97 protein-coding genes (2 of these 97 running past the window's edge) are annotated in these 113,436 nt (G+C 67.0%); 48 read left to right on the plus strand and 49 right to left on the minus strand.

Annotation, left to right across the window (positions count from 1 at the left end):
- Positions 1–858, minus strand: partial view of an efflux RND transporter periplasmic adaptor subunit gene (locus ACZK4H_RS17800; protein ID WP_099551983.1) — the 5' portion only. Its footprint begins 273 nt before the window's first position; only the first 858 of its 1,131 coding nucleotides appear in the window; its start codon is at positions 856–858; the stop codon falls past the left edge of the window.
- A gap of 119 nt (positions 859–977) precedes the next feature.
- Between ACZK4H_RS17800 and ACZK4H_RS17805 the strand changes: the two genes are divergently transcribed.
- The 3 genes from ACZK4H_RS17805 (at position 978) to ACZK4H_RS17815 (ending at position 3,817) form a co-directional block, all read left to right on the plus strand.
- Positions 978–1,658, plus strand: a complete 681-nt coding sequence (locus ACZK4H_RS17805) for a TetR/AcrR family transcriptional regulator (protein ID WP_099551984.1) — start codon at positions 978–980, stop codon at positions 1,656–1,658.
- Between the two features lie 136 nt (positions 1,659–1,794).
- The gene (locus ACZK4H_RS17810; protein WP_049398378.1) at positions 1,795–2,442 is read left to right on the plus strand and encodes a protein-L-isoaspartate O-methyltransferase family protein; all 648 of its coding nucleotides are present in this window, start codon (positions 1,795–1,797) and stop codon (positions 2,440–2,442) included.
- 16 nt (positions 2,443–2,458) lie between these two features.
- Positions 2,459–3,817: a TolC family outer membrane protein gene (locus tag ACZK4H_RS17815; RefSeq protein ID WP_099551985.1), complete on the plus strand. Its 1,359-nt coding sequence runs from the start codon at positions 2,459–2,461 to the stop codon at positions 3,815–3,817.
- An 87-nt stretch (positions 3,818–3,904) separates the two neighbouring features.
- Here the strand turns inward: ACZK4H_RS17815 and ACZK4H_RS17820 are convergent, their stop codons facing one another.
- Positions 3,905–5,125 carry an amino acid transporter gene (locus ACZK4H_RS17820; protein ID WP_099551986.1) on the minus strand — a complete coding sequence of 407 codons (1,221 nt, stop codon included), beginning with the start codon at positions 5,123–5,125 and terminating at the stop codon, positions 3,905–3,907.
- 215 nt (positions 5,126–5,340) lie between these two features.
- Positions 5,341–6,639, minus strand: coding sequence for a lipid IV(A) 3-deoxy-D-manno-octulosonic acid transferase (gene waaA / locus ACZK4H_RS17825; RefSeq protein ID WP_099551987.1), 1,299 nt, complete (start codon positions 6,637–6,639; stop codon positions 5,341–5,343).
- Between the two features lie 60 nt (positions 6,640–6,699).
- Between waaA and ACZK4H_RS17830 the strand changes: the two genes are divergently transcribed.
- Complete coding sequence (locus ACZK4H_RS17830; protein WP_099551988.1) at positions 6,700–7,617, plus strand: LpxL/LpxP family Kdo(2)-lipid IV(A) lauroyl/palmitoleoyl acyltransferase; 918 nt, start codon at positions 6,700–6,702, stop codon at positions 7,615–7,617.
- A gap of 146 nt (positions 7,618–7,763) precedes the next feature.
- Here the strand turns inward: ACZK4H_RS17830 and ACZK4H_RS17835 are convergent, their stop codons facing one another.
- From ACZK4H_RS17835 to ACZK4H_RS17850, 4 genes are all read right to left on the minus strand, one after another.
- Complete coding sequence (locus tag ACZK4H_RS17835) at positions 7,764–8,213, minus strand: REP-associated tyrosine transposase (RefSeq protein ID WP_099551989.1); 450 nt, start codon at positions 8,211–8,213, stop codon at positions 7,764–7,766.
- Positions 8,214–8,416: 203 nt separating this feature from the next.
- Positions 8,417–9,748 carry an O-antigen ligase family protein gene (locus ACZK4H_RS17840; protein ID WP_099551990.1) on the minus strand — a complete coding sequence of 444 codons (1,332 nt, stop codon included), beginning with the start codon at positions 9,746–9,748 and terminating at the stop codon, positions 8,417–8,419.
- Positions 9,729–10,844: a glycosyltransferase gene (locus ACZK4H_RS17845; RefSeq protein ID WP_099551991.1), complete on the minus strand. Its 1,116-nt coding sequence runs from the start codon at positions 10,842–10,844 to the stop codon at positions 9,729–9,731. Before ACZK4H_RS17845 ends, ACZK4H_RS17840 begins: the two co-directional genes overlap by 20 nt.
- Positions 10,845–10,859: 15 nt before the next feature.
- Positions 10,860–11,057 carry a zinc-finger domain-containing protein gene (locus tag ACZK4H_RS17850; RefSeq protein ID WP_099551992.1) on the minus strand — a complete coding sequence of 66 codons (198 nt, stop codon included), beginning with the start codon at positions 11,055–11,057 and terminating at the stop codon, positions 10,860–10,862.
- 421 nt (positions 11,058–11,478) lie between these two features.
- Between ACZK4H_RS17850 and ACZK4H_RS17855 the strand changes: the two genes are divergently transcribed.
- Positions 11,479–14,823, plus strand: a complete 3,345-nt coding sequence (locus ACZK4H_RS17855; RefSeq protein ID WP_099551993.1) for a GH92 family glycosyl hydrolase — start codon at positions 11,479–11,481, stop codon at positions 14,821–14,823.
- Entirely contained in the window at positions 14,820–15,560 is a 741-nt protein-coding gene (locus ACZK4H_RS17860; RefSeq protein WP_099551994.1) for a basic secretory protein-like protein, read from the plus strand. The genes ACZK4H_RS17855 and ACZK4H_RS17860 overlap by 4 nt, the downstream gene beginning before the upstream one ends.
- A 496-nt stretch (positions 15,561–16,056) precedes the next feature.
- Here the strand turns inward: ACZK4H_RS17860 and ACZK4H_RS17865 are convergent, their stop codons facing one another.
- Together ACZK4H_RS17865 and ACZK4H_RS17870 are read right to left on the minus strand one after the other, a co-directional pair.
- Entirely contained in the window at positions 16,057–18,348 is a 2,292-nt protein-coding gene (locus ACZK4H_RS17865; protein WP_005419150.1) for an NADP-dependent malic enzyme, read from the minus strand.
- Positions 18,349–18,578: 230 nt separating this feature from the next.
- Positions 18,579–19,922 carry a dicarboxylate/amino acid:cation symporter gene (locus ACZK4H_RS17870; protein ID WP_099551995.1) on the minus strand — a complete coding sequence of 448 codons (1,344 nt, stop codon included), beginning with the start codon at positions 19,920–19,922 and terminating at the stop codon, positions 18,579–18,581.
- A gap of 332 nt (positions 19,923–20,254) precedes the next feature.
- Here ACZK4H_RS17870 and ACZK4H_RS17875 point away from each other — a divergent pair, with 332 nt between their 5' ends.
- The 4 genes from ACZK4H_RS17875 to ACZK4H_RS17890 all read left to right on the plus strand — a co-directional run bounded on the left by ACZK4H_RS17875 (position 20,255) and on the right by ACZK4H_RS17890 (position 26,907).
- On the plus strand, positions 20,255–21,421 hold the full coding sequence (locus ACZK4H_RS17875) for an OprO/OprP family phosphate-selective porin (RefSeq protein WP_099551996.1): 1,167 nt from the start codon (positions 20,255–20,257) through the stop codon (positions 21,419–21,421).
- 68 nt (positions 21,422–21,489) lie between these two features.
- A complete protein-coding gene (locus ACZK4H_RS17880) occupies positions 21,490–24,132 on the plus strand; it encodes a hybrid sensor histidine kinase/response regulator (RefSeq protein WP_099551997.1) in 2,643 nt (880 codons plus the stop codon).
- 685 nt (positions 24,133–24,817) lie between these two features.
- Positions 24,818–25,483 (plus strand): hypothetical protein, encoded by a 666-nt coding sequence (locus ACZK4H_RS17885; protein WP_143567576.1) that lies wholly within the window; start codon positions 24,818–24,820, stop codon positions 25,481–25,483.
- A gap of 65 nt (positions 25,484–25,548) precedes the next feature.
- Positions 25,549–26,907: a GlcNAc-transferase family protein gene (locus tag ACZK4H_RS17890; RefSeq protein WP_099551998.1), complete on the plus strand. Its 1,359-nt coding sequence runs from the start codon at positions 25,549–25,551 to the stop codon at positions 26,905–26,907.
- Between the two features lie 50 nt (positions 26,908–26,957).
- On the opposite strand, the gene ACZK4H_RS17895 is transcribed toward ACZK4H_RS17890, so the two are convergent.
- From ACZK4H_RS17895 to ACZK4H_RS17910, 4 genes are read right to left on the minus strand one after another with little or no spacing between them, the layout of a single operon-like run.
- Entirely contained in the window at positions 26,958–27,614 is a 657-nt protein-coding gene (locus ACZK4H_RS17895; RefSeq protein WP_099551999.1) for a response regulator, read from the minus strand.
- Positions 27,615–27,642: 28 nt separating this feature from the next.
- The gene (locus tag ACZK4H_RS17900; protein ID WP_099552000.1) at positions 27,643–28,698 is read right to left on the minus strand and encodes an ABC transporter substrate-binding protein; all 1,056 of its coding nucleotides are present in this window, start codon (positions 28,696–28,698) and stop codon (positions 27,643–27,645) included.
- Complete coding sequence (locus ACZK4H_RS17905) at positions 28,695–30,086, minus strand: sensor histidine kinase (protein WP_099552034.1); 1,392 nt, start codon at positions 30,084–30,086, stop codon at positions 28,695–28,697. Before ACZK4H_RS17905 ends, ACZK4H_RS17900 begins: the two co-directional genes overlap by 4 nt.
- A complete protein-coding gene (locus tag ACZK4H_RS17910; protein ID WP_099552001.1) occupies positions 30,079–30,768 on the minus strand; it encodes a response regulator transcription factor in 690 nt (229 codons plus the stop codon). Before ACZK4H_RS17910 ends, ACZK4H_RS17905 begins: the two co-directional genes overlap by 8 nt.
- A 242-nt stretch (positions 30,769–31,010) precedes the next feature.
- On the opposite strand from ACZK4H_RS17910, the gene ACZK4H_RS17915 reads away from it, so the two are divergent.
- The 6 genes from ACZK4H_RS17915 to ACZK4H_RS17940 all read left to right on the plus strand — a co-directional run bounded on the left by ACZK4H_RS17915 (position 31,011) and on the right by ACZK4H_RS17940 (position 38,128).
- Positions 31,011–32,150 (plus strand): OprO/OprP family phosphate-selective porin, encoded by a 1,140-nt coding sequence (locus ACZK4H_RS17915; RefSeq protein ID WP_099552002.1) that lies wholly within the window; start codon positions 31,011–31,013, stop codon positions 32,148–32,150.
- 75 nt (positions 32,151–32,225) lie between these two features.
- Positions 32,226–33,554 (plus strand): CitMHS family transporter, encoded by a 1,329-nt coding sequence (locus tag ACZK4H_RS17920; protein WP_032130486.1) that lies wholly within the window; start codon positions 32,226–32,228, stop codon positions 33,552–33,554.
- A 24-nt stretch (positions 33,555–33,578) separates the two neighbouring features.
- Positions 33,579–34,319, plus strand: coding sequence for an acetoacetyl-CoA reductase (gene phbB / locus ACZK4H_RS17925; protein WP_005414435.1), 741 nt, complete (start codon positions 33,579–33,581; stop codon positions 34,317–34,319).
- A 207-nt stretch (positions 34,320–34,526) separates the two neighbouring features.
- On the plus strand, positions 34,527–35,147 hold the full coding sequence (locus tag ACZK4H_RS17930) for a hypothetical protein (protein ID WP_239503770.1): 621 nt from the start codon (positions 34,527–34,529) through the stop codon (positions 35,145–35,147).
- A complete protein-coding gene (locus tag ACZK4H_RS17935; RefSeq protein WP_099552003.1) occupies positions 35,122–35,664 on the plus strand; it encodes a hypothetical protein in 543 nt (180 codons plus the stop codon). Before ACZK4H_RS17930 ends, ACZK4H_RS17935 begins: the two co-directional genes overlap by 26 nt.
- A gap of 160 nt (positions 35,665–35,824) precedes the next feature.
- The gene (locus ACZK4H_RS17940) at positions 35,825–38,128 is read left to right on the plus strand and encodes a TonB-dependent receptor (protein WP_099552004.1); all 2,304 of its coding nucleotides are present in this window, start codon (positions 35,825–35,827) and stop codon (positions 38,126–38,128) included.
- A gap of 436 nt (positions 38,129–38,564) precedes the next feature.
- Here the strand turns inward: ACZK4H_RS17940 and ACZK4H_RS17945 are convergent, their stop codons facing one another.
- Together ACZK4H_RS17945 and rsgA are read right to left on the minus strand one after the other, a co-directional pair.
- On the minus strand, positions 38,565–39,818 hold the full coding sequence (locus ACZK4H_RS17945; protein ID WP_099552005.1) for a flavohemoglobin expression-modulating QEGLA motif protein: 1,254 nt from the start codon (positions 39,816–39,818) through the stop codon (positions 38,565–38,567).
- Between the two features lie 208 nt (positions 39,819–40,026).
- Positions 40,027–41,136 (minus strand): ribosome small subunit-dependent GTPase A, encoded by a 1,110-nt coding sequence (gene rsgA, locus ACZK4H_RS17950; protein WP_032965961.1) that lies wholly within the window; start codon positions 41,134–41,136, stop codon positions 40,027–40,029.
- Between the two features lie 114 nt (positions 41,137–41,250).
- On the opposite strand from rsgA, the gene ACZK4H_RS17955 reads away from it, so the two are divergent.
- Genes ACZK4H_RS17955 through ACZK4H_RS17965 form a run of 3 tightly spaced genes read left to right on the plus strand, consistent with a single transcriptional unit; the run spans position 41,251 to position 43,867 of the window.
- A complete protein-coding gene (locus ACZK4H_RS17955) occupies positions 41,251–42,525 on the plus strand; it encodes a pyridoxal phosphate-dependent aminotransferase (RefSeq protein WP_099552006.1) in 1,275 nt (424 codons plus the stop codon).
- Positions 42,526–42,528: 3 nt separating this feature from the next.
- Complete coding sequence (locus ACZK4H_RS17960; protein WP_099552007.1) at positions 42,529–43,146, plus strand: SGNH/GDSL hydrolase family protein; 618 nt, start codon at positions 42,529–42,531, stop codon at positions 43,144–43,146.
- A gap of 4 nt (positions 43,147–43,150) precedes the next feature.
- The gene (locus ACZK4H_RS17965) at positions 43,151–43,867 is read left to right on the plus strand and encodes a class I SAM-dependent methyltransferase (RefSeq protein WP_099552008.1); all 717 of its coding nucleotides are present in this window, start codon (positions 43,151–43,153) and stop codon (positions 43,865–43,867) included.
- A gap of 75 nt (positions 43,868–43,942) precedes the next feature.
- Here the strand turns inward: ACZK4H_RS17965 and ACZK4H_RS17970 are convergent, their stop codons facing one another.
- Complete coding sequence (locus ACZK4H_RS17970) at positions 43,943–44,722, minus strand: polysaccharide deacetylase family protein (protein WP_099552009.1); 780 nt, start codon at positions 44,720–44,722, stop codon at positions 43,943–43,945.
- Positions 44,723–44,781: 59 nt separating this feature from the next.
- Between ACZK4H_RS17970 and grxD the strand changes: the two genes are divergently transcribed.
- Positions 44,782–45,708: a Grx4 family monothiol glutaredoxin gene (gene grxD, locus ACZK4H_RS17975; RefSeq protein WP_099552010.1), complete on the plus strand. Its 927-nt coding sequence runs from the start codon at positions 44,782–44,784 to the stop codon at positions 45,706–45,708.
- Positions 45,709–45,784: 76 nt separating this feature from the next.
- On the opposite strand, the gene ACZK4H_RS17980 is transcribed toward grxD, so the two are convergent.
- Both ACZK4H_RS17980 and ACZK4H_RS17985 read right to left on the minus strand, forming a co-directional pair.
- Entirely contained in the window at positions 45,785–46,324 is a 540-nt protein-coding gene (locus ACZK4H_RS17980; RefSeq protein WP_099552011.1) for a DUF924 family protein, read from the minus strand.
- Between the two features lie 43 nt (positions 46,325–46,367).
- Positions 46,368–47,144, minus strand: a complete 777-nt coding sequence (locus ACZK4H_RS17985; RefSeq protein WP_005414446.1) for an AMP nucleosidase — start codon at positions 47,142–47,144, stop codon at positions 46,368–46,370.
- Positions 47,145–47,297: 153 nt separating this feature from the next.
- Here ACZK4H_RS17985 and ACZK4H_RS17990 point away from each other — a divergent pair, with 153 nt between their 5' ends.
- From ACZK4H_RS17990 to ACZK4H_RS18010, 5 genes are all read left to right on the plus strand, one after another.
- Complete coding sequence (locus ACZK4H_RS17990; RefSeq protein ID WP_099552012.1) at positions 47,298–48,707, plus strand: amidohydrolase; 1,410 nt, start codon at positions 47,298–47,300, stop codon at positions 48,705–48,707.
- Positions 48,707–49,969 (plus strand): amidohydrolase family protein, encoded by a 1,263-nt coding sequence (locus tag ACZK4H_RS17995; protein ID WP_099552013.1) that lies wholly within the window; start codon positions 48,707–48,709, stop codon positions 49,967–49,969. The genes ACZK4H_RS17990 and ACZK4H_RS17995 overlap by 1 nt, the downstream gene beginning before the upstream one ends.
- A 20-nt stretch (positions 49,970–49,989) precedes the next feature.
- Complete coding sequence (locus tag ACZK4H_RS18000) at positions 49,990–50,622, plus strand: 2-hydroxychromene-2-carboxylate isomerase (RefSeq protein ID WP_099552014.1); 633 nt, start codon at positions 49,990–49,992, stop codon at positions 50,620–50,622.
- Positions 50,623–50,717: 95 nt separating this feature from the next.
- On the plus strand, positions 50,718–51,659 hold the full coding sequence (locus ACZK4H_RS18005) for a DegV family protein (protein WP_099552015.1): 942 nt from the start codon (positions 50,718–50,720) through the stop codon (positions 51,657–51,659).
- A gap of 77 nt (positions 51,660–51,736) precedes the next feature.
- Entirely contained in the window at positions 51,737–52,075 is a 339-nt protein-coding gene (locus ACZK4H_RS18010) for a hypothetical protein (RefSeq protein ID WP_006469105.1), read from the plus strand.
- 143 nt (positions 52,076–52,218) lie between these two features.
- Here the strand turns inward: ACZK4H_RS18010 and ACZK4H_RS18015 are convergent, their stop codons facing one another.
- From ACZK4H_RS18015 to ACZK4H_RS18030, 4 genes are all read right to left on the minus strand, one after another.
- Complete coding sequence (locus ACZK4H_RS18015) at positions 52,219–53,631, minus strand: efflux transporter outer membrane subunit (protein ID WP_099552016.1); 1,413 nt, start codon at positions 53,629–53,631, stop codon at positions 52,219–52,221.
- The gene (locus ACZK4H_RS18020; protein ID WP_099552017.1) at positions 53,628–54,710 is read right to left on the minus strand and encodes an HlyD family secretion protein; all 1,083 of its coding nucleotides are present in this window, start codon (positions 54,708–54,710) and stop codon (positions 53,628–53,630) included. The genes ACZK4H_RS18015 and ACZK4H_RS18020 overlap by 4 nt, the downstream gene beginning before the upstream one ends.
- Positions 54,711–54,731: 21 nt before the next feature.
- Positions 54,732–56,261, minus strand: a complete 1,530-nt coding sequence (locus tag ACZK4H_RS18025; RefSeq protein ID WP_099552018.1) for an MFS transporter — start codon at positions 56,259–56,261, stop codon at positions 54,732–54,734.
- A 153-nt stretch (positions 56,262–56,414) separates the two neighbouring features.
- Positions 56,415–57,332 carry a LysR family transcriptional regulator gene (locus tag ACZK4H_RS18030; RefSeq protein WP_099552019.1) on the minus strand — a complete coding sequence of 306 codons (918 nt, stop codon included), beginning with the start codon at positions 57,330–57,332 and terminating at the stop codon, positions 56,415–56,417.
- Between the two features lie 156 nt (positions 57,333–57,488).
- On the opposite strand from ACZK4H_RS18030, the gene ACZK4H_RS18035 reads away from it, so the two are divergent.
- Both ACZK4H_RS18035 and ACZK4H_RS18040 read left to right on the plus strand, forming a co-directional pair.
- Positions 57,489–57,935 carry a universal stress protein gene (locus ACZK4H_RS18035; protein WP_043400104.1) on the plus strand — a complete coding sequence of 149 codons (447 nt, stop codon included), beginning with the start codon at positions 57,489–57,491 and terminating at the stop codon, positions 57,933–57,935.
- A 5-nt stretch (positions 57,936–57,940) separates the two neighbouring features.
- Entirely contained in the window at positions 57,941–58,411 is a 471-nt protein-coding gene (locus tag ACZK4H_RS18040) for a hypothetical protein (RefSeq protein WP_099552020.1), read from the plus strand.
- A gap of 54 nt (positions 58,412–58,465) precedes the next feature.
- Here ACZK4H_RS18040 and ACZK4H_RS18045 read toward each other — a convergent pair whose 3' ends face one another.
- The 6 genes from ACZK4H_RS18045 to ACZK4H_RS18070 form a co-directional block, all read right to left on the minus strand.
- Entirely contained in the window at positions 58,466–59,911 is a 1,446-nt protein-coding gene (locus ACZK4H_RS18045; protein WP_099552021.1) for a GGDEF domain-containing protein, read from the minus strand.
- Positions 59,912–60,097: 186 nt separating this feature from the next.
- On the minus strand, positions 60,098–60,928 hold the full coding sequence (fghA, locus tag ACZK4H_RS18050; RefSeq protein ID WP_099552022.1) for an S-formylglutathione hydrolase: 831 nt from the start codon (positions 60,926–60,928) through the stop codon (positions 60,098–60,100).
- A 63-nt stretch (positions 60,929–60,991) separates the two neighbouring features.
- A complete protein-coding gene (locus tag ACZK4H_RS18055; RefSeq protein ID WP_099552023.1) occupies positions 60,992–61,351 on the minus strand; it encodes a YqcC family protein in 360 nt (119 codons plus the stop codon).
- A gap of 8 nt (positions 61,352–61,359) precedes the next feature.
- Positions 61,360–62,469, minus strand: coding sequence for an S-(hydroxymethyl)glutathione dehydrogenase/class III alcohol dehydrogenase (locus ACZK4H_RS18060; RefSeq protein ID WP_005414457.1), 1,110 nt, complete (start codon positions 62,467–62,469; stop codon positions 61,360–61,362).
- A 59-nt stretch (positions 62,470–62,528) separates the two neighbouring features.
- Positions 62,529–62,804 carry a formaldehyde-responsive transcriptional repressor FrmR gene (frmR, locus tag ACZK4H_RS18065; RefSeq protein ID WP_005411009.1) on the minus strand — a complete coding sequence of 92 codons (276 nt, stop codon included), beginning with the start codon at positions 62,802–62,804 and terminating at the stop codon, positions 62,529–62,531.
- 70 nt (positions 62,805–62,874) lie between these two features.
- Positions 62,875–63,780, minus strand: a complete 906-nt coding sequence (locus ACZK4H_RS18070) for a LysR family transcriptional regulator (RefSeq protein WP_099552024.1) — start codon at positions 63,778–63,780, stop codon at positions 62,875–62,877.
- A 128-nt stretch (positions 63,781–63,908) separates the two neighbouring features.
- Between ACZK4H_RS18070 and ACZK4H_RS18075 the strand changes: the two genes are divergently transcribed.
- A complete protein-coding gene (locus ACZK4H_RS18075) occupies positions 63,909–65,012 on the plus strand; it encodes an alkene reductase (protein WP_099552036.1) in 1,104 nt (367 codons plus the stop codon).
- Positions 65,013–65,071: 59 nt separating this feature from the next.
- Positions 65,072–65,488, plus strand: a complete 417-nt coding sequence (locus tag ACZK4H_RS18080) for a VOC family protein (RefSeq protein WP_099552025.1) — start codon at positions 65,072–65,074, stop codon at positions 65,486–65,488.
- A 12-nt stretch (positions 65,489–65,500) separates the two neighbouring features.
- Here the strand turns inward: ACZK4H_RS18080 and ACZK4H_RS18085 are convergent, their stop codons facing one another.
- The gene (locus ACZK4H_RS18085) at positions 65,501–66,196 is read right to left on the minus strand and encodes a DAPG hydrolase family protein (protein ID WP_099552026.1); all 696 of its coding nucleotides are present in this window, start codon (positions 66,194–66,196) and stop codon (positions 65,501–65,503) included.
- Positions 66,197–66,272: 76 nt separating this feature from the next.
- Between ACZK4H_RS18085 and ACZK4H_RS18090 the strand changes: the two genes are divergently transcribed.
- Positions 66,273–66,935, plus strand: a complete 663-nt coding sequence (locus tag ACZK4H_RS18090; RefSeq protein ID WP_099552027.1) for a TetR/AcrR family transcriptional regulator — start codon at positions 66,273–66,275, stop codon at positions 66,933–66,935.
- A 110-nt stretch (positions 66,936–67,045) separates the two neighbouring features.
- Here the strand turns inward: ACZK4H_RS18090 and ACZK4H_RS18095 are convergent, their stop codons facing one another.
- Positions 67,046–67,930: a LysR family transcriptional regulator gene (locus tag ACZK4H_RS18095; RefSeq protein ID WP_099552028.1), complete on the minus strand. Its 885-nt coding sequence runs from the start codon at positions 67,928–67,930 to the stop codon at positions 67,046–67,048.
- Positions 67,931–68,037: 107 nt separating this feature from the next.
- Here ACZK4H_RS18095 and ACZK4H_RS18100 point away from each other — a divergent pair, with 107 nt between their 5' ends.
- Complete coding sequence (locus ACZK4H_RS18100; protein WP_099552029.1) at positions 68,038–69,096, plus strand: NAD(P)-dependent alcohol dehydrogenase; 1,059 nt, start codon at positions 68,038–68,040, stop codon at positions 69,094–69,096.
- Between the two features lie 65 nt (positions 69,097–69,161).
- Positions 69,162–70,421 (plus strand): NnrS family protein, encoded by a 1,260-nt coding sequence (locus ACZK4H_RS18105; RefSeq protein WP_099552030.1) that lies wholly within the window; start codon positions 69,162–69,164, stop codon positions 70,419–70,421.
- A gap of 77 nt (positions 70,422–70,498) precedes the next feature.
- On the opposite strand, the gene ACZK4H_RS18110 is transcribed toward ACZK4H_RS18105, so the two are convergent.
- A complete protein-coding gene (locus ACZK4H_RS18110; RefSeq protein WP_099552031.1) occupies positions 70,499–71,863 on the minus strand; it encodes a glutamate--cysteine ligase in 1,365 nt (454 codons plus the stop codon).
- Between the two features lie 152 nt (positions 71,864–72,015).
- On the opposite strand from ACZK4H_RS18110, the gene ACZK4H_RS18115 reads away from it, so the two are divergent.
- The 3 genes from ACZK4H_RS18115 (at position 72,016) to ACZK4H_RS18125 (ending at position 75,316) form a co-directional block, all read left to right on the plus strand.
- On the plus strand, positions 72,016–72,720 hold the full coding sequence (locus ACZK4H_RS18115) for a VIT1/CCC1 transporter family protein (RefSeq protein WP_032129894.1): 705 nt from the start codon (positions 72,016–72,018) through the stop codon (positions 72,718–72,720).
- Entirely contained in the window at positions 72,717–73,541 is an 825-nt protein-coding gene (locus tag ACZK4H_RS18120) for a helix-turn-helix transcriptional regulator (RefSeq protein ID WP_099552032.1), read from the plus strand. Before ACZK4H_RS18115 ends, ACZK4H_RS18120 begins: the two co-directional genes overlap by 4 nt.
- Positions 73,542–74,344: 803 nt before the next feature.
- A complete protein-coding gene (locus ACZK4H_RS18125; protein ID WP_099551131.1) occupies positions 74,345–75,316 on the plus strand; it encodes an MBL fold metallo-hydrolase in 972 nt (323 codons plus the stop codon).
- 77 nt (positions 75,317–75,393) lie between these two features.
- On the opposite strand, the gene yihA is transcribed toward ACZK4H_RS18125, so the two are convergent.
- The gene (gene yihA, locus ACZK4H_RS18130) at positions 75,394–75,996 is read right to left on the minus strand and encodes a ribosome biogenesis GTP-binding protein YihA/YsxC (RefSeq protein WP_099551130.1); all 603 of its coding nucleotides are present in this window, start codon (positions 75,994–75,996) and stop codon (positions 75,394–75,396) included.
- 156 nt (positions 75,997–76,152) lie between these two features.
- On the opposite strand from yihA, the gene ACZK4H_RS18135 reads away from it, so the two are divergent.
- The 4 genes from ACZK4H_RS18135 to ACZK4H_RS18150 all read left to right on the plus strand — a co-directional run bounded on the left by ACZK4H_RS18135 (position 76,153) and on the right by ACZK4H_RS18150 (position 79,441).
- Positions 76,153–76,953, plus strand: coding sequence for a c-type cytochrome (locus tag ACZK4H_RS18135; protein WP_099551129.1), 801 nt, complete (start codon positions 76,153–76,155; stop codon positions 76,951–76,953).
- A gap of 106 nt (positions 76,954–77,059) precedes the next feature.
- Positions 77,060–77,710 (plus strand): thiol:disulfide interchange protein DsbA/DsbL, encoded by a 651-nt coding sequence (locus ACZK4H_RS18140; protein ID WP_099551128.1) that lies wholly within the window; start codon positions 77,060–77,062, stop codon positions 77,708–77,710.
- A gap of 106 nt (positions 77,711–77,816) precedes the next feature.
- Positions 77,817–78,650, plus strand: coding sequence for a thiol:disulfide interchange protein DsbA/DsbL (locus tag ACZK4H_RS18145; protein ID WP_099551127.1), 834 nt, complete (start codon positions 77,817–77,819; stop codon positions 78,648–78,650).
- Between the two features lie 53 nt (positions 78,651–78,703).
- Positions 78,704–79,441 carry an endonuclease/exonuclease/phosphatase family protein gene (locus tag ACZK4H_RS18150; RefSeq protein ID WP_005419292.1) on the plus strand — a complete coding sequence of 246 codons (738 nt, stop codon included), beginning with the start codon at positions 78,704–78,706 and terminating at the stop codon, positions 79,439–79,441.
- Positions 79,442–79,509: 68 nt separating this feature from the next.
- Here ACZK4H_RS18150 and ACZK4H_RS18155 read toward each other — a convergent pair whose 3' ends face one another.
- Complete coding sequence (locus ACZK4H_RS18155) at positions 79,510–80,379, minus strand: EamA family transporter (RefSeq protein WP_099551126.1); 870 nt, start codon at positions 80,377–80,379, stop codon at positions 79,510–79,512.
- A gap of 72 nt (positions 80,380–80,451) precedes the next feature.
- Here ACZK4H_RS18155 and ACZK4H_RS18160 point away from each other — a divergent pair, with 72 nt between their 5' ends.
- The 3 genes from ACZK4H_RS18160 (at position 80,452) to fhuE (ending at position 83,878) form a co-directional block, all read left to right on the plus strand.
- Positions 80,452–80,934 (plus strand): Lrp/AsnC family transcriptional regulator, encoded by a 483-nt coding sequence (locus tag ACZK4H_RS18160; RefSeq protein ID WP_099551125.1) that lies wholly within the window; start codon positions 80,452–80,454, stop codon positions 80,932–80,934.
- Between the two features lie 77 nt (positions 80,935–81,011).
- A complete protein-coding gene (locus ACZK4H_RS18165) occupies positions 81,012–81,563 on the plus strand; it encodes a M23 family metallopeptidase (protein WP_099551124.1) in 552 nt (183 codons plus the stop codon).
- Between the two features lie 176 nt (positions 81,564–81,739).
- On the plus strand, positions 81,740–83,878 hold the full coding sequence (gene fhuE / locus ACZK4H_RS18170) for a ferric-rhodotorulic acid/ferric-coprogen receptor FhuE (protein WP_099551123.1): 2,139 nt from the start codon (positions 81,740–81,742) through the stop codon (positions 83,876–83,878).
- Positions 83,879–83,931: 53 nt separating this feature from the next.
- Here the strand turns inward: fhuE and ACZK4H_RS18175 are convergent, their stop codons facing one another.
- From ACZK4H_RS18175 to ACZK4H_RS18185, 3 genes are all read right to left on the minus strand, one after another.
- Positions 83,932–84,555 carry a LysE family translocator gene (locus ACZK4H_RS18175; protein WP_099551122.1) on the minus strand — a complete coding sequence of 208 codons (624 nt, stop codon included), beginning with the start codon at positions 84,553–84,555 and terminating at the stop codon, positions 83,932–83,934.
- A gap of 107 nt (positions 84,556–84,662) precedes the next feature.
- Positions 84,663–87,524, minus strand: a complete 2,862-nt coding sequence (locus ACZK4H_RS18180) for a TonB-dependent receptor plug domain-containing protein (RefSeq protein ID WP_099551121.1) — start codon at positions 87,522–87,524, stop codon at positions 84,663–84,665.
- A gap of 247 nt (positions 87,525–87,771) precedes the next feature.
- A complete protein-coding gene (locus ACZK4H_RS18185; RefSeq protein WP_099551120.1) occupies positions 87,772–88,191 on the minus strand; it encodes an ExbD/TolR family protein in 420 nt (139 codons plus the stop codon).
- A 180-nt stretch (positions 88,192–88,371) separates the two neighbouring features.
- Here ACZK4H_RS18185 and ACZK4H_RS18190 point away from each other — a divergent pair, with 180 nt between their 5' ends.
- Both ACZK4H_RS18190 and ACZK4H_RS18195 read left to right on the plus strand, forming a co-directional pair.
- The gene (locus ACZK4H_RS18190) at positions 88,372–90,357 is read left to right on the plus strand and encodes a transglycosylase SLT domain-containing protein (protein ID WP_099551119.1); all 1,986 of its coding nucleotides are present in this window, start codon (positions 88,372–88,374) and stop codon (positions 90,355–90,357) included.
- Between the two features lie 94 nt (positions 90,358–90,451).
- Positions 90,452–91,672, plus strand: coding sequence for a multifunctional CCA addition/repair protein (locus tag ACZK4H_RS18195; protein ID WP_099551118.1), 1,221 nt, complete (start codon positions 90,452–90,454; stop codon positions 91,670–91,672).
- Between the two features lie 85 nt (positions 91,673–91,757).
- Here the strand turns inward: ACZK4H_RS18195 and ACZK4H_RS18200 are convergent, their stop codons facing one another.
- The 11 genes from ACZK4H_RS18200 to ACZK4H_RS18250 form a co-directional block, all read right to left on the minus strand.
- A complete protein-coding gene (locus ACZK4H_RS18200) occupies positions 91,758–92,165 on the minus strand; it encodes a hypothetical protein (RefSeq protein ID WP_024957023.1) in 408 nt (135 codons plus the stop codon).
- A complete protein-coding gene (locus ACZK4H_RS18205; RefSeq protein ID WP_024957024.1) occupies positions 92,162–93,115 on the minus strand; it encodes an RHS repeat-associated core domain-containing protein in 954 nt (317 codons plus the stop codon). Before ACZK4H_RS18205 ends, ACZK4H_RS18200 begins: the two co-directional genes overlap by 4 nt.
- Before the next feature lie 137 nt (positions 93,116–93,252).
- Entirely contained in the window at positions 93,253–93,687 is a 435-nt protein-coding gene (locus ACZK4H_RS18210) for an SseB family protein (RefSeq protein ID WP_049429399.1), read from the minus strand.
- 49 nt (positions 93,688–93,736) lie between these two features.
- Positions 93,737–94,072 carry a hypothetical protein gene (locus tag ACZK4H_RS18215; protein WP_099551117.1) on the minus strand — a complete coding sequence of 112 codons (336 nt, stop codon included), beginning with the start codon at positions 94,070–94,072 and terminating at the stop codon, positions 93,737–93,739.
- A 3-nt stretch (positions 94,073–94,075) separates the two neighbouring features.
- Positions 94,076–95,113: a S41 family peptidase gene (locus ACZK4H_RS18220; protein WP_099551116.1), complete on the minus strand. Its 1,038-nt coding sequence runs from the start codon at positions 95,111–95,113 to the stop codon at positions 94,076–94,078.
- Between the two features lie 223 nt (positions 95,114–95,336).
- Complete coding sequence (locus ACZK4H_RS18225; protein ID WP_099551115.1) at positions 95,337–98,375, minus strand: autotransporter family protein; 3,039 nt, start codon at positions 98,373–98,375, stop codon at positions 95,337–95,339.
- A gap of 312 nt (positions 98,376–98,687) precedes the next feature.
- A complete protein-coding gene (locus ACZK4H_RS18230) occupies positions 98,688–99,755 on the minus strand; it encodes an acyltransferase family protein (protein ID WP_099551114.1) in 1,068 nt (355 codons plus the stop codon).
- Positions 99,755–100,903 carry an N-acetylglucosamine-6-phosphate deacetylase gene (gene nagA, locus ACZK4H_RS18235; protein WP_099551113.1) on the minus strand — a complete coding sequence of 383 codons (1,149 nt, stop codon included), beginning with the start codon at positions 100,901–100,903 and terminating at the stop codon, positions 99,755–99,757. The genes ACZK4H_RS18230 and nagA overlap by 1 nt, the downstream gene beginning before the upstream one ends.
- Positions 100,903–101,931 (minus strand): SIS domain-containing protein, encoded by a 1,029-nt coding sequence (locus ACZK4H_RS18240; protein WP_099551112.1) that lies wholly within the window; start codon positions 101,929–101,931, stop codon positions 100,903–100,905. The genes nagA and ACZK4H_RS18240 overlap by 1 nt, the downstream gene beginning before the upstream one ends.
- A gap of 7 nt (positions 101,932–101,938) precedes the next feature.
- On the minus strand, positions 101,939–103,006 hold the full coding sequence (locus tag ACZK4H_RS18245; protein ID WP_005411045.1) for a LacI family DNA-binding transcriptional regulator: 1,068 nt from the start codon (positions 103,004–103,006) through the stop codon (positions 101,939–101,941).
- Between the two features lie 39 nt (positions 103,007–103,045).
- Entirely contained in the window at positions 103,046–104,335 is a 1,290-nt protein-coding gene (locus ACZK4H_RS18250; RefSeq protein ID WP_099551111.1) for a sugar MFS transporter, read from the minus strand.
- 377 nt (positions 104,336–104,712) lie between these two features.
- Between ACZK4H_RS18250 and ACZK4H_RS18255 the strand changes: the two genes are divergently transcribed.
- The 3 genes from ACZK4H_RS18255 to ACZK4H_RS18265 all read left to right on the plus strand — a co-directional run bounded on the left by ACZK4H_RS18255 (position 104,713) and on the right by ACZK4H_RS18265 (position 111,053).
- A complete protein-coding gene (locus ACZK4H_RS18255) occupies positions 104,713–105,732 on the plus strand; it encodes a glucokinase family protein (protein WP_099551110.1) in 1,020 nt (339 codons plus the stop codon).
- Between the two features lie 143 nt (positions 105,733–105,875).
- A complete protein-coding gene (locus ACZK4H_RS18260) occupies positions 105,876–108,584 on the plus strand; it encodes a TonB-dependent receptor (protein ID WP_099551109.1) in 2,709 nt (902 codons plus the stop codon).
- Positions 108,585–108,695: 111 nt separating this feature from the next.
- The gene (locus ACZK4H_RS18265) at positions 108,696–111,053 is read left to right on the plus strand and encodes a beta-N-acetylhexosaminidase (protein ID WP_099551108.1); all 2,358 of its coding nucleotides are present in this window, start codon (positions 108,696–108,698) and stop codon (positions 111,051–111,053) included.
- A gap of 105 nt (positions 111,054–111,158) precedes the next feature.
- Here ACZK4H_RS18265 and ACZK4H_RS18270 read toward each other — a convergent pair whose 3' ends face one another.
- Positions 111,159–111,551 (minus strand): VanZ family protein, encoded by a 393-nt coding sequence (locus ACZK4H_RS18270; protein ID WP_099551107.1) that lies wholly within the window; start codon positions 111,549–111,551, stop codon positions 111,159–111,161.
- The gene (locus tag ACZK4H_RS18275; RefSeq protein ID WP_099551106.1) at positions 111,548–112,732 is read right to left on the minus strand and encodes a class I SAM-dependent methyltransferase; all 1,185 of its coding nucleotides are present in this window, start codon (positions 112,730–112,732) and stop codon (positions 111,548–111,550) included. The genes ACZK4H_RS18270 and ACZK4H_RS18275 overlap by 4 nt, the downstream gene beginning before the upstream one ends.
- 59 nt (positions 112,733–112,791) lie before the next feature.
- On the opposite strand from ACZK4H_RS18275, the gene ACZK4H_RS18280 reads away from it, so the two are divergent.
- Positions 112,792–113,436 carry the 5' portion of a pteridine reductase gene (locus ACZK4H_RS18280; RefSeq protein WP_088479658.1) on the plus strand. 93 nt of this gene lie beyond the right edge of the window, so the window shows 645 of its 738 coding nt (coding positions 1–645); its start codon is at positions 112,792–112,794; its stop codon lies beyond the right edge, outside the window.

The raw sequence follows: 113,436 nt of genomic DNA on the forward strand, positions 1-113,436 counted from the left end.
CAGCTGCAGGGTGCCGTGGCGGCCGGCACTGCTGTAGACGCGTGCGCTCTGGCCCAGTTCGACATCGGCCAGCGCATCGGCGGCCAGGCTGACGCGGGTGGCATAGGTGCGTGCCTGCGGATCGGCGGCGGCAGCGATCTCGCGGATCGTGCCCGGCAGGCGCTGGCCAGGGCGGTTCCACAGTTCCACCTCCACCGGCTGGCCGACCGCGTAGTCGCGGATGGTGGCTTCAGGCAGGTCGATCAGCACTTCGCGGCCACCGTCGGCGGCCAGGTTGAAAATGGTCTGTCCGGCGGACACCACCTGCCCGGCCTCGGCCTCGCGGCTGGCGATCACGCCGTCAGCCGGTGCGCGCAGCTGCGCGTAGTCGGCCTGGTTGCGCAGCACATCGAGGTTGGCGCGGGCGGCGTTGGCCTGGCCCTGCGCCGCCTTGAAGGCGGCGGACTGCTGGTCCAGCTGCGAACGGCTGACCAGTTGCTGGTCGGCCAGCACCTGGTAGCGCTTGAGGTCGTCGCGGGCACGCACCAGGTCGGCTTCCGCCGCGGCCAGCTGCGCCTGCGAAGCGCGGGCCTGCAGTGCGAAGTCGGCTGCATCCAGTTCGGCCAGCACGTCGCCCTTCTTCACCCGCTGACCGGCATCGACATGGCGCTTGACCAGGTTGCCACCGACGCGGAACGACAGCGGGCTTTCCTGGCGGGCACGCACCGTGCCCGGGAACGCCGCCGGGGCCTGCCCGGCCTGTTCGCCAGGGTGAACCACCAGTACCGGTACGGCCGCCTGTGGCGCCTGTTCCTGTCCCGAACAGGCTGCCAGCGCAGCCACCCACACCATACCGCCCATCCAGCGCACGATCTTCATCGGTCAACGTCCTGAAAACGCAGGGTTGCAACTAAGGGGGGAGCCGCGACTGCCGGCCCAATTTAATAAACCGGCCGGTATAGTATAAATATCGAACCGCTTGGTCTAGTATTGTCGCGATGAGTTCTCCCACTTCCCGCAAGCCGTCGGCCAAGCCCGCTGCCAAGGCCGCCGGACCCGGGCGTCCCAAGGACCTCGGCAAGCGCGCGGCGATCCTTGAAGCAGCCAAGGTACTGTTCATCGAACAGGGCTATACCGGCGTGAGCATGGACGCCATTGCCGCCCAGGCCGGCGTCTCGAAACTGACCGTGTACAGCCACTTCGGCGACAAGGAAACCCTGTTCTCCGAGGCCGTGCAGTCAAAATGCATTGAAATGCTGCCCGATGCCCTGTTCGTGGCCGACGCGGACGGCCCGCTGCGCGACCAGCTGATCGGCATCGGCCTGGCCTTCTTCGAGCTGATCACCTCCGATGCGGCGATCTCGATCCAGCGCATGATGATGGCGCCGGAGACCGACGAACGCCTGCGCGAGCTGTTCTGGCAGGCCGGTCCGGAACGCACCTGCGAGGCCCTGGCCGATTTCCTGCGCGCGCGCGGCGAACGCGGCGAGCTGCACATCCCCGACTATTACCTGGCCGGCCAGCAGTTCCTGACCCTGGTGAAGGGCGAGGTGCACATGCATATGATGTGCGGCATGCCACTGTCACCGGTGGAGTGCGACCCTCTTGCCCATGTGACCGCCAGCATCGACTTCTTCCTGCGCGCCTATGCGCCGCGAGGGGCCGAAACGGCTGAATAACCAAAACTGAACGAACCGGAGGTCGCGATGACTTCCGGCACTGCGACCCCGGCCACCCGGCAGCTGATGCTCTGGGCGCGCCGCCGGCCTCCGGCACCGGTAAAATGGCCGGCCCACTGCGCTGGATTTGAACCTCATGACGATTGATTACGCCCACGCCCGCGAACTGATGGTGGAACAGCAGATCCGTCCCTGGGACGTGCTGGACATCAAGGTGCTCGACGTCCTGGCCCGCCTGCCGCGCGAGGCCTTTGTCGCCGATGCACACCGGGCGCTGGCCTATGCCGATGTCGAACTGCCGATCGGCCATGGCCAGAAGATGATGAAGCCGGTCATCGAGGGCCGTACCCTGCAGGCACTGGATCTGCAGCCGGGTGACGAAGTGCTGGAAATCGGCACCGGCAGCGGCTTCCTGGCCGCCTGCATCGGCGCGCTGGCGCGCGACGTGCTGAGCCTGGAGATCGATCCGGAACTGGCCGCCGCCGCGCGTGCCCGCCTGGACGCTTCCGGCCTGGGCACCAACGTCCGCGTGGAAGTGGCTGACGCCCTGTCCTGGCAGACCGAACGCCGCTTTGACGTGATCTGTGTCACTGGTGCGGTCGACGTGGTGCCGTCACAGTTCGCCTCGTGGCTGCGTCCGGGCGGTCGCCTGTTCGTGATCCACGGCCGCTCGCCGGCGATGGAGGCCCTGCTGGTCAAGGCCGACGGCAGCACCGAGTCCCTGTTCGAGACTGATATCGATTACCTGCGCGGTGCCGCCCCGGCACCCCAGTTCCACCTCTGAGTCCAAGGAAGCCGCAATGATCCGCCGATCCCTCGCTGTTGCGCTGGCCACTGCCCTGCTGCCGTTGTCCGCCCATGCCGCCGACCTGCTGCAGGTCTACGAGATGGCGCGCAACGGCGACCCGCAGCTGTCCGCCGCCGAATCGACCCGGCTGGTCGACAAGGAAGGCGCCGTGCAGGCGCGCGCCGCCCTGCTGCCGCAGATCAACGGCCAGGCCACGCTCAACCGCACCCGCGCCGAGGCGGACCATGATGCCAATTCCGGCACGGTCACCAGCAAGCGCCGCAACTACACGATCGAGGGCAGCCAGACGCTGTTCAACTGGACCCAGATCAACAACCTGCGCTCGCAGCGCGAGCTGAGCAAGGCAGCGGACTTCACCCTCGATTCGGCCAACGACAGCCTGATCGTGCGCACCTCGGCGGCCTACTTCAACGTGTTGGTGGCGATCGAATCGCTGAACGCCGCACAGACCAATGAAGCGGCCGCGAAGAAGCAGTTCGACTTCGCCGACAAGCGCCTGGAAGTGGGCCTGGCGCCGATCACCGACGTGCACGAAGCCCGCGCCCAGTACGACCAGGCGCGCGCCAACACCATCGTTGCGCAGAACACCCTGGCCGATAACTACCAGGCCCTGACCGAACTGACCGGCCAGCCGGTGGTGAACCTGCGCGGCCTGCCGGCGGACTTCCGCCCGGAAGTGCCCGCCAACCGCGGCAACATCGATGAGCTGGTACACCAGGCCACGACCGGCAACCCCGCGCTGAAGGCCCAGGAACTGAAGGTCAGTGCCGCCGAAGCCGGTGTGCAGGCCGCCCGTGGCGGCCACTACCCCACCCTGTCGCTGGGCGGCAGCTGGGGCAAGAGCGCCACCTGGGGTGACAGCACCGGTGCCGGCTCGCTGTCGCCGGACGCGCGCACCAACAGCATCGGCCTGACCCTGAGCGTGCCGATCTTCGCTGGCGGTGCCACCCAGTCCAACGTGCGCCAGGCGCTGGCCCAGCGTGACATCGCCCAGGACGGCTACGAGCAGCAGAAGCGTGCCCTGGACCGGAACACCCGCAATGCCTACCAGACCCTGGTGCAGGGCATCAGCGAAGTGGAAGCCCGCCGCCTGGCGGTGGTCTCGGCGCAGAGTGCGTACGACGCGTCACAGGTTGGCCTGGAAGTCGGTACCCGTACCGTGCTGGATGTGATCCAGAACCAGCGCATCCTGTTCTCGGCGCAGCTGGACTACGCCCAGGCCCGCTACACCTTCCTGCAGAACCGCCTGCTGCTGAGCCAGTCGCTGGGTGCGCTGGACGTGGCCGAACTGCAGGACGTGAACCGCCTGCTGACCCAGGACGCGGGCAACCCGGCAACGACCACGCACTGAGTCGTCAGCCTGCCGGTCACGAAGAAGCCACCCGCGAGGGTGGCTTTTTTTGTTGGTCGCGCTACGGAAGCATGCATCCACCGACCGTCAGCCGGGCCAGACCCGCATCCGTTCGACGGCGGCCAGCAGACACAGGGCGATGGCGACGGGCGCCAGCACCGGCAGGGCGCGTGATCGTGGCGCCCCTCCGCGCAGCACGGCCAGGCACACGGCCCCCATCATCAACAGGCTTGCCGGGCCAGGCAATACCGGCAGGCTGCCCATTGGCGCCCACAGCGCCAGCAGTGCCGCCGACAGGACGACGACGACCGGCACCAGCCTCTCCCGGAAGCCCTGGGATTCGTCACCTGCCGTCGGCCACAGCTGTATCGCCAGCCGCGCAGCCAACATCAGCAACACCAGAACGAGCGCCGCCAACCCGGCCACTCCCGCAAGCGGCAGCAAGGGCATCATCCAGTCCAGCTGAGGGTGATGCTGCAGCGCCACCGACAGAGGGCGCGTGCTGGCCAAGGCCGGAAATTCAACCAGGCCAGCCTGCAACGCGGCCAGTACGATCAGCAGCACCATGGCCAGCAGCACGCACGCCAGCAGCAGCGGCGGCCATGCCCTGGCCTGCCTGCCGATGCCAGGAAATCCCAGCGCCAGGCCAACGGTGGCGAACACACCGAACAGCGGCACGCTCGCCGCCAGTACACCGCCGATCCCGAAGCGATAGGGTGCCGTTGCCGGCGGCAGCCATGGAATCCAGTACGCGTAGTGCACATGGCGGGCTGCAAGCACCAGCAACAGCAGGCCGATGCCGATCTTCACCGTCAGCAGCACGCAGGCAACCAGCACCACACGGTGTGGCCGCAGCAATCCGACCACGGCAAGCAGCAGCAGGCTGGCAGCAGCCATCAGTTGATCCGGCATCCCGTTGCCGGTCTCGATTCCACAACCGGCCAGCAGCGCATGCAGATGGCTGGCGATGGACTGCGCCACGCCAGCGGCAGTCACCGCCAGTTCCAGCAGCAGCGCGCTACCGAGCAGAACGGCCGGCACGCCTCCCCAACGGTCCCGCAACACGCCATGCAGGCCATCGGCGGTGGGCCATTGCTGGTTCAGGGCGTGCAGGCAGTACAGCAGCGGCCCCGTGCCCAGCGCGGCCAGCAGCAGGCTCAGGACGATGGCCGGGCCTGCCTGGGCTGCAGTGTGCTGGCCAACCAGCGCGACCACGCTGCCTCCCAGCAGCAGGGTCAGTGCCACCACCACAAGGCGATCGCCGTACCCGGGCTCATCGATGTCGTCGGGGCTGCTGTCGCTGTCCATCGCAAGTTCCCTTGATATCCGCCCAAGCGCGGTCGACAGCAGACTGACACCCTGTTCCGGGAGGCGGTATCGGAATACGCGCCCTGCGCACCACGATGTGACGGCAGGCACGTTGGCAAGGAAGCTCCGGTCCCGCTACGACAGGATCCTGGTCGCTAAGCAGAATTGACGCGGTCTTTCACGACAGTCGCGTCGCGCGCGCCGGCCCCTCGAACTCAGCGGCAGGGTGGCGGCAGGTGCGGTCCGACCAGCGCCAGCGTACGCTGCAGGGCACCGCGTCCATTGCTGATCAGCGTGCAGCCTGCCCGCGCCATGTCCTCGCGTGCCTGCGGGTCTTCGAGCAGGTGCTGCAGCAGTTCGCCGACCGCCTGCACGTCTTCGCCGATCAACAGCGCGCCTGCCTCGCGCATGCGCCGGGAAATTTCCGAGAAGTTGTGCAGGTGCGGGCCTGTCACCGCAGCGGTGCCCATCGCCGCCGGCTCCAGCAGGTTGTGGCCACCGATCGGCTGCAGGCTGCCACCGACAAACGCCACCTGCGCGCAGGCATAGAACGGCATCAGCTCGCCCAGGGTATCGATGACGAACACATCGGTTTCAACCTCCGGCCACTGCTTCGCGCGCCGGGTTGCCACGTTCCAGCCCTGCTCCCGCGCCAGTGCCTCCACCTTCGGGAAGCGCTCGGGATGCCGCGGCGCCCACAGCAACAACAGGTCGGGGTGCTGCTGGCGCAGGCGCCGGTGCAGATCGATCACCGCCTGTTCTTCACCATCATGGGTACTGGCGGCGATCCACACCGGCCGCCGGGCCGGCACGCGTGCATGGAACTGCTCGACGAAGCCCTGCACGTCCGGCGTAGTGATGTCGAACTTCAGGTTGCCCAGCGCCTGCACCTGCTCCGGCGCGGCGCCCAGCTGCACGAAACGCTCGGCATCGTCCTGCGACTGCGCGGCCACGCAGGTGACCGTGCGCAGCGCGCGGCGGATCAACGCCGCCAGCAGCCGGTAGCCCCGCAGCGAACGTGCCGAAAGGCGCGCGTTGAGGATGTAGACCGGAATGCCACGGTCACGGCAGCCGAACAGCATGTTCGGCCACAGTTCGGTTTCCAGGATCAGCGCCAGGCTGGGCTGGAAGTGGCCGAGGAAGCGGTTGACGCTGCCGGGCACGTCATACGGCAGGTAGACGTGGTCCAGTGCATCGCCCCACAGCGCACGCACGCGTTCGGAGCCGGTCGGGGTGATGGTGGTGATGACCCAGCGGATGTCCGGGCGCTCCTTGCGCAGCGCGTTCACCAGCGGCGCAGCGGCATTGACTTCGCCCACCGAGACCGCGTGCAGCCAGACCCGCGGTTGGCCGGTGGGCTGCGGATAGGAGGCATAGCGCTCGTCCCAGCGCCGGAAGTATTCACGTACCCGGAAGCCGCGCCAGACCAGGTGGTACACGGTGATCGGCAGCAGGATGTAGAGCACGACCGAGTACAGGCCGCGCAGGATCCATTCGACAGGGTCTTTACGCATTCGGCAAGGATACGGGAGCCCCCCGGGAAAGACACGCGGCTGCCTTGGTAGAATGGCCCAATGTCCGATGCCACCACCGCCGTCCGCCCGTCGCTGCGCGATCCCCGCAACTGGCCGATGTTCGCCGCCATGCTGGGCGCCTTCGCCATCGCCCGCCTGCCGTGGATGCTGCAGCGTGCGCTGGGCCGGGGCGTCGGCTGGATCACCTGGCGCCTGCTGGGCAGCCGTCGCCGCGCCGCCGAGGTCAACCTGCAGCTGTGCTTCCCCGAGAAGGACGAGGCCTGGCGCCAGCGCCTGGTGCGCGACAGTTTCGATGCCCTGGGCGTGGGTGTGTTCGAGTGCATCCGCGCCTGGTGGGGAAGCATCGACAGCATCCGCCCGCAGGTGCAGATCGAAGGACTGGAACATCTGCGGCAGATGCAGGCGGAAGGTCGTGGCGTGCTGCTGGTGTCCGGCCACTTCATGACCCTGGAAATGTGTGGGCGCCTGCTGTGCGACTACGTTGATCTCTCAGGCATGTACCGCAAGCACAAGAACCCGGTGTACGAGTGGGCGGTGAAGTTCGGCCGCCTGCGCTATGCCAAGGCCATGTTCGCCAATGAGGACATCCGCGCTACCGTGCGCCACCTGAAAAAGGGGGGCTTCCTCTGGTATGCACCCGACCAGGACATGCGCGGCAAGGACACCGTGTTCGTACCGTTCTTCGGCCATACCGCCTCGACCATCACCGCTACCCACCAGCTGGCGCGGATGACCGGCTGCGCAGTGATCCCGTATTTCCATCGCCGCGAAGGCGGGACGTACTTCCTGAAGATCGGCGCGCCGCTGGAGAATTTCCCCAGCGAGGACGTGGAAGCCGATACCACGCGGGTCAACCAGGCCATCGAAGAGATGGTGCGCGAAGCGCCCGACCAGTACCTGTGGATCCATCGCCGATTCAAGCGCCAACCGGGCGGGCGGAGCGATTTTTACAAGTAACGGTGGGCGGGATGGCTTCATCCACGCTTGGCGTGGATTTACTGCCCTGTGCGGCTTCATCCGCGTATGACGTGGATTTAATGGCGCGGGACATTCTGAAGTAGATCCACGCCATGCGTGGATGCTCTTCGATCCCGTGCCGGGATTCACAACGGCCAGCGGCACCAGGCGTACGGGTACTCCCCCACCACGCACGCCAAGCCCGCACGGACCGGATTGGCCAGGATGTACATCGCCTTCTCGTGAAGTGATTCGTCGGTCCGCACTGCATGGTCGTGATAGCCGTGCTGCCACAGCGCGCCCTGCCGCTCCTGCCGCCGGTTCAGCAGCCTGCTGCTGCGTGACTTCAGAAGGGACATGCACTCGGCCAAGGTTCCACTGCGCAGTTCCATCAGCCAGTGTAGATGGTCGGGCATCACCACCCAGGCGAGACTGTGGCTGAAGCCCCTGCGCTCTACGAAGCGCAGCGCATCAACCAGACTCGCTACGTTGGAAGCATCGGCAAAGAAGGGTTCACGATCGAGGGTTACCGTAGTCAATGAATAGACGTTACCGGTGCAGGAGTAACGACCGTAGCGGAGTCTTGGGCTGGCCATGGCCTCAGCCTGCGATACACACGGAGGCACGACTAGTGGAGGTTGGCGCGTGTTTGCGTCGGTAAAGCCCCATCCACGCATGGCGTGGATCTACTACGGCGACGTTCGTTCGGTGACCGCCCCATGCACGCCATGGCGTGGATCCACCATGGGGACGCTTGTTCGGTACGTGCAGTAGAGCCACGCCATGCGTGGATGGACGATCACGCCACGGAAGGCGTGTCGTCCGCATCGCGGGCCAACAGGCTGCCGGCGAACAGCGCGGCCAGCAATACGGTCAGGCCACCCCAGAAGGCCGAATAGAACGCCAGATGGGTGTTCAGCGGGAACACGGTCACCGCCAGCGCCAGCATCGCCGGACGCGCGCGTTCGCGGGCAATCGCCGGCGCGTAGCGCCATGCACGCCAGGCCTGGGCCACGGCCGCCAGCCACAGCAACAGGCCAATCACTCCGGTCTCTGCGAGGATTTCCAGCACGATCTGGTGCGCATGCAACGCCGGGGCATTGCCCCACACCGCCGGCCCATCCTCCGCCACGCAAGCGGGATAAGCGTCGCGGAAACCACGCGCACCCACGCCATTGATCGGGTGCTCTTCAATCATGCAGGCGGCAGCTTCCCAGATCCGCGCGCGCCCCGACAGGGCCTCGTCGACACCACGCTCGCCCCCATCCAGGGCCATGGCCGTACGCGCGAAGCGCTCGCGCAGCTGCGGCACGCTGGCGGTCAGCGCGCCGGCGCCGAGCACCGCCACCAGCGCCAGCGCGGCCAGCCGTTTCCAGCCGAACTGGCGCACACCGCTGTAGGCCAGCACCAGCGCGAAGGTGATCCACGAGGCGCGCGAACCGGCCAGCAGCAACACGCTGCCCAGCGCTGCGGCAGCCAGCAGCCAGCCCACATTGCCAAAGCGCCGCGCGACAGGCAGCAGCAGGAACGGCGACAGGCTGGCCAGCACCTGGCCGAACTTCAGGTTGCACGGTCCCAGTGCGCCGCTGAGGCGGTCGGCCAGTGCGGCCTCATCGGCCGGGCACAGCGCGTGGCCACTGACCGCCAGCTTCAGGTGTTCCAGTGACCAGAACCATGGGCTGGTGCCGGCCACGGCCTGCACCAGCGCATCCAGGGTCCATGCGCCGGTGATCAGCGCCAGCCCTGCGAAGGTCAGCCGCCGCCGCTCCGGCGTGGCCACCGCGATCGCCACCAGCCACATGAAGGGCAGATAGCGCAGGCCCGCAGCAGCTTTGGTCCACGAGGACGCCGGATCGATCGCATCGAATGCGGAAAATGCCTGCGGCAGCCAGTACCCGAGGAACAGGATCGACGTCAGTGCCCAGGCCGCCGTGCTCAACAGATGCGGGCGGCGTTGCAGGCGGCGCATCACCATGCGCGCCGCGGCGTACAGCGCGCCCAGGCCCAACACGGTTTCGGCGATGCCCGGCAACGGCCACATCGCCACGTACGCCAGCACCCACCAGGGCGCCCAGCGTCCGGCGCGGTCGTCACGCGCGATGACGGCAGGGTCAGCCGGCGAGGTCGGCATAGAGGCGGAGGGTATCGCGCTGCATGGCCTGCAGGGTAAACGGGATGCGGGTCGGCAAGGACGGGGGCTGGGCCAGCAGGGCCAGCGCACGTTCACCCAATGCGCGCGCGTCGCCGAGCGGCACGGCACCTGCGGGTTGCAGCTGCCGAAGCAGCTCACCGACGCCACCATGGTCCCAGCCCAGCACCGGGCGGCCCACCGACAGCGCCTCGACCACGGTGCGGCCGAACGCTTCGGGCTTGTCCGACAGCTGCAGCACCAGGTCGCTGGCCGCGTAGGCCTGGGCGATGCGCGCGGTCGGTGTGCTGATGTGCACGACCCCGGCCACGCCGAGCGCGGCCGCCTGCCGGCGCAGGTCGGCCACGTAGGCTTCACGGCCGGGTTCATCGGTACCCAGCATCCACAACTGTGCCGGCACGCCAGCGGCGCGCACATCCGCCAGCAGCTGCAATGCGTGGGCATGGCCCTTCAGGCGGGTGCCCCGCCCCGGCAACAGCAGCAATGGGCCTTCAACCTGCGCCAGCCACGGGTAATCTGCCGCAAGCGCCAACCGCGGACGGCGATCGGCACGCGCCACGCGCGGGAACTGGGCCACATCGACGCCTCGCGGAATCACCTGCAGCGCCTGTTCGGGCACGGTCGGGTAGTGCCGCTGCACGTAATCGCGCACGGTGTTGGACACGCAGATCACGCGTTCGCCGCTGGTCATCACTGCGCTGTAGCGGCTGGGCGAATTCAGCCCGTGCACGGTGGTCACCCAGTGCGGGCGCTGCGTGGCAGGCAGGGCGCGGATCGCGTACAGGCCCAGCCATGCCGGCAGGCGCGAGCGGGCATGCACGATGTCCGCGCCAACCTCGGCGAACAAGCGGCGCAGGGTCGGCAGATGGCGCAGGGTCAGCAGCGACTTGCGGCCGATGTCCAGGGTGAGGTGCTCGGCACCGCTATCGAGCAGCGGCTGCACCAGGCGGCCACCGGCGGAAACCACCAGCGCGCGATGGCCGGCGGCCACCAGGGCCGCAGCGATTTCCAGGGTCGAGCGCTCGACACCACCGGAGTGCAGCGCCGGCAGCAACTGCACCACGGTCAATCGGCGCATCGAGGGGGCGACCGCTTAGTCGGCCAGCACGAACACGGAACCGCAGTACGGGCACTGCGCTTCGCCGTTGGGCTCGTCTTCGATCGGCAAGTACACGCGCGGATGCGAGTTCCACAGCGCCATTTCCGGGGTCGGGCAGCTCAGCGGAAGATCGCCGCGGTGCACGGTGTAGCGCTTCTCGGCGTTGGCGGGCGCGGTGGCGGTATGGCTCATGGCGGATGTCGATGAACGGGTTGCGAGGCCTGTGATTCTAGCATCCGGGCTGCCCTGACATGGCGCCGCAACAGGTCTTTGGGCGCCGCGGGCCGATTCCGCGTGGTGTTGCACGGCACCCGGGGCGGTCTGCCTGCGTGGAAGCCCCGGTCGCCCGTGCGGGTTTGTACCGGAATCCTGCCGACCGCGATATTTGCCGCATTTGGATCGAACTAAATGGCACTTGTCAGGTTGCCACGGCTGTTGCAGGATCGGGCCAGGTCGTGAACCGGCCTGCCCCAATCCGACCCGATCGCATGGCCCGCCCCCACCGGACCAGCATCGCCTCTTCCACTGCCATCGCGGCGGGCGGAGCGATGCTGCCCGTGGTGTCCGCCGATGCGGGTTCTGCCCGCCGCCTGCCCTTCCGGGAGACTCCTGCATGACCCTGTCCGATCCACGCCGCGCCCTGCTTCCACTCGCCCTGGCCCTGGCCTGTGCGACTACTGCGATGCCGGTGCTGGCACAGGGACTGCAGACCTCGTTCGAGCCCGGCGAACCCGCCCCTTCGCAGGCCGCAGGTGCACTGCAGGTCACGATCGGCAACGGCCCCGCGGCGCCTTACGCCGCCAAGCGCAATGCGGGCTACAGCGGCCTGCATGCACTGCGCTACAGCAGCGAAGGCGGCAGCGCGCGGCGCGAACTGTTCAAGACCGACCTGCCGATCGAGGCCGACACCACGCTGTCGTGGCTGGTGCTGCCGGAAATCGTCGGCAAGGACAGCGTGGCCTCGACCTATGTCTCACTGGATCTGCGGCTGGACGATGGCAGCCGCGTTTCGGCCGGTGCGGCACGTGACCAGCACGGCGTGGCCCTTGGCGCACACGCACAGGGCGAGTCGAAGACGCTGTATCCGCAGCAGTGGGCACGCAAGGCGGTGCGACTGGGCGACGTGCCCGCGCTGAAGGGCCGCCGCGTGGTGGCGATCGAACTGGACGTGGCCAGTGCCGACGGTGCGCCGGTCTCCGGCTGGATCGATGATGTGCATCTGGGCACAGAACCGAGGCAGCAGCCGCAGCGCGTCTCCGACTGGGTGCTGACCACCCGTGGCACCCAGGCCAACGGCACCTTCTCGCGCGGCAACAATTTCCCGGCCACGGCGGTGCCGCACGGCTTCAATTTCTGGACCCCGGTGACCGATGCCGGCGCACTGAACTGGCTTTACCGCTGGAACGAACAGAACGACGCACAGAACCGCCCGCAGCTGCAGGCGCTTGCGTTGAGCCACCAGCCCAGCCCGTGGATGGGCGACCGCCAGACCTTCCAGGTGATGCCCTCGGCCAGCCGTGGTGTGCCGGAGGCCGACCGCCGCAAGCGCGCGCTGTCGTTCGACCGCAGCTACGAGAGCGCCCGCCCGTATCGCTACGATGTGCGCTTCGACAACGGCGTCGCGGCATCGATCGCGCCGACCGACCATGCCGCGCTGTTCCGCTTCGATTTCCCCGAGGGCGGCGACGCCAACCTGCTGTTCGACAATGTCGATGCACGCGGTGGCCTGACTCTGGACGCCGCCACGCAGACGCTGTCCGGCTACACCGACACGCGCAGCGGCCTGTCCAACGGCGCCAGCCGCATGTACGTGGTGGCCAGCTTCGACAAGCCGTGGCGCGGCAGTGGGCGCCTCAACACCGGCCGCCCGACCGGTTACATCAAGTTCGATGCAGGCAGCGACCGGCGGGTGACCATGCGCATCGCGACCTCGCTGATCTCGGTGGAGCAGGCACGACACAACCTTGCGCTGGAGATCGCCACCACCGATACGCTGGAGAGCGTGGCCGGCCGCGCACAGGATGCGTGGGATGCGCGCCTGGCCCGCTTCGACATCGGCGATGCCAGCGACGATCAGAAGACCACGTTGTACTCCAGCCTGTACCGGCTGTACCTGTACCCCAACTCCGGCCACGAGAACGTGGGCAGCGCGGCCATACCCGACTGGCGTTACGCCAACCAGGCCAGCGCCAGCGATGACAACACCGATGGCAGCGCGACCCGCACCTTTGCCGCCGTGCGCGACGGCAAAGTGTTCGTCAACAATGGCTTCTGGGACACCTTCCGCACCACCTGGCCGGCCTATGCGCTGTTCACGCCCGACGATGCCGGGCAGATGGTGCAGGGCTTCATCGAGCAGTACCGCGCTGGCGGCTGGATCGCGCGCTGGTCGTCGCCGGGTTACGCTGACCTGATGGTCGGTACCAGCTCGGACGTGGCATTTGCAGATGCATGGCTGAAAGGCATCGGCGGCTTCGATCCGGCAGAGGCCTACGCGGCCGCGCTGAAGAATGCGACCGTGGTACCGCCCGACCGCCACGTCGGCCGCAAGGGCATGGACCGTTCGACCTTCCGTGGCTATGCCAGCGCCGACGTGCACGAAGGCATGTCGTGGACGATGGAAGGCGCACTCAATGACTTCGGCATCGCCAACATGGCCGATGCGCTGGCCAAGCGCGCGGCCACGCCGGCCGCACGCGAGCGCTACAGCACCGAGGCCGACTACTTCCGCCATCGCGCCGCCAGTTACGCGACGATGTTCGATCCGGTCGCCGGCTTCTTCCAGGGCCGTCGCGCCGATGGTCGCTGGCGCGTGGACGCCAAGGCCTACGACCCGCGTGTGTGGGGCCACGACTACACCGAATCCAATGGCTGGACTTTCGCCTTCACCGCCGCCCACGATGGCGAGGGCCTGGCGGCGCTGTACGGTGGCCGCGAAAAGCTGGCGGCGAAGCTGGATACCTTCTTCGCCACGCCGGAAACCGCGGACCCGGCACTGGCCGGTTCCTACGGCGGCACCATCCATGAAATGACCGAAGCACGCGATGTGCGCATGGGCATGTACGCGCACAGCAACCAGCCGGCGCACCACATCCCGTGGATGTACCTGTACGCCGGGCAGCCATGGAAGACCCAGCAGCACGTACGCGAGATCCTGTCGCGGCTGTATGTGGGCAGTGAGATCGGCCAGGGCTATCCCGGTGACGAGGACAACGGCGAGACCTCGGCCTGGTACGTGCTGGCCTCGCTGGGCCTGTACCCGCTGCGCATGGGCGCACCGGAGTACGTGATCGGTTCACCGGCCTTCGAACATGCGCGCGTGGAACTGCAGGGCGGTGCCGTGCTGACCGTGAATGCGGCCAACAACTCGCGTGAGAACGTCTACGTGCAGTCGCTGAAGATCAACGGTACGCCGTGGACGAAGACCTGGGTGCCGCACGAGCTGATCGCCAAGGGCGCGACCCTCGACTTCGTGATGGGGCCCCGTCCCTCGCGCTGGGGCAGTGGCGTGGATGATGTGCCGCGCTCGTTGACCGCGCGCGGCCAGCGCCCGCAGCTGCTGCACGACCTGCTCGGCAGCGGCGCGAAGGCAGCGCTGGCCGATGGCCGTGCCCTGCCCGCGCTGGTTGATGACGACGCCGGCACGACGGTGGGCCTGGGAGGCGGCGCAACCATCGCGCTGACCGGCCTGGCCGAGGGCACCCCGACGATGTACACGCTGACCAGCGGGGACGGCCGTATCCAGGGCGGGGAGTGGACGCTGGAGGCGCGCAACGGCAGCGGCAGCTGGGCCGTGCTCGACCAGCGCAGCGGCGAAGACTTCGAATCCGCCCGGCAGACCCGTCCGTTCCGCATCGCCAAACCCGGTCGCTACAGCGAGTACCGCCTGCGCCTGGCGGCACCGGCACGACTGCCGCTGGCGGAGATCGAACTGCTGGCGGCCGGCACCGTACAATGAGCGGCATGCGCTTCCGTCTTCTGCCTCTGGCCCTTGTTGCCCTGTCCTTCTCAAGTTTCGGCCAGACCCAGGCGTTCGATACGCAGCTGACCCGCGACGGCGTGACGCTGAATTACCAGGACGCGCGTGGCGCGCTGGCCGCGCCGCAGCGCAAGCGCGTGATCGATACGTTCTTCTTCGCCTACCTGCGCGAACGCGCGGACTTCCATCCGGCCGCGCCGTCGATGGTGCGCATCGTGATCGATCCGGCCTACACCGGCATCGCCTTCGTCGGCGACAAGGACCAGGCAGCGACGATCACCATCAATCCAGGTTGGCTGGCGCAACACCCGAACGACATCGACCTGGTCACCCATGAGGCGATGCACATCGTGCAGGGCTATCCCGGCTACGGCGATGCACGGGTGCCGGGCTGGCTGGTGGAAGGCATCGCCGACTACGCGCGCGACCGCTACGGCATGGACAACACCGCCGCCGGCTGGGCATTGCCGGTCAAGGTCGAGAAGGGCCAGAACGTCGACAGCGGCTACCGGGTGACCGGTGCGTTCCTGAAGTGGGCCGAGGCCGAGCATCCCGGCCTGGTGCTGGCGCTGGACAAGGCCCTGCGCGAGGGCCGCTATACGCCAGCGCTGTGGCAGAAGCACACCGGCAAGGCATTGCCGGCACTGTGGACACAGTACGCCAAGCCACGTTCGGATGCACCGCCGCCGCCGGCGAGGCGTGGCAAGCGGCACTGACGGGGTGGTCAACTGGGTATTGGGGCGACTGGGTAGAGTCGACTGTTGGTCGACTGACGTTCGTACAGCTACCGAAAGCCCCGCGCTTCGCGCGATAGTCGACCAACGGTCGACTCTAGCTCGCTGCCTTCTACGCCTCAGCGCGACCGCACGAAGCCGGCGTAGAGCGCGAACAGCTGCTGGAAGTACCGCCGCGTCACTCGATTGCGCATGACACCCTCACCCATGGAAAGTTGGTCGGGCCCAGGGTGGGAAGGCCGGTCCGGTCCCTTCCCACGGCCAGGCCGCGTGGGCGTATTGGGCCGCAACGGCGTTGCAGGGACATGACCGGGTTGCGTAGCGCGTGTGGCACAGGCCGGCGGTAGAGCCGGCCGCCGTGTGTATCTGGACATGACTGGGGTTGCCGGCCAGCGGCCGGCACTACCCGTTTCCGCTGCGCGGAAACAGAAACGCGCCCCGTGGGGCGCGTTTCTGCAGCTGTCGCTGGAAAGAAGGCTTATGCCTTCTTTTCCGCTTCCAGCTGCTTGCGGATCTGCGCATCCACCGCCGCAATGGCGGTCATGTTCAGGATCCTGCGCGAGGTCGCGCTGGTGGTCAGGATATGCACCGGCTTGTTCACGCCCATCAGGATCGGGCCGATCGCCACGCCATCGGTGAACACGCGCACCAGGTTGTAGGCGATGTTGGCCGCTTCCAGGTTCGGCAGCACGAACAGGTTGGCGCGGCCCTGCAGGGTCGAGCCCGGCAGCAGCTTCTGGCGCAGCGCTTCATCCCATGCGGTGTCGCCCTGCATTTCGCCATCCACGTTCAGACGCGGGTTGCGCTTGAGCAGCAACTCGCGCACCTGGCGCATCTTCAGCGCGTCCTTGGAATCGTGGCTGCCGAAGTTGGAGTGCGACAGCAGGGCCACCTTCGGCTCGATGCCGAACAGCTTCATGCGGTAGGCCGCCTGCAGGGTCGCTTCGCACAGCTGCTCGGCGGTCGGGTCTTCCTGCACGTGGGTGTCCACGAAGAAGAACACGCCCTGCTGGTTGATCACGCCGGTCATCGCCGAGGTCGAGGTGACCTTCGGCTCCAGCGGCAGCACGCTGCGCACGTAGCCCAGCTTCTTGTGGAAGCGGCCGACAATGCCGGTCAGCATCGCATCAGCTTCGCCACGGGCCACCATCACCGCCGCGATCAGGGTCGGGCGCGAACGCATCAGGTTCTTCGCCGCGGCCACGGTCACGCCACGACGGCCGGTCAGGCCGTGGTAGTACTGCCAGTACTCGTTGAAGCGCGGGTCGTCGTTGATGTTGGTGACTTCAACGTTCTCGCCGATCTTCAGGCGCAGGCCCAGGCGCTCGATGCGCGACTCGATCACTTCCGGGCGGCCGATCAGGATCGGGTGCGCCAGGCCGTCATCGACCACGTTCTGCACGGCCTGCAGCACCACTTCTTCTTCGCCTTCGGCGTACACCACGCGTTGCTTGTCGCTGCGCGCGCGGTCGTAGACCGGCTTCATCATCAGGCTGGTGCGGTAGACGAACTGGGCCAGCTTGTCGCGGTAGGCGCCCATGTCCTCGATCGGGCGCGAGGCCACGCCCGAGTCCATCGCGGCCTGGGCCACGGCGGCCGACAGCTCCACCAGCAGGCGGCGGTCGAACGGGCGCGGGATCAGGTATTCACGGCCGAAGCTCGGGGTCTCGCCGCCGTAGGCCGAGCCCATGTCGGTGGCGGCACGGCGCGCCAGCGCGGCGATGGCGCGCACGCAGGCGATCTTCATTTCCTCGTTGATCGCGGTCGCGCCCACGTCCAGCGCACCACGGAACAGGTACGGGAAGCACAGCACGTTGTTGACCTGGTTCGGGTAGTCCGAACGGCCGGTGCCGATGATCGCGTCCGGACGGGCGGCGCGCGCCACCTCCGGCATGATTTCCGGGGTCGGGTTGGCCAGCGCGAAGATCACCGGATCCGGCGCCATGGTCTTGACCATGTCGGCGGTCAGGATGCCCGGGGCCGACAGGCCCAGGAAGATGTCCGCGCCGTCGACGATCTCGGCCAGGGTGCGCTTGTCCGTATCGCGCGCATAGCGCTGCTTTTCCGGATCCAGGTCGGTACGACCGGTGTGGATCACGCCCTCGCGGTCGAAGGCCAGGATGTTCTCCGGCTTCAGGCCCAGCTGCACCAGCATGTTCACACAGGAAATACCGGCCGCGCCCATGCCCGTCGTCGCCAGCTTCACCTCTTCGATCTTCTTGCCGGTGATCGCCATGGCGTTGAGCACCGCTGCGCCGACGATGATCGCCGTGCCGTGCTGGTCGTCATGGAACACCGGGATCTTCATGCGCTCGCGCAGCTTGCGCTCGACGACGAAGCACTCCGGGGCCTTGATGTCTTCCAGGTTGATGCCGCCGAAGGTCGGCTCCAGCGAGGCGATGATGTCGACCAGCTTGTCCGGGTCGGTCTCATCCACTTCGATGTCGAACACATCGATGCCGGCGAACTTCTGGAACAGCACGCCCTTGCCTTCCATCACCGGCTTGCCGGCCAGTGCGCCGATGTTGCCCAGGCCCAGCACCGCGGTGCCGTTGGAGATCACCGCCACCAGGTTGCCGCGTGCGGTCAGCTCGCTGGCCTGCTGCGGGTCGGCCTTGATCGCTTCACAGGCGTACGCCACGCCCGGCGAATACGCCAGCGACAGGTCGCGCTGGGTCAGCATGGGCTTGGTAGCGGAAACCTTGATCTTGCCGGGCGGAGACATCCGGTGGTAATCGAGGGCGGCCTGTTTGAAATCTTCGTTGGACATCGATGTGGGTTACATGAATGGGCAGAAGGGACAGGGGATGATACCCCCGTTGGAGCGTCTGGACCTGTCGCTATCCTGTCGCAGGCATGCTGCGACCGCACAATTCCGTGCCGTATGCGACGGTATCGGGATACCAGCATCGGCGCCCCCGATGACAGCCATGGGACGCCCTGAAACGCCGCGGGGCCGTACCACCATCGTGATCGGCCCCGCGGTACCACACACCTGGATCAGCCCTTGGCCGGCAGCGCCTCGGGCAGCACGTCCACCGGCGGAGGCAGTTCGCTTTCGCGGCCGTCCAGCGCCAGCTGCAGGCGATTGCGGTCCAGCGCGCCTTCCCAGCGCGAGACCACCACGGTGGCCACCGCATTGCCGATGAAGTTGGTCAGCGAGCGGCATTCGCTCATGAAGCGGTCCACGCCCAGGATCAGTGCCATGCCGGCCACCGGTACCTCCGGCACCACGGCCAGGGTGGCGGCCAGGGTGATGAAGCCTGCGCCGGTGACGCCAGCCGCGCCCTTGGAGCTGAGCATGGCGACCAGCAGCAGGGCGATCTGGTGGCCCAGGGTCAGTTCGGTGTTGGTGGCCTGGGCAATGAACAGTGCCGCCAGGGTCATGTAGATGTTGGTGCCGTCCAGGTTGAACGAGTAGCCGGTCGGGACCACCAGGCCCACCACCGACTTGCTGCAGCCGGCGCGTTCCATCTTCTCCATCAGCGACGGCAGCGCCGACTCCGACGAGGACGTGCCCAGCACCAGCAGCAGCTCGGCCTTCAGGTAGCGCGCCAGCTTGAACACCGAGAAGCCACACAGTCGGCAGACCAGGCCCAGGATCACCGCCACGAACAGGAACGCGGTGAGGTAGAACGAGCCCACCAGCCAGGCCAGGTTGACCAGCGAACCGACACCGTACTTGCCGATGGTGAAGGCGATCGCGCCGAAGGCACCGATCGGGGCGGCCTTCATCAGGATGTGCACCAGCTTGAACACCGGGGCGACCAGCGCCTCCAGGAAGTTCAGGATCGGCTTGCCCTTCTCGCCCACCGATGCCAGCGCGATGCCGAACAGCACCGCGATGAACAGCACCTGCAGGATGTTGCCGTCGACGAAGGCGCTCACCAGCGTCTTCGGAATGATGTCCATCAGGAAGCCGACCAGGGTCAGGTCGTGCGACTTCTCGACGTAGCTGTGCACCGCGGTCTGGTCCAGCTCGGCCGGGTTGATGTTCATGCCGGCGCCGGGCTGCACCACGTGCGCCACGATCATGCCGACGATCAGCGCCAGCGTGGAGAAGAACAGGAAGTACGCCATCGCCTTGGCAAACACGCGGCCCACCGTGCGCAGGTGGGTCATGCCAGCGATGCCGGTGACGATGGTCAGGAAGATCACCGGCGCGATGATCATCTTCACCAGGTTGATGAAGGCATCGCCGAGCGGCTTCATCTTCTCGCCGATCAGCGGTTCGTAGTGGCCGAGGATGGCGCCCAGGACGATCGCCACGATCACCTGGAAATACAGCTGGCGATAGATCGGCAACGGCTTTGCAGGCACCGGGGCTGCGGTCGGGATGTGCATGGCGGACTCCGGAAGGGGCGTTTTCAGGCACGTACGGCCCCGGGACAGCGCGGGAACCGTTACCGTGGAAACTGCTCGCAGGCCCTGTGCTGCACGCGCAGGGGGTGCGACCAATGGACGCCTTTGTACGCGCCGGGCACGCCGGCGCAGATAACCTATTGGTACTAGCCCCCCGGTTCAGGTGGCCGTGGTGCCTACACTGGCGCCGCACCGCCCGATCACGGGGAGGCCGGTGGCCCGAGCTGAACGGCTGGGCGCGTCATTGCGAAAGTTCCGGCCCTTGCGGCCGTTGTTGTCCTGTCCACACGCAATCTGAGAGAGCCGCACCCAACATGCGCCCGATTCCCACCTTGCTGGCCCTGTCGCTGGCCGTGCTTCCCGCCTTCGCTTCGGCTGCCGATTTCGACAACTGGCCGACCAAGTACGCCTTCGGCGACGGCACCGAGTTGGCCGCTACCGCCAACATCGCCTACGACTACAACGATTTCTCCTCGGGCAGCGGCCTTGAGGACGACGACGCCGTGCGCCGCAAGGAGTTCGGCGCGACGTTGAAGAAGAAGGGCGTCTACGACGCGATGGTCTACTACGACTTCCAGTCCGACACCTGGCTGGACGTATTCGTGCGCTTCGAGAGCAAGGCTTTCTTCGGCCGCGACATCGGCCGCTTCCGCTTCGGCTACATGAAGACCCCGGTCGGCCTGGACGCCAACACCTCGTCGCGCGCGGGCAGCTTCCTGGAAACCGCGCTGCCCGTGCAGGCCTTCTACGCCGGCCGCCGCACGGGTGTGGAATGGGTGCTGGAGCGCCCGCAGTACCTGCTGCAGGCCGGCGCCTATGGCGGCAAGGACCTGCAGGGTGACAACCCCGGCACCACCCAGGCCGTGCGTGCGGTGTGGACTCCGGTAAAGGCGCCGGGTGACGTGATCCACCTGGGCCTGGCCTATTCGCAGGAAAATCCGCGCGGTTACAGCGATGGCCGTGACGTGCACCACGAGGCCAGCGCACGCCTGCGCGCACGCCCGGAAGCCGGCCTGACCGACATCCGCTACGTCGACTCCGGCGCGCTGGTCACCGCTGACCAGATCCGCCGTACCGGCCTGGAAGGCATCTGGATCCGCGGGCCGTTCTCGCTGCAGGCCGAAGCCCTGCAGGCCACCGTCACCCGCAAGGGCCTGCCGGATTACACCGGCAGCGGCCAGTACGCGATGGCCAGCTGGGTGCTGACCGGCGAATCGCGCCCGTACAACGCCGGTGCCGTGGCCAACATCAAGCCAGCGCACGACTACGGCGCGGTGGAACTGGTGGCCCGTTACAGCCGCATGGACCTCGACGATGGCAGCATCCTCGGCGGCCGCCAGCACGACCTCACCCTGGGTGCGAACTGGTACCTGACCAGCCACTTCAAGTTCCAGGCCAACTACGTCAAGGTCGACGCCAGCCGTCGCGGTGTGCACAGCACGCCGGAGATCTTCGAACTGCGCGCGCAGATGCACTTCTGATCCCTTCCACGTGTCAGAACCCGGCGGGCGTGCACGCCACGCCCGCCGGCCCTGCGTAGACTGCCGCCATGTACTGGCTCAGCCGCCACCGGATGCTGTTGCTGACCATCCTGGTGATGGTCGGTGGCACTGTGCTGTGTGCCGTGGCCGCCGGCCACTACGCATGGCGGCGCGCCCTGGGCGAGGAAAGCAGCCAGGTACAACGCCAGCTGCAGTTGCATGGCCAGGGCCTGCAGCAGCGCATCGACCGCTTCGGCACGTTGCCGCAGGTACTGGCGCTGGATCCGGATCTTCTGCACGCGCTGCGCGTACCGCCCTCGCCCACCGAACGGCAGCGGCTGAACCTCAAGCTGCAACGCGCCAATGAAGTCACCCGTGCCTCGACCCTGACCCTGGTCGGCCACGACGGTGTGGCGGTCGCGGCCAGCAACTGGGACCAGCCGACCACCAATGTCGGCGAGAACTACAGCTACCGCCCGTATTACCGGCAGGCGCTGGCCAAGGGCCGTGGTCGCTTCTACGGCATCGGCATGACCACCGGCGTGCCCGGCTATTACCTGTCGCAGGCCATCGAGGAAGGTGGCCAGCGGCTGGGCGTGGTGGTGATCAAGGTCGAGCTGTCGGCGCTGGAACAGGAATGGCTGAGCAGCCCGGATGTGGTGCTGGCCAGTGACGACCACGACGTGGTGTTCCTGGCCAACCGAGACAACTGGCGCTACCGCCTGCTGCGCCCGTTGGGCGCCGACGAGCGCCGCGAGATGCTCGATGCCCGGCAGTACGCCGACCGCGCGCTGCAGCCACTGCGTGCGCGTACCGAGGACGTGCTGGCCGACGGCGGCCGCATGGTGCGCCTGCTGGACCCGGCGTTGCCGCAGCCGATGCTGTGGCAGAGCCTGGCGCTGCCTGCCGAAGGCTGGAACCTGCATCTGCTGCACGATGCCAGTGCAGCCACATCTGCGGGTCGCGCGGCCGCACTCACCGGCGGTGCCGCGTGGCTGGCACTAGGCTTCCTGGTGCTGTTCGTGCAGCAGCGCCGGCGCCTGGCCAAGCACCGCCTGCGCAGCCGCCGCGAACTGGAAACCCTGCTCAAGCAGCATGCCCAGGAACTGCGCACCGCACAGGATGGCCTGCTGCAGGCCGCCACCGACGCCGACAGCGGCCTCAGCCGCAGCCTCGAACACCTGCCGCAGGGCGTGGTGGTGATTGACCGGGAACTGCGCCTGGTCGCGTGGAATTCGCGCTACCTGGAGCTGTTCCGTTTCCCGCTGGACCTGGTCCGCGTGGGTCGGCCGATCGAGGAACTGTTCCGCTTCAACGCACGCCGTGGCCTGCTCGGTCCCGGCCCGGTGGACGAGGCCATCGAGCGCCGCCTGAACCACCTGCGCAGCGGCCGCCCGCACATGCGTGAGAGCGAGAAGGACGACGGCACGGTGCTGGAAATCCGTGGCAATCCCCTGCCCGATGGCGGCTTCGTCACCAGCTATGCCGACATCACCAGCTACAAGAACGCGGCACGCGAACTACGCTCGCTGGCCGACGCGCTGGAACACCGCATCGCCGAACGCACCCGCGACCTGGACGAAGCCCGCCGCGAGGCCGAGCAGGCCAACCGCTACAAGACCCGCTTCGTTGCCTCGGCCGTGCACGACCTGCTGCAGCCACTCAATGCGGCGCGCATGTTCGTCTCGGTACTGCGCGGCAAGCTGAGCGACCCGGCACAGCAGCAGACCAGCGACCACATCGACGCTGCACTGGCCGCGCAGGACGCGATCCTCAACAGCCTGCTGGATATCGCGCGCCTGGAATCGGGCAGCCTGCCGACCCGTGTGCAGGCGTTCCGGCTGGGCCCGCTGCTGCAGACGCTGGCGCGCGAGTTCGGCATCGCCGCACAGTCACGCGGGCTGGTGGTCGACTGGGTCGATACCGCTGCGGTGGTGGTCAGCGATGAAGCGCTGCTGCGGCGCATCCTGCAGAACTTCCTGTCAAACGCACTGCGCTACAGCGAACGTGGCCGCGTGCTGCTCGGCTGCCGCCGCCGCGGAGGCCTGCTGTGGATCGAAGTGCACGACCAGGGCCCCGGCATTCCCGATGCGCTGCAGGGCGAGATTTTCGAGGAATTCCGCCGCCTGCACGACGGCCAGCAACGTGGCGCCGGCCTTGGCCTGGCGATCGTCGACCGCATCGGCCGCCTGCTCGGCCACCCGATCCGCCTGCGCTCGCAGCTGGGCCAGGGCAGCGTGTTCGCGGTGGGCGTGCCGTTCGGCGAAGCCAGCGCGATTCCCGCTACTGCTCCTGTGCCGGTGCTGGTGCAGGAACCGGCGGCGGACAACCCGCTGCGCGGGCGCCGGGTGTGGGTGATCGACGACGATCCGCACGTCTGCGCGGCCAGCCGCGCGCTGCTGGAACGCTGGGGCTGCGAGGTGATGCTGGCCGATGGCCCACAGGCCGCGTTGCTGTTGGCCTGCACCACGACCGTGCCGGAGCTGGTGCTGCTGGATGTGCGCATGGGCGATCACCATGGTCCGGTGCTGTACGAGACGCTGGCCGAGTTGTGGCAGGCGCGCCCACCTGTGGTGCTGGTCACCGCCGAGCGCGATGCGGGATTGCGCGAGATGGCCACCGAACGCGGCTGGGGGATGATGGCCAAGCCGGTGAAGCCGCCGGCGCTGCGGGCACTGATGAGTCAGTTGTTGATCCGGCATCGCGGGTGAGATAGCCCCTGCACCTCTGGGTCATCATCGAACCGCTTTCACCGCCCATCGTTCCAGCAGCACCGCACAGTGTGAAAACGTGACATGTGATCGAGGAGAAGGTGGCGCTGGGAGGGCACAGCGCCTGCACTGCCATTACCCAGCCAGCACACCGTCCCATCTACCTGTCCGAAACGCGGGAAGCAGATGCTCGATTCGGTAGTTCGAGGTGGTTCCCTGGTACTGCAAAGCCCCGAACCCAGGAGCGCATCATCCCCCGTGGGAGAAGCGCGGCACGAGGCATGCTCATGAACGTTGCGAGGGCATAGCCCTAGAAAAAAACAGGCAGTCTCCTGACTGACCAATGCCTCTGGAATGCGGAACACTCCGTACACCGACCGCCCGGTCAATTACACCTGAGGTAGAGAATGGACAAGAACTCCATTGGCGGCGTTGTTCTGGCCGCTGGCTTGGCAGTGGCAAGTGGTGAAGCCAGAGCCGAAAGCGACACGATCTTCAATGGCGTCAGATACAGGTGTACGAACAGCTGTGTCGTCAACGTCGACACGTCCGGACATTGGAGGGTCACTGACTGCTGCGGCGGACGCGTCAAAACCATCTATCAGACCACTCGGCCACCGGACTGCAACGGCCCCTTTGACTGCCCGGCAGGCTAATGATCAGAGTCCAAACCCGAGGATCCGGCGTGCCCCTCTACGACCTCCCCACAGCTGTCGCCCGCTACCGCCATCTGGTTACAACGGCGATCTTCTGCCTGTGCTGTGCAGGATGTACCGGTGACGATGTACCAGACGTAGATATCAAACCCAATAAGCCGGATCTCGATAAATCCGTCACTCGCACCAAGCCAGACGCGGTCAATCCGCCTCCCCCAAATATCCGCCCTGGTAATCCACGCGTTTCAACAGCGGCCTTGAATCGCATCGCATTGCCATCAGGAAATCTCCCATCGGAATCGGGATTCGTATTCAACGATGGCCTATCAAACCAGGCTTCTGAAGACGTCCTGCGCTCCAGAAACAACATCTCAAACGCAATCGATCGCATGGCACGGGATGCAGCAGCCAGCCCTGAAGCCCAAGATCTTACGCAGCACTATCGCTCATCCCTTGCCCGGGCAATAGGCCGGGACGGCGTGCTTGAGCGCCTTTCATGCGGCCTGAGCATATGTATCGGCATCGTTCAAGCTCGAAGCAGCGCCGATCATGAGGCGTGGGGGCGCAGGTTCGCATCAGACAACACCTCCCCCACATACAGCTACGCCGAAGCGACCGAGAATATCGGTATTGGATACGAGAACAGGTTCATATTTTCAACCGATCCTGCGATGAATTCGATCAGTGGACGCTGAATCGACACTCAAGATTGCCGGAACGCCGCCAATCGGCACGTCATGTCCAATGGAACACACTCAGCATGAACTCCAGAAAGACCATCTTTGTACAGATACCCAGCTATCGGGACCCTCAGCTGGTGCCAACAATGGAGGACATGATAGACAGCGCCACATCGCCGCATCTTCTGCGCATTGTGGTCTGTTGGCAGCATGGCCCAGAGCAGGACGTCCAGTACTTCAGATCGCAGGGTTTTGAGCTCATCCAGACAGAAAGCGGAAGTTGCGCCACGATCCACCACCTTCGCAAGCATGGCGCAGCCATTGAACTGCTCGATGTTCATTACGCGCACGCCAAAGGATGCGGCTGGGCCAGAAACCTGGCTCAGCAACGCTATCGCGGCGAGAACTACAACCTCCAGATCGACTCACATCATCGTTTTGCTCGCGCCTGGGACGTAAAGATGAAGAATCTCCTCGAGCTTCTTAGAACGGACTCACCCAAACCTTTACTGACAGGTCATCCACCCAGCTTTGACCCTGACACGTATCCGTCGGGCCGACAGGAGAGCACCAGCGCAATTGTCTTTGACTCCTTCTCACCAACCGGCCTGGTCAGCTTGAGATCCGTTCGCCTTCCGCCCCCTGCTCACGGAGAAATCGCATTCAAAGGGAAATTTGTGGCCGGCGGATTCATTTTCTCAGATGGAAGCTTCATCCAAGACGTAATGAGTGACCCTGATCAGTTCTTCTGCACGGAAGAAATTTCACTATCTACCAGAGCATTCACATATGGATATGACTTCTTCCACCCATATGCGCCACTACTCTGGCACCAGTACAACAACCATGCACGAAAAATATGGGATGACCAACCGGAATCGCCTGCAGCTGACGCTCATGCTGATATGTCAATCGGAGATCGCTCCGACGCGGCATTTCAGAAGACACTGGCATTGATGGGCCTCCCCACGAAATCAGCCATAAATGACCTGGGAACGTTCGGTCTCGGCTCACAGCGCACTTTACTCCAGTACGAACGACACTGCGGGATCAGCTTTCACCGCCGCGCGGTTCAGAAGAATTCGCTTACTCCCCAGCAACCAGACAGGTCATCAGAGGCGCTTCAGGCTACCGAATGGGAGCAGAACCTCATCTACTTCCGTTCAGTGCGTGTCCGCGTCTCGCATACAAGTAACCCTGCTTCATTTCCAACATCGGTGCTTGTGACTGCGCACTCAATCGACGAAGCGGTACAGGCCACCTATACGCTGTCCGGACCGGAGTTGGAAGCCCTTTCAAGAGAGGGTCACGCCCAGTACATCGACAACTTCAACCTGCCGCTGCATCGCCTTCCCATCCGCTACGCAGTCCATATGCTCAGCGGTGACGTTTCAACTGGGTGCCAGCTTTCAATCTGCGCCGAAGAAATCGCCACTTGACCGGAACAACGTCTGGAACGAGGCATTGCCGTTTCAGTACGCGAGTTCCATCAGCCATCCAATCCTGTGCGCGGGTCGCCCTCAGGCTCCAGCGCCTTCACCAGCACTGCGGCCTGGGTGCGGCTGTGGCATTCGAGCTTTTTCAGGATCGCGGTGACATGCACCTTCACCGTGTTCTCGGCCAGCCCCAGCGTGTAGGCAATCTGCTTGTTGAGCAGGCCATCGGCCAGGCACAGCAGCACGCGGAACTGCTGCGGGGTCAGCTGGGCCAGGCGGCTGGCCAGCAGTGCGTCGGCCTCGGAGCGTTCGGCGGCCATCGCCGGGAACCACAGGCCACCATCGAGCACCGCCTGCACCGCCTCGCCGATGGTCTCGGCCGGGGCCGACTTCGGGATGAAGCCAGCGGCGCCAAATTGCTGGGCTCGACGGATCACCCGCGGGTGGTCATTGGAGGAGAGAATCACCACCGGAATGTCCGGATGCGAGCCGCGCACGTGCAGCAGCGCGGAAAAACCGTGCGCGCCGGGCATGGTCAGGTCGAGCAGCACCAGGTCCACATCCGGATGCGCGTCGAGCGCGGCGGCAAGCGCATCGGCGCTGGCGACCTCGCGCACCTGCGCCAGCGGCAGGCTCTGCCGCAAGGACTGCACCACCGCCGAACGCAACAGCGGGTGGTCATCGGCGATCAGGATGGTGTATTCGCTCATGGGGCCATTGTACGTGCAGGCCGGAGCCTCAGCGCCCCGCCGGCTCCACGCTGCTGCGCCAGGCATCGAGGAACTGGCGGCGCTTGAGCGCGTCCAGGTACACCAGCAGGCCCGGGCCCAGCTGGATCGGGCGGCGGCTGCGGCCCGGTGCATCTTCGCCACGTGCGTTGCCGGTCACGATCGGCATCAGTCGTGCCTCGCGCGACAGCACCTGCTGGCCACGCGGTGACAGCAGGTAATCGAGGAAGCGCCGGGCTTCTTCCGGGTGTGGGCCGGTGCGCGGGATCATCGCTGTACGCAGCACCACCAGCGTGTAGTCCTCGGGCTCGACGATGGCCAGCGGCGCGCCGGCATCGACGCGTGCCTGCGCATAGGAGCCGAGCACGTTGTAGACCAGCGACAGCTGGCCGCTGGCCACCTTGTCCAGCAGTACGCCGGTGCGTTCCTCGCGCACCACGTCGTTGTCACCGAGCGCACCCAGCAACGCACCGGCGATACTGCCGCGCTGTGCGTCCTGGGTGGCCAGCAGGTAGCCGACGCTGCTGCGTTCGATGTCATAGGTGCCAACCCTCCCGCGCAGCGGCGCACCTTCGGCGCGCAAGCGATCGAGCAGCTGGCGGCGCGTGTGCGGCACCTTCGCCACGGCCATCGCGCGGGTGTTATAGACCATCACCACCGGCTCGTAGCTGATGCCGAAGGCCTCGTTGCGCCACTGCGCCCAGGCCGGCAGCGCGGCGGTCTGCGCCGAACGATGCGGCAGCGCGTGGCCATCGTTGACCAGCTTGGTCTGCAGGTCCATGCCACTGGAGATCAGCAGGTCCGGCGATGCCGGCCCGGCGCGGTCATGCAGGTAACGCGCATACAGATCCTGGGTGATGATGTCCTCGTACACCACTTCGGTACCGGGATGCAGGCGCTGGTAATCGGCGATCACCACCGCGAATACTTCGATATCGGTGGTGCCGTGGATGCGCAGCTGCGCCGTCACGGCCCCCTTCGCAGGGAAACGGCGCACGTCGCCGGGCGCGGCCAGTACCGGCAGGGCCAGAATCAGGGCAACGGCAGCGGCGAACAGGCGGATCATGGCGTACTCCGGGGCAGGCGGATGGTGGCGATCAACCCACCCTGCGGGCGGTTGCTCAGGTCGATACGGCCGCCGTGGCTGTCGACCACGCGCTTGACGATGGCCAGCCCCAGCCCGGCGCCTCCAGACGGTGCACCGTCGCCACGTGCGAAGCGTTCGAAGACGCGCTCGGCATCGGCGGCCGCGATGCCAGCGCCATGGTCGGCGATGGTCAGCACGGCCTGCCCGCCTTCCACGGTCAGCGCGATCTGCAACGGGCCGTCGCCGCCATACTTCAATGCGTTGTCGACCAAGTTCTTGATCGCCTCGCGCAGCAGCAGCGCGTCGCCGTGCACCTGCACCGGCTCGGCGGTCATCGCCAGCTGCACGCGCGGTGCCGGGCCGGCCTGCGGCAGGGCTTCATGCAAGGCCTGGTGCACGGTTTCGGCCAGGTCCACCGCCGCAAAGCGCTGCAGGTGCGAACGATGGATCACGCTGGCATCGCTGAGCAGCTGGTTGAGCAGGCGGCTCATATGGGTGGCATTGCGCTCGATCGCCTGCAGGCTGCGCCGCATGTCTTCCGGATCGTCATCATCCAGCGCCAGCTGTGCCTGCGCGCGCAGGGCAGCCAACGGCGTACGCATCTGGTGGGCGGCCTCGGCCATGAACGCGCGCAAGGTCTCGTTGCTGCTGGACAGGCGTTCCATGAAGCGGTTCAACGCCGCCACCATCTGGTCCATCTCGCGCGGCACGCGGGCGTCCAGCGGCTTCAGGTCGGACGGCTCGCGCCGCGACAGCTCGCGCTCCACCCGCACCAGCGGGCGGAACGCGCGGTGCACGCCGAACGCCACCAGCGCCAGCAGCAGGCCGGACAGAACGCCAATCGCCAGCAGCGCACGGTTGACCATGTCCTGCGCCACCGCTTCGCGGGCACGCCGGGTCTGGCCGACCTGCACCTGTACTTCCCCCTGCGCCGAGGCGGCGGCGAAACTGCGGCCGACCACCACGAAGCGCACCGTCTCGCCGCTGTACGCCGCATCAAACAGCTGCGGTTGCGTGCCGGGCCGACGCGGCGGCGGCGGCAGATCGCCATAACCGGTGATCAGGTTGCCGCGACTGTCGGCCACCCGGTAGAACACGCGATCTTCCGGGGCCATCGCCAGCAGGTCCAGCGCGGCATAAGGCAGGTCAACCTGCCACTGGCCATCGACCAGGGCGATCGAATCGGCAATGGACAGCGCCGAGGAGACCAGCAGGTGGTCATAGGAACGGTTTGCAGCGCGCTGGCCATACCCGCGCGCCGCAAACAGCAGGGCCACCGCGAACACCGCCAGCAACGCGCCAAGGTAGAGCAGCAGCGTGCGCCGCAGCGAGCCCGGCGCGGCACTCGCGGTACGCGCGTCAGCCATCGGCGTCGGCACTGCCATCACTGGCTTCCAGCAGGTAGCCGACGCCGCGCACGGTGGTGATGCGCAGCGGTGCGCCCGCCAGTTTCTTCCGCAGGCGACCGACGTACAGCTCGATGGCATTCGGACCGGCTTCGTCGTCGAAGCCGAACAGCCCGTTGCCGATCTCGTCCTTGCCCACGACCTGGCCCATACGGCCGACCAGGATCTCCAGAAGGCGGTATTCACGATTGGGCAGCTCGATCGGTTCGCCGTCGAGCGTGACCCGGTGCGCCGCGTTGTCGAACTGGAAACCACCGACCTGCACCACCTCGCTCGCCTGGCCACGTGTCCGCCGCAGCAGCACGCGGCAGCGCGCTTCGAACTCGCGGAAGTCAAAGGGCTTGCCCAGGTAGTCGTCGGCGCCGACATCCAGCGCCTGCACGCGGTCTTCAATGCCATCGCGCGCGGTGAGCATCAGTACCGGTGTGCTGTCGCCGCGCTCGCGCATGCCCGCCAGCACGCGCAGGCCATCGAGCTTGGGCAGGCCGATATCCAGCACCACCAGGTCGAAGCTCTGGTAGCGCAGCACGCTGGCCGCCGCCAGACCATCGGCCTGCCAGTCCACGGCGTGCCCACTGCGGCGCATGCGGCGGATGATCGCATCGGCCAGATCCGGGTTGTCTTCGACCAGCAGCAGGCGCATGGGCACGGGGTTGGGAGGGGAAACGAATGCTACCGCATGCCGCTGCCGCGCTCGCCGGGCCCCGCCCGGAGGCAGCGGCGAGCCGATTTACGCTGCACCGCACAATCCGTTGACAGGACGATGACAGCTTGCCCGACCCAGACTGCGGCCGCGCACCGTCCGGTGCCCACGATTGCCGCGCGCCTGGCGCGCACCTGGGAGGGTTTGTGGAATTCACGTTTGCCTGGCGGCGTCCTGCCGCCATGATGGCGCTGGCTGCCCTGTCGGCGCCGGCCTTTGCCGCCGAAGACGATCGTCCGGTCACGGCCTCGCTCGGGGGCCGCCTGCACCTGGACTTCGCCACCTTCGACAACGACAACCGCGGCACGCCGAACAAGGACGACACCGAGATCCGTCGCGCCTGGCTGGACGTGTCGGGCAAGTTCTTCGTGGTCGACTACAAGCTGGAAGCCGATTTCTCCGGCGACCGCGTCGAGGCCAAGGACGTGTACCTGGCACGCAGCTTCGGCAAGGCCGGCAAGCTGACCGTCGGCCAGTTCAAGCAGTACTTCTCGCTGGATGACCGCACCAGCTCCAACTACGGCAGCTTCCTGGAACGCGGCAACGCCGGCACCACGCTGGCGCCGCTGTACCGCCTGGGTGCGTCATGGCAGGCCAACCCGGGTGACTTCACCTGGGCGGCCAGCCTCTACAGCCTGGAGAGCATCGACGCCTGGCAGGTGAAGGGTCGCGCCGCCGGCGGCCGCGTCACCTGGGCGCCCTCGCCCAGCGACGGTGACGTGCTGCACCTGGGCCTGTCGCTGGCCCGCGAGGCCTACGACAACCCCGGCGCCAACGGCGTGCCCGGCCTGCGCATCCGCCCGCGCCCGGCCGGCCACCTGTCCGACGAGAGCCGCCTGACCCTGGTCGACTTCTCCGCCGGCCGCGATACCGACGTCAACAAATGGTCGCTGGAATACGCGCAGGTGCGCGGCCCGCTGTCGTGGCAGGGCGAGTTCAGTGGCGCCACCTTCGATGACGGCGCTCAGCGCGGCGACGTGATGGCCGCCTACGGCATGCTCAGCTGGTTCGTGACCGGCGAAAGCCGCGCCTACGACCGCAAGACCGGCCGATTCGCACGGGTGAAGGACATCCAGCACAAGGCCGGTGCCTTCGAAGTGGCGCTGCGCTACGACCAGATGTGGGGCGCACAACACCTCGATGGCGCGCCGGACCTGCGCCGCGGCAGCACCGAGGCGTGGACGCTGGGTGGCAACTGGTACCTGCGCGACAACCTGCGCTTCATGCTCAACGTGATTGAAAGCCGCAACCGCGACCGCCTCGCCGGGGTCACGGTGGACCGCACGCGCGCGGTCACCGGCCGCCTGCAGTACGACTTCTAGGCCTGATATCCCGGGCATGCCGCCCGGGCCCCTTCCACTTCCCCACGTCCTGTTTTCGCAAGGAGTCCGCAGATGATGCTGAGCATCCTCGGCTTTGGCATGGTCATTACGTTCATGTACTTGATCATGAGCAAGCGCCTGTCGCCGCTCGTCGCCCTGATCACCATCCCCATCCTGTTCGCGCTGATCGGCGGCTTCGGTGCCAACATCGACGAGATGATGCTGGAGGGCATCAAGAAGATCGCGCCCACCGGCGTGATGCTGATGTTCGCCATCCTCTACTTCGGGGTGATGATCGACGCCGGCCTGTTCGATCCGCTGGTGCGGGTGATCCTGCGCTTCGTCAAGGGCGATCCGATGAAGATCGTGCTCGGCACCGCCGTCCTGGCAATGCTGATCTCGCTCGATGGTGATGGTTCGACCACCTACATGATCACTGTCTCGGCGATGCTGCCGCTGTACCAGCGGCTGGGCATGAACGCGCTGAACATGACCTGCGTGACCATCCTTGCCGGCGGCGTGATGAACCTGACCCCGTGGGGCGGCCCGACCGCACGCGCGGCCACCGCGCTGCACGTGGACCCGGCCGACGTGTTCGTGCCGCTGATCCCCTCGATGGTGATCGCCTGTGCCGGCGTGCTGCTGCTGGCCTGGTACCTGGGCCTGAAGGAACGCCGTCGCCTGGGCGTGGTGACCCTGCCCAAGGGCGGCAGCTGGATGGACAACAGCGTGTCCGATGACAGCAACCCGCTGCCGACCGTGGAAGACGCCGAAGACATCAAGCGCCCGAAGCTGCTGTGGGTGAACCTGGCCCTGACCGTGGCACTGATGACCGCCCTGATCATCGGCGTGCTGCCGATGCCGGTGCTGTTCATGGTCGGCTTCGCCATCGCCCTGGTGATCAACTACCCGAACCTGGCCGAGCAGCGCCGCCGCGTGGTCAACCATGCCGGCAACGTGCTGTCGGTGGTGTCGCTGATCTTCGCCGCAGGCATCTTCACCGGCATCCTCAACAACACCGGCATGGTCGAAGCGATGTCGCACAGCTTCCTGGCCGTCATTCCGGAATCGTGGGGCCCGTACCTGGCGGTGATCACCGCGGTGGCGTCGATGCCGTTCACCTTCTTCATGTCCAACGACGCGTTCTACTTCGGCGTGCTGCCGATCCTGTCCGAGGCTGCCGGCAACTACGGCATCACCCCGGTGGAAATGGCACGCGCCTCGCTGGCCGGCCAGCCGGTGCACCTGCTCAGCCCGCTGGTGCCGTCCACCTATCTGCTGGTGGGCCTGGCCAAGGTCGAATTCGCCGACCACCAGAAGTTCACCCTGAAGTGGGCCATCGCCATCTCGATGCTGCTGATGGTCGGCAGCCTGCTGTTCGGCCTGTACCCGCTCGCCGCCTGACCCTCTACCAAGGAGCCTTCTGCAATGACGCTTCGAATCGCTTACGTCACCAGCGGCATGGGCAGTGTCGGTACTGCCATCTGCCAGAGCCTGGCCCGCAGCGGCCACACCGTGGTTGCCGGCTGCGCGCCGAACTCGCCGCGCAAGGCCAACTGGCTGCGCGAGCAGCGCGAACAGGGCTTCGACTTCATCGCCTCCGAAGGCAACGCGACCGACTGGGCCTCGACCAGCGCCGCGTTCGCCAAGGTGCGCGCCGAAGTCGGTGAAGTGGACGTGCTGGTCAACAACTCCGGTGGCAGCCGCGACCTGCTGTTCCGGCAGATGACGGTGGAGGACTGGAACGCGGTGATCGCCTCCAACCTCAATGCGCTGTTCAACCTGACCAAGCAGGTGGTCGACGGCATGGCCACGCGGGGCTGGGGCCGCATCATCAACATCGGTTCGGTCAGCGCCCACAAGGGCCAGATCGGCCAGGTGAACTACGCCACCGCCAAGGCCGCGATGCATGGCTTCAGTCGTGCGTTGGCTGCCGAAGTTGCGTCGCGCGGGGTCACCGTCAACACGCTGTCGCCGGGCTACATCGCCAGCCAGGCGATCAGCAGCTTCCCGCCGGATGTGCTGGACCGGCTGGCCGCCTCGGTGCCGGTGCGCCGCCTGGGCCGCCCCGAGGAAGTGGCCGGCCTGTGCGCGTGGCTGGCGTCGGATGAAGCCTCGTATGTGACCGGTGCCGACTACGCCGTCAACGGTGGCCTGTACATGGGTTGAGCCCGTCTCCACGCAACGCGTGGACCGCCTCCCCCACGGAGTGCGCGGGGCCGGATCACCTTCAGTTGTGAAGGTGATCCGGCCCCTTTTTGTTTCTGCATTTCTGAGACGCACTTCCCGATACATCGGCAGAACCGGTGCTATACCTGCCAGCGCTCGCCGAGCCCGATGGATGAACGGCTGGAATCGCGGATCAAGGAGGTTGGCATGCGTGCATTGCTGATTGCGCTTCTCGTGGTCGCCACTACGCTGCTGGCGACACCGACCCGCGCGGAACCCCCGCCTATGCGGGTGATCACGGGCCTGGGCTGCCCCGACTGGCTGATCCCAGGCGCCCCCACGCTCGACGCGCAGATCACCGGCCATCCGGAGTGGACCTTCGCCTGGGCTCCCGCGTCCTATACCAATCGCGATCCCATCCGGATCTACATCCAGTCCTTCGACTGCGATTCCTCCGACATTGCAGGCTATTACTTCCGGATCGCAGCCATTGCCCATGAAGTGGGACACGCACTGTATTTCGAAGGTATCACCTTGAGCACCCGAGGTGCGTTCATCCAGCACTTCTGCACCATGGAGGGGAAAGCGGTACTCAACAACCTCACCGCGCGCAGTGAGCTTCTGGTGACCAGCCTGGGGTACTACGACATCGGCGTAGCTGCGTCCAACGGTCCTGGCCTCATCGCACAGGCCGATGCCGGCGGTGAAGACCTGGACCGGCAGGTAGGTAAGCTGTTCTGCGACAACAACGTAACTTCAACCACCGGCGAGAACTACAACGACTTCTACGGAAGAATCTACGATGAAGCGATCGCAGCCCGTCCCTGAACTTCTTCTGATCCTGAGCCTGTTGGTTGCCGGTTCTGCAACAGCAGCCCCGTCCGCTGCCACTGCGGAAGAGGCGGATGCAACCTGGCGGCTCGTGGAGCGCTGGTCCTTGCAGCTGTCACGCTCTGACCTTGTCGCGCAGCTATCACCCCTGGCTCCGGCCGGCTCGCGTTCGGAAGCAAGAATGGGCCGGGGCGACAGCGCCACCATCGATCTGGCGCCCTTCGTGGTCGCTGGGAGGATCAAGGGGCCTTCTGGCCAGATCTACACCGATGCGTCGGGGCGAATCATCAAAGGCATTACGCTGTCGCTGGGCGGCGCCTGCATCTCGCGAAAGCAGATGGGTCGTCGCTATCCCGACTTCAATGTCCTTTCCGTGCCGTCAGGGCATAGCCTCGACGAGTCGACGGTGTTCGGCACAGTAGTGAACGGCATCCAGATCGGATTCTCATTCTCCGAACATGACCGTGACTGCATGGACCAGCTCAAATTGAGCTGGCCTGGGGAGCGCTTCTGATTCCCACCCGCATACCGCCATGACGAACATGTTGCAGGACACGCACCACGGCCCTGCACCGTTCGTTGGTTTTTCGTAAAGAAGGTTTCATGTTCCGTTCGCATAGTGGCCATGCACCGCGCACGCGTGCCGGTGACCACCCCCAATGCAACGGACCACCATGCAGACCCGACACCTGACGATCGCCGTGGCGATCGCGCTCTCCGCCGCCGCCAGCGCCCACGCCGCCACCGCCGCCGATACCGGTGCCACCGCCAGCACCGATGCCGCGCTGAGCGCGCAGACGCTGGATACCGTCTCCGTGATCGGCCAGGGCGAGACCCGCCAGGTGCAGCGCATCACCACCGTCGACAAGCAGGTGCTGCCGCCGGGCACCAGCGGCCAGAAGATCCTCGACCGCCTGCCGGGCGTGTCGGTGCAGTCCAACGACGCCTTCGGCGCCAACGAGGAATCGCAGACCATCAGCCTGCGCGGCTTCGACAAGAGCCGCCTGGGCTACACGCTGGACGGCATCCCGCTGGGCGACAACAGCTACGGCAACTACAACGGCCTGAGCGTCTCCCGCGCGATCATCGCCGAGAACCTGGCCGGTGCAGAGCTGTCACAGGGCATCGGTTCGCTGGGCGTGGCCTCGACCAGCAACCTGGGCGGCACCATCCAGTACTTCTCGATGGACCCGTCCACCGAATTCGGTGGCCGCGCCAGCGTCACCGTCGGCGACAACAGCCAGCGCCGTGGCTACCTGCGCGTGGACACCGGCGACATCAACGGCTTCTCGGCCTATGTGTCCGGCGTGCACCAGGACCAGGACATGTGGGCCGCGCCGTACCAGAACCAGACCACCCGCCAGTTCAATGCCAAGGCGGTGTGGAATGTCGGCGACCACCGCTTCGGTGCGTTCGTGGCCACCTCGCGCGCCAGCCAGGCCAACTACGCCTACCTGTCCAAGGACATGCTGGCACGTGGCATGGGCTATGACTGGAACATCTACGCACCGGACTGGGACCGCGCCGTGGCCGCCGCGTACTGCGCGCCCGGCACCTTCAATGCTTCGAAGTGCAAGTACAGCGGCAATGTCCGCAGCATCGACGATGCCTACTACCAGAGCCGCGCACTGCGTGACGACAACCTGTACTCGGTCGATGCCGACCTGCGCCTCGGTGAGCAGGGCCGCCTGAAGTTGCTGGCCTACCATCACGACAACCGTGGCCAGGGCCACTGGTGGGCACCGGGCCAGCCGTCCTACCCGGGCACCGACAAGATGCTGCCGATCTCGATCCGCAGCACCAACTACACGATCAACCGCGATGGCCTGACCGCCGCATTGTCGTGGACGGTGGGCATCCACGAACTGGAAGCCGGCCTGTGGTACGAGCAGAACGACCACAACGTGTCGCGCAATTTCTACTACATCAGCGGCCCGTTCCTGGACGACCTGTACCTGAAAAACCCGGACCGCCTGCTGTTCAACCAGGACTTCGACATCCGCACGCGCCAGTTCTACGTGCAGGACCGCATGCGCTTCCTCGACCAGCGCCTGACCGTGGATGTGGGCATCAAGAGCCCCAACACCCGCATGCGCGCCACCGCCCAGCCGGGCGTGGAAACCAGCATTGCCTCGGGCACGCTGACCGCCAAGAAGTCGGTGCTGCCGCAGGTGGGCCTGGGCTTCAAGCTCAACGCCAACAACGAGCTGTTCGCCTCCTACGCCGAGAACATCGCTGCCTTCGTCGGTGGCGGCAGCGGTGGCCCGTTGCAGGTGTCGCCGGAATCGTTCGCGGCCAGCGCCGGTCTTGAGCCGGAGAAGTCCAAGAGCCTGGAAGCCGGCTTCCGCACCTTCGGCGAGAAGTACCAGGCGTCGATCGCGGCCTACAACGTGAAGTTCGACAACCGCCTGCTGTCGCTGAACCCCTGTTCCAGCATCGAAGTCGGTACGCGCCCGGAGTGCGTGACGCGCTTCATCAACGTCGGTTCGGTGAAGAGCCACGGTGCGGAGCTGACCTTCATCCTCAAGCCGATCGACGGCCTGCAGTGGTACAACGCGCTGTCCTGGAACAAGACCACCTACGAGGATGACTACACCTCGGGCGGCGCCATCGTTCCGGTGGCCGGCAAGATCACGGTGGATACGCCGCAGCGCATGGCCTCCAGTGAGATCAGCTGGAACCGCGATGGCTTCTTCGCCAGCCTGCGTGCCAAGTACACCGGCAAGCGCTACTACACCTACACCAACGACCAGTCGGTGCCGGGCGTGACCACCTTCGACGCCGGTGCGGGCTACGATTTCGGCCCGGGCCTGGGCCTGCGCAACGTGCGGGTGTCGTTGAACGCGACCAACCTGACCAACAAGCGCTACGCCGGCCAGTTGAGCTCGTTTGCGCCGACCGATCCGAAGGGCACGCGGTATGCGATCCATGCGAGCGCGCCGCGGCAGCTGTTCATGACGGTGGCGGCGGAGTTCTAAGTCGAAAGCGTTGCCCCGCGGCGTCTTGATTATCGTCGCGGGGCAGGGCCGGATGGGCCGGCGCAGGACACGCCGTGAACCCATCCATGGGGGCTCGATGGCGCCATCCATGGCGCCAACGGTCCTGCGCCGGCCCATCCGACCCTGCTCGACGGTTTCCCGCGCCACGGTGCGGAAGGCAAAGAAGAGCAAAAGCAAAGAGCCGGGCATTGCCCGGCTCTTTGCTTTTCAAGCTCTTCAAGCGCAATCCCTCTGGTGGACTGCTGGCCGTCTCGCGGGAAATTGTCTGGAGCGGGGGGCTTGCGCTGGACAGGACCGTCCACGGCATGGATGCCGTGGCCGAGCCTACAGGGACGTACTTGCGGCGTGTCCTGGCCAGCGCAAGCCTCCCGCTCTCCCCGATATCAATCAATACGCCACAATCCGCCAGCGCATTTCATTCCGGCGCCAGCTGGTCCATCCGTATCCGGTTGGCGAACAGCGAGAACGCCAGCATCCCGGCCAGGCCGTTCGCCCGGCTCACCCAGTGCGGCAGCCAGCGCGGCGGCTTCAGCACACCCGCTTCGAACAGTGGCGCGAACGCGATCGCATCGGTCAGGCTCATCTTGCCGGCAAACAACCAGCGGCAGACCTGCAGCCGATCCTCGGCCAGCATGTGGCGGAAGAAGGTGTGCACCGACACCAGCCCGCGCAGGTACACCGTGTCCTTGGTGAAGGCGAGGCCACCACTCGGCGGTACCCCACGGAACACGCGCTGTGCCGAAGCGAAGCTCTCTTCGGCGTTCTGCCCTGCGTCGCAGAAGTAGCGGAACACCTCGATGAAATCGGCGCCTTCGCGTGCCATCGCAATCGCTTCGGTACGCAGGCTGATGCGTTTGAGGCGCTCGATGTCGATGCTGCCGGTGATCTGCTCGGCAAACGTTGCCAATCCTTCCTGGGTGGCGGTCACCCGCGGCGAGGACAATGCCAGGCTGGGCAGCACCGGCTGTTCGCGGCCGTTCAATGCGGTCAGCGAATGCACCAGCGCTTCATGGTGGAACAGCTGCGCACGGTCGTAGGCACTGAAGCGCGCACTGGTGCGCAGGCGGATGCGGGTCGGGCCGGCAGCCGCTTTGGAAACCAGGTCCGGGTCGAGCTGCACCTGGATGATGCGCGATTCGAAGAAGGCGTCCAGGTCGTTCTGCAACTGCAGCTGCAGGGCAATGGCCGAGACCGGCACCTGCTCTTCCGGCGCCAGCAGTTCGTGGTCCAGTTCGGCGGCAATCTGGATGAAGTGGCGCGCGGCTTCGCGCGTGCTTGGGCCATTGCCCGGCAGCGGCTGCTCGGGAGCACCGAACAGCTGCACCGAACAGGTATCGACCGCCGCGGTGCCCAGCCCTTCCAGCAGCTGCGCGGCCAGGTCCCAGCTCTGCGCCGACTGCCGCACGTAGTGGCCCAGCGGATGAGTGTCATCGCAGTCGGCGGCGATCGCGGCCAGCGCACGGCGCTCTTCGCTGAAATCCAGCCTCGGGTAGTCCACCTTCGGCAGCACCGGTTGCCCACGTGCCACGCTTTCCAGGAACGGCGCCTGCAGCGTTGCCGGCCAGCTGGTCAGGCCCAGCAGGCGGATGCCTCCCACGGCCTCGACCAGGCGCGCATCGAGCGCTGCATGGTGGGCCACGTCACGGTCCAGCGTCGCGGTCGGTTCCATGGGCGGACTATAGCGCCCTGCCCTTGCTTTGGTAGGTGCCAACCTGGGTTGGCATCCGCCGAAGGCGGCTGCGGACAGATTCGTGCCAACCAAGGTTGGCACCTACCAGAAGCGGGCAGTTGACACCCACCCGAAGCAGGCAGACGCGGGTTCATTGCAAGGGTCAGAGCCCATTGCGGTGCAATGGGATCCGACCCCGCGATACCGATCAGCGCCGGCGCGGCTTTCCGGCCGGGCGGAACTGCTGGCCCTTGCCCTTCTTGCCGCCACGCTCCTGCGCGGTCTCGGCCTGGCGGACCGCCAGCTTGGCGGCGGCGGCGGCCACTTCTTCCTTCAGCTTGAAGTAGTTCAGCAGCCGGCTCTCTTCGATCTCACCTGCGTCGATCGCCGCACGTACGGCACAGCCCGGTTCCTGCTGGTGCTTGCAGTCGTTGAAACGGCACTGTGCGGCCAAAGCCTCGATATCGGCGAAGCCGCCTTCGGACAGCGTCTCTTCACCGGTCGGCTTCAGCTCGCGCATGCCGGGGGTGTCGATCAGGCAGGCGCCGGTCGGCAGCGGCATCAGCGCGCGGTGCGTGGTGGTGTGGCGTCCGCGCGAATCGTTGGCGCGCACCGCGTTGGTCTTCATCCGCTGCTCGCCCAGCAGGGTGTTGGTCAGCGTGGACTTGCCGGCACCGGAGGAACCGACCAGCACCACCGTGCGGCCCGGGCCCAGCCACGGTTGCAGCACCGCCACGCTGTCGGCATCCAGGCCGTTGATCGCATGCAGGGCAATGCCCTGCATCTCCAGCTCTTCCAGCACCGCCAGCGCGTCTTCGCTGTACTCGGTCTGGTCCGCCTTGGTCAGCACCACCACCGGTTCGGCACCGCCACCGCCGACCAGCAGCAGGTAACGCTCGATGCGGCGCGGATTGAAGTCGGCATCCAGGCCACAGACGATGAACACCGTATCGATGTTGGCCGCGATCACCTGCTGGTGGTAATGCTCGCCGGCCGCACCACGCTTGATCGCGGTACGCCGCGGCAGCAGCGCGACGATGCGGATGCCATCGAGCAGCACCCAGTCACCCACCGCAGGCCGTTCATGGCTGGGGAAGCGCGGGCGCTGCCATTCCGGCAGCGACTCGGCCTTGATCGAGGCGTCCGGGCCATCGGCCACCACGTAGTGGGTACGGTGCTGTTCGATCACCCGTGCCGGGCGGGCCTGCGGGTGCGCGGCCATCGCGGCCTGCCAGTCGGCCTGCTGCGCCGGGCCCGGCCAGGGCCAGCCGATGGTCTGCAGGGCGATGAAATCGGGGGTCTGGGTCATCGCCGCCATTCTACCTGTGACGGCGCCCTGCCAGCCCAGCAATGACGGGCCCGGAGCCCTTGCCATGCATTGCAGCAATTCCGGTAGGATGGAAGCCCCATGCCTTTTGACGGCCCAGCCCTCATGTCCACCAACTCGCCCAAGCCCCTGGCCATCCGCGAGCGCCTTTCCGAAGTGCGCTACGAAATCCGCGGAGAACTGGCGCGGCGAGCCCGGGAGCTGGAGGCGCAGGGCCGCAAGCTGATCAAGCTCAACATCGGCAATCCGGGCGCTTTCGGTTTCCGCGCGCCCGAGCACCTGCAGCGCGCAATCGCCGACGACATGGGCCGCACCGACCCCTACACGCACCAGCAGGGCCTGCCGGTGGCACGTGAAGCCATCGCCAGCTACTACGCCCGCCGTGGCGCGCCCGATGCGCACCCGGACCGCGTCTTCCTCGGCAACGGCGTCAGCGAGCTGATCGACCTGTCACTGCGTGCGCTGCTCAATCCCGGCGACGAAGTGCTGGTGCCCTCGCCCGACTACCCGCTGTGGTCGGCCTCGACCATCCTCAACGATGGCCGTCCGGTGTACTACCGCTGCGCACCGGAGAACGGCTTCCAGCCGGACCCGAGCGAGATCGAGACGCTGGTGTCCTCACGCACCCGCGCCATCGTGCTGATCAATCCGAACAACCCCAGCGGCGCCAGCTACCCGCGCGAGCTGCTGGAGCGTGTGGTGGAGATCGCGCGCCGCCACAACCTGCTGCTGCTGGTCGATGAGATCTACGACCAGATCCTGTACGACGACGCGGTGTTCCAGCCGGTCGCGCCGCTGGCCGGCGACCATCCGTGCCTGACCTTCAGCGGCCTGAGCAAGGTGCACCGCGCCTGCGGCTGGCGCGTGGGCTGGGCCCACCTCAGCGGCGACGATGCCCGCCTGGGTGACTTCCGCGCCGCACTGGACCTGTTGGGCGCGCTGCGCCTGTGCGCCAACGTGCCGGGCCAGTACGCCATCGAGGCTGCGGTGAACGGCCCGGACACCATCTCCGAGCTGTGCGCGCCAGGCGGTCGCCTGTATGAAACCCGCCGCGCGGTGATCGAGGCCTGCGAAGCCAGCGAGCACCTGTCGCTGGTCGCGCCGGCCGGCGCGCTGTACGCGTTCCCGGCCGTGGTCGGCGCTGCTGCCAAGGGCTTCGACGACCACAATTTCGCGCTGGACCTGATGAACGACGAAGGCGTGCTGGTGGTGCCTGGCTCGAGCTTCAACGTGCCCTACCGCCATCATTTCCGCGTGACCCTGATGCCGGAAGCCTCGGTGATGCGCGATGTGTTCGCCCGTATCGACCGTGTGCTGGCGCGCCGTGCCGAGGATGCGACCAAGGTCGTGCCGCTGAAGCCGCGCCGTTCGGTGGCCTGAGCCGTGGCGTTGTCCTACCTGGCGCTGGGCGATTCATACACAATCGGTGAAGCGGTTGCAGTCGAAGGCCGCTGGCCGCACCAGCTGGCCGCCGCGCTGCGTGCGCAGGGCATTGAGCTGTCCGATCCGCAGACCATCGCCACCACCGGCTGGACCACCGACGAACTCGATGCAGGCATCGACACAGCCGCGCCGCAGGGACCGTTCGATTTCGTCAGCCTGCTGGTCGGCGTCAACAACCAGTACCGCGGGCGTCCGCTGGACGAGTACCGCAGCCAGTTCCAGGCGCTTCTGCAGCGGGCGATCGGCTTCGCCGGCGGTGATGCCGGCCGCGTGCTGGTGCTGTCCTTCCCCGATTGGGGCGCCACCCCGTTCGGTGCCGGCAGTGGACGTGACCTGGCCGCGATCGAGATCGAGACCGACGAGTTCAATGCCGCCGCCGAGCTGATCAGTACCCGGCACGGCGTGGCCTTCGTCGACATCACCGATATCAGCCGCGCGCAGGGCGAAGACCCGACGATGATTGCCGAGGATGGCCTGCACCCTTCGGCGCGGATGTACGCGCTGTGGAGCGCACGCGCCCTTCCGGTGGCCGCGCATCTGCTTGGCGGCACGGACTGAAGCGATGGACGGCACGCCACGGAACGGCCCGCCCCTGCCCTGTACTCCCCTGACGGCCCCGCAGGCCCGCTTGATCGCCGAAGCGTTCCGCCCCGCGCAGGCCTGGGGCAGCCGCCGCGACTACTACTACACCCGCGGCAAGCTCGGCAGCGATCCGCTGTACGACGGCGTGCTGCAGCATCTGCCTGATGACGGGCAGCCGGTGCTGGACCTCGGCTGCGGGCTGGGCCTGTTCGCCCATGTACTGCGCCAGCGCGGCGGCACCCAGCGCTACCTGGGCGTGGACGTGGATGCGGGCAAGATCGCCCGCGCGCAGCGTGCCGCCGTCGAGCTGCATGACGTGCGCTTCGACTGCGTGGACGTGCAGGCACCACTGCCGGCGCAGACCGGGCACGTCCTGCTGCTGGACGTGCTGCAATACCTGGACGCGGGCCCGCAGCAGGCACTGCTGCAGGCAGCCAGTGCGCGGGTGGCCCCCGGCGGCTGCCTGCTGCTGCGCACGCCGCTGGCTACCGGCGATGGCCGCGACCGCACCACGCGGGTGGCGGACCGGCTGGCCTGGCTGGTCGGCTGGATGGGCACGCGGCCGCGCCACTACCCCGATCCGGAGGTGCTGCAGACGACGCTTGCCGAAGCGGGATTGCAGGTGACCGCCCCTCGGCCGCTGCACGGGCGTACCCCCTTCAACAGCTGGCTGCTGGTGGCGCACCGGAACCGGTAGCACCGGGCCATGCCCTGCGAGCACAGCGCCGCCTGTGGCATTCGCCGGGCACGGCCCGACGCTACCCCATACGTGTCAGCCGGTAGGCAGCTGCGCCTTCAAGCCGCGCTCGTCCAGCGCCTGCAGCACGCGCTCGATGATCGCCAGATTGTGGCCGTGGGCGGCGCCCTCATGCAGCAGCACGATGGCTCCTGGCTGCAGGTCGGGCAACAGCCGCGCCAGCACGCCCTCCGGCGTGCAGCCGACGCCGTCGTAACCGCGGGCACTCCAGCCCACGCGCACCAGGCCCAGCGCCTTCAACACCGGCGCCACGAACGGGTTGGTCATGCCCACCACCGAGCGGTACCAGCGCACCGGATGCCCGCTCAGGGCCTGCAATGCATGCTGGCAGCCTTCGATCTCGGCCCGCATCGCCGCTGGGCCCAGGCGCCAGAAGCGGGCCTGCGGATGGCTGAGACTGTGATTGCCCAGGTCGTGGCCACGGCGCAGGATCTCGGCCACCAGTTCCGGCTGCGCCAGCGCACGGTCCCCCACCAGGAAGAAGGTCGCACGCGCGTGGTGGCGGTCCAGCAGGTCGAGCACGGCACGGGTTTCCGGGCCGGGGCCGTCATCGATCGTGAGCCAGACACTGTTGCCAGCGTCCGGCACCCGGCTCAGTACCGGCGCGTAGAAACGGCTGTTGGGCAGGAACACCGGCACCATGAACAGCGCATGGCTGGCCACCATCAGCGGCAGCCCCCAGTGCCACCCAGCCTGTACCCAGACCAGGATCACGGCCAGCTGCGACGCCACCAGCCAGGGCAGCCAGCGCCAGGGGCGGGCCGGGATGCGATGCAATGTTCCTGCGTTGCTCATCCCCCATGATGCCATGGGGGTTAGAATTGATGATTCGAATTCCCGGAACCCCGACGTCCATGTCCCTCGATCCCGCCCTGCGTTCGCGCATCGAATCCATCCTCAACGCCAACCGCGTCGTGCTGTTCATGAAGGGCCAGCCGTCGATGCCGCAGTGTGGTTTCTCGGCCAAGGCCGTGGGCGCCCTGCAGGACCTCGGTGTCGAGTTCGCCCACGTCAACGTGCTGGCCGACCAGGAAATCCGTGAAGGCATCAAGGCCTACGGCGACTGGCCGACCATCCCGCAGCTGTACATCGACGGCGAACTGGTCGGCGGCAGCGACATCGTGCTGCAGATGGCCGCCAGCGGCGAGCTGAGCAGCGTGCTGGGCCTGGCCGCACCGGACCGCACCCCGCCGAGCATCACCGTCACCCCCGCCGCCGTGGAAATGCTCAAGGGCGCGCTGGCCGATGCTCCGGGCGCTGCTCTGCAGCTGACCATCGACGCCGGCTTCCAGCCGAACTTCCAGCTGGCCCCGCATGACGAAGGCGCGATCGCTGCCGAATCCAATGGCCTGCGCGTGCAGTTCGATCTGTCCAGCGCTCGTCGCGCCAACGGCATCACCATCGACTGGGTGGACGACATCCGCGGCAAGGGCCTGGCCATCGACAACCCGAACGCGCCGAAGCCGGTGCAGGAAATCAGCGTGCGTGATGCCGACGACCTGGTACGTGCCGGCAACATCACCCTGGTGGACGTGCGCCCGGCCGACGAGCGCACCATCGCCGCCGTCGGCGTGCCGTTCAAGAGCTTCGACGGCAACGGCCGCGCTGAGCTGGAAGCCCTGCCGAAGGACACCGCTCTGGCCTTCATGTGCCACCACGGCGGCCGCAGCGCACAGGCTGCCGAGCAGTTCCGTGCTCTGGGCTTCACCAAGGTGTTCAACGTCACCGGCGGCATCAATGCCTGGTCCGAAGACGTCGACAACGGCGTGCCGAAGTACTGATCGGCCCTGAAAAAGGGGACGGAGGGGATTAAGTCGTTTGTGGCAAAACGACTTAATCCCCTCCGTCCCCTTTTTCTTAGCCGGCGAACCCGCCTTCAGCCAGGTAATCCAGCTCTTCCGCCGTGGGGAAACGACCGAGCACGGCATTGCGATGCGGGAAACGCCCGAAGCGGCGGATGATGTCGCGGTGCAGTTCGGCGTACTGCAGGTACTCCTTGTCACCCAGCACGTCGAACATCGCCACCGAACGGTCCTGGTCCATCGGATCCTCGGAGTGCTCGAACGGCAGGTAGATGAAGGCGCGCAGCTTTGGTACCAGCTGCAGGTCCAGGCCTTCCTCGATGGCGCGCATGGCGTAGTGCCGGGCCAGGCCATCGGTGGCGTAGGAATGGGCGCTCCCACGGAAGCAGTTGCGCGGGAACTGGTCCAGCAGCAGCATCAGCGCCAGCGCGCCTTCGGCGCTGCCCAGCCAATGCTCTCGCGCGCGCGAAGCCGCGGCGAAATGCTCGTCCAGGAACAACTGGCGGAACTGCGCGTCGAACGCATCGTCGCGGGCGAACCACTTCGCAGGGCCCGCTTCTTTCCAGAATTCCACCACTTGCGCGGCAACGTCCATCACCTACTCCCCAGGGCCGGCGCGCCGCGCCAGGCCATCATCATCATTCGTCGAAGCGCAGGTGGCGGACCGACTTGCCGTTGCGCCGGATAAGCTTAAGCGCCTCGATACCGATCTGGATATGGTTTTCCACGAACTGGGAGCTGACCTTGGCATCGGAGGCCTCGGTCTTGACCCCATCGGGGATCATCGGCTGGTCCGAGACCAGCAGCAGCGCGCCACTGGGGATGTGGTTGGCGAAGCCGGCGGCGAACACCGTGGCCGTTTCCATGTCGATGGCCATGCAGCGCATCGCCCGCAGCCGCTCCTTGAAGGCCTCGTCGTGTTCCCAGACCCGGCGGTTGGTGGTGTAGACGGTGCCGGTCCAGTAGTCGTGGCCGAGGTCGCGGATCATGGTCGAGACCGCACGCTGCAGCGCGAACGCCGGCAACGCCGGGACTTCCGGCGGCAGGTAATCGCCCGAGGTACCCTCGCCCCGGATCGCAGCGATCGGCAGCACCAGGTCGCCCAGCTGGTTCTTGCGCTTGAGGCCACCGCACTTGCCCAGGAACAGCACCGCCTTGGGCATCACCGCCGACAGCAGGTCCATGATGATCGCGGCATTGGGGCTGCCCATGCCGAAGTTGATCATGGTGATGCCGTCGATCGTAGCGCTGGCCATCGGCCGGTCCAGGCCGATGACGGGCGCACCGGTCAGTTCGGAAAAGGTGTGCAGGTAGCCACCGAAGTTGGTCAGCAGGATGTGCTGGCCGAACTGGTCCAGGGGCACGCCGGTATACCGGGGCAGCCAGTTGTCGACGATTTCCTGCTTGCTCTTCATGGGCGGTCCGGTACGGCGGGGGGACCGGGTATTTTCAGCCACCCGGCCGGTGCCGTCGAGCCACCGTCGGCAGGCCTGTGAAGAAGGTCACTTGGCAAGCGCGCCACCACCGGGCTAGCGTCGGCGGTTGGACCAGGCTGCAAGGGGAACTGCATGGCATCGACGTTGTTGCGCGCCGGGGTGGCCCTGGCACTGCTTTCATTGAGTACGGCTCCGGCGGTGGGCGCCTCGCGCTTCGTCGCCGATCCCTACCCCAGCACCTACCAGGCCCATCCTGATGCGCCGGTGCTGATCCAGAACGCCACGGTGCTGACCGGTACCGGCCAGCGCCTGGACAACGCCGACGTGCTGCTGCGCGACGGCCGCATCGTCGCCGTTGGCCGCCAGCTGCAGGCCGATGCCGGCGTCACCCGCCTTGATGCACAGGGCAAGTGGGTCACCCCCGGTCTGATCGACGTGCATTCGCATCTGGGTGTCTACCCCAGCCCGGGCGTTGGCGCGCACAGCGACGGCAACGAGGTCACCGCACCGGTCACCGCCAATGTCTGGGCCGAGCACTCGGTGTGGCCGCAGGACCCGGGCTTCGCCACCGCGCTGGCCGGCGGCGTGACCAGCATGCAGGTGCTGCCCGGCTCGGCCAACCTGGTAGGCGGCCGCGGCGTGACCCTGAAGAACGTTCCGGCCATCACCTACCAGGCGATGAAGTTCCCCGGCGCACCGTGGGGCCTGAAGATGGCCTGCGGCGAGAACCCCAAGCGGGTCTACGGCGAAGGCAAGGGCGTGGCCCCGGCCACGCGCATGGGCAACGTGGCCGGCTACCGTGCCGCCTTCATCGATGCCGCCGACTACATCGCCAAGAACAAGCCCAAGCCGGCCAAGCGCAAGGGCTGGTTCGGCAGCGACAAGGGCGACAGCGCCGGGGATGCCGGCGGCAAGCGCGATCTCAAGCTGGACACGCTGGCCGGCGCCATCGAAGGCGACATCCGCGTGCACATCCACTGCTACCGCGCCGACGAAATGGCCACCATGCTCGACCTGGCCAAGGAGTTCGGCTTCAAGGTAGCCGCCTTCCACCACGGCGTGGAGGCCTACAAGCTGGCCGACCGGCTGGCCGCCGACGGCGTCTGCGGCGCGCTGTGGGCCGACTGGTGGGGCTTCAAGATGGAAGCCTTCGACGGCATCCAGGAGAACATCGCGCTGGTTGACCGGCCAAAGAACAGCTGTGCCATCGTCCATTCCGATTCCCCCGAGGGCATCCAGCGCCTCAACCAGGAAGCGGCCAAGGTGATGGCCTCGGCGCGCCGCGCGCGCATGCCGGAGATCACGCCCGAGCATGCCATCACCTGGATGACCGCCAACGCTGCCAGGGCGCTGGGCATCGAGGGCCAGACAGGCACCCTGGAGGCCGGCAAGATGGCCGACGTCGTGGTGTGGAACGGCAACCCCTTCAGTTCCTATGCGCTGGCCGAGCAGGTCTTCATTGATGGCCGCAGGCTGTACGACCGCGGCGTGCCGGCGAGCACGCCGCGTTCCGATTTCCAGCTTGGCCAGGAGGTGCGCTGATGAGCGTGTTGAACGAGCGTCGCCGGGCATGGCCCGGCGCTACCGTGGTGGCATTGTTGTTGCTGGCAACCACGGCATCTGCGCAGGACCTGCTGGTACGCAACGCGACGGTGCATACGGCCAGCACGCGCGGCAGCCTGCAGAACGCCGATGTGCTGGTCCAGGGCGGCGTCATCCGCGCAGTCGGCACCGGCCTGTCCGCACCGGCCGGAGCGACCGTGGTCGAAGCCAACGGCCGGCCGCTGACCCCGGCCCTGTTCGGGGGCATCACCGAGACCGGCATCGAAGAGGTCTCGGGTGAATCGAGCACGGTGGACAGTTCGCTGAAGCTCGGCGAGCAGCCGTTGCGCCCGGAGTTCGACGTCACCCTGGCCTACAACCCGGCCTCGGTGCTGATTCCGGTGACGCGGCTGGAGGGCTTCGGCTTCACCGCACTGGGCGCCGCCACCGGTGGCGGCTTCGTGGCCGGCCAGGGCGGTGTGATGCGGCTGGACGGCAGCGTCGACCCGATCGGCCCGCGCGCACTGTTCCTGCGCCTGGGCTCGGCGGCATCGGAGCTGACCGGGCATTCGCGCGCCGCGCAATGGATGCTGCTGCAGCAGATGGTCGACGAAGCACGCGGCCAGGTTGCTGCGGATTCGCCGCACGCGCTGTTGACCCCGGCCGGGCGCCGCATGCTCAGCCGCTACCTGGCCGGCCAGGGCCGCATCGTGGTGGAGGTCGATCGTGCATCGGACATCCGCCAGCTGCTGCGCTGGGCCGCGCGCGAGAAGGTGAAGATCGCGATTGCCGGTGCCGGCGAAGCCTGGCAGGTCGCGCCGGAGCTTGCCGCCGCACAGGTGCCGGTGTTCGTTGACGTGCTGGCCAACCTGCCGGCCAGCTTCGACCAGCTCGGTGCCACCCTGGAAAACGCCGCGCGCCTGCAGCGTGCCGGCGTGGCGGTTTCCTTCGTGCAGCGCGGCGACGCCACCCACAACGCGCGCAAGATGCGCCAGCTGGCCGGCAACGCGGTGGCCAACGGCCTGCCGTGGGCCGATGGCCTGGCCGGGCTGACCCGGGTGCCCGCACAGGCATTCGGGGTGGCCGACCAGATCGGCAGCATCGAGCCGGGCAAGCGCGCCGATCTGGTGCTGTGGGAAGGTGATCCGCTGGACGTGGCGCACTATGCCGAACAGGTCTGGCTGGGCGGCCGTGCGATGCCGATGCGCTCGCGCCAGACCGACCTGCGCGACCGCTACCTGCAGCGCAACGCGCAGCCCTGACCGCACACGAGGACACACCGATGGCGACACTGCGCTGGTACTTCGACTTCGTCTCGCCCTACTCCTACCTCCACTGGCAGAAGCTGAAGCAGTTGCCGCAGTTCGCGCAGATCCAGACCGTGCCGATCGCCTTCGGTGCGGTGCTGCATCACCTGGGCAACCTGGGGCCGGCGGAAATCCCCGCCAAACGCCGCTTTGCGTATCGCCACCTGCAGTGGACCGCGCAGGCCGAGGGCACCCCGATGCGCTTCCCGCCCGGCCATCCGTTCAATCCGTTATCGGCGCTGCGCCTGTGCCTGGCCGCCGGGGCCAGCGCACAGGCAGTGGACCTGCTGTTCGACTGGATCTGGCGCGATGGCCATGCCGGTGACAGCGCCGAGGCCCTGCGCGAACCGGGGGCGCAGCTGGGCATCGCGGATGTCGCGGCTGCCATTGCCGATCCGGCGGTGAAGGAGCAGCTGCGGCGCAACACGGAGGCCGCCATCAGCGCGGGCGTGTTCGGGGTCCCGACCCTGGCCATCGACCAGGAACTGTTCTGGGGCAACGACGCCCATCCCCTGATGGCGGCCGTACTGGCTGATCCGGCCCTGCTGCTGCAGCCCGAATGGCAACGCCTGGACAGCCTGCCGGTGGCGGTGCAGCGCAATCGCTGAACAGGACGGGGCGCGTTTCCCTCGCGCGCCCGCCCAGGTTTTGAGATAGTTTTCACATTTCCGAACCTACAACCGCCCTGGAGGGGGAGCCGCGGATGCGCATCGGAATCGTCGTCGACTCGGCCTGCGACCTGCCGCAGGACTTCATTGCCGAGCACAACATCGTGCTGCTGCCGATCACCGTCCGCATCGGCGAAGCCGTGCTGGCCGATCACCGCGATGAGCAGGCCACGCTGAGCTTCCTGCACGCGCACGTGGCCGAGCATGGTGCTGAAGCGGAAACCATCCCGTTCAGCGTCAACCAGATCCGCGACCTGTTCCTGCAGCAGCTGGTGATCGATTACGACCACGTGTTCTGCATGACCATCACCAAGACCCGCAGCCCGATCCATGACAACGCGCTGCAGGCCAGCTTCGCCATCCTCAACGACTACAAGCCGGTGCGTCAGGCAGCGGGCTACAACTCGCCGTTCGCGCTGCGCGTGCTCGACACCCAGAACCTGTTCGCTGCCCAGGCGGTGACCGCGGTGGAAGCCGTGCGCCTGCGCGACAGCAATGCCAGCGTGCAGCAGATCCGCGAGCGGCTGGAGGAACTGGCCAGCAACGTGCACGGCTACATGGTCACCCGTGACCTGTACTACATGCGCGCGCGTGCGCGGCACAAGGGCGACCGCAGTGTCGGCCTGCTCAGCGCCGCCCTGGGCAGCGCGCTGGACATCAAGCCGGTGCTGCATGGCTACCGCGGCGAGACCGGGCCAGTCGCCAAGATCAAGGGATTCGACAATGCCGTGCAGAAGCTGTTCGCGGTCGTCGGCCAGCGCGTGCGTGCCGGGCTGATGACACCGACGGTGTGCGTCAGCTACGGCGGTGAGCTGGAAGAGCTGCGCACCCTGCCCGGCTACGCACAGCTGAAAGAGGTCTGCGCCACCCATGGCGTGACCGTGTACGAATCGGTGATGAGCCTGACCGGCATGGTCAACGTCGGCAAAGGCGCGGTCACCGTGGGCTTCGCCGATGGGCCGCATCGGTTCGAGTGAGGCCCCATCACGGCGCGAATCTGCACATCGATTCCACCGCGGCTGTGCCAGTCTTGCCTCACTTCAAGGAGAACTCCATGCCTGCGCAGTACCACATCAGCCTGCCCGACCCGTCCAAGGCCCGTGGCAATGACCCTGACCTGTCCTTCCATTCGCAGGGCGCCGCCGGCTTCGCCGAAGAGCTGCAGGACGCTCTGCGCAGCGGCACGCTGTTCGAGCGCTGGAAGGCCAAGCAGCCCGACCCGGATGCGGTGGAACCGCAGTGGGGCGTGACCGATCCGGACGCCACCGTGACCGGCGAGCAGAAAGACCTGCGCATCAATTTGGTGGCCACCACCCGCATCGACAGTGACGTGTTCAAGCAGCGCCTGCGCCTGCTGGCCGGCCACCATTGGGAACTGCGCGACGTGCGTTGAGGCCCTGCTCTGGTAGATGCCAACCTTGGTTGGCGCTTCAAAAAAGGCCGCCAACCAAGGTTGGCAACTACTGGGACACGAGGTAGTGCCGGCCGCTGGCCGGCATCCACACGCGCCATGAAAATGCTGGCCAGCGGCCGGCACTACCAGCCGCCGCCCAGCGCGCGGTACAGCTCCACCCGAGCGATCGCAGCCGTGGCCTGGCTGTTGGCCAGCGCAGCCTGGTTGTCCAACGCGATGCGCTGGGTGGTCAGCACGTCCAGCATGTCGACCACGCCGGCCTGGTACTGCCGGCGCGCCGCCCCCAGTGCGGTCTCGCTCTCATCCACCGCCACGTGCAGCTGCACGGTGCGCTGCTGTTCGGCGGCGTAGCCATCGATGGCATCGTCCACTTCATGCCATGCCTGCAGCACCGTGCGCTGGAACTGCAGGGACGACTGTTGCTGCTGCAGCTTGCTCAACGCGAGGTTTGCCTTCAGCCTGCCGCCCTGGAAGATCGGCAGGCTGATCGACGGCCCGATGCTGAAGCGATGTGCGTTCCAACCATCCAGATCATCGAGCTGCTTGGCCTGGAAGCCCGCGTCGCCGTTCAAGGTGATGCGCGGCAGGAAACTGGCCTTGGCCACGCCGATGCCGGCCGTTGCGGCATGCAACGCCGCTTCGGCACGACGGATGTCCGGGCGACGCCCGGCCAGTTCGCTGGGCAGCCCCACCGCAACGGCCGGCAGTGCAGGCCAGTCGCGGCGTGCATTCTGCAGCTGCGCATCCAGTGCCTGCGGAGGCTGCGCCAGCAGGAACGCCAGTGCATTGCGCAGCTGCGATTCACGATGCCGCAGTGGCGCGATGCGTGCCTGCAGCGATGCCACCTGCGCGGACGCGCTGGACACCTGCAGCGTGCTGGCCACGCCTTGGCGCTGACGCGCTTCGGTCAGGCGCTTGATGTCGAGGGCGATGCTGAGGTTGTCCTCGGTGATCGCCAGCAGCTGCCGCGTCGCACGCAGCTGCAGGTAATCACGCGCGGTTTCCGCCAGCAACACGATGCGCACTGCATGTGCATCCTCCTCGGCCATCTGCACGCGCGCGTCGGCCGCTTCCACCTGCCGGCGCACGCGGCCCCACAGGTCCAGCTCCCAGCTCAGGCCGATACCGGCCTGGAACAGCCCGTAGTCATCACGACCACCGTTGCCGGATGGATCGTTCAAGCCCACCTCGCTGTTGCGTGCGCGTGCGCCGCTGGCGGTTGCGCTGACGCTGGGCAGACGGTCGGCGGCGGTGATGCCGCGTGCAGCGCGGCTCTGCTGCACGCGGTTGGCCGCCAGCTGCAGGTCCAGGTTGGCAGCCAGCACCTGGCTGGCCAGCTGGCCCAGCAGCGGATCGTCGAAACCGGCCCACCAGGCCGCGTCCTGGTCGATGGCGTTGCCGGCGACAGCCTCACCCCGCCAATGGCTGGGCAGTTCCGCCTGCGGGCGTACGAAGTCCGGACCCATCGTGCAGGCAGCCAGGGCCGTACACAGGGTCGCCGCAACGAAGGTGCGGAACACGGTGACTGCGCTCATGCACCCTCCCCGCTCTTGTGACCCGGACTGTGCTGCACGCTCTGCGCGCGCGCGCGGCTGCCCAGATCGACACTGGCTTCCACCGACATGCCGGCACGCAGCTGGTCCAGCAGCGGCTGGCCCGGCTCCAGCACGATCTTCACCGGAATGCGCTGCACCACCTTGGTGAAGTTGCCGGTGGCGTTCTCCGGTGCGACGGCAGCAAAGGTGACGCCGGTGGCCGGTGCAATGCTGTCGATGTGCCCGCGCAGCGGCTTGCCCGGGAACACGTCCACCTTCAGTTCGACCTGCTGGCCGGCCTGCATGCGGGTCATCTGCGTTTCCTGGAAGTTGGCGACCACGAAGGCACGCTTCAGCGGCACCACCGCGGCCACCGGGGTGCCCGGGGTCAGGTAGGCACCCACGCGCACTGCGCGGCGACCGACCATGCCATCGATCGGCGCGCGCAGCACGGTGTGCGACAGATCCAGTTCGGCGCGCGCCTGCGCCGCTTCTGCACGCTGCACCGCCGCCTGCGCGGCCTGCACGCCCGCGCTGAGGATGTCGGTGCGCTGGCGTGCGGTCGACAGCGCGGCCTGGCCCTGCTGCAGATGCGCACTGGCCACGGCCTGCTTCGACTGCGCCTGCTGCGCGTTCTGCACGGTACCGGCGCCGTCACGGGCCAGTTCGCGGTAGCGCTGCTGGTCGGCACTGGCCAGGGTCAGTTCGGAACGGCTGACATCGACGCTGGCCCTGGCCTGCTCGATCAGCGAGTCCTGCTGGGCCAGTGCGGCCTGCGCATTGGCCAGCTGTGCACGGGCATTGCCGAGGTCGGCACGGGCCGCCTGCAGGGCGACCTGGTAGTCGCGGTCGTCGATGCGGGCGAGCACGTCGCCGGCCTTCACCGACTGGTTGTCTTCTACTTCCACGGCACTGACGAAGCCGGGAATCTTCGGCGCCACCAGGGTGTAGTCAGCCACCACGTACGCATTGTTGGTGGTCTGGTGGCCGCCATCGCGCAGCAGCAGCCAGGCGCCGATGGCCAGGGCCAGCACGCCCAGGCCCAGGCCGGTGTTGAGAGTGGTTCGATTGATCGTCATGAGGGAATTCCTGCGAAAGGTTCAGGCCACGGCACGTGGCGGATGGATGCGGGTGGGCATCCAGGCAATGAGGGGAATGAAGGCCAGCGCCACCAGTGCGACCACCCAGTACAGGTCGGCCGAGGTCAGCGCCTGTACCTGTGCATGCAGGCGCGCGCCCAGCTGCGGGCCATCGGCCAGCCACGGTTGCTCGCCAAGGCGGTCGACCAGCACGGTGGAATGGAAATGACGGCGGCCCTGAGCGACGGCATCCAGTACGCCGCTGGCGAGTACCGCAGCGAAACCCTTGACCGTGTTGAACCACGCCGAGGCGAACGGGCCGTCCTGTGGCGCCAGGCCGCCGGTGGCCAGCATCAGCAGCGGCAGCACCGCCATTGGCTGGGCAAACACCTGCAGCAGCTGCACCCACAGGAAGTTGTCGCGGATCCAGGCCACGTCCAGGTGCGAGCCCAGCCAGCAGGCCAGCGCCAGCATCGCCAGGCCGGTGGCCTGCACCCAGCGGCAGTCCACCGCGCGGATGTTCAACAGGGCCGCCACCATCGGCAGCGCGATCACCTGTGGCAGTGCCACCCACAGCAGCATCGGAGCCGTCTGCAGCGGCCGGTAGCCCTGCACGCTGGCAAGGAAGCCGGACGGGATGGAGATCACCGCCAGCAGCACGAACAGCACGCCGCCCAGCGTCACCAGCGAGTAGCTTAGGTTGCGGTTGGCCAGCAGCTGCAGCTTGAAGAACGGCAAGGGGTGGAACCATTCATTGATCATGAACAGCACCATCAGGCCGGCACCGCCACCGATCATCATCATGATCATCGGCGAGTCGAACCAGTTCAGGCGTGGGCCCTGCACCAGGCCCAGCACCAGCAGCACCAGCGCTGGCAGGCCCAGCAGCAGGCCAACCGTATCGAACTGGGCGAAGCGTTCGAGCCGCAGCGGGTCCTGCGGCAGGCCCCAGCCGACCATCGCCATGGCAGCCAGGCAATACGGCACGATCTGCCAGAACGCCCAGTGCCAGCCCACCTGCTCGACCCAGAATGCAGCCAGTGGCGTGCCCATGCTCGGGCCGAAGGTAGCGGTCAACGCGTAGCCCGCCAGGCCATACAGCTTGATGCCGGGCGGCAGGAAGCGCAGGGCCACGCTCATCAGCAGCGGCGGCAGTGCACCACCGCACAGGCCCTGCAATGCGCGCAGCAGCAGGAACACCTGCAGGTTAGGGGCAAGCGGGCACAGCACGCCCAGCACCATGAAGCCGCCGATCATCGCCAATGCGAAGCGGCGCAGCGAGAAGGTGGCGGCGCACCACGGGGCGAAGGCCATCGCGCTGACCGACATCGCGCTGTAGAGGGCGACGATCCAGCTGCCGTCATCGACGCTGAAACCCATCGCGCCACGGATGTCGGCCAGGGCGACCTTGGTGATGTTCTCGTTGAAGCCCGACACCAGCACCGCCAGCAGCACGCCACACAGGCCGACCAGGACGCGGCGGTCGAGCCCGGGGGCGGCGGCAGGACGGGGGGCTGCGGCGACCGGGACAGCGGCAGCCGGCGTACTCATCGCCGGGCACCGATCCGTGCAGTGCACGGCATATTGAGGGTCATTGGAATGCGCTCAGTGAAACTCCGGGGAGCGCAGTCTAGGGAGCCGGTACCCTGTGAAAAATGGCGTCGCCGGCATCCCAGGCGTGCGTCCGGCGCACGCCTGCCGATGTCAGCGGTGAGCGTCCTCGGCGCGCTCGCACATGGTCTTGATCGAGCGGCGCAGCCACTGGTGCGCGGCATCGTTGTCCAGCCGCGGATGCCAGGCCTGCACGATGGCCGCGGTACGCACCGGGATCGGTAGCGGGAACAGGCGCAACGGCAGGCGCATGCTGACGATCCGCTCCAGCATCACGCTTGGCATCTGCGGCAGGATCAGGTCCGATTCGGCCGCCGCGAAGATCGCACCATGGAAGGTCGGGCTGATCAGCGCCACGCGGCGCTGCAGGCCGAGCGTGGCCAGGTCATCGTCGATCGGCCCACGTGGCAGGCCACGGCGCGACACCGCGATGTGGTCGCACGCGGCAAAGCGCTCGGCACTGATCTCCTCGTCGAACAGGGGATGGTCCTCGCGCGCGGCGCCCATGAACGAGGTACTGAACAGGTTCTGCACCTTGGTGTCGGGCGCGTGCTTGCCGGCGGTGCTGATGTACAGGTCGATCCGGCCCTGCGCCATCGCATCGTCGTCGGTATCGCCTTCGGGCACGAAGCGCAGCACCGCGCGCGGCGCCTGCTGGCGGAACAGTTCACGCAGGCGTCCGCCGAATCCGCCGATGAAGACATCATTGGCGCGGACATTGAAGGTACGCTCCAGGGTGCGCAGGTCGATCTCGCGACCGGCATTGAAGACGCGGTGGGCCTGCTCGATCACGTCGCGGACCTGCTCACGCAACTGCAGGGCGCGGGGCGTGGGCGCCAGCCCGCGGCCGGCACGCACCAGCACCGGGTCACCCAGGGCGGTGCGGATCCGGCCCAGGGTACGGCTCATCGCCGGCGCGCTCAGGTTCATCCGCCGCGCGGCGGCAGCCACGCTGCATTCGTCGATCAGCACATCCAGTGCCAGCAACAGGTTCAGGTCCGGCAGGGGCATGACAGTCTCCAGTGGAGCATTCTCCAGTAAGCCGGATGACTCTACGGCACTCCTGGCCTCCATGGATTGCGTCTGACGCATTCATTGACTGCCGCGCACGGCATGGGTGCGCGCGATGACATCGGCGACCATCCCCGGCCTGCCAAGGAGACATCCATGTTCAATACCCTGCTGGTCGCCCTGGATGGTGGCCCCCAGCACGCGCGCGTGCTGGACCTGGCCGCGGCCATTGCCGGCCCCCGCAGCCGCCTGCACCTGCTGTGCGTGCTCGATCCCGAATTCGCGCTGGCCGCCGATGCCAGCGAAGCCGACCGCATCGAGTACCCGGAAGCCGCCCGCCAGCGCTCCCGCGCCGAGGCGGTGCTGGCCGAAGCCCTGGCCGAGCTGCGCGAGCGCGGCGTCGATGCCATCGCGCAGATCCCCTCCGGCGACCCCGGCGAAGTCATCAGCGACCAGGCCAGGCGGCTGAAGTGCGACCTGATCGTGATCGGCCACCGCCACCTGTCCCGGCTGGAACGACTGTTCGAACCCTCGATCGGGCAATGGACCATCGATCACGCCCCCTGCCCCGTGCTGGTGGAAACCCGCGACCCACAACCCTAGCTGCCATGGCCTCCCGTTCCCCCTTGTTTCCCACCCGGGTCAGCTACCGTGCCTTCGGCCGCCAGTTCGGCCGTGGCGAGCAGGCGCTGCTGGCGGCGATACGCCAGCTGCGTGACCCCGATCTCGTGGCCGATGGACTCGCACAGCTGAGCGGCCTCGGCCTTGATCCTGAAGGCTGCGACGCGTTCATCAACCTGCTGCCACTGCTGGCCGCGCCCGCGGCACCGATCGACCTGCTGCCCGCCGGCTCTCCCTTCATTGCCGCCAGCGAACTGGACCTGCTGGTCTGCCTGCTGCGCATCGCCCAGTGGCGGCATGCACGGCCCCGCGAAGACGACACGCTGGCACCACTGCGGCAGCAGCTGGCACGCTGTGCTGTCGCTGTGCAGGCAGCGAAACTGCCGTTGCGACAGCGATCATTGTCACCTGTCGGGCTGAGGCTGCTCGATCCCACCGGCTGGCTGCGGCAACGATGACCCGGCCACACCGCCCATGTGCAATCACGCACAGGGACCGGGCACCTGGCGCGCTCAGCAATCCATCCTGCCGTGCGAACTGCCCTCGTCGTCGAGCACGTGTGCATGCAGGATCACCTGGTTGCGACCAGCCCGCTTGGCGGCATACAGGCCGGCATCGGCATCCGCCAGCAACTGATCGGCACTGGCCAGCGCCGGCGGATGCAGGTAGCCGACGCCGATGCTGATACTGACCGACCCTTCCGGCAGTGGCAGCGCCGCCACCGCCTCGCGCAGGCGCTCGGCCAGCGCCAGCACACCCGACAGCGGGCTTCCAGGCACGATCACTGCGAATTCCTCGCCGCCATAGCGGGCGACACTGTCACCAGCGCGGCCGGCACTGATCTTCAGGACCGTGGCCACGGCCTGCAGGCAGCGGTCCCCGGCCGGATGTCCGTGGCGGTCGTTGAAGACCTTGAAATGGTCGATGTCCAGCAACAGCAGGCCCAGCTCGCTGCCGCTGCGCCGCGCACGGTTCCATTCCGCCAGCAGCAGCGCATCGAACTCGCGCCGGTTGGCCACGCCGGTCAGGCCATCCTGCCGTGCCAGCTGGTCCAGCGATGCCTGCCGTTCCATCAGGTCCACCTGCAGCAGGATGCTGCGCACGCCGAAGCCCAGCGTTGCCACCACGAAGCCGGTGACCGCCAATGGTCGCGCGTGGTCGACCACCAGCGTCCCGACCACCAGCAGCAGCAGCGGCAGGATCATCGGGCCGGCCGCCTGTACCGTGCGTGCCAGCCGCGGATGCAGCACGAAGCTCGGCGCAGGCGCCCGGCTCAGCGCCAGCAGTGCCAGCAGCAGGAACGGCAGGTCGATCAGCAGGTCGTTGTAGGCACCGAACGACTGCTCCTCGGTGTAGTGGTTGATGTAGTACGCCACCAGCAGGTACACGACGGCGTACATCGCCAGCGCACGGAAGAAGTTGCGCCGCTCCGGAACGTCGCCGACCAGCCAGCGCACCACAGCGAACGCCGCAATGCACAGGTTCTGGATGTCGAACATGCGCTGCATGTTGGCCATCGCGTGGTCATCAACATCGATGCGGGCGGCGAACGATTGCGCGTGCACGAAGAACAGCACACCCAGCAGCGCGGCCATGGCCGCGTCGATCAGGCTGATGCTCAGCCGTTCGCGGCGTGCGCGGGCCAGGATGAACACCAGCGGCACACCGTAAAGCACATACAGGAACAGACTGACCTGCGGCGTGACATCGGCACGGCCCGCGCCCAGCGCATCGACCATGTTGAAGGCCATGCCTCCGCCCCACAGCAGCAGGGCCAGCGCGGTGGCGCGCCACCCCAGCGCGGCGCCATCGCGGCGGGCCCGCCACAGGCAGGCGGCAGCGGCCAGCAGCGGGGCGCCGGTCAGGAACACGAACGAACCCGCACCGACGGGCCCCGGCCACATGGCCAGGACCAGGCCGTGGCACAGCACATACAGCAGCGCCAGCACTACCGGCATGCATCCCCCGATCAGCAAGGCCGTATGGGCGCACGATAGCCCCGCCCGCGCCACAGCGGCGTGATCCACTGCTGCAAGACGACACTCCGCGTGCACCGCCATGGTAGCGCCGGCCGCTGGCCGGCAATCCCAGGGAATCACAGGGCTGCAGGTTGCCGGCCAGCGGCCGGCACTACCGGAAAGCCTTCAGCCGTGCAGGGCGCGAGCGTGGTGGGCGATGTGCTCGCCGATGAAACTGGCGATGAAGTAGTAGCTGTGGTCGTAGCCGGGCTGCAGGCGCAGGGTCAGCGGGTGGTTGGCGGCATCGCAGGCCTGCTGCAGGCGCTCGGGTTGCAGCTGGGCCTGCAGGAATTCATCGGCATCACCCTGGTCGACCAGCAGCGGCAGGCGCTCGCTGGCGGTCGTCAGCAGCGCGCAGGCATCCCACTGCGCCCAGTCGACCGGGTTGTCCCCCAGATACGCGTGGAACGCCTTCTGCCCCCACGGTACATGGCTGGGCGCGACGATCGGTGAGAACGCCGACACGCTGCGGTAGCGCCCCGGGTTGCGCAGTGCGATCACCAGCGCACCATGGCCGCCCATCGAGTGGCCGCTGATGCCACGCGCATCGGTGACCGGGAAATGCGCCTCGATCAGTGCCGGCAGCTCCTGTGCCACGTAGTCGTGCATGCGGTAGTGCTTCGCCCACGGTGCACGGGTGGCATTGAGGTAGAACCCCGCCCCCTTGCCCAGGTCATAGCCCTCGGCATCAGCCACGTCATCGCCGCGCGGGCTGGTATCAGGCGCAACGATGATCACGCCGTGCTCGGCCGCATAGCGCTGCGCGCCGGCCTTGGTGATGAAATTCTGCTCGGTGCAGGTCAGGCCGCTCAGCCAGTACAGCACCGGCAACGTCTGCGTTTCCGCCTGCGGCGGCAGGTACACGGCGAACTGCATGTCGCAGCCCAGCGTGGTGGAATGATGGCGGTAGACGTCCTGCCAGCCGCCGAAACAGGCGCGGTGTTCAATGCGTTCCATGGTGCTCTCCTGCGCGGCGCGTCAGCGCACGCGTGCTTCTGGTAGATGCCGACCTTGGTCGGCTTATCCACGCGCGGCGTGGATGCCTTTGTTGATCCGTTCATCCAGCTGCGCCAGCAGGCGCAGCAACGACTCGACGCCAGGCTGGCCATCAAGATTGCGCCAGGCCGCCACGGCCACATCGCTGCGCGGCGGCCACTGCCCGACCGCGCGCGCCTCGTAGAGGCGCGGCAGGAACACCTGCGCAAGCCACTGCTCGAACGGCATGCCATCGTCGCTGCCGAAGGCCGAGGTCACCGCACGCGGTGGCCCCACCTCGCCCACTACCCAGCCCAGCGCACGCAACGCCTGCTCGATCGGCACCACCAGGGCCGCGCGCGGGTCTTCCGCACGCGGCCGGCGCAGGGCATCGAACCAGCCCATGACGCGGCTCAGTAGTGGACCACCGAACGGATCGACTTGCCTTCATGCATCAGGTCGAAGGCGTCGTTGATCTTGTCCAGGTCCATGGTGTGGGTGACGAACGGAGCCAGTTCGATATCGCCCTTCATCGCATCCTCGACCATGCCCGGCAGCTGGCTGCGGCCCTTCACGCCGCCGAAGGCGGTGCCCATCCACTTGCGCCCGGTCACCAACTGGAACGGACGGGTGGAGATCTCCTGGCCCGAACCGGCCACGCCGATCACCACGCTCTGGCCCCAGCCACGGTGCGCGCATTCCAGCGCCGCGCGCATCACGTTGACGTTACCGATGCACTCGAAGCTGTGGTCCACGCCCCAGGTGGTCATTTCAACGATGACCTGCTGGATCGGCTTGTCGAAATCCTTCGGATTGATGCAGTCGGTGGCACCGAATTCGCGCGCCAGCTCGAACTTGGACGGGTTGGTGTCCACCGCGATGATGCGGCCGGCCTTGGCCTGGCGTGCACCCTGGATCACCGCCAGGCCGATGCCACCGAGGCCGAACACGGCCACGCTGTCGCCTTCCTGCACCTTGGCGGTGTTGTGCACCGCGCCAATGCCGGTGGTGACGCCACAGCCGAGCAGGCAGACGTGCTCCGGGTTGGCGTCCGGGTTGATCTTCGCCAGCGAGACCTCGGCAACGACGGTGTACTCGCTGAAGGTCGAGCAGCCCATGTAGTGGTACAGCGGCTCGCCGTTGTAGCTGAAGCGGCTGGTGCCATCCGGCATCACGCCCTTGCCCTGGGTAGCGCGCACCGAAACGCACAGGTTGGTCTTGCCGCTCTTGCAGAACAGGCACTCGCCGCACTCGGCGGTGTACAGCGGAATCACGTGGTCGCCGGGCTTGACGCTGGTCACGCCCTCGCCGACCTCCACCACGATGCCGGCGCCTTCGTGGCCCAGCACCACCGGGAACAGACCTTCCGGATCATCGCCGGACAGGGTGAACGCATCGGTGTGGCAGACACCGGTGTGGGTGATCTTGACCAGCACTTCGCCCTTCTTCGGCGGGGCGACGTCGATCTCGACGATCTGCAGCGGCTGGCCGGGACCAAAGGCGACGGCGGCACGGGACTTCATGGGTGGACTCTCCAGAGACAGGCAATGACAGGATGGGCGGCGCCATGTTGCGCCGTCGTTTACTTCAGGTACGAGCGGATCAACGCGCTCATGTCGCGCACGCGTTCGGCGCGTTGTTCATCGGAGGCTGCGGGCTGCCCGAACTCCTCGCGCAGATGAGCCTCCATCACCTCGGACATCAGGCCGTTGACCGCGCCACGGATGGCCGCGATCTGCTGCAGCACCGGCCCGCAGTCGGCACCGGCTTCCAGCGCGCGGTCCAGCGCATCGCACTGGCCGCGGATGCGGCGCACGCGGGCCAGGACCTTCTTTTTCTCTTCGGGGGAGTGCGGCATGGCGAAGCCACCTCGAAACTATACTGGGGGATAGTATACACACCCGATTTCCGGGCTCAATCCCGGGGCATCAGTCGAACACGCCCTGAGCCGCCAGCCGCGCAAGTTCATCCACCACATAGCGCACCTTCGGCCGCAGGTGGCGGGTCGGTGGCCACAGCGCATGGATGTCGATATGCCGCTGCATGTCTGCGTCCAGCACCGACTGCAGCGCGCCGGATTCCAGATGACGTCGCACCAGTGAGATGGGCATCTGGCAGATGCCCAGCCCGGCGATGGCCGCGTCGATCACCGCGTCACCGTCGTTGAGCTGGTAGGCCGCATTCGGAATGAAGGTTCCTTCCGCATCATCGCTGCCGATCCGCCACGCCACCGGCTGGCCGTGGCGGAAGCCGACGATGCTGCGGTGCTGTGCCAGTTCCTCAACGGTGTGCGGGGTGCCATGTGCGTGCAGGTACGCCGGCGATGCACAGGTGACCAGCCGCTGGCGCCCCAGCCGGCGTGCCACCAGATGCTCGGCCTGGTGCAGCCCACCGAAGCGGATCAGCAGGTCGATGCCTTCCTCAACGGGATCGATGAAGTGATCGGTGAAGGTCATCGTCAACTGCAGGTCCGGGTACTGCCGGCACAGCCGCAGCAGCACCGGCAGCACCACCAGCCGCCCGAACGAGGACGGCATGTCGATGCGCAGCCGCCCGCTGGGCAGTCCGGCCGACCCCAGACAGGCCTCGGCCGCGGAAATCTCTTCCAGCGCCGCAGCGCAGGAGGCGTAGTACGCCTCGCCGTCGCTGGTCAGCGCGATGCGCCGCGTGGTGCGGTGGAACAGGCGCACACCCAGCCGCGTTTCCAGCCGCGCGATGGCCTTGCCCACCGCCGAACGCGAGATGCCCAGTGCGTCGGCGGCTTCGGTGAAGCTGCCCGAGCGGGCCGTGGTAACGAAGGTCACCAGGCCGTTCAAGGATTCCAGTGGCAACATCTTTCACGCTCCATTAGGGACAAATAGTCCCGCCCGATGGGAAATCGAAGCGCTTTATGCATTCGCATGTCAACACCATCCTGTGTCTATCGCGCCGCTGGCGCCTCCCCCGCACCGAGATGACCGATATGACTGCCGCCCTCTTCCGCCCGTTCGACCTGTCAGGAACCGCCCTGCGCAACCGCATCGCGATGGCCCCGATGACCCGCGCCCGCAACCCCGGCGTCGTGGCCAACGAACTGACCGCCCAGTACTACCGGCAGCGTGCCAGCGCCGGCCTGATCATCAGCGAAGGCACCCCGGTCTCGCCGCAGGGCCAGGGTTACATCGACGTGCCGGGTATCTGGTCGGCCGAGCAGGTGGCCGGGTGGACACTGGTCACCGAGGCGGTGCATGCCGCTCAGGGCACGATCTTTGCCCAGCTCTGGCACGTCGGCCGCATGTCGCATGCCTCACTGCAGCCCGATGGTGGGCAACCGGTCAGCGCCGGCACGCGCCCGGTGGCCAGCGCACCGAAGAACACCTCGTTCGTCTATCTGGAAGACGGCAGCCGCGGCCACGCCGATCCCACCCCGGCACGTGCACTGGCCACCGACGAGATCCCCGGCATCATTGCCGACTTCGCACGGGGCGCCGACAACGCGATCAGCGCCGGCTTCGACGGCATCGAGCTGCATGCGGCCAACGGCTACCTGTTCGAGCAGTTCCTCAACCCGCTCATCAACGAACGCGATGATCGCTACGGCGGCTCGCTGCCCAATCGCGCGCGGCTGATCCTGGAGACGGTCGATGCCATGGCCGAACGCATCGGTGCGCATCGCATCGGCGTGCGCCTGGCACCGAACAACCTCACCTTTGACATGCCGTTCTATCCCGGCAACGAAGCCACCTATCTGTACCTTGCCGAGGAACTGGGCAAGCGCGGGCTGGCCTACGTGCACCTCAATGACAACCAGCAGGCGGGGCAGCCGGTGCTGGGCGAGGCGTTCCTGCAACAGTTCAAGCAGGCCTACGGTGGCACCGTGATCCTGGCCGGTGGCATGACCCGCGAACGCGCCCTGCAGCTGGTCGAGGCGGGCACCATCGACCTGGCCGCGTTCGGCCAGCCGTTCATCGCCAACCCGGATCTGGTCGAACGCCTTCAGCGCGACGTCGCGCTGGCCACGCCCGACCGCAGCACCTATTACGGTGGCGGCGAGGCGGGCTACCTCGATTACCCGAGCGCACAGTAGAGCCACGCCGTGCGCCGATGCGGGCGTACACTGCCCACCCGCATCCACCGGATCTGACCATGGATACGCCCACCGCAGCGTTCATCGTCAACCTCGATGTCCCCGATCTCGCCGTTGCCGAAGACTTCTACATCCGAGCCTTCGGCCTGCGCATCGGCCGCCGTCTCGGCCCGGGCGCGGTGGAACTGCTCGGTGGGCCAGCGCCGCTTTACCTGCTGCAGAACGAGGGCGGCAGCGCCGCCACCGAAGACGGCGACGTGCGCGACTACGATCGCCATTGGACGCCGCTGCACCTGGACTGGGTGGTGAATGACATCGAAGCGGCGCTGGTACGAGCGGTTGCGGCCGGGGCGACGCTCGAGCAGTCCGTGCGCGAGCGTCGCTGGGGGCACATCGCCGTGCTGGCCGATCCGTTCGGCCACGGCTTCTGCCTGATCCAGTTCAGCGCTGAAGGCTACGACGCGCTGGTCGAATGACCGGCGCCACGTTCACCACGGCAACGGCACCGCTTCGCCGTTGGCGCGCTCGCCGTAGTACAGCGACGGCAGCAGGCGCGAGAGGAAACTGAACTCCGTGTAGCAATGCTTGAGCAGGCCCAGGCCGACCGCATCGCCGGCATCGCAGCGTGGATCGACGCTGTCCAGGCCAAGCACGAAGCGGCTGCGCAGCACACAGCCAAACGGCGTATCACGCGCCACGTGCAGCATCTGCCCGTCGCAGGGATCAGCGTTTGCATCCAGGCGGACATGGTCGCCGAAGCCGATGCGCGCGGCGATCACCGCCGATACATCGCCTGCATCCTGTGCCGCCTGCAGGCGCTCGGGCACCAGCAACGTGCGCGGGTCATGGAACTTCAGACGCGCCGCCACCGGCGGAATGTCGGCCAGCGCTTCCACCGCATGGATGCTGGCACCGTGGTAGCTGCGTCCGCGCTGCCAGGCCGCGTCCCAGCCGCGGTGCTCGACATGATCGACCGGATGCCACCAGCGGATGTGCTGGGTGGTCTCGAAGAAGGTGAACCACCAGTCCAGCATGCGGCCCTTGCAGCCATGAAGATCGGTGCGCACCGCCACCGTCAGGGTGCCGTCTTCGCGGCGCTGGATACCGGTCTCCAGGCGCATCGGTGCCGGGTCGAGCAGATCGTGGTGGTCCAGCCAGGCGCGGGCGTTCACAGCGGTATCCATCGGGGTCTCCTGTGGTGTCGGGAGACCCGACAATACGGAAACGCTATTCGTTTCGCAATTGTCCGGATGCGGTAAGATGGGCGCAATGAACAGCACCACCCTGCCCGAGCCACCCTCACCAACCCGCCGCCGCGGCCGCCCGGCGCGACCGGAAGCCGAAGTCCGCCACGCCGTGCTGCAGGCCGCGCTGGAGCTGTTGCTGGCACAGGGTTACGAGGCCACCACCATCGAAGCGGTGGCGGCGCACGCCGGGGTGGCGAAGAAGACCGTGTACCGCCACGCCAGCAACCGCGAGGAACTGGTCGGGTTGGCGGTGCGCGAGTGGACCGACGGCTTCGCGCCACAGTTGCAGCGCGATGCGCGCAATGCCGACGAGGTGCTGCCGTTGCTGCAGGACATCCTGCACGCGGTGTGTGCGCAGGCGCTGTCGGCGCAGGCGGTGCAGGTGTTCCGGCTGCTGGCCACCGATTTCCCCGGCAAGCAGGCGCTGCTGCAGGCCTATCTGGACAACGGCATCGAACGCGGCCGTGCGCTGCTGACCGACTGGCTGGCGCGCCAGCAACAGCGCGGGCTGCTGCGCGAGGGAGACCCGGTGCGCCTGGCGCGGCTGCTGCTGGCGATGGCCGTGGCCGAACCGCTGCGCGAACGCGTGATCGGCGTGGTGGCCGAGGATGCGCCGGTGGACGTGCACCTGCGTGATTGCCTGGTGTTGTTGGGGCCGGTGTTGCAGGGGGCGTAGGGTTGCTCCATCCACGCATGGCGTGGATCTACCGGCCGATCCCGATTCGTTGATCGGCAATGGCCTGCTCCCGGTGGGTGCCGACCGTTGATCGGCACTCCTGCAGCAACTCACTCGCGCAGCATATCCACGAACGCGCGCAGCGCGCCCGGCATCTGCCGCTGCTTCGGGTAGTACAGTGCAAACCCGGCGAACGGTTCGCTCCAGTCTTCCAGCACCGCCACCATCTGCCCGGATTCGATGTACGGCCGCGCCGTATCTTCCAGCACATAGGCCAGGCCGATGCCATCGAGCACCGCGCCGACCACGGTGCCCTGCTCACCCAGCGTCAGCCGCCCCGGCACGTCGATTTCCAGCGCCTGCCCAGCGCGCTCGAACTGCCACTTGTACAGATGCCCGCTGGCGAAGCGGAAGCGGATGCACTCATGCATAGCCAGGTCACGCGGATGCTGCGGGGCCGGACGTCGGCGCAGGTAGTCCGGCGATCCGACAATCAGCCCGCGCAGCGGCGGTCCCATCGGCACTGCCACCATGTCCTCGGGCACGAACTCGTGCAGGCGCACGCCGGCGTCGTAACCCTCGGCGACGATGTCGACCAGGCCGTCGTTCTCGGTCAGCTCCACCCGCACGTCGGGATGGGTGTGCAGGAAGCGCGCCAGCCGTGGTCCCAGCTGTGTCGCTACCGCCGCACGGGTGGCATTGATGCGCAGCAGGCCCGCCGGCGCGGCGCGGAACTGGTTCATCTCCTCCAGCGCGTCATGCACCTGGCCCAGCGCGGGCTGCAGGCGTTCCAGCAGGCGCTGCCCGGCCTCGGTCAGGGCCACGCTGCGGGTGGTGCGATGGAACAGGCCCACGCCCAACCGTTCTTCCAGCGCGCGGATCGCATAGCTCACCGCCGAGGTCGACAGCGCCAGCTCGGCGCCGGCACGGCGGAAGCTGCGGTGACGGGCGACCGCAGCGAACGCGGCCAGGTGGGTAAGATTGTCAGTGGCCATGATTGTGCAGTTCCACTTGATGAATCATGCCGATATCCGCGCTTTTTGCCGCTGGGTACGGGGCGTATTGTAAAGCGCCTTTCGACAAACCCTGCCAAGGATTCCCCATGTCCCTCGCCCGTGGTTACGCCGCCCATTCACATACCGACCCGCTGATTCCGTACGAGTTCGAACGCCGCGCGGTCGGCCCGGACGATGTGCGCATCGAGATCCTCTACAGCGGCATCTGCCACTCCGACCTGCACCAGGCCCGCGACGACTGGGGTGGCTCGATCTACCCGATGGTGCCGGGCCACGAGATCATCGGCCGCGTGACCGAGGTCGGCAGCAACGTCACCCGCTTCAAGGTCGGCGACCACGCCGGCGTGGGCTGCATGGTCGACTCGTGCCGCCACTGCGACGCCTGCGAGCACGACCTGGAGCAGTACTGCGCCGAAGGCGCGACCTGGACCTACAACGGCCGTGAACGCGGAAGCGGCGCGCCGACCTACGGCGGCTATTCCGACCACGTGGTGGTCGAACAGCGCTTCGTGGTGAAGGTATCCGAGACCCTCGACCTGAAGGCCGCCGCGCCGCTGCTGTGCGCCGGCATCACCACCTGGTCGCCGCTGCGCCACTGGAAGGTCGGCCCGGGCCAGAAGGTCGGCGTGATCGGCCTGGGTGGCCTCGGCCACATGGGCGTGAAGTTCGCCAAGGCGCTCGGCGCGCACGTGGTGATGATCACCACCACGCCGGAAAAGGGTGCCGACGCCAAGCGCCTGGGCGCCGATGACGTGCTGGTCTCGCGCGATGCCGCGCAGATGAAGGCGCACGCCGGCAGCTTCGACTTCCTGCTCAACACCATCCCGGTCGGCCATGACACCAACCCGTACATGGGCCTGCTCAAGCGCGAGGCCACCATGTGCCTGGTTGGCGTGCTGACCGAGCTGGACCCGCCGTTGACCGGCGGCAGCGTGATCTTCGGCCGCAAGCACCTGACCGGCTCGGCGATCGGCGGCATGGCCGAAACCCAGGAAATGATGGACTTCTGTGCCGAGCACGGCATCGTCAGCGACGTCGAGATGATCGACATCAAGAACGTCAACGAAGCCTGGGAACGCATGGCGAAGAACGATGTGCGCTACCGCTTCGTGATCGACATGGCGACGATGAAGAACGCCGCCTGATCGATCGGCGACGGTGAACGAAGAACCCCGGCACTGCCGGGGTTTTTTCTGGTCGTGCATTGGGCATGACGAAGGTCAAGGAAGCGGCCATCGCCCTGGCGCAGACTCGCCGCATGGCCCGCCTGCCCTCCCCTGCGATGCTGATGCGTGCGCCGCACCGGCTGCTGTTCTTCATCGGCGCCAGCAACCTGCTGCTGGCCATGCTCTGGTGGGCCCTGTGGCTGGGCGCATTGCGCGGGCTGTGGACGCCGCAGCAGCCACCGCCGCTGCCACCGGCCTGGCTGCACGCGCTGCTGATGCAGTACCTGGTACTGCCCAGTTTCATTTTCGGCTTCCTGCTTACCGTGTTCCCGCGCTGGATGGGGCAACCCGAGCTGCCACGCAGCCGTTATGCGCCGGTCGGTATCGGGCTGTTTGGCGGGCAGGCGCTGCTGATTGCCGCCGCCTGCGGGTGGACAGCCGGGCTGTGGCCTGGCCTGCTTCTGGCAATGGCCGGCTGGAGCGCCGGGTTGATCGTGCTGGGACGCGTGCTCCAGGCCGCCGGCCCCAACCGTAACTGGCATGCGCGCGCCTGCTATGCGGCACTGCTGCTGGGCTGGCTGGGGCTGCTGCTGTTCATGGCGGTGGTGCGCGGCCGCGCCACACTGATGCCGGTCACTGTGGCACTCGGCACCTTCGGCCTGCTGCTGCCGGTCTACCTCACCGTCGCGCATCGGATGATCCCGTTCTTCGCCAACAACGTGGTGGACGGCTATGTGGCGTGGCGGCCGCTGCGCTGGCTGGCCGCGATGTGGGCCCTGCTGATGTTGCGCCTGCTGTTGAGCGCGTTGCAGATCGATAACGCGCTGTGGCTTGCCGATGCACCGCTGCTGGTGCTTTCGTTGCAGGCGCTATGGCACTGGTGGCCGCGCGGGCCGATGCCTGGCCTGCTTGCCACCCTGTTCCTGGCGCTGGCGTGGCTGCCGATCAGCTTCGCGCTGTATCTGCTGCAGGACATCGGTCATCTGTTCGGCCATCCGCAGCTGCTCGGCCGCGCGCCGCTGCATGCTCTTGCCGTGGGGCTGTTCGGCAGCCTGCTGGTGGCGATGGTGACCCGGGTCACCCAGGGCCACTCCGGGCAACCGCTGGTGATGCCGGCCGTGGCCTGGTTCGCGTTCGTCGCGCTGCAGGCAGTGGCGATCATGCGCATCGTTGCCGAGCTGATGCCCGACGCCTACGCCTGGCATTTCGCCGCTGCCATCGGTTGGCTGCTGGCACTGGCCCCATGGGTGGCGCGGCTGGGCTGGATCTACCTGAGCCCTCGGCGCGACGGCAAGCCGGGCTGACATCAACGCCGGGCATGACCCGGCACGCAGCCCTCATCGGTAACGCCGGGCCATGCCCGGCGTCCAGAACAATCCACTCAGTACGCGAACTCGCGGAACACCGGATCGACGTCGCCGTGCCAGCGGCCATGGAACAGCGCCAGCTTGCGCTCGGCCGGGGTCAGGCCGGACTCGACGATCTCCTGCAGCACGTCCAGGAACTTGCTCTCGTCCTGGCCGTCGGCATTGCGCGCCGCGCGGCGCTTGAGGCCTTCGACGGAAATCTTCACGGCCTCGCGGGCCAGGTCGCGCACGCTGCCAGTGCGGAACGGCAGATTCATCGCATGCTTCGGCACGCCGTCGCGCAGTGCATGGCGCTCGGCCAGGGTGAAATCACGCACCAGGTCCCAGGCGGCATCCAGCGCGGTGTCGTCGTACAGCAGGCCCACCCAGAACGCCGGCAGCGCACACAGGCGGCTCCACGGGCCGCCGTCGGCGCCGCGCATTTCCAGGTACTTCTTCAAACGCACTTCCGGGAACGCGGTGGTCATGTGGTCCGACCAGTCGCGCAGCGTCGGCAGCGCACCCGGCAGCACCGGCAGCCTGGCCTGCATGAAATCGCGGAAGCTCTGCCCGCTGGCATCGTGGTAGATGCCATCGCGGTAGGAGAAATACATCGGCACATCGAGCAGGTAATCGACATAGCGCTCGTAACCGAAGCCATCCTCGAACACGAAGTCGAGCATGCCGGTGCGGTCAGCATCGGTGTCGGTCCAGATGTGCGAGCGGTAGCTCAGGTAGCCGTTCGGCTTGCCTTCGGTGAACGGCGAATCGGCGAACAGCGCGGTGGCGATCGGCTGCAGTGCCAGCGATACGCGGAACTTCTTCACCATGTCCGCTTCGGTGGCGTAGTCCAGGTTCACCTGCACCGTGCAGGTGCGGGTCATCATGTCCAGGCCGAGCGAGCCGACCTTGGGCATGTACGAGCGCATGATCTTGTAGCGGCCCTTCGGCATCCACGGCATCTCATCGCGCTTCCACTTCGGCTGGAAGCCCATGCCGAGGAAACCCAGCTGCAGTTCGCCGGCCACCTGCGCCACTTCATTGAGGTGGGTGCCAGTCTCCACGCAGGTCTGGTGGATGGTCTCCAGCGCCGCTCCGGACAGTTCCAACTGACCGGCCGGTTCCAGCGTCACCGAGGCCCCATCGCGCAGCAGGGCGATGGTGTTGCCGTTCTCCTGCACCGGCTCCCAGCCGAAGCGGACCAGGCCGTTGAGCAGCGCTTCGATGCCACGCTCGCCCTCGAAGGTCGGCGGCCGCAGGTCATCCAGGCGGAATCCGAACTTCTCGTGCTCGGTACCAATGCGCCACTGCGCGCGGGGCTTTTCGCCGGAGGCGATCACCTCCACCAGCTGCGAGCGGTCGGTAATGGGGGTATCGGCGACGTGACTGGGGCTCGACAAGGGGAAGGCTCGCTGGACAGTGGCAGGGGATGTGGGGCCCGGGGCCTTCCATCGCAAGGGCGCACTATAGCGTGGCACCCCGTTGCGTCATGCGACGGTGACGGGTTTCAGCATCCTACCGACGCCCTCTTGACCCTCGTACACTCAAGGTCATGAGCCGCCATTCACGACACCCCGAACTGCACCGCTCCGAGCGCGTCGGCTGGCTGCGCGCCGCCGTGCTGGGCGCCAACGACGGCATCGTCTCGGTGGCAGGCCTGGTGGTCGGCGTGGCTGCCAGCGGCGCCTCGGCTGCGACCATCCTGGCCACCGGCGTGGCGGGCACCGTGGCCGGCGCGATGTCGATGGCTGCCGGCGAGTATGTCTCGGTGCAGACCCAGGCCGACACCGAAGACGCCGACCTGGCGATGGAAAAGCGCGAACTGCACGAAGATCCTCACAGCGAGCTGGAAGAGCTGGCTGCGATCTACCGCCACCGTGGCCTGGAGCCGGCGCTGGCACGGCAGGTGGCCGAACAGCTCACCGCCCACGACGCACTGGGCGCCCACGCCCGCGACGAGCTGGGCATCACCGATACCCTGCGCGCCCGCCCTCTGCAGGCAGCGCTGGCCTCGGCCGGCGCCTTCACCTGCGGTGCGGCACTGCCGGTGCTGACCGCGCTGCTCGCACCGGTCGACAAGGTCGCGATGATGACCACCGCCAGCACCCTGCTCGGCCTGTGCCTGACCGGCGCGATGGCGGCCCAGGCCGGCGGCGCACCGCCGGTACGCGGCGCGATCCGGGTGATGTTCTGGGGCGCGTTGGCGATGGCCGCCGCCGCCGGTGTCGGTCGCCTGCTCGGCGCACACGTGACATGACCGCCATGCTGCCCCCGGCCACCGCACTGCTGGCCGAGATGGCCAGCCTGGCCGGCTGCGCACGCGCCGAAGGTTATGCGTGCATCACCGCCCGTCGCGAGCATGGCGCCAGCTCGGTGGAGATTCCGCAACCGCAGTTCGCGATCCTGCTGGAAGGCCGCAAGCAGGTGCGTACCGCACACCAGTCTCTGGAGTTCGTTCCCGGCGATATCCTGCTGCTGACCCAGCGTTGCCGCATCGATGTGGTCAACAGCCCCGACCCACGCAGCGGCCGTTACCTGAGCGCCATCGTGCCGCTGTGTGCCGAAGTGCTGGCAGCCGCACGCACGCTGTGGAGCGAGGAGCTTCCCGCCCCGGGCCAGGCGATGGCGCGACTGCCGTTGATCGACCATGGCACAGTGCTGCGCCAGTGGCGGCAATCGCTGCAGGACGGCCGTTACAGCGAAGCACGATTGGCCCTGGCCTCGCTGGTGCTGACCCTGTGCCGGCAGGGCCACGGCAATCTTCTGCTGCCGCAGGCGCCGAGCCTGGGCGAACAGATCCGCGACCGCATCGCCGCCGAACCGGCCCGCGATTGGCAATCACGCGATGTGGAAGAGCAGTTCGCACTGAGCGGAGCAACCCTGCGCCGTCGTCTCGCTGCCGAGGACACCAGCCTGCGCCAGCTGCTCACCGAGGCGCGGCTGGCGCATGGCATGCAGCTGCTCTACACCACCGACCTGCCGCTGAAGACCGTGGCAGCGCGCGCAGGCTACCGGTCTGCGGCGAGTTTCAGCAAGCGCTTCGCCGAGCAGTACGGACTGGCTCCCACAGACATCTGAGGGTGTTCGGCAGGGCTGCGCCCTGCACCCGCAGAGGCAACGGCAACGGCAACAGCCGAAGCAACAGCAACAGCAACAGCGGGCTATCCGTGGGATGGCGGGGCGGTGTGGGTGGGCAGGACACGCCGTAAACCCTTCCCTGGGGGCTCGATGGCGCCATCCATGGCGCCAACGGTCCTGCCCACCCACACCGCCCCACCTCTGACAGATCTTCGCGACTGTTGGTAGGTGTCGACCTTGGTCGACACATCTGTCAGATATCGAAATCGATCTGGGGTCAGATCCGTTTTCCCGCGGAAAACGGATCTGACCCCAAGAGCATTTCCAACAGATCGCGGCCAACTGTCGAAGGCGGGGTGGGTCCGGTTGCGGGAGTGTCCGCGGCATGGGCCCGAGGCATGCCTCGGGCGGGTTGGGCAGGACGCCCAACCCCGGTCTTGCGGTGTGCGCAGGACAGCGCACACGAGCAAGCCGCGGCCAAGCCCCCATGGGTGAGGGCGCTTTGCTTGCGAAGCACTGCTTCGCAAGCGCCCGAACGCCCAGCCGCCAGCGGCTGGGCCGGACCCCGGAGGGGGGTTTACGGCGTCTCCCGCAAGCGGACCCACCCCGCCATCCCACGGACAGCCCGCTCCCGCTGTTGCTGTTGCTTCGGCTGTTGCCGTTGCCTCTGCGGGTGCAGGGCGCAGCCCTGCAGACAACACCCCTTCCCTGAGCATTCCGCGTAGTGGTTTGAGCGCCGCGCGCACATCGGCCACGGCACGCTATGCGGCAACGGAACCGCCCGTCGTCCACCGAGAACCACCATGACCCTGCGTTACCTGCTGCTGCGCGGCGCCCTGCTGCTGGCCCTGTCGTCCCTGCCACTGGCCGCGCTGGCCGAGGCCACTTCGCCCGCCCCCACCCAGCAGGTGCCTGGTGTCTATCACCAGCGCATCGGTGCACTGCAGGTCACCGCCCTGTTCGACGGCGTGGTCGCGCTGGGCCGGCAGGAAGTGGTGGACGTGCCGCCGACACTGGTCAGCCGCCTGCTGGAAGGCCGCTACGTGCCCGAAGACAAGAAGGGCCTGCAGACCGCGATCAACGCCTTCCTGGTGCGCCAGGGCAACCATCTGACCCTGGTCGATACCGGTACCGCGCAGTGCTTCGGCCCCGGCCTGGGCCAGGTGCTGGGCAATCTGCGCGCCTCCGGCGTGGACCCGGCCGAGGTGGACGAGGTGCTGCTGACCCACGCCCATCCGGACCATCTGTGCGGCGTACTCGACGCGCAGGGCAAACCGGCCTATCCGAATGCCACGGTGTGGCTGTCCAAGGCCGATGCCGATTACTGGCTCAACCCGGCCAGCGAAGCCACCGCGCCGAAGGGCGTGCGCTTCGCCTTCCCGCTGGCACGCAACGCGGTGGCGCCGTACCAGGCCAGCGGCCACCTGCGCACCTTCAACCCCGGCGATGCCCTGCCCGGTGGCGCGGTGGCGATGGACACCCATGGCCACACCCCCGGCCATGTCTCCTACCGGTTCGACAGCCAGGGCCAGTCACTGCTGGTGTGGGGTGATGTGCTGCATTTCCATGCGGTGCAGTTCGCGCATCCGGAAGCGGCGTTCGAGGCGGATTCGGACCGCAGGGCGGCCATCGCCAGCCGTCGCGGGCTGCTGCAGCAGGCCACCGCCAACGGCTGGTGGGTGGCCGGTGCGCATCTGCCGTTCCCCGGCCTGGGCCATGTGCGTGGCGAGGGCAAGGCCTATGCGTGGGTACCGGCAGAGTATTCGCCGTTGTGAGGGTGTGCCGACCAAGGTCGGCACCCACCCGATTGGGTCGGTAGCGCCCGGCTGCCAGCCGGGCGACCGGAAACGCCTTACGCCAGGCCCAGCCAGCCGCCGATCACGCCGCGGGCTTCGTCCACGCCGGTGCGGTCCTCGCCGGAGAACACCTGCACGCTGACGCTGTCGCCATAGGCCGAATGCAGTTCCTTGCGTACCTTCTGCAGGGTCTGCATCTGCTGGCTGCGGCTGAGCTTGTCGGCCTTGGTCAGCAGGGCGTGCGCCGGCATGCCGCGCTGTACGGCATAGGACAGCATCTGCCGGTCGTAGTCCTTCAGCGGGTGGCGGATGTCCATCACCACCACCAGCCCCTTCAGGGCCTCGCGGGTACGGAAATACCGGTCGATGAAGGCCTGCCAGTGCGCCTGCAGGTCCAGCGGCACCTTGGCGTAGCCGTAACCGGGCAGGTCGACCAGATGGGCTTCCGGGGTGATCTGGAAGAACACCAGCTGCTGGGTGCGGCCGGGCGTCTTGGAGACACGGGCCAGCGCGTTCTGGCGGGTCAGCGCGTTGAGCGCACTGGACTTGCCGGCGTTGGAGCGGCCGGCAAAGGCCACTTCGGCCCCTTCATCGGGCGGCAGCTGCCGCACGTTGTGGGCCGAAAGGTGGTAACGGGCGCGTTCGATGAGCAATGACATGTGCCTAGGATCGCATGTTGCGGCGCCGCGCGCCCGTGCCGGCGGCCGTTGCGGGCATTTTGCTGCACTGCTGCGTTGACCGTGCGCGGAAACGCCGTTGATAATCCGGGCGATGCCGGCGGCCACCGCCCGGCCCGGTCCATACGGAGCTTTAGCATGCGCCACGCTCGCGTTCTTGCCGTATCCGCCCTTGCCACTGCCGTAGTCGTTGCCGCTGCTGCGTTCGCGCAGACCACGTTGACCCCGCTGCCCGACAACGGGCCGATCAACACCGCCTCGCTGGAGGTGGACTTCAGCAAGACCCATTGGGGCGATGCCAAGGCCGGCCAGACCAAGGCTTCGGCCTGTGCGGCATGCCACGGCGCCGACGGCAATTCCACGGTCGAGATGTATCCGTCCATCGCCGGCCAGAGCGAACGCTACGTGGCCCAGCAGATGGCCCTGATCGCCAACGGCCAGCGCAGTTCCGGCGCGGCGGTGGCGATGGTGCCGTTCGTGCAGAACCTCACGCCGCAGGACATGCGCGATATCGGCGCGTTCTTCGCCACGCAGAAGGCCACCGCCGGTATCGCCGACGACACGGCGGTCACGGACGGCCCGTACAAGGGCATGAAGTTCTACGAGATCGGCCAGCAGTTGTACCGCGGCGGCGATGCCAAGCGCGGCCTGCCGGCCTGCATGGCCTGCCACGGCCCCAGCGGTGCCGGCAATCCGGGCCCGGCCTATCCGCACATCGGCGGCCAGCACGCGAGCTATGTCGCGCGCCGCCTGCAGGAGTACCAGGCCGGGCAGACCAACGAGACCGACAAGGCCCACTTCCAGATCATGGCGACGGTCGCGCAGAAGCTGAGCGAGCAGGAGGTGCAGGCGCTGTCGAGCTACCTGCAGGGCCTGCACAACAAGGCCGACGATGTGGCCACTACCACACCGTCGGCACAACCGGCTGCCGCCCCCTGACCGCCACTGGTCGGCCCGGGCCGCCACCACGGCCCGCGCCTGCGGTATGTTTCCTTCACGCCGGCGACCGCGCCGGCGTTGCTTTTTTCAACGGAGATGCGTGTCGATGAGGTTGATTTCCCGCCTGCTGTTGTCCGTGCTGGTGCTGCTGCCGCTGGCAGCCTGCGCCGCTACCCCCGCCAATGCCCCGCTGGTCGAGGGCAAAGACTACGAGCGCATCGCCCAACCGGGCCCGTTCCAGCCGCTGGCCGGCAAGATCGAGGTGGTCGAGGTCTTCGGCTACACCTGCCCGCACTGCGCCCACTTCGAGCCACAGCTGGCGGCGTGGGCGGCCAAGCTGCCGGCCGACGTGCGCTTCACCCCGGTCCCGGCCGCCTTCGGTGGTGCATGGGACGCCTGGGCACTGGCGTACTACGCCGCCGACGAAGTCGGCGTGGCCAAGCGCAGCCACGCGGCGGTCTTCAAGGCACTGCACCAGGATGGCTCGCTGCCGATGCAGAACGTCTCGGCCGATGAGCTCGCCACCTTCTACAAGGCCTATGGCGTGACCCCGGACCGCTATCTGCAGGCCCTGCGCGGCGACGCCGTGCAGAAGAAGGTCGATGCCGCCCGCGCCTTTGCCCAGCGCACCAAGGTGCCGGGTACCCCGGCCATCATCATCAATGGCCAGTACCTGGTGCGCGGCAACAGCTTCGACGACCAGCTGCGCATCGCCTCGGCGCTGATCGCCCAGGCCCGCGCAGCGCGCGGCCGCTGAACCAACACCCACCACCGACACGGCGCTGTCGCCGCCGCGTGTCATCATTTCCCCTTGGCCGGCGCCTGACGCCGGCCCCACCTTTCCAGATGCTGGAGACGTTTCCATGAAGATCCGTTACGCCCTCGCCCTCGCAGCGCTGCTGCCGATCCTGGCCGCCTGCAAGGCCGACGACGGCAGCACCAACACCACCGCTGCCCCGGCTGAACCGGCGGCAGCTCCGGCAACCACCGAGCCGGCCGCTCCGGCCGCGGGTACCGAAGGCACCGCTCCGGCGGCTGCCGAAGGCGAGAAGGCCCCGGCCGAAGCGGCGCCGGCTGCCGCCGCACCGGCTCCGACCACCGCCGCGCTGACCGGCCCGGCCCCGGTGGAAGGCGCCGACTACCAGGTGATCCCGAACGGCCAGCCGTTCCAGCCAGCCGCCGGCAAGATCGAAGTGACCGAGATCTTCGGCTACGTCTGCCCGGCCTGCGCCGCGTTCCAGCCGCTGGTTGGCCCGTGGAAGGCCGGCCTGCCGAGCGATGTGAACTTCGTCTACGTGCCGGCCATGTTCGGCGGCACCTGGGATGACTACGCCCGTGCTTTCTACGCCGCACAGACGCTCGGCGTGCAGGAGAAGACCCACGAAGCGCTCTACGCCGCCATCCACTCGCAGAAGACCCTGAAGGGCGAGCGTGGCCGTGACTCGGTGGACGACATCGCCAAGTTCTACGGTGCCTACGGCGTGGATCCGAAGCAGTTCGCCGCCACCATGGGCAGCTTCGCGGTGAATGCCAAGACCAACTCGGCCAAGCAGTTCGCGCAGCGCAGCCAGATCAGCGGCACCCCGTCGATCATCGTCAACGGCAAGTACCTGGTGAAGGGCAAGAGCTTCCCGGACATGCTGCGCATCGCCGACCACCTGATCGCCCGCGAACGCGGTGCGGCCCAGGCCCACTGATCCAAGAGAAGCGTTTCCCGGCCGTGAATTCCCCCCGTACACGGACCCTGCGCTTGCTGACGGCCAACATCCAGGCTGGCTCAAGTACCCGCCGCTACAGCGACTATGTGACCCGCAGCTGGTCACATGCGCTGCCGGCGGGTCGCAAGCGCAGCAGCCTGGACGCGATCGCCACCCTGGCGCGCGAACATGACATCGTCGGCCTGCAGGAGGCCGACCCCGGCAGCCTGCGCTCGGGCTTCACCAACCAGACCCACTACCTGGCCCAGCGCGCCGGCTTCAATTACTGGAGCCACCAGCCGAACCGGCGCATGGGCGGGGTCGCCTCCAGCGCCAACGGGCTGCTGAGCAAGCTGGAACCGGTGGAAGTGCAGGACCACGCCCTGCCCGGCCGCATCGGCGGGCGCGGCGTGCTGCTGGCCAAGTTCGGCGATGGTGCTGATGGTCTGGCGGTGGCAGTGGCGCATCTGTCGCTGGGCGCGGGCTCGCGGATGTCGCAGCTGGGCTTCATCGCCGAGCTGTTGTCCGACCACCCCAACGCGGTGCTGATGGGCGACTTCAACTGCCTGGCCGAGCGCCCGGAAATGCAGGTGCTGTACCAGAAGACACGGCTGCAGCCGCCCGGTTGCATCGTGCCGACCTTCCCCAGCTGGCGCCCGGACCGCGCCATCGACCACATCCTGGTCAGCAGCGGGCTGCAGACCCGCACCGTGGAAGCCGTACCGGCCGCGTTCTCCGATCACCTCGCCCTGGCGATGCAGATCGACGTCCCGGCCGACGCCCTGCGCTGAACCCAAAAGGGGACGGAGGGGATTAAGTCGTTTATGCATAAACGACTTAATCCCCTCCGTCCCCTTTTTCAGGCGGCGGCCGGTACCTTCAACCGCCTTGCCGTCATCGTGCTGCCCACCGAGGCCAGCACCGTGCAGCCGATCGCCAGCCACTGCAGCCCGTGCAGGTGTTCGTGCAGCAGCAGCATCGCCCACAGCGCGGCCACTGCCGGTTCCATGCTGATCAGGATGCCGAAGGTCTCCTTCGGCAGGCGCTTGAGCGCCATCATCTCCAGTGACATCGGGATCGCGCTGGACACCAGCGCCACCAGCAGCCCGGCGGCCAGGATCTTCGGGTCGAGCAGCGCCGCACCGGCATGCACCACGCCCACCGGCACCACCACCAGTGACGCCGCCAGCAACCCCAGCGAGACCGAGTGCCCGGCATGCAGATGACCGGCACGCTTGCCGAACACGATGTACAGGCCCCAGCAGGCCGCCGCGCCCATCGCGTACAGCACACCGGCCGGGTCCAGTGCCGGCCCGCCGCCGATCGGCAGCAGCAACAGCAGCCCCACCGCCGCGCAGCCCACCCAGAGGAAATCGATCGGACGTCGTGATGACAGCATCGCCACCGTCAGCGGCCCGGTGAACTCGATGGCCACCGCGATGCCGAAGGGAATCGTGCGCAGGGCCATGTAGAACAGCAGGTTCATCAGGCCCAGGGTGAGCCCGTAGCGCAGGATGGTGATGGCATCCGGGCGGCTGGTCTTCCAGCGCCATGGCCGCCAGAACAGCAGCAGCAACAGCGCTGAAAAGCCCACGCGCAGCGCGCTGGTGCCCTGGGCGCCGATCAGCGGGAACAGGTGTTTTGCGTAGGAGGTGCCGATGGCCAGCGAAGTGACCGAGCCAAGCACCGCCAGCGCCGGCAACATCGGCGCGAGTCGTGAGGTCTGCATGGGCAAAGTCTATTGCGTCGGCGCCGAGCACTTGGCTCAATTGACAGCCTGTTCGTGCAACTTCTGCTCGCCATGGCCATCGCTCCCGTGCTCGACAGTTTCGACCGCGCCATCCTCGACCTGCTGCAGCGGGACAACACCCTGCCGCAGCGCGAAATCGCCGAGGCCGTGCACTTGTCCACCCCGGCCGTGCAACGCCGCATCAAGCGACTGCAGGACAGCGGCGTAATCGCGGCCAATGTGGCAGTGGTCGCCGCCGCCAAGGTCGGGCGACCGCTGACCATCATCGTCGAGGTGCGCGTGGTCAGCGAGCAGCGCGAACGCGTGGCGCCGTTCAAGCGCCGCGTGCAGGAGGACCCCGCCGTGCAGCAGTGCTACTCGATCACCGGCGATGGCGATTTCCTGCTGCTGCTTTCGGCCGCGTCGATGGAGGAGTACGAGGCGATCACCGAGCGCTTGTTCGGTGGCGATGACAACATCGAGCGCTTCCGCACATCGGTGGCACTGGGGACGTTGAAGCGGAGTTTCGAGGTGCCGCTGCTGCCGGTGCTGTAGCGTCGAGCCATGCTCGACGGCTGTGGGACCGCAAGGCGACAGCAGTCGAGCATGGCTCGACCCTACAATCGAAAACCATGAGCACAACGCCGTCCCCCGCCCACCGCCTGCGCCGCTGGATGCTGCGCGGCCTGTGGCTGGCCATTGCCCTCGTTGCGGCGATGACGCTGTGGAACAGCCCGTGGGCGGCCGCACCGAAGATGCTGTGGGCACTCTCGCGGATGCCGCCGGCCACCGAGCTGCCGGTGCCGGTGGAAGGCATCAGGCCCAGGCAGATCGCCGATACCTTCGGCGCACCACGCGGCCGTGACCGCTCGCACGCTGGCATCGACATCTTCGCTAGGCGTGGCACGCCGGTGCGCAGCGCCACGGCCGGTGTCATCGCGGATGTCAGCGAACGCGGGCTCGGCGGGCGCCAGGTCTGGGTGATCGGGCCCTCCCGCGAACGCTACTACTACGCCCACCTGGACGACTGGGCCGAGGGCCTGGCGCGTGGCCAGGTGGTCCAGGCTGGCGACCTTCTCGGCCACGTCGGCGACAGCGGCAACGCCAAGGGCACGCCGCCGCACCTGCACTGGGGCATCTACGGCACCGACGGCGCGCGCGATCCACTCCCGCTGCTGCGCTGACCCAACCCGCAGGCGGATCACCGGGTCGATTCGTTCATGATTTGTAAATAGGAATAGTTCGTATTACCATTTCTTTCGTTTCCGGTAGCGCCAGGACGGCCTGCCCGCCCTCTCCCTACCCGTAGCGCCTCGCCTCCTGGATGCCGGCTGATCGCGCGTGCTCGCCCAGGACCCCCATGACCCGTTCCGCCGTCCGTACCCCGCAGCCGCAACGGCTGTCCGTTGCCGTGCTCGCCGTTCTCTGCGCCGTGGCCCCGGCCGCCTTCGCCGAAACCGCCGCCGATCCGACCACCCTCGACAAGGTGGTGGTGAAGGGTGAACGCGCCGAAGGCTATTCGGTGCGCCGCACCTCGGCCGGTACCCGCTTCGACCTGGCCCCGCGCGAGATCCCGCAGTCGATCAGCATCATCAGCCACCAGCGCATCGAAGATCAGAAGCTGGACGACATCATCGACGTGCTGGCCAACACCACCGGCGTGACCAGCACCCAGTCCGACAGCGAGCGCACCGAGTTCTACGCGCGCGGCTTCTACATCGATGCCTACCAGTTCGATGGCCTGCCCACGCAGATGGTGCAGAACTGGAGCTACGGCGATTCCGGCCTGGACCTGGCGCTGTATGACCGCGTGGAAGTGGTGCGCGGCGCCACCGGCCTGCTCAGCGGTGCCGGCAATCCGTCGGCGTCGGTGAACCTGGTGCGCAAGCATGCCGACAGCGCCGAGCTGACCGGCAGCGTCTCGGTGAACGTCGGCAGCTGGGGCCGCACCCGCACCACGGTGGATGTGGGCAGCGCACTGAACGCCAGCGGCAGCGTGCGTGGCCGCGTGATCGGCAGCTACCTGGATACCGATGGCCAGATGGACCGCTACAACCAGCGCAAGACGCTGGGCTACGCCGTCATCGATGCCGACCTGACCCCGGACACCCAGCTGAGCGTGGGCTACGACTACCAGCAGAAGCGCGCCAATGGCGCGACCTGGGGCGGCTTCCCGATGTGGTACGCCGATGGCAGCCCGACCAACTACCCGACCTCGTTCAATCCGTCGCCGGACTGGACCTACTGGGACACCACCAGCAAGCGCGCGTTCGCCACCCTGCAGCACGCCTTCAGCAACGGCTGGAAGTTCAAGGTCGGTGCCACGCACGATGAGACCAAGGCCGATGACAAGCTGTTCTATCCGTCCTACACCGCGTTCGACAAGGCCACCGGCACCGGCGTCACGCCGATGGCCGGCTTCTACAACACCGAACGCAAGGTCGATGGCATCGATGGCTACATCGACGGCCCGTTCCAGCTGTTCGGCCGCGAGCACCAGTTCATGGCCGGCCTGAGCTACAACAAGCGCGAATTCGCCAACTACGGTGATTTCCAGATGGGCGGCCCCGGCACCGGCTGGAATCCCTTCAGCTCCTATCTCAACTGGACCGGCAACATTGCCCAGCCGAACTGGAACCCGCTGGCGCTGGCCAGCCAGGGCACCATCACCCAGAAGGCCGGCTATGCAGCCACCCGTCTGTCGCTGGCTGATCCGCTGAAGCTGATCCTCGGCGCGCGCTACACCAACTGGAAGAGCGAAGGCGAGAACGACGACCGCGAACACAAGGTGACCACCCCATACGCCGGCCTGGTGTATGACATCAACGACACCTACTCCGCGTACGCCAGCTACACCGAGATCTTCCAGCCGCAGACCGCCCGCGACCGCAACGACCGCTATCTCGACCCGGTCGACGGCAAGAGCTACGAGGTGGGCGTCAAGGGCGCCTGGTTCGACAACCGCCTGAATGCCTCGCTGGCGGTGTTCCGCATCGAGCAGGACAATGTCGCCCAGATCACCAGCGAGCCGATCATCGGCCGCCCGGGTGAGTTCGCCTCGATCGCCGCACGCGGCACCGTCAGCCGTGGCTTCGAATTCGAAGTGAACGGCGAACTGGCACCCGGCTGGAACGCGACCTTCGGCGCTTCGCGCTATGTGGCCAAGGACATCAATGGCGCCGACATCAACACCAACCTGCCTCAGACCGCACTGAAGCTGTTCACCAGCTACACCCCGCAGTCGCTGCAGGAACTGACTGTCGGTGGCGGTGCCAACTGGCAGAACCGCATCTATTACGCCGCACCCGTAGTCGGCCGCTTCGAGCAGGAAGGTTACGCACTGGTCAGCGCCTTCGTGCGCTACCGCATCTCGCCGGAGTTCAGCGTGCAGGCCAACCTCAACAACCTGCTGGACAAGAAGTACTACTCGCAGATCACCGGCTACGGTGCGTACGGCGATGGCCGCAACGGCTCGCTTACGTTCACCTGGGCGTTCTGACCGGCGACACCCCGTGCGGCACGACGGCAGGCTGCACCTGCCGTCGGCCGGCATCAGCCGGAGGCCAGCAGGGCCGCACCGAGGCCGATGAACAGGCTGCCCACGCCACGATCGAAGCACCTGCGCCAGCGTGGCACCTGCAGGTAGCCGGCGATGCACCGGGCCGCCAGTGCGAACACCAGGTAGCACAGCACCTCGATGACGGCAAAGGTGGCCAGCAGGATCTGCAGTTGCGGCAGCTGCGGGCGCGCCACATCGATGAACGGCGGCAGGAAAGCCACCGTGAACAGCAGCATCTTGGGATTGCTGATCCCGATCAGGAAACCATCGCGAAACAGCAGCCGCCGCGATGAGGTGACCCAGCCGCCCCCATCACCCACGTCCAGCGGGGCCTGCCGGCGCCGCCAGGCATCGATGCCCAGCCAAGCCAGGTAGAGCGCACCGCCCACCCGCAGCATGCCCAGCAGCGATGGCACGACTTCCAGCAATGCGGCCAGGCCCAGCGCCGAGACGCCCATCAGTACCATCACCCCGGCCAGGCATCCTCCCATGCTGAAGAGACAGCGGCGCAGCCCGAAGCTGACGCTGCGGTCCAGTACATGCAGCAGGTTGGGACCGGGCGTGGCGGACAGCAGCAGAGCGGAAGCGACGAACAACAACCAGGTATCGAAATCCATATCGCAGACCAGTGGAATGAGGGGCGGAAGTATTCCCGCCCCTCACCGGGACATCTGCGACGTATTTGGCATATCACGTCAGCAAATGACGTTTACAACTTTTCCTATCAGAAGCGCAGGTCCGCGCGCAGGTACCAGTAACGGCCACGCGGGATGTCGTAGGTCGAAGCGTCGTAGCCGTTCAACGAGCACGACAGGCAGATCGGCGGATCCTTGTCGAACACGTTGTTCAGGCCGGCCGTCAGCTGCAGCCCCTTCATCCAGTCGATCTTGTAGCCCACCTGCATGTCATGGAAGGTGGTGGCCGACAGCGTGTTGGTGCCCGCGGCCTGGTTGCTGCACACCGGGAAGGCCGCGGCATCGCCGCAGTTCTCGGTCAGCTCGGAGATATGCCGCACCGTCCAGTTGGCGCTCCAGCGGTCCAGCGTCCAGCCGATGCTGGCGTTGCTGGTCCACTCCGGAATCGAGCTGTCGGCCACTTCCACGCCCGGCTTCTGCGGCTGCTTCTGCCCGGCCGCACCCGTAGCCTCGTAACGGCCGACGAAGGTGTTCTTCCACGCCAGCTTGAACTGGCCGATGGAGGTCTGCGGCAACGTCCAGAACAGATCCACGTCCCAGCCATCGGTCTTGATCGAGCCCAGGTTGGTCAGCCGGTTGTTGAAACTGCTGACCGCACCGGTGCTGGCGCGGGTGATGCCGTTGCAGTAGATCGGGTCCAGCGTATCCACGCACAGGTCCAGCTGGGTCTGTGCATTGATCGCCTGGATCGCACCGTCGATGGCGTGGCGGTAGAAGGTCACTTCCACATCGAAGCGCTCCGACCATGAGGCGTTGTTGCCGAACCACGGGCTCCACACGAAGCCAGCACTGAAGCTGCGCGAACGTTCCGGGTCCAGCTCGCGGTTGCCGCCGGTGGTCACCGAGATCTGCGAGTTGGCCTGCTGGAAGCCGGCCGGCACGCCCAGCGCGGCACAGTTGGCGGCGCTGCCACGTGGCGGCGTACCACCCAGACCCACCGAGCACGGATCGAACAGCTGCAGGTCGGCACGTGCGGCCGAGCCGTACAGTTCACCGATCGACGGTGCACGGAAGCCCTCGGCGTAGGTGGTGCGCAGCACGAAGTCATCGGTCACCTGCCAGCGCAGGCCGTACTTGGGCGTGAACTCGCCACCGAAGGTGGAGTAGTCCGAATAGCGACCGGCCAGGCTCAGGTCCAGTTTCTTGCCGAACGAGGAGTCGGCGAAGATCGGCACGCTCAACTCCAGGTAGGCCTCGTTGACGTCGTAGGAACCGGAGGTGGGCTGTGACGGCACGCCGTTGTAGTGGCCGATCACCGTCAACGGATCGGGCTGGTAGGAGCCCTTGTACTTGCGGTACTCGAAGCCGGTGGCGAAGGACACCGGGCCGGCCGGCAGCGAGAACAGCTCGCTGGACAGGTTGGCGGTGAACAGGCTCAGCTCGTTCTGGCTGCGATCGCGCACCACCGGCTGGATCCACTTCAGCATGTCCGGGGTGATCGAACCGACGCCACCGAAGATGTTCAATGGCACGCAGCCGGCCGTGGCGGCGCACACCGCCGGATCGCCCAGCGCCATGTTCACCTTGTAGATGTCATAGCTGCCGTAGTTGGTCTGTTCGGCCTTGTTCTTGCTGTACATGCCGTTGACGTCCCAGTACCAGCTGCGGTCGGCGGCATGGAAGTCACCAACCAGGCCGGTGGCGAAGTAGGTGGTGTCCACTTCCTGCTTGAACACGCGCGCACCGCCTTCCACCGGACGCCGGCCGATCAGGCTCATGTTGCCGCCGGAGACCAGATCGAAGCCGAACGGGTTGTAGGGGTTCAGGCGCGAGACCACGATGTTGTCGGCCAGCGGATTGCCGGTGGCGCCATCGGGGCCGAAGAACAGCGGTTCGGGGCCGGCCTGGTTGGTCGACTCGCGGCGATTGCCCAGCGCCTTGATGTACCACTGCACGTTGTCAGTGATGTCGAAGCGGAACTGGCCGAACAGGCCTTTGCGCTCCGACGGCGTCAGCACCATGTTGTATTCGGCGAAGTTGAAGCGATCGGCGGTGCTGAAGCAGTGGTAATCATCCGTGCGGTTGCAGCCGGCACTGCCGTCGTAGCGCGGATTGCTCACGCCGGTGTTGGGCACGATGTTCTGCGACGCACCGGTGTTCGGGTCGACGAAGGCGAAGCGGCCCTGCGGAATGCCACCGCTGCCAAACGCCAGGCCGGTACCGGGAATCGGGAAGCGCGACTGCTCGCGGTCCTTGGCGAACACCGGGTCCTGCTTGGTCCAGCTGGCGCCCAGGAACAGGCTGAAGCGATCGCCGCTCTTGCCCCAGGCCAGGTCCACGCCCTTCTGCGTGCCGTCGCCCTTGCTGTACTCACCGTAGTTCAGCGTCACCTGGCCGCCATCGAAATCGCGGCGGGTGATGATGTTGACCACACCGGCGATGGCATCGGAGCCGTACAGCGACGACGCGCCGTCCTCCAGTACCTCGATGCGCTCGACGATGGCCAGCGGAATGGTGTTGAGGTCGGTAGCCGAGCCCACACCAGACGCCGATGACTCATTGACCCAGCGGATGCCATCGACCAGCACCAGCACGCGCTTGGCGCCCAGGTGGCGCAGATCGACCTGCGCCGAGCCGGCGCCCACGCCGCTGCCATCGGGCGGGAAACCGAAGTTGCCGGACGAGTTGAACTTGGCGTTGAGCGCGGAGCCGGAACCGGTGAGCTGCTGCAGCACCTCGCCGATCGAGGTCAGGCCAGTGCGCTCGATGTCACCACGGGTCAGTGTCTGGATCGGCACCTGGCCTTCGACTTCAGCGCGCTTGATGCGGGTACCGGTGACTTCCACCGCATCGAGGTTGGTGGTGGATTGCGCAGCGGCACCCAACGGTGCCAGAGCCGTCACGCACAGCGCGACGGCAACCGCCAACGGGCGGTGATGCAGGTGAATCATTCGCTCTCTCTCCAAAGGAATGTCGGGACATGGACTGCCGCGCTCCCCCCTGCATGGCGGCAGCGTCTCCTTTGTAAACAAACAGTAAAAACCACGGCGTGATGATCGACACTCTTTCACGCGGATTTGACGCAGTTGACGACTGATTGCGTCAGATAACGGAATATTCAGACCGGACGGTACTGTTCGAAACCATGCGCACCATGGTGACTACGACAGCGCTCGCCGAATGCCAGAGAGGATCCAGTTACCGCGGCGGGTCGTTCAGCGCAACCACACGCAGGCCGTGCTGATTGACAACCCGCAGCACCCGGATCAGGTCGCCGTAATCGGTGCCATCGGCGGTAACCAGGCGCACCGACGGTTGCCGCGCCTCAGGCAGCTGCCGGGCCCGGGCAAGCACCTGCCGCAGGGCTGCATCATCCAGTGGCCGATCGCTCCAGAACAGGCCACCGACGGCGTCGATACGCAGATCAATCGGGACGGGCGTCGACTGTCCCAGGCCGGGTGGGCAGGCGGTACGTTGCTGGAACGGCTGTATGACAGCCGTGCTGGCCATCGGCAGCGTGGTGATCACCAGCGCCAGCAGCACCAGCAGTACATCCACCAACGGTGCCAGGTTGATGTTGGCGATCAGCACATTCGCCGGACTGGATTCGTATCGCATACCGCGCTCCATCGCAGGAAGAGCGGCCCGTCAGTGGCAGCCCGCACATTGCCGGGATCATCGCACGAACGTCGTGCGGGCTAGGTATCGCTGCCCCGCCCGGACCACGTCGATCAGGCACGCCAATGCCACCCCCAGGGCGTGCACACAATGCGAAACTGAATTCAGCCAGCCCCCGCTATGCTGATCGCCATGACCCGACGCACTCCCACTGCCCTGTCCCTGCTGCCCTTGGCCACCACGCTGCTGATCGGCTGCGCCAACGCCCAGTCCCTCGACGCCCAGAACGCGCAGCTGAAAGCCGCGATCGCTGCTGCCGAACGCGGCCAGTTCGATCCCGGCCAGGCCGGTGCGCTCAGTCGCCACCCGGCCTATGGCTGGCTGGAGTACGCCAATCTGCGCCGCAACATCGACACGGTCGATACCGCGCAGGCCCAGGCCTTCCTCAAGCGCTACGACGGCCAGGCCGTGGCCATCACCTTCCGCAGCGTGTGGCTGCCTTCGGTTGCGCGCCGCCAGGACTGGCCGACCCTGCTGGCCAACTGGGCCCCCACCGACAACGTCGGGCTGCGCTGTGCGCAGCTGACCGCACGCCAGGTCACCGGCAAGGTCGATCCGCAGTGGATCAGCGAAGCACAGGACCTGTGGCGCAAGAACGGCAAGTCGCTGCCGGACGGCTGCGACGCGGTGTTCGCCGTGCTGCAGGCACAGGGCGGCCTGAGCGATGCGCTGCGCTGGGAGCGCATCGATGCCGCCGCCGACGCACAGCAGCCGGCGGTGATGCGCAGCGCTGCACGCGGCCTGCCCGCCGCGGACCTGGCGCAGGCCAACAGTTACGCCGCCTTCGTCGACAAGCCCAACACCGGCGCATTGAACTGGCCACGCAACGAGCGCAGCCGGCGCATCGCCACCGATGGCCTGGAAAAACTGGCCAAAGCCGATCCGGGCGCCACCGAACAACAGCTGCCGCAGTACGCACAGGCCCTCGGCCTGAGCGCCGCCCAGCAGGGCCAGGTGCTGTACCAGATCGCCCTGTGGACCGTGGCCTCCTACCTGCCGGATTCGGCGCGCCGTCTCAATGCGGTGCCCGAATCGGCCTATGACGAACGCCTGCACGAATGGCGTGTTCGCGAAGCAATGTCGCGCGGCGACTGGCCGGCGGCACTGACCGCGATCCGCAAGATGGGCAGCAAGCAGCGCAGCGATTCGCGCTGGGCCTATTTCGAAGGCCGCATGCTGGAGAAGACCGGTCAGGCATCGCAGGCACAGCCGTTGTTCCGCGACGCCGCGCGTGCGCCCACCTTCCACGGCTTCCTGGCCGCCGACAAACTGCAGCAGGGCTACACGCTGTGTCCGTGGAAGCCGAACGACAGTGCGCAGGCACAGGCGGTGATCGCGCGTGACCCGGCCATCCAGCGCGCGATGGCGCTTTACCAGATCGACCGCACCGGCTGGGCCGTGGCCGAATGGAACAGCGCGCTGTCGCGCTTCGATGACACCCAGCGCCGCCTCGCCGTGCGCGTGGCGCAGGACAACGGCTGGTTTGATCGCGCCGTGTTCGCACTGGGCAAGCAACCGCAGGAGCAACGCCTGTACGACCTGCGCTTCCCGCTGCACCACGACGCCACCATCCGTCGTGAATCAGCACGCAATGCGATCGACCCGGCCTGGGTGGCCGCGGAGATCCGCGCTGAAAGCACCTTCACCCCGCGCGCGCGCTCGCCTGCCAATGCCATGGGTTTGATGCAGGTGCTGCCGGCCACCGGTGCCGGCGTTGCCAGGTCGATCGGCCTGACCGGCTACGGCGGCGCCGACAGCCTGTACGACCCGGACACCAACATCGCCATCGGCACCGCCTACCTGCGCCAGCTGATGAACAAGTACGACGGCCTGCCGTACGTGACCATCGCCGCGTACAACGCCGGCCCGACCCCGACCGCGCGTTGGCAGGGCCAGCGTCCGGGCTTTGACCCGGACCTGTGGATCGAGACCATCAGCTACAAGGAAACCCGCGAGTACGTGGCCCGCGTGCTGGCCTTCAGCGTGATCTACGACTGGCGCCTCAATGGTGATGCCCTGCCGTTGAGCGACCGCCTGATGGGCCGCCTGGTCGACAAGCGCAAGAGCTTCAGCTGCGCCGCCAATGCCGACCAGGGCGGGGATTGATCACACTGCGGTAGTGCCGGCCGCTGGCCGGCATCGGCCAATGTTCCGGGGTTGCCGGCCAGCGGCCGGCACTACTGTGCGATCATCCCCCCCCATGAAGATCTATCTTGTCGGCGGCGCCGTACGCGACCGCCTGCTGCAGCGCCCTGCCGGTGACCGCGACTGGGTCGTGGTCGGCGCCACGCCCGCGCAGATGGAAGCGCTGGGCTACACCGCCGTGGGTCGTGATTTCCCGGTGTTCCTGCACCCGGAAACCGGTGAGGAATACGCACTGGCGCGCACCGAGCGCAAGTCCGGCCGCGGCTATCGTGGCTTCGTGGTCGATGCCGATCCGGCAGTAACGCTGGAAGACGACCTGCAGCGCCGCGACTTCACCATCAACGCCATTGCCTGCGACGAAGACACCGGCCATCTGGTGGACCCCTACGGCGGCGTGCGTGATCTTGAACAGCGTGTGCTGCGCCACGTCGGTCCCGCTTTCGTCGAAGACCCGCTGCGCGTGCTGCGCGCGGCCCGCTTCATGGCGTGCTTTGCGCCGCTGGGCTTCACCGTCGCGCCGGAAACCATGGACCTGATGCGCGAGATCGCCGCCAGTGGCGAACTGGATGCACTGGTGCCGGAGCGAGTGTGGCAGGAACTGCGCAAGGTGCTGGTCAGTGCGCAGCCTTCGGCATTCCTGCGCACGCTGCATGATGCACAGGCACTGGGCCCGATCCTGCCCGAGCTGGAAGCGCTGTACGGCGTGCCGCAGCGCGCCGAGTTCCATCCGGAGATCGACACCGGCATCCATCAGGAAATGGTCAGCGACATCGCAGCGAAGCTCGCACCGGGCGATGACCTGGTCGGTTTCGCCGCGCTCACCCACGATCTTGGCAAGGGCCTGACGCCGCCGGAAGAATGGCCGCGCCACATCATGCACGAGCAGCGTGGCGTGAAGCCGCTGAAGGCACTATGCGCACGGCTGAAGGTTCCCACCGAGCACCAGCAGCTGGCCGAAGCGGTCTGTCGCGAGCACTTGAACGTGCATCGCATCGACGAACTGCGCGACACCACTGTGCTGGAACTGCTTGGCCGCTGCGATGCGTTGCGCCGCCCCGAACGCGTGGCGCGTATCGCGCTTTGCTGCGAGGCTGACAAGCGTGGCCGCCTCGGCTTCGAGGACGCCGACTACCCGCAGGGCGAGACGCTCAAGCGCCTGCACCAGGCGGCACTGTCAGTACAGGCGCGGGATCTGGATACCACCCATCTGAAGGGCCCGGCCATCGGCGAAGCCCTGGCCAAGGCACGGGTGAAGGCGATTGCCGCCGCCCGCTGATTCTCAACGGCCGTACCGGGCGCGCGTGGAGCGTCATGGGTAGTGCCGGCCGCTGGCCGGCAACCCCAGGTTGCCGCCACAGGAGTCAGTTCTCACCCAACTCCTGGACTTCAATTGCCACAACATTGCATCCACCCAGCAGCACGGTCCCTCGGGATCGCAGGTCCCCGATCAGTTTCCCCCTGATGGTCGCGTAGGCACCAGAGCGTCGTTCAACCTGGTCAATCATGCGCTTGGGGATCAAAAGCGACACACAGCTTGCTTCACTGTTGTACCGGCGGTACTCCGCTTTGCTGTCCCAGATGCCACGATCCTCGAACTGTGCCACCAGGTAGCCGCGAAGCTCCACCTGGGACCCATCCAGCTCCGCACTTCCCTTGATGGCCTTGCTTGGCAGCAGCGCCGCCGGGTTGGAGGAAGGTGCCTGCCCGGAAGTTGCACACCCGGCCACGGTTGCGAACAACAGGAAGACGCCAGGCAGGAACCACTTCATCGCCCACTTCCTGGCAGGTAGAACAGCTCCTGCTGCTTGGTGATGTTCTGCTGGATGAGCCGCTGCTCGGTCGGCGTCATGCGGCCCTGAATCATCCGGAATTGCACCTTGCCGTCGACCAGCTCACGCACACCGACCCGCGAACCCGTGCTGTCCACCGTGATGTTGGGAACCCCCGGGCTCACGAGGGGACCGGAATCTCCTGGCGTCAGCCGATCCACCAGGCCACTCTGCTCCAGATGGCCGTGCATCACAGCCACGGTATCGGCGGTCGGCGTCAGTTCCGCATAGAACCCGGACGCATCCGAGGACGTCGCCATTGATGGATCCACCCGGATCGACTCGGTACCGTTGCTGCTTGCCTCGATGGTGACAGCCTTCTCCCGGTTGCCACTACCGACTCTCACCGAATCGGTGTTGGCCAGAGCGGTCTTCTCCGTCTGCGCCGAAAGCTGGATGTCCAGGCCACTTGATCGGCTCTGGTCGAAACGCCTGGCATCGATGCACGTGGACCGGCCGGCCCCTTCCGGGCATCGTCCATCCGGATCCGTGAACCGGTAGGGATTTCCGTTGGCGTAGTGGTAGCGGTTGAACTGCCCGACCGGTTGTCCATATGCCGTCACCGGGTCCACCGACAGGAATACTCCCAGCTGTGGGTCCATGTACCGCTGCTGCATGTAGCTCAACCCAGTAGCCGCGTCGCTTACATGCCCTGTATAGCCAGGACCATCGGCCACCCCTTCACCGATCGCGGCTCCGTAGGGTTCGTAGTCATAGCGTGTGATGACGGCGCCCGCCCCGTTGGTTTCAGCGACAACCGACCCGAGGGCGTCGGTATGGACGTAGGTGACGACCTGTGCGCCGGCAATGGCGCTGTACATCAGTGAAGTCGATGCGAACAACGCCAGCCGCAGCTTCGAAGCCACCATTCCGTTCTCCAGCAGGTCCATCCTGAACTGCCTCCCCCATGAGCGGGGGACGCCCCCTGGGTCCGCACGTGCCCACTTTCCCTGCCGCTCGCCTGCCCTGCCCGTTTCGTGCAGAGCATTGCAGCCTCATGCGCCCCTTGCCGAACGTGGTTCCTGGCTCAGTGCGCCATGCCGCGGGTGATCGCCGCCGCACGCTGCTTCAGCTGGGCCACGGCATCGGGAATCATCTCCATGCCCACGTCCAGGCCCGGGTTCAGCACCAGGCCGACGCCGTCGCCGATACCGGCCAGCAGCGCGTGCACCGCGATCGGCATGGCATGGGCGAACTGCGGCAGCTGCTCGTGCCACAGGCCGGCGCGCTCGGGCGCGGTGAACACCGCGAACATCGGCTCGCCGCTTTCGCTGGTCAGCACCAGCGGCGAGATGCTCTCGTCCCAGGCACCGTCTTCGCCGATGGCCTTGTCCAGCAGCACGAACGCCGTCGAGGTCAGCAGGCCGTCGAGGAACTGCGACGCGGTCAGCGTGCCGTCCTGTGCCTGCAGCAGGCGCACCTCGAGGTCGTTGAGGGGGTCGAACGGGGTGTCGTGGTCCATGGTCGGTTCCGGTACGTGATTGCAGGGCAGACTTTAACAGGCCCAGTCCTCAACCGATGTATCCGTGCCGCCACATCCACCCGGCGGACGCCAGCCCCGCCACCCCCATCAGCATCAGCGGCAGGCCGAAGCGGTGCCGCCATGGAATCGGCACCCCACCCAGCTGCTGGTCCATGGACTCGGTGTCCAGCACCCAGCCGTGTTCGCATTGGGTGCAGGCCAGCTCGTAGCGGCGCTGGTGGGTGAAGCCGAACAGCAGGTCGATGCGCGCCATCTTGTAGCGCAGCTGGGGGGCGAAGTCGGTTTCCGTCTGGCAGTGCAGGCAGTGGTGGGCTTCGGTTGGGCCGACCACCACCACCCGCTCCTGCTGGCCGATCAGGATCATGGATCAGTTGCCCGTGCAGGCGGGTTGGGCCAGCAGCCAGGCCTGGGCGGCGGCCAAAGTGGCGGCATCGCCCTCGATGCGCTGGTCGGGCTCGATCTTCAACCCATCACCACGATCATTGCGGTCGCGCATCACGGTGGTGGTCAACAACAGGCGGCTGCCATCGGCCAGTGTGCGCACGTTGTTGCCAGTCGAGACCCCTGCCGTCGGCTGGCCGAAGCTGCGCGTCTGCGCGCGGCCACGCCACGCCAGTGCCGAGGCCTCGCCCGAACTGCCGGTACGCGGTCCGAACAGCACCGCCACCGGCGCGCCAGGCTGCCGCAGCACATAGCCGGTCTGGCCGAAGTCCAGCACCGGCTTGCCTGCACGCTGCACGGCGGTCGCGGTCAACGTCCAGCGCTCCGGCCCCTGTGCGGTTTCGAACGACCCCACATCTTCGTTGTTCACCACCGAGGTGCGCAGCAGCGGTGCCATGCCCAGCAGCATCGGCCACATGTTGCCACCGCTGTTGTCACGCAGGTCGACGATCCAGCCACAGCGCATGCCGTCGTCCTTGCCGCGGATGACCTGCTGCCACCGCGCGGCGCGCTGGATGTTCTGACGGAACGCTTCCTGTGGCGTCGCGCCGGGCGTGGAGGCATATCCCTCGATGACCAGCCAGCCGATGCGCGCATCCACCGCATCGGCGGCCTTGGCCTTTTCCACGGCAGCGGCGCCGACCTGCTGCGCGCGCGCAAGGGATTCGCTCTGGCGCTGGGTCGTCGTCCATACGCCATGATTGCCCGTGCTGACCGCAATGGCTTCGCGCAGCAACGCCAGCCGCTTCACGGGGTCACCCTGCACCGATTGCAGTCGTGTGCGGGTGCCAGGCCAGTCCACTTTGTCCCGATACAAGGCTTCATGCTCGAGCAGATCCAGGATCTGTACCTGCGCTTCCGGCGAAGGTATTTCGGTGGTGGACGCGGTGGCGGCTGTTGCATTGGCTGCCAGAAGGGACAGCGTCAGCGCACCAATCCCACACACTCCCTTGCACATCCGCATGCGACGTTTCCTTGTCGTTGGGTCAGGTCCACAGCATAACCGTGGCGAATCATGCCCGCCATTGCGCGGATAGCCGTTGTAGAGCCGAGCCCATGCTCGGCTGCATGGGACACGATCAAAGCAGCCGAGCATGGCTCGGCTCTACAGGGTCATGACCACGGGAAGATTCGTGCCGACCAAGGTCGACACCTACCAGAGCGGGTCATGACACCCGTACCGCGCGCTACCAGTCCGCGCGCAGGCCGATGTTGCCTTCGATGATGCGTCGCTTCTCGTTGCGGTCGCCACCCAGTTCACGGGTGTAGTCAGCCACCGCGTACGCACTGATGGTGCGGTTGAAACGGCCGACCACACCCACACCGGCTTCCAGCGCGCGCGAACGCTGCGAATTGATGATCACGTCGTCGTCGAAACGGATGCGGTCTTCGCCGGAACGACCATGCCAGTAGTTGAGCTTGAAATACGGCTGCCAGCCGTTGTCGGCCAATTGATAATCACCGGCCAGACGCAGGCCGATGCGGCCGGTCCAGGCGTTGTCATTGTCGAAGCGCACGCTCGAGACCTCATCGCGGCGGTCGTCCAGCGAGGTGCGTTGCCAGATCACCTGCAGCTGCGGTTCCAGCCACCATGCGGACTGACCGAAGCGCAGCAGCGGCTTGCCGGCCTCCACCGACACGCTGGTGCCATCGCCCTTGATCCCGAAGCCGAGCCCCCGCGAGGAACGCACGCGGCCGTCGTAACGGCTCTGCATCGCCACGGCGTCGATGTAGCCACCGCGGCCGTCGGTGAACGTCCAATACAGGCCCACGTGCTTGTCATCCAGCCGGCTCTGGCCCACCTGCACGTTCTCCCAGCCCAGCGCCAGGCCCGTGGTCCTGCCCTGCGCGCGGGTGCGGCCGACGAATACGCCGATCTGGTTGCGGTGGCTGTCGTTGGCCGCTGCCCACACATCCAGGCCAGCCTGCAGGCCCATCACATCGCCATCGAAGCCGGGCTGTGCATCGCCCTTCCAGTGGATCTCACTGCTCTGCCCCACCAGCCGACCCCAGGCGGTACGGAATGCACCCTGGTTGTACAGCAGGCGCTGCTCGCCCTGGCGTTCGTGGAACGTGCCGAGGCTGGCCAGCGAGGTCTCGCGCAGCAACGGTGGCACCACCGCGTACGCCGCAGTCTCCACGCGGTACAGCGGCACCACCGCGCCTTCGGCCGGACGCGCACCGGGTGTCGGCGGCGTGCCGGTGCCGGGCAGTGCGCCGCCGGCCACCGGCACGTCCGGCACGGCAGGGTCACTGGGCGGTGCCACCGGGGCGGGCTCCGGTGGAGGCGGCGGTGGCGCGGTCTCGCCGGCAGTCAGGTCTGGATCGGTGGCGCCTTCAGGCGGCGGCGGCGGTGCCGGGGTGATCGGCGGTGGTGGTGCGACGGGGGGCGTCGGCGGCGGCGGCGGCGGCGGCACGCCATTGATACCGCTTCCGTTTGGCGCCGGCGTCGGTCCGGCCACAAGAGTCGAACGCAGGTACCAGTTCTCGCCGGTGCCGGCACTGACACCGCCCTTGAACAGGAAGTACTCGTAGGCGCCGGCTGCTACCGGCGCGAACAACGAGAACGCACCGGGTGCCGTACTCGCACCGTTCAAGGCCTGCACCACCAGGATGCCGTCGACCAGCGTGGCAGCACCGCTGCCGCCAGCATTGAGCACGCCGATGCCGGTGGTGCCGGTGGCGGTACCGCCATCGATCACCAGGCGGTCGCTGGTGGAATTATCCGCACCCAGAACGGTGCGCAGGTACAGGCCCCCCCCGTCACCGCGGTAGTTGCCACGCACGGTGAACACGTCGCCGGCGCCGGTGCCGGTCAGATCGATGCGCCCGGCGTTGACCACCTCCACCAGTGCGACGCTGTTGAAAGGACGGATCGCATGCCCACCGCTGCCTGCGTATAGGGTACTGGTGTCATCCACGGTAAGCATGCCGGCGCCGGATGCGCTGTCACCCAGCACCAGATCGCCATCGAAGGTCAGCTCGGTGCTGTTGGCCAGGTTGATCGTTTCCCAGTTCTGGAAGCGGCTGACGCCAGCGGTTTTGACGTTGTTGAGATTGAGCTGGTCCACGCCGCTGCCACCGTCGAACAGCGGCACGGCACCGAGGTTGCCCTGGTTGAGGCTGCTGAGGTTGGCCACGTCGTTGTCCGGCCCCATGTCGATCGCGCCGTAGACGATGCCGCCGCCACTCCAGTTGAATGTATCGTTGCCGGTACTGAGCAGTACCTGCCCGCGCACGGTGCCATCGGTGATGGTCACGCTGTCGCTGCCCCCACTGACGCTGATGTTGCCGCCGATGTAGGCCGTGCCCGAGATGATGATGGTATCGGTGTCGAAGCCGGTCACCACGTTGCCGTCAACCGTACCACCGGACTGGTCCCACAGATTCTTGTCCAGCTTCATGTTGACGCGGCCGATGCGGCCAGCGGTCATCCAGGCCTGGTCGCCATCCTCGAACGCGCCGATGATGCGGCCGCCACTCATGCGGAACGTATCGATGTTGTCGCCCTGCTGCAGCGCGCCGATCGTGCCGCCACTCATGACGAAATCATCGCGACCGCTGCCCTGCACCACCACACCGGTGACGGTGCCGCCGGTGACGGTCATCTGGTCATCGCCGCCGCCCTGGTCGACACTGTCGATCGTGCCATCACTGAGCAGCAGCACATCGTTTCCATCGCCCTGCAATACGCCGCCGGAGATGCTGCCGGCCTGCATCTCCAGGCGATCATTGCCGGCACCGGACTGCACGCCGGTGCGCCCGCTGATCGTGCCGCGGTTGACCAGCACGCTGTCGCCCGCACCCACGAACTGCAGGGCGATGTTGTTGCCGGTACTGATGCTGCCGGTGTTCTCGACACGGCTGCCGCCACCGAGCTGCACGGCCTCGCCGCCGACCGAACTGATCGCTCCCAGGTTGGACAGCAGGTGCCCACCGGCACCGACCAGGGCGATGGCACCGGCGCCGCCGCTCTGCTGCAGCTGCGCGCCGCTGGCGACGTTGACGGTGATGCCGGCCGCACTCGTGGCGGTGATCGGCACCGTCTGAGGATTCGGCGCGTTGGCATCACAGGTGACCGTCTGGCCCGCAACGGGAGCGACGGTGTCACAGCCAGCCCAGGCCGCGCCGGCGGTCAGCAGCATGATGGACGGGACGGTCAGGGCCTGCAGCACGGAAACGGCAAGGCGGCGCGGACGGAACGCACGCGGAACGGCACGGGACATCGGGCACTCCTGGGCGGGAAATCAGGAACTGCGTATGTGCGGCACTGCGCTTGCAGTCTGCCGTGTGGTGAACCGTTTCGATAGGTGAACTTGCGTGCGGGAAATCACAGTTCAGATGTGAAATCGCCCAGCCCTCACGCCGATGTGATGTGGCTGAAATCGTTCATTTTTTCCGGTATTCGGGAATCACGCGCAAAGCATCCACGCATGGCGTGGATCTACTGATCCATCGCACCCCGCCCGATTGATCCACGTCACGAGGCAATGAAGCGCATCACCAGTAGTTCCACGCCATGCGTGGATGAGGCGCCGTCAGATCTTCAGATAGATCTTCCGCCAATCCAGCCACCACGCCACGCCCCACCACAGCGCGACGAACGCCAGCGCCTGCAGCATCGACGCCAGCTCCAGCGCCTGCGGCATCGCGGTGGCCAGCTGCTGCCAGACCCACCCCCAAACACCGGTCGCCATCAGCACCACCGACATCACCGATGCCCCCAGGTACGCGGTGATCGCATTGACCCCGAAGCGCCTGCCGAGTGCCGGCCACCCCTTCTGGTCGATCAGCACGTGGCCCAGCCACAGCGCCAGCGCCGCAAGGCCCCCGGTCCACAGCACGTAACTGGGCGTCCACAGCTGCTTGTTCAACGGCAGCACCACGGTCAACAGCAGGCCCAGCACAGCGGTCGCCACACCCAGCCCGGCCAGCGCCCCGGCACGTCCGCTGCGCAGCAGGCCACCGGCCAGCAGGCCAAGCACGGTGCTGGCCAGCGCACCCAGCGTGCTCAGCAGCCCTTCGGGATCATGGCCGAGCCCGGTATCGGCATGCCATTGATAGATCCACGGTGCGAACAGCGCGGTATCCAGTCGGCTGGCCGGGTTGGTCCACGGCGCCAGCTCACCGATGCCCAGCAGCAGCACCGTGTACCCCACCAGCAACGTGACCAGCACGCCCGCCTGCACGCGCGGCCGCGCACACACCGCCAGAACACCCACCAGCGCCGCGCATACCGCAATCCGCTGCAGCACGCCCCAGATGCGGAAGTGATGCGTATCCAGTGCCCACCAGATCAGCAGGTGCAGCAGCGCACCGGCCACCAGGATGCGCAGCGCGCGCTCCAGAACGCCGCGCGCCAGTGCAGGTCGCGCCGCCGCGTCCAGCGCGCGCGGCGCCACGCTGAAGGCCATCGACACGCCGACCAGGAACAGGAAGAACGGGAACACCAGATCGGTGGGCGTGCAGCCATGCCAGTCCGAATGACGCAGCGGCGCGAACACCGCGCTCCAGTCGCCCGGATTGTTGACCAGCAGCATCGCCGCCACGGTGATGCCGCGCAGGGCATCGATCGAGCCCAGCCGGCGTGGCGGCGAACTGTTCATCAGGCGGCCTCGTACTGCCCGGCAATCCAGGTGCCGCGCACCTGCAGGGCGTCATCCAGCAGCACCAGGTCTGCCTGGTAGCCCTCGGCGATGTGGCCAAGGCGATCATCGACGTTGAGGAACTGCGCCGGGTACGTCGATGCCATGCGCGCGGCTTCGGCCAGTGGCTGGCCAAGCAGCTGCACGGTGTTGCGCACCGCAGTGGCCATGTCCAGCGCCGAACCCGCCAGCGAACCGGCGGCATTGCGCACCACGCCGTCGATGGCGGTGATGGTTTCGCCATACAGCACGTAACTGGGATCGTCGGCGCCGACCGGCGGCATTGCGTCGGTCACCAGCAGCAGGCGGCCGCGCGGCTTGGCCGCCAACGCCACGCGTAGGCTGGCCGGATGCACGTGCACGCCATCGACGATGATGCCGATCCAGCTGTCGCGGTCTTCCAGCGCGGCACCCACCGCGCCGGGCTCACGCCCCTGCAGCGGCGACATCGCGTTGTACAGGTGGGTGAAGCCACGCACACCAGCATCCAGTCCGGCACGGATCTCTTCGTAGGTACCTGCGGTGTGCCCGGCAGCAACAATCACGCCACGCTCGACCAGCGCACGGATGGTCTCCAGCGGCACGCGTTCGGGCGCCAGCGTCAGCACGGTCACACCGTTGTCCAGCGATGCCGCCAGCGCGATTTCTTCTTCATCCGGCACGCGGAACTTGCTGGGATCGTGGGTGCCCTTGCGCGCCGGCGCGATGTACGGGCCTTCCAGGTGGATGCCGATCACGCCGGGCACGCCCTGCGCGATTGCTTCGTGCATCGCACCGATGGCTTCGCGCATCACCGCCACGTCATCGCTGATCAGCGTTGGCAGCATCGCGGTGGTGCCGAAGCGGCGGTGGGCCTGCGCGATGGTGCGCAGTGCCGCTACGTCCGGCGTGTTGTTGAACAGTGCGCCACCGCCACCATTGACCTGCACGTCGATGAAGCCGGGCAGCAGCCAACCGCCTTCCAGGTCCACCTGCTGATCAGCCTGGCCAAGCCGCGGTGCAGCGTCGGGCAACAGGGCGGTGATCTGCCCGTTCTCGATCACCAGCGCCAGATCATCGCGGAAGTCGTCGCCCGCCAGGATGCGGGCATTGCGCAGCACGGTCGCCATTACACGGTCTCCGTCACCTTGTTCAGGTGCGGCGGCAGGTCCGGGTTGAAGCCACGACGCAGCGCCAGCGCGTTGATCGCGCGGTAGAAACTCTGCACGGTCAGCAGCGGTGCGCACAGCGGGTGCGGCGCAGCAGCCACCGGCAGGTTGCCACCTGCACCGGCCAGCCAAACCTGCGCGCCACGCGAGGTGAATTCCTCCACCACCGCACGGGTGCCGGCGCCGGTCTCATCGGGCTGGGCAAAGGCCAGCACCGGGAAACCACGGTCAACCAGCGCCATCGGGCCGTGCTTCACTTCGGCCGAGCTGTAGGCCTCTGCATGCAGGCTGCAGGTTTCCTTGAACTTCAGCGCCGCTTCCTGCGCCGCACCCAGGCCCAGGCCACGGCCGAGCACGAACAGGTTGGTGGCCTCGACCAGGCCCTCGGTCACCGCGCTCCAGTCGCACTGCCACGCCTCACGCATCGCGTCCGGCAGCAGGTCCAGGGCGCTGCGCAGGCTGCTGTCCTGCTTCCAGTACGCAGCCAGCTGCAGCAGCGCAGCCAGCGAGGCCAGGTAGCTCTTGGTCGCTGCCACGCTCTTCTCGGCACCGGCATGCAGCGGGATGACCGTGTCGGCCAGCTGCGCCAGCGGTGAGTCCTCGACGTTGACCAGTGCGATCACGCGCGCACCGGCGGCCTTGGCCGCCTCGGCATTGCGCAGCAGGTCCGGGCTCTTGCCCGACTGCGAGATGACGATGAACAGTGCGCCGCGCAGCTGCAGTGGCGCGGCATAGACCGACCCCACCGACGGCGAGGCCGACGCGACCACCAGGCCCAGCTGGGTTTCCAGCAGGTACTTGCCGTAGGTGGCGGCGTGGTCGGAGCTGCCGCGTGCGCAGGTGACCACGAACGGCGGCGGCGCAGCACGCAGGCTGGCGGCAAGGGTTTCCATGGTGGCGTGGTTGCGCGAGAACTGGCGGGCAACCACGTCGGCCGCTTCAGCGGCCTCGGCGAACATCAGGGTGGCAGTGGGGTCTGACAGCGACATGGCAGGCTCAGGCAGGATCGGAAGGAAGGGGGCGTGCGCCGGCCGGGCGCATCGGCGCGGTCGAACCGCGCACCACCAGCTGCGGCACGAAGCCCTGGTTGTGCAGCGGTGCCGGCGCATCGTCGTAGGCGTCGCTGCGCAGCTGCGCGATCAGCAGGCGCGCGGCGTGGCGGGCGATGTCCTCGGTGGCCTGCTTGGCGGTGGTCAGCGGCGGCCACGACTGGCGCGAGAACGGGCTGTCCTCGAAACCGGCAATGGACAGGTCGTACGGCACGTTCATGCCGGCCGACTTGGCAGCGGCCAGTACGCCGGCAGCGATCTCGTCGTTGGAACCGAAGATGGCGGTGGGCGGCTCGCGCAGCGCCAGCAGGCGGCGCGCGCCGCGGAAACCATCGTCGAAGGTGTAGTCGCCCTGCACTACCAGGTGCTTGTCCACGGTCATGCCGTAGTCCTTCAGCGCGGCTTCGTAACCGGCGTAGCGTTCACCCGAAGATCGGTGCGAGCTGCCGCCCCAGAGGAAGCCGATGCGCTGATGACCCAGCTGGATCAGGTGTTCGGTGATCTCGTAGGCGGCCTCGCGGTCGTCGACGAACACACAGGCACCGTCGGCCGGGTCTTCGGTGGCGGCAATGATGCGCACCAGCTTGATGCCGCGCGCGGTCAGCGCCTGGATCAGGTCGCGGCGTTCGGACATCGGCGCGGTCAGCACCAGCCCGGCCAGACGCGAGCGCTGCACCCAGTCGGCCAGTTCATCGGCCAGCAGTGGCGAACTGGAATCGCAGGGATGGATCTGCAGGCCAAAACCCGTCTCGCGGCACGCAGCCAGCACGCCGTTCTGCACGCCGATGATGTGGTACGGGTTGGGGTTGTCGTAGACCAGCCCGATCACGAAAGTGGTGCCGCTGCGCAGGTTGCGCGCGGACGGATCGGGCTCGTAGTCGAGTTCGGCGATGGCACGCAGCACCCGCGCACGGGTGGCCTGCATCACCGAGGGCTCGTTGTTGATCACCCGCGAGACCGTCTTCAGCGAGACCTTGGCCTTCTCCGCAACGTCCTTGATGGTCGCTCTGCGCATGGGTTTTCCCTGGGGTTGGCTGCCGTCCATCATCGCCGATCAGGCCTTGTCCTGCGGCAGGCCGGCGCGATGGCCGATCACCGAATAGAACAGGATGTACAGGTAGCAGGGCACCATCAGCAGCACGAAGGTGAGCTGGAAATCGATGTGCTGCTTGAACAGGGCGAACAGCTGCGGAATGATCGCGCCACCGGCAATACCCATCACCAGCAGGGCCGAACCGGTTTCGGTGAAGCGCCCCAGGCCGCGGATGGCCAGCGGGAAGATGGCCGGCCACATCATGGCGTTGGCAAAGCCCAGCAGGGCCACGAAGGCCACCGACACATAGCCGTGCGTTGCCCACGCGCCCAGGCAGAACACCACGCCCAGCACCGCCGACAGGGTCAGGTAGCGCGACTGCGATACCACCCGCGGAATCACCAGCAGGCCGACCACGTAACCGACCAGCATCGCGCCCAGGGTGAAGGCGGTGAACATCTTGGTCTCGTCCAGCGGCAGGTTGAAGCCATGCCCATAGGTGCCGATGGCATCACCGGCCATCACTTCCACGCCCACGTACACGAACAGGCACAGCACGCCCAGCCACAGGTGCGGGAACTGGAAGATGCTGCGGCGCTCGACCGCACCGGCGGCCACCGGCGTGGCGTTGGCTTCGGACGATTTGATTTCCGGCAGCGGCGAGAACAGGATCGCCACCGCCAGCACCACCAGCAGCGCCGCCATGGCCAGGTACGGGGCGTGGATCTTGGCGGCGAACTGGTTCAGCAGCACGGCCTTGGTCGCGGCATCGGCCGCCTGCACCTGCACGTCCAGATCGCCAATGCCATGCAGCACCACCGTGCCGATCAGGATCGGCGCCAGGATGCCGGCGATCTTGTTGCAGATGCCCATCAGCGCGATGCGCCGCGCCGCCGTTTCGATCGGCCCCAGGATGGAGATGTACGGGTTGATGGCCGTCTGCAGCAGGGCCAGGCCGCTGCCGATCACGAACAGGCCGCCCAGTGCGCCGGGGTACCAGCGCTGGGTGGCGAATTCGCCGAACAGTGCCGCGCCACCGGCCATCACCAGCAGGCTCAGGCTCAGGCCCTTCTTCATGCCGGTGCGGCGCAGGATCCACGACGACGGCAGGGCCAGGAAGAAGTAGGACAGGTAGAACACCATCAGCACCAGGAAGGCACCAACCTCGCTGAGTTCGAAGGCGAGCTTGACGAAGGTGATCAGCGGGCCGTTGAGCCAGGTGAAGAAGCCGATCAGGAAGAACAGCACGCCGACGATGGCGATGGAGGTGGCCACGTTCGGGCGCGCGCTTGCAGCGGAGACGGCGGACATCGGGAAGGGCTCCTGCGGCGACGGCCGCAGAACGCGGCGTCGGAGAGTGGCTGGGAACAACGTTGTCACATTCTTTCGGTGGACAACGGCGGTTTGTCAACTTCCATGCAAGGCCGCATGAGCCTCGTGCTGCACTGCGCAACCCGATCGCAACGCGTCGTGCTGAATGCGCCACAGCCCTTGAGCCCCGTGCAGCAATGGTTCCCGCGTGAAACCCATGCTCACGTCATGTAAACGTTTACTGCACGCCGCATTCGTTGCGACGCAGCAACGAAAGTGTCACGAACTCGTTGACATCGTTGTCAGCGGGGTTACAGACTCCGCCCCAATCGCCGCCCCCGAACCCGGGGCCGGCCTCACCTGCAGCAGGAGCCCGCGTGACCGCCAGCCACCCCGCCCCGGCCCATGTCCTGTCCCGAGTCGCGCCGACATTCCTGGCCGCCGACGTCGGTGGCACCCATGTGCGCGTGGCCCGGGTCCAGGCCAGCGGTGATGCCGCCCATCCGGTGCAGGTGCTGGAATACCGCAAGTACCGCAACGCCGACCACGGCGGCCTCAGCGCGATCCTGTCCGACTTCCTGGGTGAAGGCCCGCGGCCCACGCATTGCGTGGTCGCAAGCGCCGGCTATGCCCGCGAGGACGGCACGGTGATCACCGCCAACCTGCCGTGGCCGCTGTCCGCGCGCCAGGTGGAAGCCGATGTCGGCCTGCAGCGGGTCTACATCGTCAACGATTTCGAGGCAGTGGCCTACGCCGCCGCACAGGTGGACGCCAGTGGCGTGCTGCACCTGTGCGGGCCGGAGACCGCTGCGCGCGGCCCGACCCTGGTGGTAGGCCCCGGCACCGGCCTCGGTGCCGCGCTGTGGATCCCCACCGCGCACGGCCCGGTGGTACTGCCCACGGAAGCCGGCCAGCCGACCCTCGCCGCAAGCACCGAACTGGAAATGGCCATCGTCCGCCACATGCAGCGCGACCGCGCCCATGTGTCGATCGAGCATGCGATCTCCGGCCCCGGCCTGATGAACCTGTACCGCGCGGTGTGTGCGCTGCAGGGTCAGGTGCCGACGCTGGCCAGCCCCGATGCAGTCACCGCCGCGGCCATGGCAGATACCGATGCGCATGCGCGCCAGGCGCTGGATGTGTTCTGCGGGCTGCTCGGCAGCACCATCGGCGACATGGCCCTGTTCTATGGCGCCCATGGTGGCGTCTACCTGGCCGGCGGCATCCTGCCGCAGATCCGCGAATACCTGCACGCCAGCACCTTCGTCGAACGCTACCTGCAGAAGGGGCCGATGGGCGAAGCACTGGCACGCATCCCGGTGAAGGTCGTCGAACACGGCCAGCTGGGCGTGGTCGGCGCTGCCAGCTGGTACCTGCAGCAGCAGTCGGCCGCCTGACACCGCAACAGGCTTCAACGCAATCGCAGCACGCAGTACGTGGCACGCCAACGCACGGGACTTCGCCGCCGCCCCGCGCATGTCTTCGCAACCGTAACCGAACACCGCCGCCGGCATCCAATCGAGTGATGAGGAGAGACATCATGAACACCCGCAAGACCCTGCTTTCGGCCGCCATCGTCAGCTGCATCGCCTTCAGTGCGCATGCGCAGCAGGCCGCCCAGACCGCCACCGACCTGGATACCGTGCAGGTCACCGGCATCCGTGGGTCGATGGAAAAATCGCTGGACACCAAGCGCGAAGCCAATGCGCGCGTGGAAGTGGTCACCGCCGAAGACGTGGGCAAGCTGCCCGCGCACAACGTCGCCGACACCCTGCAGCGCCTGCCGGGCGTGAACATCAGCTCGTCCAGCGCCGACGAAGGCGGCTTCGACGAAGCCGACCGTGTCAGCCTGCGCGGTACCAGCCCGAGCCTGACCCAGACCCTGATCAATGGCCACACCGTCGGCTCGGCCGACTGGTTCGTGCTCAGCCAGGGCAACAACGTCGGCCGCAGCGTCAGCTACTCGCTGCTGCCGTCGGAGCTGGTGCGCTCGGTGGAAGTGAACAAGTCCTCGCAGGCCAAGCTGCAGGACGGCGGCACCACCGGTACCGTCAACATCCTCACCCGCAAGCCGCTGGAGTTCTCCAAGCAGCTCACCGCGGAAGGCTCGATCGGCATGGTGCGTTCGGACCAGGCCAAGTCGAATGACCCGCAGCTGTCGGCCCTGTTCAACTACAAGAACGACGAAGGCAACTTCGGCGTGATGGTGCAGGCCTTCAGCCAGAAGCGCGAGCTGCGCCGCGAAGCGCAGGAAATCCCGGGCGGCTTCTTCCAGATCGATCCGAATGGCACCGTGGCCAAGTCCAACCCGGACCTGGCCGGCGTGTACGCGCCGGGCCTGCTCGGCTCGACCCTGTTCGAACAGACCCGCGAGCGCAAGGGCGGCCTGGTGTCGCTGCAGTTCAAGCCGATGGACAACCTGACCCTGGGCCTGGAAGGCTTCAGCTCGGAACTGAAGGCGAACAACTACAACCGCAACTTCATGCTGTGGGGCGGCCGCATCCTCAACGACCGCACTGTTGAAGATGCCAATGGCAACAAGATCCTGATTCCGGGCCAGGCCCCGAATCCGGGTTACGTCGTCAAGGATGGCGTGCTGTCCAACGCCACCTTCGCCGGCCAGGCCGACCGCGACTACGCGGTGTACGACATGATCTACCGCGAGTCGAAGGCCAAGACCAACTACATCACCTTCGATGCCGACTGGCAGATCAGCGACAACCTGGGCATGAAGTTCCAGGCTGGCAGCACCAAGGGCACCGGCGAAACGCCGCGCCAGTACATCGCCGAAGTCAACCTGGCCCGTGGTGGCGGCGCCACCTGGGCAACCCACGGCAACGGCTCGCCGATCGACTGGAACGTCGGTGGCAACATCGGCCCGAGCGGTGTGACCGATTTCGGCACCTGGGGCAACCAGCAGGTCACCGCGATCGACAAGGAAAAGTGGGCCACCCTCGATTTCAACCAGTACTTCGCCGACGCTGGCGTGCTGAACTCGATCGACTTCGGTGCCCGCTTCGGTGACCACAAGCGCGAGGCCCAGTCGCCGGAAGGCGCAACCCCGGGCGCGATCTGGGATGCGCTGAAGAACGGTGCGACCGCCAACTTCCCGGGCGGCTTCGCCAACGGCATCGGTGGCAGCTTCCCGCGCGACCTGTGGTACTTCACCCCGGGTGCACTGAAGGATGCGGTGACCAACAACTCCACCTGGCTGGCCGGCAATGACGGCCCGACCGGACGCCACAACTACGGCGCCGAGTGGAAGGTATCCGAGAAGAACTTCGCCGCCTACGTGCAGGGCAACTTCAGCGGTGATCGCTGGAGCGGCAACGTCGGCCTGCGCTATGTCAACATCAAGCAGGACATCGACACCTACGCGGCGGCCATCGGCTCGACCGTGCCGGACGTGAAGAGCCTGTTCGGTGCCTGGACCCGCGAAGCCTTCGAGAACAAGCACAACCGCGTGCTGCCGAGCGCCAACTTCAAGTACGACCTGCGTGACGACCTGGTGCTGCGCCTGGCAGCCTCGCAGACCCAGACCCTGCCGGACTTCTCGGCGCTGGGCGCGTCCTCCTACGGTTCGGACCTGAACCGCACCGGTGGCGGCGGCAACCCGAAGCTGAAGCCGGTGGTGTCGACCAACTTCGACGCCAACCTGGAGTGGTACTTCATGCCGCGCGGCATGCTGTCGGTGGGTGCGTACTCGATGCGCCTGAAGGACTATGTGGCCTTCAGCACCGAGAAGCAGATGCTGTTCAGCGAGCTGACCAACCGCCTCGAGGAGTACAACATCTCGCGTCCGAAGAATGCCGACGGCAAGGTGCGCGGCTTCGAAGTGGCGTATGAGCAGCCGATCGGCGAGTACTTCGGCGTCAACGCCAACTACACCTACGCCGATGGCAGCACCTCGCACACCTGGGCCGACGGCACCGACAACCTGCTGGGCACCTCGAAGAACACCTACAACGTGGGTGCCTACTTCGAGAACGACACCTTCGGTGCCCGCCTCAGCTACACCCGCCGCTCGTCGTTCCTGATCGGCCTGTCCGGTGCCAACCCGTACTACCAGGATGACTTCGGCACGCTGTCGGCGTCGCTGAGCTACAAGGCCACCGACTGGCTGAGCGTCAGCTTCGATGCACTGAACCTCAACAACCCGACCTACAAGTACTACCAGACCGCGGCCATCCCGACCTCGTTCTACAGCAACGGTCGCCAGTACTACCTCAACTTCCGCTTCAAGTACTGATCCAGCGGCGGCAACATCGCCAAGTCGTGCACGCACGCCGGGCCTGGGTCATTCCGGGCCCGGCGTTTTTCATGTATAGCGTTCATCGCACCGTTCCAAGGAGTCGTACCGATGGTCAAGCCTTCCCGCGCCCGGATGCGCAGCGCAGTGCTGCTGGGCAGCCTGCTCGCCCTGTTGCCGGTACTGCCGGCACTCGCCGCCGATCCCACTCCCGCCGCTGAAGCGCCCGGCCCGCAGCTGCGCGCCGGCAGCCTGATGCTGATTCCGGCCCCGGCCACCGTGCAGCGCGGCCAGGGCAGCGGCATCACCGTCCGCGCCGACACCGTGCTGTACGCAGAAGGCGAAGCAGCGCAGCGCGTCGCCAGCCAGTTCGCCGACCTGCTGGCCCGCAGCGGCGGGCCACGCCTGGCACTGGCCAAGGGCAAGGCCGCACCCAGGAGCGGCGGCATCCGTTTCGAGATCGTCCCGACCTTCCGCGACAGCGGTGAGGGCTACACGCTGGAAAGCACCGCGCAGGGCGTGGTGGTGCAGGCAGGCAACGAAACCGGCCTGTTCTATGGCGCGACCACCCTCGCCCAGCTCGCCACCGGCGGCAGCAACGGCGTGCTGCCTGCGGTGCAGATCCAGGACGCACCGCGTTTCAGCTGGCGCGGCTTCATGCTCGACTCCGCCCGTCACTTCCAGAGCCTGGACGAGATCAAGCGCGTGCTCGATGCGATGGCGGCGCACAAGCTCAACACCTTCCATTGGCACCTGACCGATGACCAGGGCTGGCGCATGGAGATCAAGCGCTATCCGAAGCTGACCGAAGTGGGCAGCTGCCGCCTGCCTGCAGGTGACGGCGGCATCGATCCGGTCAGTGGCCAGGAACATCCGTACTGCGGCTTCTACACGCAGGACCAGATCCGCGAGGTGATCGCCTACGCCGCCAAGCTGCATATCCAGGTGATCCCGGAAATCGATGTGCCGGGCCATGCGACTGCCGCGATTGCTGCGTATCCGGAACTGGGCAGCATCGATACGCCGCTGAAGCCGATCAGCGAATGGGGCGTGTTCCCCAACCTGTTCAACGTGGAAGACAGCACCGTCACCTTCCTGGAAAACGTGCTGGAAGAAGTGATCGACCTGTTCCCGGCCAGGTACGTGCATGTCGGTGGCGACGAGGCGGTCAAGGACCAGTGGGAAGCCTCGAAGCAGGTGCAGCAGCGCATGCGTGCGCTGGGCATCAAGGATGAAATGGCCATGCAGAGCCACATCATCAAGCGCCTGGAGACCTTCCTGGAGGAGCACGACCGGCGCCTGATCGGTTGGGACGAAATCCTCGAAGGGGGCCTGCCGCCGCAGGCCACGGTGATGTCCTGGCAGGGCACCGAAGGCGGCCTGGCTGCGGCCAGTGCCGGGCATGACGTGATCATGTCGCCGGTGGGTTACCTGTACCTGGACTACCTGCAGACCGCCTCGCCGAACGAGCCTCCGGGCCGTCCGACCCAGGTCAATCTCGGCAAGCTGTACAACTTCGAACCGGTGCCGGCCGAGCTGGCCGCCGACAAGCGTGGGCACATCCTCGGCCTGCAGGCCAACATGTTCACCGAGCACACGCGCAGCTATGCGCGCCTGCAGCACAACCTGTTCCCGCGCCTGGCCGCCGTGGCCGAGACCGGCTGGAGCACGACGGAACATCGTGACTTCCGCGATTTCCTCGCGCGCCTGCCGGCGCAGCTGCAGCGCTACCGTGCCTGGGGCCTGGCCTATGCGCAGACGCCGTTCGAAGTGGGCGTGGACTACACCGACAATCGTGCGGACAACACGGTGACGGTGTCGCTGTCCAATCCGCTGGGTTATGAAGTGCGCTACAGCACCGATGGCCAACCGGTGAGCGCGCAGTCGCCGCTGTACCAGCAGCCGCTGACCGGGCAACTGCCGACTACCGTGCAGGCCGCCGCGTTCTACCAGGGGCAGATGCTGGCCGCGAAGCCGACCATCGCCGCATTCACCGCGCAGTCGCTGCTGAGCCGCAGCAGCGATGAGCTGCTCAGCTGCGTGGGCAAGAAGGGCCTGGTGCTGCGCCTGGAAGACGATGGCCCACGCGAAGGCAACCGTGCGGTGTTCAACGTCGACATCTTCCAGCCGTGCTGGCGCTGGCCGCAGGCGCAGCTGGACGGCATCGGCAGTGTGGAAGTGCGTGCCGGCCGCATTCCATACTACTTCCAGCTGGCCCACGACGAACCCAAGCGTCGCTTCGAGAAGGCCAAGCGGGCGCACGGCGAGATGCTCGTGCGTCGTGGCGACTGCAGCGGCAGGGTGCTGGCGGAAGTGCCGTTGCCGGCCACGCCGGATGCCGATGGCTTCGTGACGCTGAAGGCCACGCTGCCGAAGGGCACGCAGGGCACCGGTGACCTGTGCATCAACTTTACCGGCGACACGCGTCCGGCGATGTGGGTGCTGGATGAGGTCACGCTGGGGAAATGACGACAGGTCTGTCCTGGTGGGTGCCGACCTTGGTCGGCACCTCGGGCAGTCCATCCACGCATGGCGTGGATCTACGGGTGGGTGCCAGCCTTGGTTGGCACGCCTCTACCCGCGCCAGCGCAGCAGCAGGTCGCGCAACGGTGTCAGGGCCGTGGCCATGCCGGCCAGCACGCCAATGGTGTTGGCAATCGCATCCATCGGGTCGGCGGTACGGTTGCTGGTCAACGCGCCCTGGGCGAATTCGATGCCAATGCCCATCAATACCAGCCCCACGCCCACCCACAGCAGCGGACGCCCGCGGCGGAACAGCTGCACCGCGCTGCCGGCCAGGATGAAATAGGCGAGGAAGTGCTCGCCCTTGTCGCTGTTTTCCGGCAGCGGAATCGGCGGCGGTGGAATCAGGCAGACCACGACCACCAGCAGCACCGCCAGCACCCACAGCACGGTCCACAGCCGCGGCCGCCGCAGCGGCTTGGTCAGCGGCAGCGCTCCACTCACAGGCGCCAGCTCAGGTCACCCAGCTCGAAGGCCGGCTCGAAGTCGACGCCACGTTGCAGCCCGATGGCCTGGAAGCGCTCGCCCATTTCGGTCGGCAGGGTCAGCTTCTTCACCTGGTCGCGCAGCTGGATGCGGCCAACCTCATCCGTACGTTCCTCGGCCAGCAGCAGCACCTGGTCCAGGCCGTTGCCGAGCAGGAAACTGGCTTGGCTGCAGTAACCGGCCAGCTCGAAACCACCGTGCATGCCCGCCTCGGCCATCGCGGTGAAATCCACCGATGCGGTGATGTCCTGCAGGCCCGGCCAGCGATGCACGTCGTTGTGCACGTGGTGGCGGTAGAAGGCACGCACGGTACCGTCGTCGCGATCGTGCTGGTAGAACTCGCCGCGGTTGTAGCCGTAGTCGACGAACAGCATCGCGCCACGCTGCAGGCCACCGGCCACCGCCTGCAGCCAGTACGGCAGCTGCGGCAGCACTTCGGAACGGTAGCCCTCGGCGAAAGGCTTCTCCAGATAACGCTCGATGTGGCGCACCGCGCCATTGAGCAGGATGTCGGCCGGCTGCGCGCCGCGGATGAAATTGCCTTCGCCATCAAGCTCGACGGTTTCCTCGTAGACCTCGCCATCGCGGATCAGGAAGCGTGGAGTCGGCAGCGCGTCAATCACCTCGTTGGCAAACACCACGCCCTCCCAGTCCTCCTCGAACGGGCGATCGACCCAGTCCACTCGCGCCGCCAGCTCTGCTGGCAGGCTCTGCTGCAGGCGCTGCTGCTGGCGCTCGCGCAGGTCGGCACTGGGTTCAAGGATGGCGTAGCGCGACGGCAGCGCGTCCAGCTCGGCCAGGCGCAGCAGCACCGCCTCGGCGAAGGCGCCCGTGCCGCCGCCCAGCTCCAGCATCCGCGCCTGCGCACCCAGCTGGGCGAACACCGGTGCCAGCGCATTGGCCACGCTGCCGGCGAACAGGCTGCCGAGCTCGGGCGCGGTGGTGAAGTCGCCACTGCCACCGAACTTGCTGGCGCCGGCGCTGTAATAACCCCAGCCAGGGGTATACAGGCACAGCTCCATGAAGCGCGAGAAGGGCATCGCCCCGCCCTGCGCAAGGATTTCGGCGCGCAGGGCGGCGGCCAGCTGGTCGCTGTGGGCCAGGGCATCGGCTTCGGGCAAGGGGAAGGTGGGCTGCATGGCGTCTTCGAATGCGGTGACAATGGTGCACAGGATAGCCGAGCCTTGGAGGACCCTCGATGAGCGATACCCACCCCGTGGTCCTGATCACCGGCAGCGCGCGCCGGATCGGTGCGGCCATTGCCCGCCAGTTCCACGCCTGCGGCTGGTCGGTGGTGCTGCACGCCAACACCTCCAGCGCCGAGCTGCAGCAGGCCGCGTTCGATTTCGACAACGTGCGCCCCGGCAGCGTGCTGGCGCTGCAGGCCGACCTGCGTGACGCCGACGCCCTGTCCGACCTGGTGGAACAAGCGGTCACCCATTTCGGCCGCCTGGACGCGCTGGTCAACAACGCGTCCAACTTCTTCCCCACCCCGCTCGGCCAGGTCACCGCCGAGGCGATGGACGAGCTGTATGCGGTCAATGCGCGCGCGCCACTGCTGCTGTCACAGGCGGCGGCGCCCTACCTGCGCCGCCAGCAGGGCTGCATCGTCAACCTGACCGACCTGCATGGCACCGACCCGATGCGCGACCACATCGCCTACACCATGGCCAAGGCCGCACTGGAGATGGCCACGCGCTCGCTGGCGCTGGAGCTGGCGCCGAAGGTGCGGGTCAATGCGGTGGCGCCGGGTGCGATCCTGTGGCCGGAACAGGGCAAGGACGATTTCGCCCGCGAGGCGCTGCTGGCGCGCACGCCGCTGGCGCGGATCGGTACCGTGGAG

The organism is Stenotrophomonas sp. 78350_Sma (genome assembly GCF_056482105.1).

Excerpts from the sequence above, each read along its gene's own strand:
- ACZK4H_RS17840 (WP_099551990.1), bottom strand. The coding sequence starts at position 9,748 with ATGCCGACCTCGCCGGCTGACCCTGCCGTCATCGCGCGTGACGACCGC.
- ACZK4H_RS18040 (WP_099552020.1), top strand. The coding sequence starts at position 57,941 with ATGGCCTCCCGTTCCCCCTTGTTTCCCACCCGGGTCAGCTACCGTGCC.
- ACZK4H_RS18155 (WP_099551126.1), bottom strand. The coding sequence starts at position 80,379 with ATGCAGACCTCACGACTCGCGCCGATGTTGCCGGCGCTGGCGGTGCTT.
- ACZK4H_RS17980 (WP_099552011.1), bottom strand. The coding sequence starts at position 46,324 with ATGGACGTTGCCGCGCAAGTGGTGGAATTCTGGAAAGAAGCGGGCCCT.
- ACZK4H_RS18190 (WP_099551119.1), top strand. The coding sequence starts at position 88,372 with ATGCTGATCGCCATGACCCGACGCACTCCCACTGCCCTGTCCCTGCTG.
- ACZK4H_RS17805 (WP_099551984.1), top strand. The coding sequence starts at position 978 with ATGAGTTCTCCCACTTCCCGCAAGCCGTCGGCCAAGCCCGCTGCCAAG.
- waaA (WP_099551987.1), bottom strand. The coding sequence starts at position 6,639 with ATGCGTAAAGACCCTGTCGAATGGATCCTGCGCGGCCTGTACTCGGTC.
- ACZK4H_RS18215 (WP_099551117.1), bottom strand. The coding sequence starts at position 94,072 with ATGATCCTGATCGGCCAGCAGGAGCGGGTGGTGGTGGTCGGCCCAACC.
- ACZK4H_RS17815 (WP_099551985.1), top strand. The coding sequence starts at position 2,459 with ATGATCCGCCGATCCCTCGCTGTTGCGCTGGCCACTGCCCTGCTGCCG.
- ACZK4H_RS17835 (WP_099551989.1), bottom strand. The coding sequence starts at position 8,213 with ATGGCCAGCCCAAGACTCCGCTACGGTCGTTACTCCTGCACCGGTAAC.
- ACZK4H_RS17935 (WP_099552003.1), top strand. The coding sequence starts at position 35,122 with ATGAAGCGATCGCAGCCCGTCCCTGAACTTCTTCTGATCCTGAGCCTG.
- ACZK4H_RS18145 (WP_099551127.1), top strand. The coding sequence starts at position 77,817 with ATGAAGATCCGTTACGCCCTCGCCCTCGCAGCGCTGCTGCCGATCCTG.
- ACZK4H_RS18005 (WP_099552015.1), top strand. The coding sequence starts at position 50,718 with ATGCGCATCGGAATCGTCGTCGACTCGGCCTGCGACCTGCCGCAGGAC.
- phbB (WP_005414435.1), top strand. The coding sequence starts at position 33,579 with ATGACGCTTCGAATCGCTTACGTCACCAGCGGCATGGGCAGTGTCGGT.
- ACZK4H_RS17865 (WP_005419150.1), bottom strand. The coding sequence starts at position 18,348 with ATGTCCAACGAAGATTTCAAACAGGCCGCCCTCGATTACCACCGGATG.
- ACZK4H_RS17965 (WP_099552008.1), top strand. The coding sequence starts at position 43,151 with ATGGACGGCACGCCACGGAACGGCCCGCCCCTGCCCTGTACTCCCCTG.
- ACZK4H_RS18185 (WP_099551120.1), bottom strand. The coding sequence starts at position 88,191 with ATGCGATACGAATCCAGTCCGGCGAATGTGCTGATCGCCAACATCAAC.
- ACZK4H_RS18125 (WP_099551131.1), top strand. The coding sequence starts at position 74,345 with ATGACCCTGCGTTACCTGCTGCTGCGCGGCGCCCTGCTGCTGGCCCTG.
- ACZK4H_RS18230 (WP_099551114.1), bottom strand. The coding sequence starts at position 99,755 with ATGAACAGTTCGCCGCCACGCCGGCTGGGCTCGATCGATGCCCTGCGC.
- ACZK4H_RS18120 (WP_099552032.1), top strand. The coding sequence starts at position 72,717 with ATGACCGCCATGCTGCCCCCGGCCACCGCACTGCTGGCCGAGATGGCC.
- ACZK4H_RS18160 (WP_099551125.1), top strand. The coding sequence starts at position 80,452 with ATGGCCATCGCTCCCGTGCTCGACAGTTTCGACCGCGCCATCCTCGAC.
- ACZK4H_RS18010 (WP_006469105.1), top strand. The coding sequence starts at position 51,737 with ATGCCTGCGCAGTACCACATCAGCCTGCCCGACCCGTCCAAGGCCCGT.
- ACZK4H_RS17895 (WP_099551999.1), bottom strand. The coding sequence starts at position 27,614 with ATGAGCGAATACACCATCCTGATCGCCGATGACCACCCGCTGTTGCGT.
- nagA (WP_099551113.1), bottom strand. The coding sequence starts at position 100,903 with ATGGCGACCGTGCTGCGCAATGCCCGCATCCTGGCGGGCGACGACTTC.
- ACZK4H_RS17990 (WP_099552012.1), top strand. The coding sequence starts at position 47,298 with ATGGCATCGACGTTGTTGCGCGCCGGGGTGGCCCTGGCACTGCTTTCA.
- ACZK4H_RS18220 (WP_099551116.1), bottom strand. The coding sequence starts at position 95,113 with ATGCGGATGTGCAAGGGAGTGTGTGGGATTGGTGCGCTGACGCTGTCC.
- ACZK4H_RS18250 (WP_099551111.1), bottom strand. The coding sequence starts at position 104,335 with ATGTCCGCCGTCTCCGCTGCAAGCGCGCGCCCGAACGTGGCCACCTCC.
- ACZK4H_RS18090 (WP_099552027.1), top strand. The coding sequence starts at position 66,273 with ATGGGCGCAATGAACAGCACCACCCTGCCCGAGCCACCCTCACCAACC.
- ACZK4H_RS17945 (WP_099552005.1), bottom strand. The coding sequence starts at position 39,818 with ATGGAACCGACCGCGACGCTGGACCGTGACGTGGCCCACCATGCAGCG.
- ACZK4H_RS18100 (WP_099552029.1), top strand. The coding sequence starts at position 68,038 with ATGTCCCTCGCCCGTGGTTACGCCGCCCATTCACATACCGACCCGCTG.
- ACZK4H_RS18180 (WP_099551121.1), bottom strand. The coding sequence starts at position 87,524 with ATGATTCACCTGCATCACCGCCCGTTGGCGGTTGCCGTCGCGCTGTGC.
- ACZK4H_RS17930 (WP_239503770.1), top strand. The coding sequence starts at position 34,527 with ATGCGTGCATTGCTGATTGCGCTTCTCGTGGTCGCCACTACGCTGCTG.
- ACZK4H_RS17915 (WP_099552002.1), top strand. The coding sequence starts at position 31,011 with ATGATGGCGCTGGCTGCCCTGTCGGCGCCGGCCTTTGCCGCCGAAGAC.
- ACZK4H_RS17860 (WP_099551994.1), top strand. The coding sequence starts at position 14,820 with ATGAGCGGCATGCGCTTCCGTCTTCTGCCTCTGGCCCTTGTTGCCCTG.
- ACZK4H_RS17850 (WP_099551992.1), bottom strand. The coding sequence starts at position 11,057 with ATGAGCCATACCGCCACCGCGCCCGCCAACGCCGAGAAGCGCTACACC.
- ACZK4H_RS18165 (WP_099551124.1), top strand. The coding sequence starts at position 81,012 with ATGAGCACAACGCCGTCCCCCGCCCACCGCCTGCGCCGCTGGATGCTG.
- ACZK4H_RS18195 (WP_099551118.1), top strand. The coding sequence starts at position 90,452 with ATGAAGATCTATCTTGTCGGCGGCGCCGTACGCGACCGCCTGCTGCAG.
- ACZK4H_RS18225 (WP_099551115.1), bottom strand. The coding sequence starts at position 98,375 with ATGTCCCGTGCCGTTCCGCGTGCGTTCCGTCCGCGCCGCCTTGCCGTT.
- ACZK4H_RS17910 (WP_099552001.1), bottom strand. The coding sequence starts at position 30,768 with ATGCGCCTGCTGCTGGTCGAAGACAACCCGGATCTGGCCGATGCGATC.
- ACZK4H_RS17940 (WP_099552004.1), top strand. The coding sequence starts at position 35,825 with ATGCAGACCCGACACCTGACGATCGCCGTGGCGATCGCGCTCTCCGCC.
- rsgA (WP_032965961.1), bottom strand. The coding sequence starts at position 41,136 with ATGGCGGCGATGACCCAGACCCCCGATTTCATCGCCCTGCAGACCATC.
- ACZK4H_RS17955 (WP_099552006.1), top strand. The coding sequence starts at position 41,251 with ATGTCCACCAACTCGCCCAAGCCCCTGGCCATCCGCGAGCGCCTTTCC.
- ACZK4H_RS18260 (WP_099551109.1), top strand. The coding sequence starts at position 105,876 with ATGAACACCCGCAAGACCCTGCTTTCGGCCGCCATCGTCAGCTGCATC.
- ACZK4H_RS18275 (WP_099551106.1), bottom strand. The coding sequence starts at position 112,732 with ATGCAGCCCACCTTCCCCTTGCCCGAAGCCGATGCCCTGGCCCACAGC.
- grxD (WP_099552010.1), top strand. The coding sequence starts at position 44,782 with ATGTCCCTCGATCCCGCCCTGCGTTCGCGCATCGAATCCATCCTCAAC.
- ACZK4H_RS18075 (WP_099552036.1), top strand. The coding sequence starts at position 63,909 with ATGACTGCCGCCCTCTTCCGCCCGTTCGACCTGTCAGGAACCGCCCTG.
- ACZK4H_RS18210 (WP_049429399.1), bottom strand. The coding sequence starts at position 93,687 with ATGGACCACGACACCCCGTTCGACCCCCTCAACGACCTCGAGGTGCGC.
- ACZK4H_RS17880 (WP_099551997.1), top strand. The coding sequence starts at position 21,490 with ATGTACTGGCTCAGCCGCCACCGGATGCTGTTGCTGACCATCCTGGTG.
- ACZK4H_RS18015 (WP_099552016.1), bottom strand. The coding sequence starts at position 53,631 with ATGAGCGCAGTCACCGTGTTCCGCACCTTCGTTGCGGCGACCCTGTGT.
- ACZK4H_RS17900 (WP_099552000.1), bottom strand. The coding sequence starts at position 28,698 with ATGATCCGCCTGTTCGCCGCTGCCGTTGCCCTGATTCTGGCCCTGCCG.
- fhuE (WP_099551123.1), top strand. The coding sequence starts at position 81,740 with ATGACCCGTTCCGCCGTCCGTACCCCGCAGCCGCAACGGCTGTCCGTT.
- fghA (WP_099552022.1), bottom strand. The coding sequence starts at position 60,928 with ATGGAACGCATTGAACACCGCGCCTGTTTCGGCGGCTGGCAGGACGTC.
- frmR (WP_005411009.1), bottom strand. The coding sequence starts at position 62,804 with ATGCCGCACTCCCCCGAAGAGAAAAAGAAGGTCCTGGCCCGCGTGCGC.
- ACZK4H_RS18240 (WP_099551112.1), bottom strand. The coding sequence starts at position 101,931 with ATGTCGCTGTCAGACCCCACTGCCACCCTGATGTTCGCCGAGGCCGCT.
- ACZK4H_RS17820 (WP_099551986.1), bottom strand. The coding sequence starts at position 5,125 with ATGGACAGCGACAGCAGCCCCGACGACATCGATGAGCCCGGGTACGGC.
- ACZK4H_RS18140 (WP_099551128.1), top strand. The coding sequence starts at position 77,060 with ATGAGGTTGATTTCCCGCCTGCTGTTGTCCGTGCTGGTGCTGCTGCCG.
- ACZK4H_RS17905 (WP_099552034.1), bottom strand. The coding sequence starts at position 30,086 with ATGGCTGACGCGCGTACCGCGAGTGCCGCGCCGGGCTCGCTGCGGCGC.
- ACZK4H_RS18060 (WP_005414457.1), bottom strand. The coding sequence starts at position 62,469 with ATGAAGTCCCGTGCCGCCGTCGCCTTTGGTCCCGGCCAGCCGCTGCAG.
- ACZK4H_RS18265 (WP_099551108.1), top strand. The coding sequence starts at position 108,696 with ATGGTCAAGCCTTCCCGCGCCCGGATGCGCAGCGCAGTGCTGCTGGGC.
- ACZK4H_RS18245 (WP_005411045.1), bottom strand. The coding sequence starts at position 103,006 with ATGCGCAGAGCGACCATCAAGGACGTTGCGGAGAAGGCCAAGGTCTCG.
- ACZK4H_RS17875 (WP_099551996.1), top strand. The coding sequence starts at position 20,255 with ATGCGCCCGATTCCCACCTTGCTGGCCCTGTCGCTGGCCGTGCTTCCC.
- ACZK4H_RS17810 (WP_049398378.1), top strand. The coding sequence starts at position 1,795 with ATGACGATTGATTACGCCCACGCCCGCGAACTGATGGTGGAACAGCAG.
- ACZK4H_RS17870 (WP_099551995.1), bottom strand. The coding sequence starts at position 19,922 with ATGCACATCCCGACCGCAGCCCCGGTGCCTGCAAAGCCGTTGCCGATC.
- ACZK4H_RS18200 (WP_024957023.1), bottom strand. The coding sequence starts at position 92,165 with ATGAAGTGGTTCCTGCCTGGCGTCTTCCTGTTGTTCGCAACCGTGGCC.
- ACZK4H_RS18175 (WP_099551122.1), bottom strand. The coding sequence starts at position 84,555 with ATGGATTTCGATACCTGGTTGTTGTTCGTCGCTTCCGCTCTGCTGCTG.
- ACZK4H_RS18095 (WP_099552028.1), bottom strand. The coding sequence starts at position 67,930 with ATGGCCACTGACAATCTTACCCACCTGGCCGCGTTCGCTGCGGTCGCC.
- yihA (WP_099551130.1), bottom strand. The coding sequence starts at position 75,996 with ATGTCATTGCTCATCGAACGCGCCCGTTACCACCTTTCGGCCCACAAC.
- ACZK4H_RS17985 (WP_005414446.1), bottom strand. The coding sequence starts at position 47,144 with ATGAAGAGCAAGCAGGAAATCGTCGACAACTGGCTGCCCCGGTATACC.
- ACZK4H_RS18085 (WP_099552026.1), bottom strand. The coding sequence starts at position 66,196 with ATGGATACCGCTGTGAACGCCCGCGCCTGGCTGGACCACCACGATCTG.
- ACZK4H_RS18020 (WP_099552017.1), bottom strand. The coding sequence starts at position 54,710 with ATGACGATCAATCGAACCACTCTCAACACCGGCCTGGGCCTGGGCGTG.
- ACZK4H_RS18115 (WP_032129894.1), top strand. The coding sequence starts at position 72,016 with ATGAGCCGCCATTCACGACACCCCGAACTGCACCGCTCCGAGCGCGTC.
- ACZK4H_RS17920 (WP_032130486.1), top strand. The coding sequence starts at position 32,226 with ATGCTGAGCATCCTCGGCTTTGGCATGGTCATTACGTTCATGTACTTG.
- ACZK4H_RS18205 (WP_024957024.1), bottom strand. The coding sequence starts at position 93,115 with ATGGACCTGCTGGAGAACGGAATGGTGGCTTCGAAGCTGCGGCTGGCG.
- ACZK4H_RS17845 (WP_099551991.1), bottom strand. The coding sequence starts at position 10,844 with ATGCGCCGATTGACCGTGGTGCAGTTGCTGCCGGCGCTGCACTCCGGT.
- ACZK4H_RS18000 (WP_099552014.1), top strand. The coding sequence starts at position 49,990 with ATGGCGACACTGCGCTGGTACTTCGACTTCGTCTCGCCCTACTCCTAC.
- ACZK4H_RS18045 (WP_099552021.1), bottom strand. The coding sequence starts at position 59,911 with ATGCCGGTAGTGCTGGCGCTGCTGTATGTGCTGTGCCACGGCCTGGTC.
- ACZK4H_RS17890 (WP_099551998.1), top strand. The coding sequence starts at position 25,549 with ATGAACTCCAGAAAGACCATCTTTGTACAGATACCCAGCTATCGGGAC.
- ACZK4H_RS18135 (WP_099551129.1), top strand. The coding sequence starts at position 76,153 with ATGCGCCACGCTCGCGTTCTTGCCGTATCCGCCCTTGCCACTGCCGTA.
- ACZK4H_RS17855 (WP_099551993.1), top strand. The coding sequence starts at position 11,479 with ATGACCCTGTCCGATCCACGCCGCGCCCTGCTTCCACTCGCCCTGGCC.
- ACZK4H_RS18105 (WP_099552030.1), top strand. The coding sequence starts at position 69,162 with ATGACGAAGGTCAAGGAAGCGGCCATCGCCCTGGCGCAGACTCGCCGC.
- ACZK4H_RS18070 (WP_099552024.1), bottom strand. The coding sequence starts at position 63,780 with ATGTTGCCACTGGAATCCTTGAACGGCCTGGTGACCTTCGTTACCACG.
- ACZK4H_RS17830 (WP_099551988.1), top strand. The coding sequence starts at position 6,700 with ATGTCCGATGCCACCACCGCCGTCCGCCCGTCGCTGCGCGATCCCCGC.
- ACZK4H_RS17995 (WP_099552013.1), top strand. The coding sequence starts at position 48,707 with ATGAGCGTGTTGAACGAGCGTCGCCGGGCATGGCCCGGCGCTACCGTG.
- ACZK4H_RS18080 (WP_099552025.1), top strand. The coding sequence starts at position 65,072 with ATGGATACGCCCACCGCAGCGTTCATCGTCAACCTCGATGTCCCCGAT.
- ACZK4H_RS18030 (WP_099552019.1), bottom strand. The coding sequence starts at position 57,332 with ATGCCCCTGCCGGACCTGAACCTGTTGCTGGCACTGGATGTGCTGATC.
- ACZK4H_RS18025 (WP_099552018.1), bottom strand. The coding sequence starts at position 56,261 with ATGAGTACGCCGGCTGCCGCTGTCCCGGTCGCCGCAGCCCCCCGTCCT.
- ACZK4H_RS18035 (WP_043400104.1), top strand. The coding sequence starts at position 57,489 with ATGTTCAATACCCTGCTGGTCGCCCTGGATGGTGGCCCCCAGCACGCG.
- ACZK4H_RS17970 (WP_099552009.1), bottom strand. The coding sequence starts at position 44,722 with ATGAGCAACGCAGGAACATTGCATCGCATCCCGGCCCGCCCCTGGCGC.
- ACZK4H_RS18055 (WP_099552023.1), bottom strand. The coding sequence starts at position 61,351 with ATGGGCTGGTTCGATGCCCTGCGCCGGCCGCGTGCGGAAGACCCGCGC.